This window comes from Rhodococcus sp. MSC1_016 (assembly GCF_023667485.2).
Classification (GTDB): domain Bacteria; phylum Actinomycetota; class Actinomycetes; order Mycobacteriales; family Mycobacteriaceae; genus Rhodococcus_F; species Rhodococcus_F oxybenzonivorans.
Genome location: NZ_JAMOZI020000001.1, coordinates 3,159,228 through 3,274,570, shown reverse-complemented (window position 1 = coordinate 3,274,570; position 115,343 = coordinate 3,159,228). Strand labels below are relative to the sequence as shown.

Sequence of the window (115,343 nt, the reverse complement as noted above, 5' to 3'; positions counted from 1 at the left end):
GTTCGATGTGCTCGCGCGGCGGACTGCCGGGCGCCGGGCCCGGCCCGCTCAGATCAAGGATCGATACCCCGCAGCCACTGACCGCAAGAGCCCACAGCACGACATACAGAACCCTCATTGCGTCCCCCCGGCGCTCGACGAGTGTCCGAACCGTCGACCCGCAGTATTGCGTGGGTCACCGACACGTCAGGCGAAGGGTAACTGCACGGCGGCGATCGAGGACAGGTGGGCACCGTCGTGCCCGATCACCCACGACCCACCACTCTCTCGGCACTCCGCCAGGACGTCGAGGGTGCGGAGGAGGAAGAAGATGGCTTCGCTGGGGACCGGCGTGATGGCAAGTTGATGCGCCTCACCGTGTTTCATCCCGTCGAGCCAGACGCCGGACTGCCCGTCGAGGCGGATCGTCACGATGTGCGTTGCGTCGACGAAAGCATACTTCCGCTGCTCCCACGGGGTGGTGAGTGCGTATCCCTGCTCGAGAACCTGAATGAGGATGCTCATGGGCCGACTCCGAGTCTCCGGCGTGGCGGGCGGACAAGTTCCAGCATCTCACCTGCGTCCTGCACGACGCCATGGCCGGGCGGCGGAAATGTCGACGCGGCGCTCGACCTCCGGCCGCTCTACCCGGCGCTGCTCGGATCGGCGGTGAACCGGTCGAGGACGGCGCGCGCACATCGCACGACCGTCGAGCGGTCGTAGGAGACGACGTAGTCGAATTCGCGTTCCGCATCTGCCTCTCCGCGGTGAAGATCCACGGCGGAGAGAACGCAACCGAAGTGGGGGCCCAGAACCACGACGTTCCACTCCTCCACCAGCTCGTCGTCCGCCGCGAGGGGAGCCTGATGAATGCCCTCGTCCACCGTGTGACCCATGCCGACGCCGTACACGCCCGCGTAGGCGATCCGGCTCGCCATGTTCTGCCAACGGGTGCGGGTCCGGTCGGTGAAATGCTCGGCGCGCTGGAAGGTGCCCAGCACCAGGGTTTCGGGCCCCGCGGCGGCGGCATGCGTCTCGAGGGTGGTGCTCATGGTCACCAGGAGTCGCTTGAGACTGCGGACAGCGGTGCGCCCGGAGGAGGCGATGGCGTGTGGTGAGCGCGAGTCGTGGTCGGGAGTGTTCCAGGTCGGCGCGGGCGGGAAAGGCTCGACAGTCGCGGAAGCCGGCCACGACGCCGGGGCCGACTCGATGTCCTCGAGATGCTCGCCGACCCCGTACGTCGCTCCCAGGCTGAGCGCACGCCGGCGCTGAACCTCGGTGCCCACTCCGGTGGCGACCACCACGGCGCCGGAACTCTCCACGCGTGCAGCCACCGCATGAGCGGTGCGGGCGATGTCCGAGTCCGGGCGACGCGTGATCATGACGGGCGCGAGGAGGATGATGTCCGGCTCGATCAGCGACAGCAGTGCGATGGCTGCAGGGTGGGTGCCTACCTCGTCCACGGCGATGAGCCTTCCGCGGCCGCGTGCATCTGCGACGGCCCGCAGTGCGCGGGACGGATCGGCAGTGAATATCGCAGCGGTGACCACGACGATCTCTCGGCGCAGGCACTCGGGATCAGCCGCGCGATTCTCCAGGCCGGGGAGGGAGTCGAGGTCGATCGGCACCAGTACGGGAACACCGTCCGCTGCGACCGTACCGGCGACGTCCCAGGTGAGATGGTCGAGCTCGCGCTTCTCGTTCATGGCCCGGGCCACGGTCCGCAGTGCTTCGGGGGTCGCGAGTGGGCCGTCCGCGGGCCCGCGCAGCTGCACCTCGAGAGCGGCCAGCGCCCCTTTGTCCAGGCGTCGCACGGCCGCCGTGTGCGGCGAGACCGCCAGTCCGCCCACCTCAGCATGGTCGACGGACCGGTCAGGATTGTCGACGGACTGGTCAGGGGCGAGAACGAACATGCCGCGATTCTCGCATCGGTGCTCGCGCGCCGCAGCAGGGCGCAGAGATCGCCGTTACCGTTGCGTGACTATTCGTTATTGTTTCGTGACTTTGTGGTCGCCGCCGCGACATGAGCGGCGGCAACGATCAGGACAGCGTCGTACGGTTCGATCTCAGTAGAAAAGGTGGCGAACATGAGTGGCTCACCGAAAATCGGGCGTTACCACGATGCTCTCCTCGCTCTCACCCTGGCGACAGATCGACCCGCACGCCTCGTCGAGACGGCGGCAGGTGTAGGTGTGCGCGTCGATCTCACGCTCGGCTGTCACCTCCTGGCGATCGCCACGGCCGACGGCGCCCTGCGGGATGCCGACGCCGATGGTGGCTGGACGGTGCACTTCGTCGGCCGCGGATCGGTCGACGCCGAGGAACCACTCGTCACCGTGCACGGCGACTGGCTCGTCGATGCGGTCGACCAGGTCTTGGCCCGAGTCGGCGCGCTCGACGGCCGTCAGCTGTGCCGCCCGACCCCCAGCCGGTCCGCACGCTGGCCCTCCGCCGCTCGCGAAGCTGTCTGACCGGACGAGCCGAGCGGCGGGCGATTAACCCACCTCGATCACGACCTTGCCCGCGGCGTGGCCGGACTCGACCAGCGCGAGTGCCTCACCCGCCTGCGCGAGAGGGAAGCGGTGGGTGACCCGCGGGTCGAGGACACCGGAGGCCACCAGGGCAGCCAGTTCGGCGAAGACTGCGGTGGTGCGTCGGCGTTCCACGCCCGAACCGCCGAGATCACGGGCAGCGAGCGGGTCGCCGACGCTGACGATCGCGGCCGGAGCTCGGGCGACCCGGGCCGCGTCGGCCAGCGCGTCACCCCCGACCAGGTCGAATACGGCATCGACCGGCTCCGATATCCGCGTCGCCAACCCGGCGCCGGACTCGACCCACTGCGCGCCGAGCGACTCGACCACGTCACGCTTACTCCGGCTCGCGACTCCGAGAACAGTGACGCCCCGGGCAGCCGCCAATTGCAGCGCAGCGACCCCGACGCCGCCGCCGGCACCGATCACGAGTAAACGGCTTCCTGCGGGCAGGTTCAGCGTGGACATCGCGTCGTAGGCGGTGCCTGCCGCCACGGGAAGGGTGGCGGCGTCGGCGAAGGAGACGGACCCGGGCTTGTGTGCCGTCGACGATGCATTCAGCATCGTGTGATCGGCGTACCCGCCGTAACCGGTGGCCGTCGCGCCGAACACGGCATCGCCCACCGCAAAGTCGGCGACCCGAGGACCGACCGCGGTGACCACTCCCGCCACCTCGCGGCCCAGCACCGCCGGAAGCGTGACGGGCACGGTGTCCTTGCGGGTACCTGCCCGCACCTTCCAGTCGGCGGGATTCACCCCGGCCACGTGCACGGCCACCTGCAGCTGTCCGGGGCCTGGGAACGGGACGGCAACGTCGAAGAACTGCTGGGTTTCGGGGCCGCCGTACTCGCGGAAGCCGTATGCGGTGCTCACGCCTCAACTCTTATCACGGACGGCGCGTTCGAGGATCGGGCACGACGAGGCCCGCCGGGCATCCCGGCGGGCTCATTGTCGACAGGTCAGGAGCTGCCGAACAGGCCGCCCAACGATCCTGTGCCGCCCCCGCCGCCACCCTCGCCGCCCATCAAGGGTCCGAGCGCCTCGAGCAGGGCGAGCAAGCCTTCGAGAATCTGTGCAAAGTCCATGTCTTCCTCCGATCACTGCAGTGGTTCCGGCAGCGATCCCTGGTGCGCTTCGGCGCGGACAGCCGCCACCTCGTTCATCGGTCCGGCACCGGCCACGGTTACACGGGAAATGCAGGGACTTCGAATGCTGTCGGCTCCACCTGATTGGATGGGTCCATGCTGCACGGTCTCTGGACACCGGGTTCGGGACTCATGCTGTGGGTCGAGGACCGGGATCTCGTGGCGGAGGAGTCCGCCGCCGATGCTGTCGGCCGCGTATTGCAGCGCAAGTTCCGGCACCATGTCAAGGTGCCGATGCCGGCGGCCTCGGGTCCGGAGCTGGTCGAGTGGCCGGCGGTGGCTTTGGCCCCGCCCGATGCCGCGGAGTTCCTGCTGGCGGTGTCGCCGTGGGATTCGCGGATCTCCGGCGATTTGCGGTACCTCGCCCATACGGTGCGCGGAATCGAGCGATGGGCGCGTGCCGGTCGGGTGGTCCCCGAGACGCATCGTGCGGAGGGCACATGGTGGCCGCGTTGGCGACTGCTCGGCGGTGAACGACAGCGTGCCTGGCTGACCGAACTCACTGTCGCGATGCCGCCGGTGCAGCGCCACGGGAGCGGCGCCCGCTCCGTGCTGGACGACCTCGTCACCGAACTGACCGACCCGATCACCCGTCATGTTCTCGGCAACCGCTTGCTCGACGGTCGGCGCAGCCATCCGCCGCATCCGTTCCTCGCCGCGCTCGTGCACGGCGATTCCTACGACGAGGGAACGCCGCAACTGTCGGGTTCGCTCGACCGCTGGCGCGACAGTCTCACAGTGGACGAGCCCGAACTGGTGTTGCGCCTGCTCGAACCGGACGACGCCGACGTCGAGGGGGACTGGGATCCGGACACCGCCCTGTGGCGGCTGGAGGTGTGCCTGCGTCCGGAAGGCGAAGCCCCGGTTCCGATTCCCCTGCATCACACGGACGCGAGCCGCCTCCAGATCGGTGTCCGCAAATTGACGGAGGCCGTGGCGGCGTATCCGCGACTGCAGGACGTGCCGAGCGACCCCGACAGCCTCGATCTGTTCCTCCCTACCGCGGTCGTGATCGACCTGGTCGGGCACGGGGCGGTCGCGTTGAAGGAGAAGGGCATCAGCCTGTTGCTGCCGCGGGCCTGGAGTGTGGCGTCGCCGTCCATGCGGTTGCGGGTCAGTTCGCCGGGGACCCCGGCGAGCGCGGAGAACCGGTCGGTCGGCAAGGACCAGTTGGTGCAGTACGACTGGGAGCTGGCGCTCGGGGACACCGTCCTGTCGGCCGCCGAAATGACTCGATTGGTCAATTCCAAGAGCGATCTGGTGCGGCTGCGCGGTGAATGGGTGCGGGCCGATTCCGAAGTGCTCGCTCGTGCGGCACGCTACGTGACGGAACGGCAGGGCAGTGGCGACCGTGCCATCGTCGACTTGATCAAAGACCTCATCGCCGATGATCTCTCGCGCCTTCCGGTGGACGAGGTGACGGCGAGCGGGTGGGCAGCCGCGTTGCTCGAAGGCGACGTGCAGCCGGAGCAGGTTCCGGTCCCCGACCGGCTGGACGCCACCTTGCGGCCGTATCAGCAGCGGGGGCTCGACTGGCTGGCGTTCATGAGCAGGCTCGGACTGGGGGCCGTTCTCGCCGATGACATGGGCCTGGGTAAGACCCTGCAACTGCTGGCGTTGCTGGCGCACGAGAACGCGCCTTCGCCGACACTTCTGGTGTGCCCGATGTCTGTGGTCGGCAACTGGCAACGAGAGGCGGCCCGCTTCGTTCCGACCTTGCGTGTGCATGTCCACCACGGCCCGCAACGGCTGACAGGTGAGGAGCTGACGGCTGCGGTCGGCGCGAGTGACCTGGTGATCACCACGTACGCGTTGCTGGCACGCGACCTCGCGCAGTTGAAGGAACAGCAGTGGCGCCGGGTGGTGCTCGACGAGGCGCAGCACATCAAGAACTCGAAAACGTCCCAGGCCAGGGCTGCCCGTAGTATCCCCGCTGCGCACCGGGTGGCGTTGACCGGCACACCCGTCGAGAACCGGCTCGACGAATTGCGTTCCATTCTCGATTTCGCGAATTCCGGCATCCTCGGCTCCGAGGCGATGTTCCGCAAACGCTTCGTCGTTCCGATCGAGCGGGAACAGGACGAGACCGCCGTGGCCCGGCTGCGGGCCGTCACGTCACCGTTCGTGCTCCGGCGGGTCAAAACCGATCCGGCGGTCATCGCCGACCTCCCCGACAAGTTCGAGATGACGGTGCGCGCCAATCTCACCGCGGAACAGGCGGCGCTGTATCGGGCGGTGGTCGACGACATGATGGCGCAGATCAAGGACAAGAAGGGGATGAAGCGCAAGGGTGCCGTGCTTGCCGCGCTGACCAAACTCAAGCAGGTATGCAACCATCCTGCGCACTTTCTGCGGGACGGGTCCGCGGTGACGCGCCGCGGTCAGCACCGGTCGGGAAAGCTCGGTCTTGTCGAGGACATCCTGGACTCCGTACTGGCCGACGGCGAGAAAGCGTTGCTGTTCACCCAGTTCCGCGAGTTCGGCGATCTCGTGGCACCGTACCTGTCGGAACGTTTCGGTACCGCCGTGCCGTTTCTGCACGGAGGCGTCACCAAACAGAAGCGCGACGACATGGTGGCGGCATTCCAGGGTGACGGCGGACCGCCGATCATGCTGCTCTCACTCAAGGCGGGGGGTACCGGGCTCAACCTCACGGCGGCCAATCATGTCGTGCACCTCGACCGATGGTGGAATCCGGCGGTCGAGAACCAGGCCACCGACCGGGCGTTCCGCATCGGGCAGCGCCGAGACGTCCAGGTGCGGAAACTGGTGTGCGTGGGCACGCTCGAGGAACGGATCGACGCAATGATCGCGACCAAACAGGAGTTGGCTGATCTCGCGGTCGGAACCGGTGAGAATTGGGTGACGGAGATGAGCACCGAACAGCTCGGCGAGCTGCTGCGACTCGGCGACGAGGCGGTCGGCGAATGACGGATCGGCGACCGGCACCGCATTTCGCTCGGTACGGCTCACGACGACCGGTGCAGGGCGGCCTGGCAGCACGCTCGCGGCGGGGAGCATTCGGTCACACCTGGTGGGGGCGGGAACTGGTCGACATCATCGAGTTCGTCGGCGACAAGGGGCGAATGAGCCGTGGCCGCAGCTACGCGCGCAGCGGACAGGTCGTCTCTCTCGAAATCAGCAGTGGGATGGTGACCGGCGAAGTCCAAGGCAGCCAGCTTCAGCCGTTCGTCGCAACCGTCTCGATCGACCGGCTCGACGAGGACGAGATCGCCGAATTGGTCACGCTGGTGCGGAAACAGCCCGGCAGCCTTGCGATGCTCGCGGGTGGGGCGGTGCCGGAAATTCTCGGTCCGCTCCTGCTACCGTCCGGCTCTTCGGCGCTCCACTACGACTGCACCTGTCCGGACGACGGCTGGCCGTGTAAGCACGCCGCTGCGGTCGCATATCTGACCACGGAGCGGATCGACGAGAACCCCCTGGAGATACTGACCCTGCGCGGGGTCGACCTCGACATGCTGATCGAGGGAGTCGGCGGTGGCAACGCCGAGGAAGATGTCGCCGATTGGTTCGGTGACAGCGCCCAACTGCCCGCCCTGCCCGACACCGACTTCCGGGCGGCGGTCGACGACCTCGACCCGTTGCTGCTGCGCAAGGCGATCCGATCCGTGTGCGCCGACGAGCGCGAGGTGGACGCCGCCATCGCGGACCTGAACACGCTCTATCAGCATCTCCGTTGATCCTGGCGTTGGATGATGTGGTGCTCCCCGCCGTGTGCGGGAGAATCGGTAGGTGACCCTGCACGAGCTGACGCACCGATCGACTCGACTTCATTCCCGTCATCGGATATGCCGATGACGCACTGGTGGTGGCTCTCGTTCTACGCTCGGTGACCCGTCGAGCGGGCGCACACGCGCTTGCCCGGCATTGGCCCGGCACTCCTGAAGGTCTTGCGGCCGTTCAACATATCGCGCAACCGCGAGCGCACCGTCGTGCCTGACGGTGCGTTCGGATGGGAGGCGCTCCGGAAAGCTTGCTCCGGCTCAGTGTTTGAACACGTCCTTGACTCGCTCGGCGGCCTTCTTCACACTGGCCTTCCTTTGGTCCGCTTTGCCGATGTTCTTCAGCTCGTTGTCTCCGGTGGCCCGGCCGATCGATTCCCGGGACCTTCCCGCAGCGTGCTGGAAGGCGTTCTTGGCCTTGTCGACGATGCTCATGGCGTGCTCCTCCGAGTGGATGACGTCCACTGCAATCCTAATCCGATTGCGGTTCGGCCACTCGACAACTTCTCGGGTGCACATCCTTTCGATACGTCACCGGCCGCACCCGGACTAGGCTGGCGTTCGTGCGGTCGGCATCGGACCCGACCGGGGATCGGGAGGAGCCTGCCGTCAGCCGCAAACGCTGTGACACGCGCGAGTTCACCTATACCGAGGTGGGCGCCAGTCGCGACCTTCCGTTTCCGAGTGGATACCACCATCTCGACGAGCAGAAGGTGATCGGTCGTGGTTCCGCAGTGTTCGACTCCGCCGTCGCACAGCTGTTCACCTGGGGGATGCACCGCGGCGCCGACGTGAAGGTCGGCCTCAATACTCCTTCGGCGACTCCCGACGCCGCCGTCGAGCTTCGGTGGGGGATCGGTCCGGTCGGACTCACCTTCTGTTGCCGGGTGATCTACGTCGTCGACGAGCCGCGTGTCAAGGGTTTCGCCTACGGATCGCTCGAGGGACACCCGGAAACGGGGGAAGAGCGATTCGTCATCGAACACCGACCGGACGACACCGTGGTTGCAAGCATCTCCGCTTTCTCGCGGCCCGGCCGGTGGTTCACCCGACTCGGTGGGCCCGCGAATCGGGTAGTGCAGAAGGTGATGACGCGGCGCTATCTCGACGCGTTGGTGTCACAGAAGCGATAACTTCACGTCCTGCTGTCGGAGAACTGCATGCACGGCCGCGCCGTATGCCAGATGCGGGACGATGTCGCTGAGCCAATCCTGGACCGACCAATTCCGCGGATCACTGATGCCGCGGACGGCGATCGGGATGTCCGTGGCAGCCATCGCACCCGCACCGATGGCTACGGCACCTGCTGTCGGCGACAAGCGAACTCCAATGCGGCGGACCAGGCCGGCGCCCACTGCAATGCCCAGGCCCACAGCAATTCCGCCGAGTGCGCCCAGCCCCGTCCGGCGGGACTGCATGGCACTTCCGCGCCCCGGTATTCGAACTCCGAGACTCGCGGCGACCGAATCGATCGTCTCTTCGGGGACCGTACTTGCGGGACGGCCGCGGACCACCATGTCGAGGTACGTCACCGTGTTGAGTGCGGTCACCCCGGCAGCTCCGGCGACGAGCCCGGACGTGACTGTGTTCATGACGACCCTCCCCGAAAATTCGGCCGGATGCAGCGCGGATACGCTCACAGAGCGAGCATCCCCACTCGGTGGAGTCGGCAAACCTCACGGGTAGCAGTCGGTGGCTGCCGCTGCGGTCAAGCCAAGGACAGCCGCTCGACGTGCCGCACAGCGGCCTCGAGGTGCCGGTCCGCGGTGGTCAAATCCAGACGGGCGTCACTGAGGTTGTCTATCACCTCGAGCACCATGGATTCGTCGCTGCTGGTGAGCATGCTCCGGTCGAGCAGGTCGAATGCTTCGGTCAGGTCCTTGATCCGCTGTTCGAACGCGTTCAGATCGGACCGCAGTCGAGCGGTGGACTGGGCAAGGTCGTCAACCGTCGCGGTCATGCCGGCACCCCTCGTTCGCACCTCGTCGGGTCGCGTCCGCGGAAAACCGGGCGGCCTGACTCCACCAAAGAGTTACCACCGTTCCTTGATTGGTAAACCAGGCGCGCCGGTTTCGTCGACGGGCATACGGGCGAACGATGCGGGTTATGGTCGTGCGGTGACCGATCCGTGGCAGCCCGGCGCGGCCGGCGTGCTGGAACTTCCGTCGGGTCGACGCGTGCGCGGACGGGGGCTGAGGCGCCCGCTTCCGCCCGCTCCCCATCCCACCTTTGCGCTGTATCTGCTGGGCCGCCGCCCGCCGTCCGTCGAGTGGGACCATCGCTGGCTTCGCTGGCCCGATTTCTGGTTGCCGTCCGATCGCAGCGAGGCGACGGCTGCGCTACGCGAAGTGTGGGCGCGCGCAGAGTCGGATCGCGTCGAGATCGCCTGTGGGGGAGGCGTCGGGCGCACCGGCACAGCGCTTGCCTGCCTCGCCGTACTCGACGGAGTGCCCAACTCGGCGGCGGTCGACTACGTCCGCCGGCACTATTCTCCCCGTGCCGTGGAGACACCGTGGCAACGCCGGTTCGTTGTTCGCTTCCCGTCTGCCGACGAGCCGTGAGTCGTCGGCGTGACTGACGGTTGGCTCACGACGTCCGGCGCCTCTAGACATGCAAGGACATCCAACTATAGGATGGGCTACATATTCGGAACTCCCTGATTCATCGAGCAAGAAACGGGTTCGCACAATGGTTCAAGAGCTATCCCACTTCGTCGGCGGCAAGCGTGTACCGGGTGCCTCCAACAGGTTTGGCGACGTCTACGATCCCAACACCGGTGCGGTGCAGTCGCGGGTGCCGCTGGCAGACAAGGCCGAGACCGAGGCGATCATCGCCAACGCGGTGGAAGCGCAGCGCGAATGGGCCGCTTTCAATCCGCAGAAGCGCGCACGCATCCTCATGAAGTTCCTGCAGTTGGTGCAGGGCGAGATGGACTCGCTGGCACGCCTGCTCTCGTCCGAGCACGGCAAGACCGTTCCCGACGCGAAGGGTGATATCCAACGCGGACTCGAGGTCATCGAGTTCGCTGTCGGCGCCCCACATCTGCTCAAGGGTGAGTACACCGAGTCCGCGGGCACCGGCATCGATGTGTACTCCATGCGCCAGCCACTCGGTGTCGTCGCCGGGATCACCCCGTTCAACTTCCCGGCCATGATTCCGCTGTGGAAGGCCGGACCGGCCCTCGCGTGCGGTAATGCCTTCATCCTCAAGCCCTCCGAGCGCGACCCCTCGGTGCCGCTGCGCCTCGCCGAACTGTTCCTCGAGGCCGGTCTGCCGGCCGGTGTCTTCAACGTGGTCAACGGTGACAAGGAAGTGGTCGACGTCCTCCTCACCGACGACCGCATCAAGGCAGTCGGTTTCGTCGGGTCCACCCCGATCGCGCAGTACATCTACGAGACCGCTGCTGCCCACGGCAAGCGCGCGCAATGCTTCGGCGGCGCCAAGAACCATGCCATCGTCATGCCCGACGCCGACCTCGACGAGGTGGCCGACGCGCTCATCGGCGCAGGTTACGGATCGGCCGGCGAGCGCTGCATGGCCATCTCGGTTGCCGTTCCGGTCGGCGAGGAGACGGCCGACGCTCTCGTCGCGAACCTGAAGGAGCGTGTCGCCGGCCTGAAGATCGGTCGCAGCGACGACGAGAACGCCGACTTCGGACCTCTGGTCAGCAAGGACGCCCTCGAACGCGTCGACAGCTACATCCAGATCGGCATCGACGAAGGTGCGGAGGCCGTGGTCGACGGCCGCGGGTTCACTCTCGAGGGCCACGAGAACGGCTTCTTCGCCGGGGCCACCCTGTTCGACAAGGTGACCACGGACATGCGGGTATACAAGGAAGAAATTTTCGGACCCGTCCTGCTGGTGGCCCGTGCCGCCGACTACGAAGAGGCGCTGCGTCTGCCCACCGAGCACGAGTACGGCAACGGCGTCGCGATCTTCACCCGCGACGGCGACACCGCCCGCGACTTCACGAACCGCGTGAACGTCGGCATGGTCGGCGTCAACGTCCCGATCCCCGTGCCGATCGCCTACCACACGTTCGGCGGCTGGAAGCGCTCCGGCTTCGGCGACCTCAACCAGCACGGTCCCGACTCGTTCCGCTTCTACACCAAGACCAAGACCGTGACGCAGCGTTGGCCCTCGGGCAAGAAGGAAGCAGGGTCCGCTCCTGACAACCACTTCGTCATCCCCACCATGAACTGAATCGGAACCCCATGTTTACCTTGACCGATGACGAGCGGGCGATCAGTGAGACGGCCCGTGACTTCGCGGCCGAGCATCTGGCGCCGTATGCCGTGGAGTGGGATCAGTCCAAGCATTTCCCGGTCGATGTGCTGCGTAAGGCGGCGTCGTTGGGGATGGGCGGGATCTACATCCGGGAGGATGTGGGTGGCTCGGAGCTGACCCGGGTGGACGCGGCCCGGATCTTCGAGCAGCTCGCGAGGGGGTGCCCGTCGATCGCCGCCTATATTTCGATCCACAACATGGTGACGTGGATGATCGACAGGTTCGGCACCGAGGAGCAGCGGCGTGCGTTCGTGCCGGGGTTGTGTGCGATGGATCAGTTGGGTAGTTACTGCCTGACCGAGCCGGGTGCCGGGTCGGATGCGGCGGCGTTGAGCACCCGGGCGGTCCGCGACGGTGATTCTTTTGTGCTCAATGGGGTCAAGCAGTTCATCTCCGGTGCCGGGACGTCGGATGTGTATGTGGTGATGGCCCGCACCGGGGAGGGTGGGCCGAAGGGGATTTCCGCGTTCATCGTGCCGAAGGAGTCGGCGGGGCTCTCGTTCGGGCCGAACGAGGTGAAGATGGGTTGGAACGCCCAACCGACCCGGCAGGTGATCTTCGAGGATGTGCGGGTGCCGGCGGCGAACCTCCTCGGCACGGAGGGCGGTGGGTTCCGGATCGCGATGGCCGGGTTGAACGGGGGCCGGCTCAACATCGCGGCGTGCTCGGTCGGTGGTGGGCAGGCCGCGCTGGAGAAGGCGGTCGCGTATCTCGCGGACCGGAAGGCGTTCGGTGCGCCGCTGCTCGACTCGCAGGCGTTGCAGTTCCAGCTCGCCGACATGCGCACCGAACTCGAAGCGGCCCGCACCCTGTTGTGGCGGGCCGCGGCCGCCCTCGACGAGGGGGCCCCGGAGGTGGTGGAGCTGTGCGCGATGGCGAAGCGGTTCGCCACCGACACCGGTTTCGAGGTCGCCAACAAGGCGCTGCAACTGCACGGCGGATACGGCTATCTGGCCGAGTACGGCATCGAGAAGATCGTCCGGGATCTGCGGGTGCACCAGATCCTCGAGGGCAGCAACGAGATCATGCGGGTCGTCATCGCCCGCAGCATCGTCGCGGGCGCCGGACATGGAAAACAAGGAGCGGCATGAGCGAGACAACCACCACGACCCCCGAGGTCATTGTCGACACGCGGGACGGTGTGGGCCGGCTGGTGCTGAATCGGCCCAAGGCGATCAACGCCCTCAACCACGGCATGGTTGGGCAGATCGCGGCAGCCCTGGCCGCCTGGTCCGACGATGATCGGGTGCGGGCGGTGGTACTTACCGGGGCCGGTGAGCGGGGTTTGTGCGCGGGCGGCGATATCGTGTCGATCTACCACGACGCCCGAGAGGGGGGTACCGGGTCGCGGGAGTTCTGGCGGGACGAGTACATCCTGAACGCGGCCATCGCGAACTTTCCCAAGCCGTATGTGGCGATCATGGACGGCATCGTGATGGGCGGCGGCGTCGGGGTCTCCGCGCACGGCAGCGTCCGGGTCGTCACCGAACGGTCGATGATCGGGATGCCCGAGACCGGGATCGGGTTCGTCCCCGACGTCGGCGGCACCTACCTGCTGGCCCGCACCCCCGGGGAGTTGGGCACCCACATCGCGTTGACCACCGCCCGCCTGAGCGCCGGGGACGCGATCGCGTGCGGATTCGCCGACCACTACCTCCCCTCGGCGCAGATCGACAGCTTTATCGAGGCACTCACACAGACCTCGGTCGACGACGCCCTCGCCCGGTTCACCGAACCCGCCCCGCCCTCGGAACTGGTGGCGCAGCAGGGGTGGATCGACGCCGCCTACTCCGCGGACAGTGTTCCCGACATCGTCGCCCGCCTGCGCGGCAGCGGGGTGCCGGAGGCGGAAAAGGCGGCCGAGCAGATCCTGTCGAAGTCGCCGACCGCGTGCGCGGTCACCCTGCAATCGTTGCGCCGGGCCCGGGCGGCGGGCAGCCTCGAGGAAGTCCTCAACGAGGAGTTCCGGGTGTCCGTGGCCTGCCTGTCCTCCCCTGATCTGGTCGAGGGCATCCGCGCGCAGGTGGTGGAGAAGGACCGCAACCCGCAGTGGTCCCCCGCCACCCTCGACGAGGTGACCGACGAGCAGGTCGAGGCGTTCTTCGCCCCGCTCGGGGACCTCGAACTCGGCCTCACCCCACCCACCCCCACAGCCACAGCAACAGCCACAGCCGTTCCGGCTGCTTCGGCCAGCGATACGCGTCCAGGAGGGACTGCATCATGAGCACTATCGGATTTCTCGGACTCGGCCACATGGGTGGTCCGATGGCGGCCAACCTCGTCAAGGCCGGGCACACGGTGGTCGGTTTCGACCTCGCGCCCGCCGCCCTCGAACAGGCAGTGAAAGACGGTGTCACCGTCGCCGAGTCGGCCGTCGACGCCGTCCGCGAGGCCGAGGTCGTGATCACGATGCTGCCGAACGGCAAGCTCGTCCTCGGCCTGTATGCGGAGATTTTGCCGGCCGCGAAGCCGGGCACCCTGTTCATCGATTCCTCCACCATCGACGTCGCGGACGCCCGCGCCGCGCACGACGAAGCCGTCACCGCCGGGCACCGCTCGGTCGACGCCCCCGTCTCCGGTGGGGTCGTGGGCGCGGCCGCGGGCACGCTCGCGTTCATGGTCGGCGGTGCCGATGAGGACTTCGAGGCCGCGAGGCCGCTGCTCGAGGTGATGGGCAAGAAGGTGGTGCACTGCGGCAACCCCGGGAACGGGCAGGCCGCGAAGATCTGCAACAACATGATTCTGGGGGTGTCGATGATCGCGGTCAGCGAGGCCTTCGTCCTCGGCGAAAAGCTGGGACTGAGTCACCAGGCGTTGTTCGACGTCGCCTCGAACGCGTCCGGGCAGTGTTGGGCGTTGACCACCAACTGCCCGGTGCCCGGACCGGTACCGACCAGCCCGGCCAACAACGACTACCAGCCCGGTTTCGCGGCCGCGTTGATGGACAAGGACCTCGGTCTCGCCGCGACCGCGTTGACCACCAACGGCGTGGAGGCCGACCTCGGGCTGCGGGCCGCCGAACTGTATCGCCGGTTCCACGCCGCCGGGCACGGCGGCGAGGACTTCTCGGCCATCGTCAACGACATCCGCGACCGCTCCACCGCACAGACCGCGCAGGCCGGGGGGAACCAGTGACCGATTTCGAGACCATTCTGCTCGACCGTCAGGGCCGGGTCGGGATCATCACCCTGCACCGCCCGAAGGCCCTCAACGCCCTGAACTCACAGCTGATGCGCGAGGTCGTCGCCGCGGTGGAGGAGTTGGACAAGGATTCCGAGATCGGGGCCATCCTGATCACCGGATCGGATCGGGCGTTCGCCGCCGGCGCCGACATCAAGGAGATGCAACCCAAGTCGTACATGGACGTCTACCTCGACGACTTCTTCTCCGCCTGGGACAAGGTGGCCGCGGCCCGCACCCCCACCATCGCCGCGGTCGCCGGGTACGCGCTCGGCGGTGGATGCGAGTTGGCGATGCTCTGCGACATCCTGATCGCCGCGGACACCGCGAAGTTCGGGCAACCCGAGATCAAACTCGGGGTCATCCCCGGGATCGGCGGCTCGCAGCGGCTGACCCGGGCGGTCGGTAAGGCCAAGGCGATGGAACTGTGCCTGACCGGCCGGAACATGGACGCCGAGGAAGCCGAACGCGCCGGACTGGTCTCGAGGATCGTGCCCGCCGCGGACCTGCTCGACGAGGCCCTGCAGACCGCGACCACCATCGCCGACATGTCGCTCCCGGTGGCGATGATGGCGAAAGAAGCCGTCAACCGGTCCTTCGAAACCACCCTCACCGAAGGAATCCGCTTCGAACGACGAGTCTTCCACTCCACCTTCGCCACCGAAGACCAAAAAGAAGGCATGACCGCGTTCGTCGAAAAACGCCCACCGGTATTCAAACACCGCTAGTAGCCGTCACGAGAACTGTTGCCCCGCACCGAAAAACGGTGCGGGGCAGCAGTCGTCTCACCACTTGGTGGGGGCGTCTCCGGTGTCGAAATCTCCTGCCGCGCGGCGCAGTTCGGCGAGGATCGTGACCAATTGTTCCAGCTTGTCGCCGGACACGCCGGGACTCGAGAACACCTGGGCGTTGAGTCGCTCGGTGGACTCGACGGCGAGTTTCCTTCCCGCGTCGGTGATTTCGATCAGGGTCGCACGGCGATCGCTGGGGTGGGGCACGCGTCGCACGAGATTCGCCGTCTCGAGCCGGTCGACGGCGTTCGTCACGCTGGTCGGGTGAACCTGAAGGCGCGCGCTGGCCTTCGCCATCGGGAGCGCGCCGGTGCGCGTGAACGTCAGCAGTGTCAGCAATTCGTACCGGGCGAACGTGAGCCCCGACGGCTTGAGCACCTCTTCCACCCGGGCCATCATGATCTGCTGTGCCCGCATCACCGAGGTCACCGCAGCCATCCCGTCGGCAACATCACCCCAGCCGTGCTTCGTCCACTGCCGGTGGGCCTCTTCGATGGGGTCGAGATGAAGTGGTGACGGTGGTGGCATGCGTCGATCATCCCATGTCGGGTGACGGGCTGCGAAAGCGCGCGGACTGTGTCGTCAGCGCGCGTCCGCCCGCGCGGTGGCAAGCAGTGCCACGAGTCCGAGGGCGACGCACATCGTCATCGTCGCACCGAGGGCGACTCCCGTATTGCCGAGGACTCCGACGAGCGGAGCGATGAGCGCGCCGATGCCGAACTGCAGGGCGCCGAGCATGGCAGCGGCGGTGCCGGCTGCCTCGCCATGCCTGCCGAGTGCCAGTGCCGGGGCGTTGGGCAGGACGAACCCGACACCGGCGAGCAGGAACCACAGTGGAATGACGAAGCCGACCAGACCGCCGAGTTCGAGGTAGGCGGTCACCAGCAAGGCGGCGCCCGCTACGGTCGCGAAGGCCAGTGAGGCGATCGTGATCTGCTGGGGCGACCACCGGGCGAGGGCGCGGACGTTGAGCTGGGAGGCGCCGATCAGAGCGATCGCGCCTGAGCTGAACAGCAGCGCGAACTGCTGCTCGTCGAGGCCGTACTGATTCTGGAATACGAAGGACGCGCCGGAGACGTAGGCGAACAACGAGGCCATCCCGACGCTGGAGACCAGTGTGAGCACCATGAACTTGCGGTCACCGAGAAGGCTTTTGTACGTCGACAGCACCGAGGAGAGGTTGCTGGTGCGTCGTCGCTCCGGTGGGAGCGTCTCCTTCAGGGCGAGTGCGCCGATCAGTGCCGTGAGCGTTCCGATGAGCGCGAGGACGACGAAAATCCCGCGCCAGTCCAAAGCGATGAGGAGCGCGCCGCCGATGCTGGGGGCGAGCACGGGTGCGACACCCAGGACGAGCATCAGCCGTGACATGACGACCGCGACCATGTTTCCGCTGTACAGGTCACGTACCACGGCAACGGCGACGACGGCGGCTGCGGCGGCGCCGATGCCCTGGAACACCCGGAGCGCACCGAGCACGGCGACGGTCGGCGCGAAGACAGCGAGCACTGAGGCGAGGACATGCAGGCCGATTCCGGCGATCAACGGTCGCCGGCGCCCGAGGCTGTCCGCGAGCGGACCGACGATCAACTGGCCGAGCGCGAGGCCCAGCAGCGTCCCGGTGATGGTCAACTGCACGGCCGACGACGACGCTCCGAGGTCGGTGCCGATGTCGGGGAGGGCGGGCAGGTACATGTCGATGGTGAACGGTCCGAGCGCGATGAGTGCGCCGAGCACCAGCACGATCCGCAGGCTCGGCCGATCGGCTGCGGCGGTGCCGGTGTCGGGGGTTGCTTGTGCCCGAAGTCGGGTAGGTGAGGCGGAGGTCTCATCGATAGCCGTCATAAGGGGGGACAGCAACGAGGACACCTGGTTTGTTCCCGCATCGGCGTGTCGGCCCGGAACCGGGATCAAAATCACAGTGAATCGAAACCTTTCGGCGTCGATGCCCTCCGGGCAGTATCAGCTCTACCCCGCGGGTGTGGCTGAGATGGTGAGGCACCGGCCTGCAAAGCCGTTCACACGGGTTCGAGTCCCGTCACTCGCTCGCGGAAGACCGGCAGGCGCACGATGCGCCTGCCGGTCTCGATACGTAGGCACGGGTAGTACCGCGTGCCGATCACCCGTCTTCGAGGCGAATGCCGTGGTCGACGCCTGCGGCCGGAAGCAGACAGTAGAGGCCGCGCTCGCAGAGGTCGATCATTTCTGAGCGCGACATCGTCGGGTGATCGACCCACGACAGGACGATCTCTTCCATAAATGCCTGCCATCCCTGGATCGCCGCCTCGAGTGCCGGGGTCGTCGATACTCCGACTTGCGCGAGCGCACGTCCGATCTCCTGGGTGAACGTGTGCCGCATTCCCCGGTAGATCTTTCGCATGCCGTCGTCCCCGCTGCCCGCCATGCGCATGACGGCCAAATAAATCGCGGGGTGCGCGATCACCGCCTCGGCGAACGTCTCGACACCCGCACGCAGTTGCGCCGAAAGGGGGAGCGACGTGTCGGGCGTCATCCTCCGCTGCAACTCGGTGGCCGAGGCTTCGAGCACTGCGTTGCGAAACCCGTGCTTGTTCTTGAAGTAGTGGAACAACAGTGGCGACGAGACGCCTGCCTCGGCCGCCACCTGATCCATCGACAGCTGCTCGAACGGCACCGAGTCGAGGAGTCGCATGGCGACATCGAGGATCTGCGCGCGCCGATCTGCGGGGGAGCGGGGAGCGGCGGGCATCTCTGCACTCTAAGGGACGGGACGGCACACCCCATTGACTTTCACTCAACGGTGTACGTAACGTCGTGTAACACCAACTGAGTGTGAGGAGCGCAACATGTCGGACTTCGACATAGTGGTCGACGGAGGGCTGTGGTTCGACGGAACCGGGTCTGCGCCTCGCCGCCGGAACCTGGGCATTCGCGACGGAGTCGTCGTCAGGGCCTCCGCGGAGCCCCTCCCCGTCGGGCCCGACACCGAAGTGATCGACGCGGCGGGCAAGTGGGTGGTGCCCGGCTTCGTCGACGTGCACACGCACTACGACGCCGAGGTCCTGGTCAGCCCCGGCCTGCCCGAATCCGTCCGGCACGGCGTCACCACCGTTGTCCTCGGGAACTGCTCGTTGTCGACGGTGTATTCGACACCCCGTGAATGCGCCGACCTGTTCAGCCGGGTCGAGGCCGTACCCCACGACTCGGTGCTGCGCATCCTCGACGACAACAAGAGTTGGCAGAATCCGGCCGAGTACGTCGACGCGCTCGAATCGCTTCCGCTCGGTCCCAATGTTGCCGGTTTCATCGGGCACTCCGACATTCGCACCCGCGTGCTGGGGCTCGCCGCGGCACCGACAGGCGGGTGAAGCCCAGCGCCGGAGAACTCGAGCGGATGGGTGCGATGGTCACCGAGGCCCTCGATGCGGGTTTCCTCGGTCTGTCATCGATGACGAATGCGCTCGACAAGATCGATGGCGACGAATATCGTTCGCGTTCTTTGCCTTCCACTTATGCGCGGTGGCGCGAATTCCGCTTCCTCAACCGGATCCTGCGCGAGCGCGGCAAGATCCTGCAGAGCGCACCCACGATCAACCTGCATCCCAACATTCTCGGATTCTTCGCCGAGAGTTCGGGTCTCGGCCGCCGCAGGCCCCTCAAGACGTCGCTACTCTCCGCGGCGGATTCCAAGGCGTACCCGCCGATCGTGTACTTCATGCTCGGTGCTGCGCCGCTGCTCAACAGATTCGCCAAGACCGACTTCAAGTGGCAGCACCTGCCCGTGCCGTTCACCGTGTACGCGGACGGCATCGATCTGGTGGTGTTCGAGGAGTTCGGCGCGGGCGCGGCCGCGCTGCACCTCAAAGACCAGGTGGAGCGCAACGCGCTGTTGCAGGACGAGTCGTACCGGCGTCAGTTCCGGAAGGAGTACGACGACAAGTTCAGCCCGCGCATCTGGCACCGCAACTTCTACGACGCCGTCATCGTCGGATGTCCCGACGAGACGTTGATCGGCAGCACCTTCGGCGCGGTCGGTGAGCTGCGCGGCGTCCATCCGGTCGACGCCTACCTCGACCTCGTCGTGAAGTACGGCACGGACCTCCGGTGGCGCACCACCATCGCCAATCACCGGCCGAAGTTCGCGAAGAAACTGGCCGCCAGTTCCGGTGTGCAGATGGGCTTCGGGGACGCCGGCGCGCACCTACGCAACATGGCTTTCTACAACTACCCCATCCGGTTGCTGAAGCGTGTCAAGGACGCGCAGACCGACCGCACGCCGTTCCTGACGGTCGAGCGGGCCGTCCACCGCCTCACCGGCGAGCTGGCCGACTGGTACGGCATCGATGCCGGTCACCTAAGGGAGGGCAACCGCGCCGATCTGGTCGTGATCGACCCCGCCGGACTCGACGACACGGTCGACGGACTGTTCGAGGCCGAGGTTCCCGAGTACGGCGGCCTGCGAAGAATGGTCAACCGCAGCGACGGCGCCGCTGTCGCTACCGTGATCAACGGCAAGCTCGTCTACCGGGACGGACAGTTCACCGGTGGCTTCGGCGTACACAAGACGGGGAAGTTCCTGCGCGCCGGGTTGTCCGGTGCGCACGCCCGTGACCGTGTGGAGAGTGATCGATGACAGGCAACGGACGCGTCACCACGTTCATCAGGAACGGGCTGACGTTCGACGTTCGCGACGAGGGTCCGATCGACGGAGCCCCCGTGGTGCTGCTCCACGGTTTCCCACAGGATTCGAGATCATGGGACAAGGTGGCGCCGCTGCTGCACAGGCGCGGTTTCCGCACCCTTGCGCCGGACCAGCGCGGCTATTCGGCCGGGGCCAGGCCTCGCGCCCGTTGGGCGTACCGCACCTCGGAATTGGTAGCGGACGTCGTCGCGCTCATCGACCAGGCAGGCCTCGGCCCGGTGCATGTCGTCGGGCACGACTGGGGCGCTGCGGTGGCGTGGGGTATCGCGGCGGAACTGCCCGACCGGATCCGCACGCTCACGGCGTTGTCGGTGCCGCACCCGGCGGCGTTCCTGCGGGCGATGCTCACCAGTCGTCAGATCCTGCTGTCCTGGTACATGTTCGCGTTCCAGCTGCCGTGGATCCCGGAGCGGATGATCGCCTCGGACGGTTACGGCTACCGTGCCCTGCTCTCCAGCGGGCAGGCCCCGGACCGGGCGAAGCGCGACCTCGAATCGATGCGCGACCGGAGTCGAGCTCGGGGGGCCCTGAACTGGTATCGCGCAATGTTCTTGGCCTCGCCGGGTTCGGTGACCGGCAAGGTCCGCGTACCCACTCTCTTCGTCTGGAGCGACGGCGACACGGCAATCGGCCCGGTAGGACCCGAACTGACCGCGAGGTTCGTCGACGGCCCGTACACGTACGAGGTGCTGCACGGCGTAAGCCACTGGATCCCCGACGAGGCCGCCGAGCGCCTCGACGAACTACTCGGCAACCACTTGCGCGATCACTAGCGACCCGTCGCGATACCTGGCACTCGCCTGATGTCGTCACACCGACCGGCTCTCCGCTGTCGGTGAACGCCGCCTCGTCCGGGAACATCGTCTGGAAAACTCCGGAGGTATGGAACCGCAGCGCAGACTCACGTTGGTGACGGGCGCTCCCGAGCACCCGCGGGAGGAGCCGCTGGTGCGCGAGCTCTACGGGCGGGTGCTTCGGGACGCGCGCCGGGACCAAGACCGCAGTCTCGAGGATGTCGCCGCAGAGGTCGGCATGTCCAAGCAGTACCTCTCCGAAATCGAACGCGGCAAGAAGGAACCGTCCTCGGAAATGCTGCGCGCAGTGTGTGGTGCGCTCGGTCTGCCGGTGGAACACCTGCTGTTCCGGTCGGGGCGCCGGATCGGTGCCACGAACAGGAACGCCGGACGAGGCACTCCCACGATGCTCGCGGCCTAGTTCTCCTGTCCCGTGGTGATCAGTGTGTCGGCCAACCCGTAGTCGATGGCCTCCCGGGCGCTGAAGATTCGATCCCGGTCGGTGTCCTGACGAAGACGGTCGATGCTCTGCCCGCTGTGCTTGCTGAGAATTTCTTCGGTCTGCGAACGGACCCGCAGTATTTCGGCGGCTTGCAGGGCGAGATCGGAGATTGTGCCACTGCCCTGCGTGGACGGTTGATGCAACAGAACTCGGGAATGTGCGAGAACGTGACGGTGTCCCTTCGTTCCCGCGGCCAGTAGCACGGCGGCGGCCGATGCGGCCTGGCCCATGCAGTACGTCGCGATCGTCGGCCGCAGGAACTGCATCGTGTCGTAGATCGCGAGCATCGCCGTGGTGGACCCGCCGGGTGAGTTGATGTAGAGCCCGATCTCCCGGTCGGAGCTGTCTGCCTGAAGGTGAAGTAGTTGAGCCATCACCACATTGGCGACACCGTCGTCGATCTCCGTGCCGAGAAAGACGATCCGTTCGTTCAACAGCCGGCTGAAGATGTCGAACGACCTCTCACCCGCCGGCGTCCGCTCGATGACATTTGGAATGGTGTACAGGGACATGGCGTCAGAGTCCTATCCTGGGAGCGGTGGTGTGGGGCGCGATTTCGGCGAAGGTCGATACCACCCGGTCGACGATCCCGTACTCACGGGCCTCGTCTGCGGTGAACCAGCGATCGCGGTCGCTGTCGGCTGCGATTTCCTCGACAGGCCTACCGGTTTCGTCGGCGAGTATCTGCTGCGATTGACGTTTCATCCGTTCGAGACTTTCGGCCTGAATGGCGATGTCGACGGCTGTTCCGCCGATGCCTGCCGAGGGCTGGTGCATCATGATCCGGCTGTGCGCGAGAGCGATTCGCTTGCCTCGGGTTCCGGAGCAGAGAAGCACTTGCCCCATGCTGGCCGCAAAACCCATGGCCACCGTGACCACGTCGTTGGGGATCAGTTTCATGGTGTCGTAGATGGCCAGTCCCGCGAAGACGGAACCGCCCGGCGAATTGATGTAGATGACGATGTCGCGATCGGGGTCGGCGGCCGCGAGCAGAACCAGCTCCGAGCAGGCACGCTCCGCCATTGCGTCGTCCACTTCGCCCGTGAGGCGGATGGTTCGCTGACGGAAAAGCCGGTCTGCCAGTAGATCGCGGTAGTTGAGGTCAGCAAGTGTGGCTGTAGTCATGACCTCAGTACTACCGCCGTATGAGTACTCGATCGGCGATTGTCTGCTGTGGGCAGACACGGCATCTAGACGTCGGAACATCGGTGGGCACGATGTGACGCAGATCGCGCGCGTCGCTTCGGGCCCCTCGGACCAAGGTCGAGCTGGGCATTTACCCAGAAAGGTGTCGGGGCGGCGACGAGTAGATGAACTACGCACGACCGGAACGTGAACGACGTAAACAGACCGCTCGGCCAGTGGACATCGGTCTGTCTCCGAGTGGATTTGATGGTTAGGGTGCCCTCATGCACGTTCTGTTCGTTTGTAGCGGCAACGTCTGCCGTTCGCCGATCGCAGAGCGGTTGACGCGCGCCTATGCCGTGGACCGCGGTATTTCGCATCTCACTGCGGAAAGCGCCGGTGTGCGGGCGCTGGTCGGATTCCCCATCGAACCGATCGCGGCGAGAGTAGTGGAAGGTCTGGGCGCCAGCGCCGACGGTTTCACCGCACGACGACTACGCCCCGAGATGATCAAGAGAGCCGACCTCGTGCTGGCCATGACCGAGCAGCTCCGGGATCGCTCGATGGAGCTGGTCCTCGGGACGAGTCACTGCACGTTCACGCTGCGCGAAGCGCACCGGATCGCGAGGGACACCGGTGCCCGGACCGTCGCCGAACTTGCCGTAGCGCGACGGGACTACGGGCCCATCGAGCACCCGAACATCAGCGACCCGGTCGGGCTGAGCGAGGCCGCGTTCACGCAGGTGGGTGATCAGATCGCCGCGTCGTTGATGTCACTGCTCGATGTACTCGACCTCGAGTCGGCCACGAATCCCGAGGTCGACGAGGCCATGTGTCCGGATCCCGCGCCGGAGCCGGAGCCGGAGCCCGAGCCCGTGCCGACGCCGGACCGGGCCCCCACGCCGACGGCGGCGCCGACGTTCATGCTGCCCTTGTCGCCGCGACCCCTCGTCGCGGCGCGGGCGGCGTCGTCGATCCTCGACTACCCCGTCACCTGGTAGCACTGAACCGGTAGTCGGCGAACCTTTCATCCACCTGTTCAGGCGAGAGTCCGAAGTCCTCGAGGGTGTACTTGTGGGACGGCCGTCGGTCGCCGGCGCGGCTCTCGGCATGCATGGCCTCCATGGCCGACTGCGCCGACGGGGTCAGCTCGAGGCCGAAATGGGTGTAGACACCCTCTACGGTCCCCAGTGGGTCCGCCACGAAGTCGTGATAGTCGACGTCGAGGAACTGGGCGCTGTCGTGCCGAGCGCGGACTTCGGTGAACTGCTCGAGCCCGCGCGCCCACAAGTCGAGCTGGCTCTCACCGATCACGTTGCCGCGGAACTTCTCGGACCATCCGTCGGTTGCCTGCTCCGCCAGGCTGCACACCGAGGGGACGATGGTGCGTGGGGGCCGGTGCGTCTGGATTACCACAGCATCCGGATACACCGCGAGTAACTCGTCGAGGGCGAACAAATGGCTGGGATTTTTGAGCACCCAGCGGCGGTCGCGGTCGGGGAGACCGATCAATTGCAGGTTCTTCTTGTGCCGCTGATAGGCGTTGGTCCACGTCTGACCGGCAAGCCACTGCGAGTACGTCGGCAGATTCGCAAGGCACTCGTAGGAAATCGATTTGAAGGTCTGCCGGAGCAGCTGCCAGCATTCCTCGACCTCGCTCGCGGACATGTAGTGCACACCCATGAACTCGGGCCGTTCGATGTGGTGACGACTGAAGCCCTCCTCGATCTTCTGGAACACCGGATTCGACGCCCACGTTTCCCGCGGCGGCCGTGGTTGTGGCATCTCCGTCAACCACATCTCGAGTCCCTGGTGCGACGGATCGGCAGTCAAGAGCCGGTGCAGAGCCGTGGTCCCGGTTCGTGGAAGCCCGGTGACGAAGATGGGGCGGTCGATCGAAACGTCGGCGTACTCGGGGTTCTGCTTCCACGCGGCCTCGCTGAGCAACCGGGCCACCAGCGCGCCGCGCAGGAAGACCCGCGCGACCTTGCTGCCCAGCGGTGTCAGTTGCTCGTCGGTGGCGTAGGAGTCCAGCAGTACGCCGAGTGCTTCGGTGTAGTCGTCGGAGCCGAAGTCGGTCAACCCGGTCATGCGGGTCGCCGACTCGTGTAGGTCCTCGACCGTGCCGACGGTGGTGCGCTCACTCATGATGGTCCGGTTCTCTCTCGCTAGTGATGGAATTCGCCGCAGTTGACGTCGAGGCACTGACCGGTGATGGCCCGTGCCATCGGCGATGCGAGAAAGATGACGGCGTCGGCCACTTCGTCGGTCTCGGGCAACCTCTTCAGATCGGTGCCCGCGGCGGTGTGCTCGTAGATCTGCTCCATCGTCGTCCCGTACTTCTCGGCCTGGTGTGCGAAGTACTGTTGCAACGTGGCTCCCCAGATATAGCCCGGTGCAACGGAGTTCACCCGGATTCCCTGCGGCCCGAGCTCCGTCGCGAGAGATTGCGACATGGCCAGAAGGGCGGATTTCGCCATCTTGTAACTGCCGTAACGCTCCTGCGAGTGGCGGAGAACCATCGAGTTGATGTTCACCACCGCGCCCGAAGATTCGGCCAGAGCCGGGGTGAAGAGTTGAGTCAGGCGGAGCGCGCCGAGGACGGTCAGTTCGAAACTACTGCGAATCGAATCGAAGTCGGTGCGGGCCAGAGGTTTCATCGACGGGACCGAGAACGCGTTGTTCACGAGTACGTCGACCTTGCCGTACGCATCGACTGCCGCGGCGACGAGATTCTCCGCCGAGGCGGGGTCGGTGATGTCCGTCGGAACCGTCACCGCGCGGCGGCCGAGCGTGATGATCTCCTTGGCCACCTCCTCGAGCCGGGAGGCGGTGCGAGCGGCGAGCACCATGTCGGCGCCTGCTTCCGCACACCGCACCGCGAGCGTGCGACCCAAAGCGGGTCCGACACCGGAAATGACGACTACTTTGTCGCGCAGCAGGTTGCTGTCGCTCACGGCGGCGCTCATCCCAGCATCCGATCCGCGACAGCCGCTTGCCGCGCAGCGATCCGCGCGGCATAGCCCTCGCGTGTGATGGTGTTGGACCGGTAATACGGGAGCTTTCCGGGGATCTCCTCGATCCCGACGATCTCGATACGGGGCCCGTCGGCCTCGGTCAGTTCCCGGGACACTCGCTGCCAACGGAATTGGAGGTAGCCGCGAAGATGACCTGTCGTCTCGATCCAGTTGGTGACTCCCGGATCGGCTTCGCTGACGACGAGACGAATCATCCCATCGGGGTCCACCTGCGACTGCGAGACGTTCAGCGACGTTTGGTGGTTGATGTAGTCGAGGGAGATGTACCACAGACTGCCGAGCTGAAATCCCTGGTACGGAGCGTCGGACCGCGGAACGGTGATGATGATGGCCTGGTCCTCGGAGATGTCGTAGTGACCGACGGAGGAGTACTGGGTGGCCAATCCGCCCGGTGTGAGCCGGGGTTCGGTCATCGTGTTGACCGGAAGGTTGAGATAGAACCACTCGGGGAACTGCAGCCACGTCTTGACCCGTGACACGAGTGCCTTGCCTGCTTGCGCATAGCGCTTCTCCACCGACTCCCGGGTGAGGGGATCCGGCGCGGTACCGCTCGTGTCGGCGCGCGCGATGCGGATCGTTCCACGTCGCTGGCTCCAATCGCTGTAGACCTCGCGGACCACCAGTTGGGAGGACCCGGGCGCGAGCGGAAAATAGTTGCGCCTGCTCGCATCCGGCCCTGCCCCCGGGCCGAACCGGAGCTCGAAGCTGCCGTCGGCGGCGATATCGATCTCACGATCGTCGAAAGCGGTCACACTGCCGGGCACATCTGCGGCGGTGTAGTTTCCGCTGAGAATCTGGAAACTCAGGTCTGCTGTGGTGCCTCGCGTGCCAGTGACGACGTATTCGACGTCGTCACTGATCCGTGCGCCGAAGTACAGGGTGTCGGGGTTGTCGAGGCCCATCTTCATGTATGGCCCCGTGCCGGAGATGAACGTCGGGTGGGATCGTTCGGTGGCCCAGGCGGCATGGGTTGTCGCGAGGATTCCGCCGGCGAGGTACCGGTAGCCCTCGAGCAGATCCTGCTCGGTCCGGATGTGGGGGGCGGTCTCGATCAGTTTCTCGGCCTCGGCCAGGGCGTCGGCGAATGGGTCGGTCAGCACACCGTGCTCCTCACGATGGGGTGGTACATATATGTACCTGCGTGGTAGAACGTGATGGACCGACAATAGAACGTGTTCTAAGGAGTGGTCAATGACTGCCATGGACGACGGCGTCGACAGAGCCCAGGGGCGACGGTCCCCGCCGACTGAACGGGTGGTGCAGGTGCTCGACTTCCTGGTGTCCCGCAAGGAGCACCGGTTCGGCCTCTCCGAGCTCTCGCGGACCCTCGACATCAGTAAGCCGACGTGTCTCGGCATTCTCACCGAGCTGGTCCGCGGCGGCTATCTGGTCCGCGACCCGGTTACGAAGTCCTACGGCCTCGGCCCCGCACTGATCGCGGCTGGGCGTGCGGCGCAGCAGGGATTCGCCGCCGGTCCGGTCGCGCGCAGGCATCTCGCGGCTCTCAGTGCCGAGTATCAGACGACGTGTACGGCGTCGGCGGTGGTGGGCGACCGGATCACCGTTCTGGAACTGACGAGCCCTCCCGGCGTGCGAGCGGCTGCCAAGGTGGGGGAGATGTACCCATTCGCACCACCCGTCGGCCTGATGTATGTGCTCTGGGACGGTGAAGATGCGCTGCAGTCGTGGCTGCGGCGAGAACCGACCCTGCCGGTTCGCCTCGATCGGGAGCGGCTGCGCAAGGTGGTCGAGGAATGCTCACGGACGGGGTATCTCGTCGAAACGCTCACTCCGGTGGGTCAGCGTTTGCACACCTTGATGGCCGGCGTGGCCGCCCACGATCTGCCTGCGGAACTACGCGACGTTCTCGGCGAGATGGTGTCCAGTCTGGGTGAGCGCGTGCACCTCGATGCCGAACATGCCGATCCCGGCGCGATGCATCCGGTCAGCCTGATTGCCGCGCCGACATACGACGCGGAGGGGCATCAAGCCATGGTGCTCACGTTGTATGTGGGCGCGGAACTCGCATCGGACGACATCGCTCGTCGAGGCAAGGCCCTCGCGGCGGCCGCGGACGCGATCACCCAGGAGGTGGGGGGACGCCGGCCTCGCAGAGGCGGGCATTGACCTACTTCTGAAACACGTTCTATTGTCGAGGGGACCTTTTCGACCGGACCGGTCCAAATATGAACCGCGCTCGGTTCGGCACTCGCGACGAGGAGTCGCCCCATGACCTCATCCATGGCACCGCCCGTCTACGAGCTGTCGCACCTCCGCGCGCTCGAGGCCGAGGCAGTGCACATCTTTCGTGAAGTGGCCGCGACGTTCGAGCGTCCGGTTCTGCTCTTCTCCGGTGGCAAGGATTCTGTGGTGATGCTCCACGTCGCCGCGAAGGCATTCTGGCCCGCACCTGTTCCTTTCGCCGTCATGCACGTGGACACCGGGCACAATTTCGACGATGTGATCGAGTTCCGTGATCGCACGGTCGAGCGCCTCGGACTGCGGTTGGTGGTTGCACGTGTGCAGGACGACATCGATGCCGGACGTGTCAGCGAAGAGACGGGAGCCCGGGCCAGCCGGAATCGGCTCCAAACTGCGGCGCTGCTGCGCGCGATCACGGACAACGGCTTCGACGCCGTCTTCGGTGGTGCCCGCAGGGACGAGGAAAAGGCGCGCGCGAAGGAGCGGATCTTCAGCTTCCGTGACGAGTTCGGACAGTGGGAGCCTCGGGCGCAGCGCCCGGAACTGTGGAGCCTCTACAACGGGCGGCACCGCAAGGGTGAGCACATCAGGGTCTTCCCGCTGTCCAACTGGACCGAACTCGACATCTGGCAGTACATCAGCGAGGAAGGCATCGACCTTCCCCCGCTCTACTACGCACACCGCCGCGAGGTGGTGCCCCGCGACGGAATGCTCCTTGCGCGTACTCGTTTCCTGACACTGCTGCCCGGCGACGAACCGTACGAGGCGCTCGTGCGGTTCCGGACCGTCGGCGACGCCACCTGTACGGGATGCGTCGAATCCTCGGCCACCACGGCCGAGGCCGTCGTGACGGAGGTGGCGGCCAGCCGAGTCACCGAGCGTGGGGCGACCCGGGCGGACGACCGGATCTCCGAGGCCGGCATGGAGGATCGCAAGAAGGAAGGATACTTCTGATGCCGCAGCTACTTCGGGTCGCGACCGCGGGAAGTGTCGACGACGGCAAGTCCACTCTCATCGGCCGTCTGCTCTATGACTCCAAGGCGATTTTCGAGGACCAACTCGAGTCGGTGGAGCGCACCAGCCGCGAACGAGGCGACGAGCACGCCGACCTCGCTCTGCTCACCGACGGCCTTCGCGCGGAACGGGAGCAGGGCATCACCATCGATGTCGCGCACCGCTACTTCGCTACCCCGCACCGTAAATTCATCATCGCGGACACGCCGGGACACGAGCAGTACACCCGGAACATGGTGACCGGTGCCTCGACCGCCGACCTGGCATTGATTCTCGTCGACGCCAGAAAAGGGGTGCTCGAGCAAACCCGTAGGCATGCCTTCATCGCGAGCCTTCTCGGGATCCCGCACCTGGTGTTATGCGTGAACAAGATGGATCTGGTGGGGTGGTCGGAGCAGCGGTTCGAGGAGATCAAGGAAGAGTTCCGTCAGTTCGCAATCAAACTCGAGGTGCACGACCTCACCTTCATCCCCGTCTCCGCGTTGCGTGGCGACAACATCGCGCAGCGGACGGCCAACATGTCCTGGTACGAGGGCGCATCACTGCTGCACCATCTCGAGCAGGTGCACGTCGCCTCCGACCGCAATCTCATCGACGCGCGCTTCCCGGTGCAGTATGTGGTGCGGCCGCAACGGCAGACCGATTCCACCTGGCACGACTTCCGAGGCTATGCAGGCACGATCGCCAGCGGAGTATTCAAGCCGGGGGACGAGGTGGTGGCGCTCCCGTCGGGATTCACCTCGAGGATCAGCGCCATCTGGGGGCCGGGCGGAACGACCCTCGACGAGGCTTTCGCACCGTCCGCGGTGTGCGTACAGCTGGTCGATCAGTTGGACGTCGGCCGCGGAGACATGTTGTGCCGCCCCAACAATCGTCCCCTCGTCGGCAGCGAACTCGACGCCATGGTGTGCTGGTTCAGTGACCAGGCTTCCCTGAATCCGGACGCGCGGTACACCCTGCTCCACACCACCCGCGCCGTCAGGGCCACGGTGGCCCGCCTCGACTATCGGCTCGACGTCAACACCCTGCACCGCGACGACACGGCCCGCTCGCTCTCACTCAACGAGATCGGCCGAGTGCAGCTGAAGATCTCCCAACCGCTGATGTTCGACCCGTACCGCCGCAACCACGTGACGGGCAGTTTCGTTCTCGTCGACGAGAGCACGAACAACACCGTCGGTGCCGGAATGATCACCGGGCCGACCCTCTCCCCGGCGAAGGTGGTGTGGCATGCGGCGGCAGTGTCGCGCGAGGAGCGGTCCACCCGTGGTCGCACCGTCTGGCTCACCGGGCTCTCCGCTTCGGGGAAGTCCACCGTCGCGGTCGAACTCGAGCGGCGGCTGGTCGCCTCCGGCGTGCCCGCGTACCGGCTCGACGGCGACAACCTGCGACACGGGCTGAACTCCGATCTGGGGTTCGGTGCCGCGGACCGCTCGGAGAATGTCCGACGGGTAGGTGCGGTGGCGCAGTTGCTTGCCGATGCGGGCGTCGTCGCGATCGCCTCCCTCATCAGCCCCTACCGAGCGGATCGCGAGCGCGTGCGCGAAGAGCACCGGGCCGCCGGGCTCGACTTCGTCGAAGTGTTCGTCGACACGCCGGTCGAACGATGCGAGGCCCGTGATCCCAAGGGCATGTATGCGAAAGCGCGGGCAGGGGAGATCACGGGATTCACCGGAGTCGACGACCCGTACGAGGCACCCGAGCGCGCGGAACTCGTACTCCGGCCGGAGGACGGCACGCCGACCGAACAAGCAGCGAAGATTATGGAATTGTTGAGGCGTGACCTCTGACGCGCGGCTCGCGGCCGATATCGCCTCCGGTGCCGGTGCCCTGTTGCTGGATATCCGTGCTGCCGGACTCGGATCCGCGGACGGGCGTGAGCTGGGCCGACGCGGTGACGTCGCCGCCGACGCCTTCATCGCCGGAAAGCTGGCCGCCGAGCGTCCTGGGGATTCCATCCTTTCCGAGGAGTCGGCCGACGACCGGTCTCGCCTCGACAGCGATCGGGTCTGGATCATCGATCCCCTCGACGGCTCGAAGGAATACGGCCTGCCCGGGCACTCCGACTGGGCGGTGCACGTGGCGCTGTGGGAGCGTGGCCAGGGTGTCACCGCCGCCGCGGTCGCACAACCGGCCCTGGGGGCGGTGTACGCGAGTGACGACCCGAGCCGCGCAGTCCATGCCGAGGAATTGCCGGCGCGGCCCCGCATCGTGGTGAGTGCCAGTAGACCGCCGGCCTTCATCGACGCCGTGGCGACACAGGTCGGCGCCGAGGTCCGGGCCATGGGATCGGCTGGGGCCAAGGCGATGGCCGTGCTGCGGGGTGACGTGGACGCGTACGTGCATGCGGGCGGACAGTGGGAATGGGACTCGGCGGCCCCGGTCGGTGTCGCCGCCGCCGCGGGCCTGCATTGCTCACGCATTGACGGGACTCCACTGCAGTACAACCAGTCTCATCCCTATCTCCCCGATCTGGTGATCTGCCGGCCTGAGCTGGCGCAGGTCCTCCTCGCTGCGATCGCGGACCACGCCACCGACTCCGCCGACAGCGGACGCGTCGCGATGGCCCGTGCCTACATCGACGCGCTCGTGAGCCACGACGCGACCAAGGTCCGCCTCTCCGAGTCGGCCTGGCGTGTGGAGAACGGTCAGCACACCGGCGACTCGGGGGCGTTCATCCGAGACGAACTCGAGAACGGTCCGCAATACCAGGCCATCCAGGCAGTGCGCGATCTCTCGTTCCACGAGTGGGGGGAGAATGTGGTGGCGCGATTCCTGCTCGACCTCGGCGCCGCGCCGACCGAGGTCACGACGGTCCGCATCACCGAGCATTTCCACATTCCGGCGGGAGCGATCCAGTCGGTCATGGCCATCATCGAACCGCACGTAACCGAAGGGAATGCCGATGAGCCCCGATGAACTGGTCACGCAATTCTGCGCCGAATGGTCTGATCCGGACCCCGCAGCGATCGCGGAGTACTTCTCGGAAGACGCGGTTTACCACAATATCCCGATGGAGCCGGTCTGTGGGCGTGAGGAGATCCGCGAATTCGTGGCAGGCTTTGTCGCCGCTTTCGGCGGCATCGAGTTCCGGGTGCAGCGCCAGGTCGGCAGTGTCGGCAGCGCTGACGACGCCGGCGGGAACGGCGGAAGCGGCGTGATCATGAACGAGCGGGTCGACGTGTTCGACATCAACGACACCCGGGTGGAGTTGCCGGTCGTCGGCGTCTTCGAGATCGCCGACGGCAAGATCACCGCGTGGCGGGACTACTTCGACATGGCCCCGATCCAGGCGGCAACGGCCGGAGGCTGACTCCCGCGCAGGCCGCAAGTTGACGTCAGATTCACCTGCGCTCTACTGTGACCGGACCGAACTATGACGGCCGTCACATGCGAGCGGTGGGAGGCCGTGCCGGGTGATGATTCGCCCGGTAATTCAGCCGAACACCGCCCGACCCGGAGGAGAGCGCCGATGACCCAGATCAACACCGTCCGTGGGCCTGTCGACAGCGCGGACCTCGGTCGTACGTACATGCACGAGCACGTGTTCGTGCTGACTGCCGATGTGCAGCAGAACTATCCGGATGAGTGGGGAAGTGAGGACGAGCGCGTTGCGGACGCGGTGGCGAAGCTTCGTGCGCTGACCGAGCAGGGAGTCCGGACCATCGTCGACCCCACTGTCGTCGGCCTCGGTCGGTACATACCGCGTATCCGTCGGGTGGCCGAACAGCTCCCGGACCTGAACATCGTTGCCGCAACCGGGTTGTACACGTACGACGACGTACCGTTCTTCTTCCATTATCGAGGTCCCGCACTCGACGCCATGGTGGGTGCCGAGGTTCCCGATCCGATGGTCGATATGTTCGTCAAGGACATCGAGGTGGGAATCGCCGACACCGGGGTCCGGGCAGGGTTGCTCAAGTGCGCTATCGATGAACCCGGATTGACGCCCGGCGTCGAGCGCGTGATGCGGGCGGTCGCGAAAGCCCATCGGCGTACGGGGGTGCCGATCACCGTACACACCCATCCGGGCAGCGCCGCCGGTGTGCACGTCAAGCGGGTCATGTGCGACGAGGAGGGGGTGCGGCCCGACCGGATCGTCCTCGGGCACAGTGGTGACACAACGGACGTCGAGCATTTGACGAGCCTGGCGGAGCAGGGGTTCATCCTGGGAATGGACCGGTTCGGCATCAATCTGGACACGACTTTCGAGGCGCGCGCGGACACGCTCGTGGAGATGTGCCGCCGCGGGTTCGCCGGGCAGATGGTGTTGTCCCAGGACGCATCCTGTTACATCGACTGGATCGATCCGAATCTGATGGCGGCGCTCCCGCAGTGGCACTACCTGCACATCGAGAACGACGTGCTGCCGTACGTCCGCGAGCGTGGTGTCACCGAGGACATGATTTCCGAGATGCTGGTGGAGGTCCCGCGGCGATATTTCGAGAACGCATCTGCGTATTGAGCGGATTCACTTGAAACTGAGGCCGGATTCAAGTAATACTCTAGTATGGAGAAGTCGGATGGTGGGGGAGTTCTTCCCGAACGAGGAGACGACGGTCCGCCCTCGATGGCGAACGCCACCCTCCTCCGGGAGCCGCCCGTAACCGCACGAGGAGTCCGTACTCGGAATCGGCTGGTTGCCGCCGCGCGCGTTGTGTTCGAGCGAGAGGGCTATCTCGATGCCCGACTCGTCGACATCACCAAGGAGGCTGGGCTCTCGACCGGCTCCTTCTACACCTATTTCACCAACAAGGAACAGGTTTTTGCCGCCGTCGTCGAGGTGACCCAAAATGACCTGCTCCACCCCGGCATGGGACGAGTGGCCGACGAAGGCGATGTACACGCGATCGTCGAGGCGAGCATCCGCGCGTATCTGCACGCGTGCCGCAGAAACGCGCGACTGCTGGCGGTGCTGGAGCAGGTGGCGCATGTCGACCCCGAATTCCGGGAACTCGAACGCCGTCGCGACGACATCTTCTTCCGACGCAACGCCCGAGCGATCGCGGACCTGCAGGAACGCGGCCTCGCAGATGCGGCACTGGATCCGATGCTCACGTCCAAAGCGCTCTCTGCCATGGTCGGCAGGACGGCGTACAGCTATTTCGTCGGACCGGTGAGCGAAAGGAAATCTCTCTCGTTCGATCAGTTGGCGACAGGCCTGGCGCGAATGTGGACGAATGCTCTGCGCGTGCCGGATTCTGTCCGAGGTCAGTAGCCGGGCGCGCGCAGAATTCGCAGGACGAGGTCGGCGTTGATGTCGCCCAGCTCTTCGGGGGTGAATTCGCCGTCGGGGTCGTACCAACGGCAGATGTCGATGGCGAGCGACATGATGGCGAGCACCGCGACTCGGGGATCCGGGATCAGGAAGACGCCCTCGTCGATTCCCCTGCGCACCTCGCGCATTGCTGCGACACGGATCCGTAGGCGTGTCTGAGCCACGGCCTCACGGTGTTCCGCGCGGAGGTGCCGGCTCTCGTACTGCGCGATACGGGCTTTCCGAAAGTTCGTGGCGTGCAACATGCTGAAGTCCCGAACCAAGGCGCGAACCCGGTCGATCGGGTCGGTGAACGGTGCAACCGCATCGAGTACCTGAGCCAGTGCCCGTTCATGGGCGCGGCACACGAGCCGGAACAGCAGTTCTTCCTTGGAGGGAAAGTGTACGTACATCGCGGCGGGACTCAGTCCTGCCGTTGCGGAGATGTCCCGGGTGGTGGTGGCCTCGAAGCCCCTGTCCGAGAACAGCATCGTAGCTGCGGTGAGTAGGCGTTCCTCGGAGGACGACAGATCGCGAATGGGTTGACCGGGAGCTGGGGTTTCGTCCCGTAGATCTGTCATGCGTCGTCCTCACCGGTGCGGCGGGCCGGGAGCGCCCACCGCACATATATGTCGAAAGTATCGCCTCGAGTGATTGACATCACACGACAAGTGAAACACACTAAGCAAGCGCTCACTGACTTGAAGTTGGCGTCATGTTCTAAAACTTCATCTCTAGCCACACCCCCACAGACCTATCTCGAGGAGTGATTGGATGACTACATCCGCGGTGCAGCCGAGTAAGGACGCAACCGGCGACACGGCCGTCCAGCGGAAGCGGGCACACCGGAAGCTGCTGGCGGCAGGTCTCGTCGGCAGTTCCATCGAGTGGTACGACTTCTTCCTCTACGGAACCGCTGCGGCTCTTGTCTTTCCGCAAGTCTTTTTTCCCGACTCATCGGCGCTGATGGGCACTCTGCTGTCGTTCAGCACTTTCTGGGCGGGATTCGTCGCCCGGCCTCTCGGCGGACTGGTCGCGGGCCACTACGGCGACAAATACGGGCGCAAACCCGCGGTGGTGACCTGCCTGCTCTTCATGGGCCTCGCCACCTTCCTTATCGGATGCCTCCCGGGTGCGTCGACGATCGGAGTGGCTGCACCGATTCTGCTGGTGGTGCTGCGCTTCATCCAGGGCATCGCGTGCGGCGGTCAGTGGGGTGGGATCGTCCTTCTGCTGACCGAATCGGCGAGTCCCAAACGCAGAGGGTTCTCCGGCACCTTCGGCCAGATGGGTGTCTCGTTCGGTGTGCTGCTCGGCAACCTCGTGTTCCTGGGCGCCACCGCCGCCATCTCGAACGAGGCGTTCCTCAGCTGGGGTTGGCGTATCCCCTTCTTCGCCAGTGCATTGCTGTTCCCCGTCGTGCTCTACATCCAGACCAAAGTCGAGGACACACCGGAGTTCCGCGAGCTGCAGGAAGAGGCACAGAAGGGTAAGGAAACGGTGGTCCGGGCACCGCTCACCCAGGCGATCAAAGACCACTGGCGCAAGATTCTGCTCGGGTGCGGTCTTCTCGCGGCCACCAACTCGTTGTTCTACATCTCGATCGCCGGCGTGCTCAGTTACGGCACTGCCGAATTGGGCATGAAGCGCAACGATCTGCTGGCGATCTCGCTGCTCAGTGCAGGCCTTACCGTCGGTGTGGTGTTGTGGTCGGGGCACGTGTCCGACAAGATCGGTCGTCGGCCGATGATCCTGTTCGGCGCCGGAATGATCGTGCTCTGGGCCTTCCCGTACTTCTGGCTGATCAACACGAAAAACCTGATGCTGTTCTTCATCGCAGTCACCGTCGGAAGTGTGTTCCAGTCCATGACCTACGGTCCGATCGCGGCCTACATGGGCGAGCTGTTCGCACCCAACGTGCGCTATTCGGCAGCCTCCCTGGCCTACCAACTGGCTGCGATCACGGTCAGCGGTGGCACTCCCTTCATCATGACCGCGCTGATTGCCAAAACCGGCACCACCACGCTCGTCGCCGTATTCGTCGCCTTGATGGGGCTGGTCACATTCCTCTGTGCGTGGCGGCTCCACGAGACCAACCCGGCGGAAGTCCGTAACGACCCGAACGCTGTTCCCGGAGCTCAGTTCTACTAGTAGGGCATCAAGGCCGAAAGAATGCCCACCGCCGAACGGCGGTGGGCATTCCTTTCGTGGCAGGGGTATTCAGTTGTCGCTGATCTTCAGTACCAGCTTGCCCGTGTTCGCGCCGTCGAACAGCATGGTCAGCGTGCGGCCGAAAGCTTCGACACCGCCGGTTTCCACCTGCTCCCGGGTCACGATGTCACCGTTGCGAATCCACTCCGACATCGCCTCCATGCCCTCCTGGAACCGATCGAGATAATCGAAGACGATGAATCCGGTCATCGACGCCCGGTTCACCAGTAGCGACAGGTACCGAGACGGGCCGGGCTGCGGATCGGTGGCGTTGTATCCGGAGATCGCACCGCACAACGCGACACGCGCATTCTTGCGCAGACGCCCCAGTGCGGCGTCGAGAATGTCACCGCCGACATTGTCGAAGTAGATGTCGATGCCGTCGGGTGCGGCCGCCCGCAGCGCGCGGCCCACCGGCCCCGCCTTGTAGTCGATCGCGGCATCGAAACCGAGCTCATCGGTGAGCCACGCGCACTTCTCGCGGCCACCGGCAATGCCGATCACCGTTGCGCCGTTCAGTTTGGCGATCTGGCCGGCGATGCTTCCTACCGCTCCCGCCGCTCCCGAGATGAGCACGACGTCGCCCTTCTCGAGCTTGCCAACATCGGTGAGGCCGAAATAGGCGGTCATGCCAGGGAATCCGAGTGCACCCAGCCAGGTGGGCGCGGGTGCGAGTGTCTCGTCCACGACAAGAGCACCCCGGCCGTCGGACACCGCGAACTCCTGAATTCCGAACTGTCCGGAAACGACTGCCCCTTCCGGGAACGCCGGATTCTTCGACGCCACGACGCGGCCCACGGCATGCGCGCGCATCACCTCACCGATCTGAACGGGCGGCACGTACGACTTCACGTCGTCGAGCCAGCCACGCATGGCGGGATCGAGCGAGGCATAGTCGACCTGCACGGTGAACCCACCGTCCGATGGTGTGGGAATCGGTTCGGAGACGATCTCCCAGGTGGAGTCGTCGGGCCGGCCGATCGGGCGTTTCGCCAGTCGAACCTGTCTGTTGACGGATGTCACGGTGTCACCTTTCGAGGTACCTCAACGGTCAATGGGTCAGTTCTCAGCGCGGCCTTGTCGATCGACCGCTTGAGGATTTTTCCGGTCGAGCCCTTGGGAAGGGCGTCGACGATCGAGATGATGCGGGGAATTTTGTACGCGGACAGCCGCTCCCGAGTCCACCGCGTGAGCTCGGCGCCGTCCAGTTCTGATCCAGGCAGGAGGGCGACTACCGCGGCCACCTCTTCTCCGTAGTGGTCGTCGGGAACACCCACGACCGCGGCCTCGACGACGTCGGGGTGCGTGTACAGCACCTCCTCGATCTCACTGGGATACACGTTGTAGCCGCCGCGAATGATGAGGTCCTTGACCCGGTCGACGATGCGGAGGTCTCCGTCCGAGTCGACACAGCCGAGGTCGCCCGTGCGGAACCAGCCGTCCGGTGACAACACGCCTGCGGTGTCGACGGGCCTGCGCCAGTACCCCTTCATCACCGTGGGACCTTTCACGAAGACTTCACCGACGGTGCCGGGTGTGCACTGGTTCCCGTCGTGGTCCCGGACCTCGACCTCCATACGGGGAACGGCGCATCCCGTGTAGCCGGTCTTGCCACCGCGATCGATGTCGTTGAACGTGCCGAATGCGGTCGTCTCGGTGAGCCCGTACCCCTCGAGGATGGTGCACCCGAAGCGTGTTTCGAATGCGCGGGCTACCTCTCCGGGCAGCGAGGCGCCGCCGGAGATAGCGATCCGAAGCTGAGCGAAATCCTCCGGGTCGGCGTCGCCGGCCGCGTGGAGCATCGCATTCCACATCGTCGGGACACCGGCCATGATGGTCAGGCGGTCGCGGCGCAGCATCGCCAGCATCGCGGACGGGTCGAACCGCGCCAGCAACGACAAGGAGCCGCCACCGGTGAATGTCGCCATCATGACCGAGGCCTGTCCGAAGACGTGGAAGAGCGGGAGCCCCGTCCCTGTGCGGTCCTCGCTCGAGCCGCGACTGCATTCGGCGCCGATCTGCCCGCCCGACAGCAGGTTTCCGACGGTCAGTTCCGCACCCTTGGGCCGTCCGGTCGTTCCGGACGTATAGAGAATGGCGGCGGTGTCCTCGCCGTCCCGGTCGACGATGGGCTTCTGGAGCCCGTCCGAGACAATTATTTCCGGGGACAACGTCCAGACCGGCACGTCGAGCGCTGCTGCCGCCTGGCTCATCGCGGGCCCCAGTTCGCACCAGAGGATCGCCAGCGACACACCGGCGTCGCTCAAAACGTACTCGGTTTCCGGCCGAGTGGACATCGTGTTCACCGGGACCACCACGGCCCCGGCCGCCTGAATCGCCAGGTAAGCCACGACGAACTCGGGCACGGACGGGGCGGCGAGGAGCACGCGGTCGCCGGGCGAGATACCCCATTCGCGAAGCGCGCCCGCGTAGGTCGTGCTCGCGATCTGCAGCTGTCGATAGGTCAGGGTGCTGTCTGCACCCCGCAGAGCAATGTTGTCGGGGGTAGTGTCCGCGTGGAAGCACACGGGGTCGATCACGTTTGCCATGTACGTCAGCCTCCGAGTCGAGCTTCGATCAAGGGATCACGCGCGAGTACGTGCCGCCGTAGGATTGGCGGCACGTACAGACCGAGGCCTAACCGGCTTCGACGACCCGGGCTACCGACTCCGACACGACCACCGGCTTGTCGGAGCCTTCCCGTTCGACCACCTGAGTCATCGTCACCTGGATGCCGCCGCCGACCTGTTCGGCGGCCGTCACGGTCGCCCGCATCCGGATCCGCGAACCGACGGGAACGGGGGCGGGAAACCGGACTTTGTTGTATCCGTAGTTGAGGCTGTGCGCGAAACCGTCGAATCGCAGCAGGGTCGCGGAGAGGGCAGGTCCGAGGGACAGGCTGTAGAGACCGTGCGCGATAGTTCCGCCGAGCGGACTCGATGCGGCGCGTTCGGGGTCGACGTGAATCCATTGATGGTCACCGGTGGCGTCGGCGAACGCGTTGACCCGTTCCTGTGTGACCTCATGCCACTCGGTGGGGCCCAATTCTTTCCCGATCAAAGCGGTGAGCTCGTCGTAGCTCGCCGGGCGGATGGGCAGTTGAGTCGTGTCGGTCATCGGTCTCCCTCGATCGCGGATGGTGGGTGTCGGTCATGTCTGAGGCGAACTGCACTGCGGTTTCGCTGCACCGCCACTTGAACTTGACGACGGATTCAACTATACAAAAGAGAGACGCGAGTCACAATGTACGGCGAAGGAGACGAAGCCTCGTGAAGGTTGCACAGAAGGTCGCCAGCTATGACTACTGACGAACAGACGATCGCGCGAGAACTGACCGAACGGGTCACGGCGCTGCTCGAGCAGAACGACACCTCGAATCCGACGCAGTTCCTCGGCGCGCGGTTCGACGCCGGCCTCGCGTGGGTTCACTTCGCGCCCGGACGTGGCGGGCTCGGTCTGCCGCAGAGCTTCCAGGCCCAGGTCGACGCGCAGCTGGAAGCGGCGGGCGCGCCGGCACCGGCAAAGGGCCGCAACGGCATCGGCCTGGGGATGGCCGCGCCCACCATCGCGGCCTTCGGGACCGACGAACAGCAGCGAAAATATCTGCGTCCGATTTTTACCAGCGAGCACATCTGGTGCCAGTTGTTCAGTGAGCCGGGGGCGGGTTCCGACCTCGCTGCCGTGGCGACGCGTGCGGTCCGTGACGGCGACAACTGGATCGTCAACGGCCAGAAGGTGTGGACGTCGGGCGCGCAGAATGCGCAGCGGGCTATCCTCGTGGCCCGCACCGATCCTGCCGTGCCTAAACATGCGGGTCTTACCTACTTTCTCTGTGACATGAGCGATCCCGGCGTCGACGTTCGCCCCCTGCGCCAGATCACCGGCGAGGCCGAGTTCAACGAGGTGTTCCTCACCGACGTGCGAATTTCTGACGCCGATCGGCTCGGGGACGAGGGGCAGGGCTGGCGGGTGGCAACCGCGACCCTCAACAACGAACGCGTTGCGATCGGCGGGTCGGCCGCAGCGCGCGAAAGCGGCATGATCGGCCCCGTGGCCGCGGCATGGCGTGAACGTCCCGAACTGCGGGACCCGGCAATGCACGACGAACTTCTCCGGTTGTGGGTCGAAGCCGAAGTCGCCCGGTTGACCGGTGAACGGCTACGGCAGCAACTCGCGGCCGGGCAACCCGGCCCCGAGGGGTCCGGACTGAAGCTCGCCTTCGCCCAGCTCGCACAGACCATCGCCGGTTTCGACATCGAGCTGCACGGCGAAGCGGGTTTGCGCTACGACGACTGGACCATGCGCAGGCCCGACAAGGTGGACTTCACCGGACGTGAACCCGGATACCGCTACCTGCGCGCGAAAGGTAATTCGATCGAGGGCGGCACGTCGGAAATCCTGCGGAACGTCATCGCGGAACGTGTTCTCGGGCTGCCCCCCGAGCATCGCGTCGACAAGGACATCGCTTGGAAGGACCTGCCCCGATGAGCACCGCAGATCTGCTGTACACCGACACCGAAGACGCCCTCCGCGACAGTGTCCGGCGGCTGCTCGCCGACCGTTGCCCGCACGAGCTCGTCATGAGTGCCTACGACTCGTCGCCCGGTGACTTCTCCGCCGTCTGGAAGTCGCTCGCCGTCGAACTCGGACTGTCCGGTCTCCTCGTCCCCGAATCGATCGGCGGGGCAGGGGCGGGCGCAAGGGAAGCCGCCGTGGTCATGGAAGAGATCGGACGTGCCGTGGCGCCCGTCCCGTATCTCTCGAGCGCTGTACTCGCGACGGTCGCGCTGGTGAAGGCGGGAGACACGACCATCGTCCGGGATCTCGCCGAAGGCTCCACCACCGGTGCCCTCACGATCGGCCTGGCCACGCCGCCCGACCGCTTCAGCGCGACCGTCCGACTGGGCGCCGACGGGTTGACCGGCCGCGTCACCAGTGTTGCGGGCGCCGCGGAAGCCGAACTTCTGGTCGTTCCGGTGCAGGGGCCCGACGGGCTCGAGCTTCACACTGTGCGCACGGACAGCGCCGGCGTCACCGTGACCCCGATTCTCGCGCTGGACATGACGCGTCCCCTGGCCGATGTCGACTTCACCGCTGCGTCGTCGACTCGGGTCGACGACGGTGCGGCAGTAGAGGCCATCCGTGGCGCTCTCCTCTGCGGTGCTGCGCTCCTCGCCTCCGAACAACTCGGAGTGGCACAGTGGTGCTTCGACACCACGCTCGCCTACGTCAAGGAGCGCAAGCAGTTCGGGCGTGCCGTCGGCTCGTACCAGGCGCTGAAGCATCGTCTTGCCGACCTGTGGCTGGAGATCACCTCCGCCGCTGCGGCTGCTCGTTACGCGGCTGACACCGCTGCTCGCGGCGACGCGGACGCCGAGATCGCGGCGGCGCTCGCGCAGGCGTATTGCAGTGGTGTCGCCGTTCATGCCGCCGAAGAGTGCGTCCAACTACACGGTGGACTCGGCATGACCTGGGAATACCCCGCGCACCTCTATCTGAAGAGGGCGAAAAGCGATCAGCTCGCCTTCGGCACGGCCTACCGTCACCGAGCGCGTCTCGCCGAATTGATCGATCTGCCCGCGTAAACCGTTTCACCGCACCGACAGTCAGGAAGAAGACGATGAAGGCATGGCGTGTCCACGAACTCGGCGAGCCGCGTACCGCGCTGCAACTCGAGGAGGTCCCGGACCCGGTGGCAGGTCCCGGCCAGGTGCTGGTCAGGGTGCTCGCCGCACCGGCGAACTTCCCCGATGTGCTCCTGTGCCGAGGGGAGTACCAGATCACGCCGCCGCTGCCCTTCACCCCGGGTGTCGAACTGTGCGGCGAGGTGGTTGCCGTCGGAGACGGTGTCACGCGGTTCACGCAGGGCGACCGGGTGATCGGTAATCCGAACCTGCCCGGCGGCGGGTTCGCTCAGCTCGCGGTTCTCGACGAGGCGAACACCTTCACCGCACCGGCCGCCCTCGACGACGCCGAAGCGGCGGCGCTGAGTATCGGATACCAGACGAGCTGGTTCGCCCTCCATCGTCGGACGCATCTCGAGGCGGGGGAGACTCTGCTCGTGCACGCCGCGGCCGGCGGAGTGGGTAGTGCCGCAGTGCAATTGGGGAAGGCGGCCGGGGCGAAGGTCATCGGTGTGGTCGGAGGGGCCGACAAGGCGGAGTATTGTCGCCGGCTCGGGGCCGACCTGGTGATCGATCGCCGCACCGAGGATTTCGTCCCACTCGTCAAGGAGTTCACCGGTGGACGCGGAGCCGACGTCGTCTACGACCCAGTCGGTGGAGATGCCTACGCCAAGTCCACCAAGTGCATCGCTTTCGAGGGACGCATCCTGATCATCGGCTTCGCGGGCGGCACCATCCCGACTCCGGGACTCAACCATGCGCTGATCAAGAATTACTCGATCATCGGACTGCACTGGGGCCTGTACAAGCAGTACAACCAGCAGGCCATCGCCGATTGCCACGAGGAGCTGACCCGGCTCGCCGCGTCCGGCGCGATCCGGCCCCTCATCAGTGAGCGGCTCTCGCTCGCCGACGTCGCCGACGGACTCGGCCGGCTCGGTGAGGGCAGCACCGTCGGTCGGCTCGTCTTCCAACCGTGAAAGGAATGCTCGTGGATGCTCATTCGCTGTTCGATGTCGCCGGAAAGACTGTAGTCGTCACCGGAGGTTCGCGCGGTATCGGTCGGATGATCGCCGAAGGATTCGTCCGGGCGGGAGCGCAGGTCCTCGTGTCGTCCCGTAAAGCCGACGACTGCGCCGAGACGGCGTCCGCGCTGTCCGCGCTCGGGCCGGGGTCCTGCCACGCCCATCCCGCCGATCTGTCCACTCCGGACGGCATCGACAGCCTCGCCGCCCACGTCGAGGAGGTAGCCCCGCGACTCGACGTTCTGGTCAACAATGCCGGCGCGACGTGGGGCGCACCGGTCGACGAGTTTCCCGAGGCCGCGTTCGACAAGATCTTCGACATCAACGTCAAGAGTGTGTTCTCGCTGACGCAGAAACTACTGCCCAGACTGCGGGCCGCGGCCACCGGGGATCAACCCGCCCGGATCGTCAACATCGGTTCGATCGACGGCCTGGTCGTGTCGAGCAGCGACAACTTTTCGTACGGAGCGAGTAAAGCTGCCGTGCACATGCTCACGCGGAAGCTCGCGGCCACCCTGGCCGTCGAGAACATCACCGTCAATGCGATTGCGCCCGGACCATTTCCGACGAAGATGATTGCCCACCTCCTCGGCGATACGGCGCGCCGGGAACTCGTCGAGAGCGCCGTTCCACTCGGCCGGGTCGGCTGTGCCGAGGACATCGCGGGCACCGCGATATTCCTGTCCTCGCGGGCGGGCGCATACCTGACGGGCACCGTCATCCCCGTCGACGGGGGACTGTCGGGCACACGTTGACGCCGGCGGGCATACACAATCACGAATTCGGACGAGATCGAGAGGCGGTACGGCGGCGATGAGCTGGTACGACGACAGGCCCTGGATGGACCGGTACGAGGAGAGGGTTCGACGCGTGGGAGATATCCCGGCCCGTACCGCGCTCGACATGTTCGAGTCGGCGGTCGTCACCGCCGGAGACGCCCCGGCGGTGCGTTACCTCGGCGGCACGCTCGGCTACCGGGAAGTCGACCAACTCACCGACGGTATCGCCGCGTACCTGCTCGAGAACGGGTTTCAGCGGGGCGACCGGCTCGCGATCTACCTGCAGAACATTCCGCAGTTCGTTCTCGCGTTGATCGGAACGTGGAAGGCCGGCGGTGTCGTCGTTCCTCTCAACCCGATGTACCGGGACGAGCTCGCACACATTCTCACCGACGCGGGGGTCACTGCGATCGTGTGCAGCGAGAGCGCGTGGGCAGACCGGGTGGGTTCACGCGCGTCGGAAGCGGGGGTGCGGATCGCGCTCACCTCGAGCGAACTCGACATCCAGACTTCCGACGACGAGCGCTTGTTCCGGACGGTAACCCGTGCCCGCAGCGAGAACGTGCCCGACCTCCTCGAGGTGGCACGGGTGCGGGCCGGAGCGACGGTGCCTGATCCCGGACTGACACCCGAAGACATTGCGCTGGTGTCCTACACGTCCGGAACCAGCGGCGTACCCAAGGGTGCCACCAACACCCACCGCAACCTGACGGTGAACAGCGCAATTCTGCGACTGTACGAGGACAAACCGGCCGGCGCGCCGATCTTCGCCCTGGCACCGCTCTTCCACATCACGGGAATGGTGTGCCAGCTCCTCACCGCGATCGACCTGGCGTCGCCGCTGATCCTGGTGTACCGCTTCGAACCCGGGGTCGTCCTCGACGCCCTCGAACGTGAGCGGCCGATCTTCATGGTGGGTCCATCCACCGCCTACATGGCGTTGATGGCGCACCCCGACTTCTCCGGGGAACGCTTCGCCTCCCTCGAGGCCGTCATGTCCGGCGGCGCCCCACTGCCTCCCGCCATCGTCGAGCGCTTCCGCGAGCTGACCGGCAAATACATTCGCAACGGTTACGGGCTCACCGAAACGAGCGCACCCTGCGTCGTCGTCCCGCCCAACCTGGAAGCACCAGTCGATCCGGCATCGGGAACGCTGGCGATCGGCCTGCCCCTGCCCTCCGCAGTGGTCCGGATCATCGGCGAGGACGGAAAAGACCTGGAGCCACTCGAGGTCGGCGAAATTGCCGTCGACGGACCGATGGTGGTACCCGCCTATTGGAACAAGCCGGACGCCACGGCGCAGTCACTGCCGGGTGGCCGTCTCCTCACCGGTGATGTCGGCTTCATGGACGCCGAGGGCTGGGTGTACGTGGTGGACCGCAAGAAGGACATGATCAACGCGTCCGGGTTCAAGGTGTGGCCGCGGGAGGTCGAGGACGTTCTCTACCAGCATCCGGCGGTGCGCGAAGCCGCAGTCGTGGGTGAACCGGACAGCTATCGCGGTGAAACCGTCGCCGCCTTCGTCAGCCTGCGGCCGGGTACGACGGTGGAGACGGCCGACCTCGTCGAGTACTGCCGGGAGCGGCTGGCCACCTACAAGGCCCCGCGGCGGGTGGAAATCGTCGACGAACTGCCGAAGACGGCGAGCGGGAAGATCCTCCGTCGCGAGATGCGTCGCCGCGCGCCTGCCTGACCTGTGCCGACCCGCCCTGCGCTGTTGCGCGCGAACGGGACGCTCGTTGTGTCAGATCGAACGAGCGTCCCGTTCGTCCGCGGCGCTCAGGTAAGGACCGCGTGCGGGTAGTCGGCCGCACGGTCCTGGAACGACAGGACCTTGGGGTTCTGCACCACTCCGTCGCGGATTTCGATCGCCCGCCGGATCGTCTCGCTGGTGTCCCAGGCCGCGGGTCCGCCGAGAACGGTGCGCAGATGGGGGAGCAGCGCCTCACTGATCTCCCAGGTGGCGGAGTTCCACAGATGTGACGGGCTGTGGTCGACACCGTAGTAGCGGACGTTCTCGCCGATCATGAACGTCGGGTCCGCGAAGGAGGTCGGACGCGCCCAGGCAAAGCCCATGCCTTCGTCGCAGGACACGTCGACGACGAGGCAACCGGGCAGGAGGGTGTCGATGTCCTCGTCGACGAGGAAGGTCAGCGGCGCCTCGGTGTCCTGCAGAACACAGTTGACGATGATGTCGTGACGGGCCAGGAATCCCGCCAGCGGCAGCCGGCCGTCGTCCGTCGTGACGTGGCTTCGACGTGGGTCGGCGTCGTCGTGGTCGAACTGGACGATCTCCGCCGAGTGGATGGGCGAGCTGACGGCGGTCACGCCACGCTGCGTGACGACATGAACGTCGTGGATTCCCAGAGCATTCAGCGCGGTGACGGCCCCGCGGGCGGTGGCCCCGAAACCGAGCACGACCGCGCGGAGTCGACGGCCGTAATCACCCGTCGACCCGGCGATCGACAGGGCGTGCAATACGGAGGAGTAGCCGGCGAGCTCGTTGTTCTTGTGGAAGACATGCAGCTGGAACGACCCTTCGGCACTCCAGTGATTCATGGCTTCGAAGGCGACGAGGGTGAGGCGACGATCGATGGCCACCTGGGTGAGCTCGGTGTCCTGCACGCAGTGCGGCCACCCCCAGAGGACCTGGCCGTCGCGCAGATCCTCGAGATCCTTCGCGAGCGGCTTCGGGAGCAGTACGACGTCGGATTGCGCGATCAGCTCGCTCCGTGTGCGCATTCCCGCGACCGAGCGGGCCAGTTGCTCGTCGGACACACCGAACGGCTCGCCGTAACCATGCTCGAGGTGGATACGGCCCAGCAGGTCGGCGTCGATGCGGTCGAAGTGCAGGGGGTGAATCGGAAGTCGGCGTTCGTCGGCCTTGCTCGAGCGCGCGATCACGCCGAGGGTGAGCGGATGTGGGTGGGGCTGGTGCACGGAGTGTCCCTCGGTTGACGCAAATGGAGAAAGGATGGCGGAAAGGTGAAGCCGCAAAACCCACAGCGAAGGTGCGAGGGAGCTCAGCGTTCGAATCGATGTACGCGGCCGGGGCCGACGCTGCAGCTCTCGCAGAATGCCCGGGGAGATCACCCGGGGGAGGACTGGTAGCACCAGGAAGAAATGTGCACCGCGAGATGCGGCGCAGTGTTCTCGTGGTGCCCCCGGCAGGATTCGAACCTGCGACCTTTCGCTCCGGAGGCGAACGCTCTATCCCCTGAGCTACGGGGGCGCACCGGAAAAACCGGTGTGCCGATTGGGCGCGCCAATCGTAGCGCATCGATGGGGGGAAGAACCAAATCGGTCCCCGAGTTCGGCCCACAACCCCCGCACGGTCGACCGAATCCGCCTAGTGTCGGAAAGGACGCCTGCGCACATCCAGGGGAGGGTCGAGGATGACCGATCGGCAGCATGTCCATTCGGAAAACTCGAACGCGGAGTATCCGGAGCGCGAACTCGAGTTGGATCTCCGCTGGTGGTCTGCGGCCAACTATCTCACCGTCGCGCAGATTTATTTGCAGGACAATGTGCTTCTGCGTGAGCCGCTGCTTCCGGAGCACATCAAGCCCCGGCTCCTCGGGCATTGGGGGACCAGTCCCGGTTTGTCGATGATCTACGCCCTTCTCAACAGGTTGATCCGGCGTACAGACGCGGACTGCCTGTACGTGACGGGGCCTGGTCACGGCGGGCCCGCCCTCGTCGCTGCCACGTATCTGGAGGGGACGTACTCGGAGGTGTATCCCGCGGTCTCCGGTGACGCTGCCGGACTCCGGCACTTGTGCAGGCAGTTCTCGACACCGGGAGGTATCCCGAGTCATGTCAGCGTGCAGACGCCGGGCAGTATCCACGAAGGCGGTGAGCTCGGATATGCACTGGCGCACGCGGCGGGTGCGGCATTCGACCACCCGAACCTGTTGGTGGCGTGTGTAATCGGAGATGGTGAGGCGGAGACGGGGCCGCTGTCCGCTTCGTGGAAGCTCCCCGCCTTCCTCAACCCGGAACGGGACGGTGCCGTGTTACCGATCCTGCACGTCAACGGGGCCAAGATTGCCGGACCGACCGTCTACGGGCGCAGTACCGACACGGACATCGAAGGCTTCCTGGGTGGCCAGGGATGGGCGCCGACCGTGGTCGAGGGCGACGACCCGGCCGTGGTTTTCCGCACACTCGACCGGGCGCTGGTCGACGCGCACGACCGGATAACCGAGATCCGCCAGGAGGCGCGGGCGGGTCGCCGGCATCCTGTGAAATGGCCGGCGATCGTGCTCCGCACTCCGAAGGGGTGGACCGGCCCCCACCGTGTCGATGGCGTCCTCGTCGAGGGAACACACCGTTCCCATCAAGTTCCGCTGTCGGGCGTCCGCACCAACGACGAGCATCGGCGTCAGCTCGAGGAATGGATGCGGTCCTACTCCCCGGAGACCCTGTTCGATCCCCAGGGTGCCTTGGTGCCCGAACTCGCTCAGCTGGCGCCGCGGGGCGACAAACGAATGGGTTCTTCTCCCTATGCCAACGGCGGGCGTCTACGCGTCGATCTTCCGATACCACCACTGCACAAGTACGCATTGACCATCGAAAGGCCGGGGGCCACGCTGCACGAGACCACCCGCGTCCTCGGCGAACTGTTACGGGACGTCTACGCGGCGACCACCGCACCGGACGGCGGCGGATACTTTCGGCTGTTCTGCCCGGACGAGACGGCCAGCAATCGGTTGGGCGCCGTGTTCGAGAGCACTGATCGATGCTGGCAGCTACCCGTCACCGACTACGACGACCACCTGTCCGCGGGCGGACGGGTGATGGAGGTGCTCAGCGAGCACCTGTGCGAGGGGTGGCTCGAGGGGTACCTGCTGTCCGGGCGGCACGGGCTCTTTGCCAGCTACGAAGCCTTCGCCATGGTCAGTGTGTCGATGCTGGTCCAGCACGCGAAGTGGCTGCAACACGCGGTGGACCTGCCGTGGCGATCGCCGGTGGCCTCGCTCAACGTGCTGTTGACCAGCACCTGCTGGCGCAACGACCACAACGGTTTCAGCCACCAGGGGCCCGGGATGATCGACGCCGTCATTCCGCTCGCCCCGGATGTCGTTCGGGTGTGGCTTCCCCCCGACTCGAACACGCTGCTCTCGATTGCCGACCACTGTCTCCGCAGCACCGACCACGTCAACGTCATCGTGGTGGACAAGCAACCGCACCTCCAATACTTGACGCTCGAGGAAGCGAACGCGCACTGCGCGGCCGGGGCGTCGGTCTGGGCGTGGGCGGGTACCGAGGCGGCCGCCGATACCGTGGACATCGTGCTTGCCGCGGCGGGTGACGTTCCTACGCAAGAAATTCTCGCGGCAGCCCAGCTGTTGCGTGAGCACACACCCGACCTCGTCACCCGTGTGGTCAACGTGGTCGATCTGATGGCGTTGCTGACGCCCACGGAGCACCCGCACGGTTTCGACGACCGCACATTTACCGACCTCTTCACCGCCGATACCGACGTGGTGTTCGCGTTCCACGGCTATTCACGCGCGGTCCACGAGTTACTTCATGGTCGGCCGCAACCCGAACGCTTTCATGTTCGCGGCTTCAGCGAGCAGGGCACCACGACCACCCCGTTCGACATGGTGGTGCTGAACAGGATGAGCCGCTACCACCTCGCGCTCGAGGCGCTGCGCCGTGTAGAAACCGAACCGGCCGGGGCCACTGAGCTCGCCGATTTCTGCCTCACCCAGCTCGAGCGGCACGGCGAGTACGTGGTCGAGCACTTCGAGGACCTGCCGGAGGTACGCGACTGGACCTGGTCCTGAGGGGCGAGGCCGTCAGTTCATCGGGAGCGGAGCGGCGCCGCGTTCGGTGAGCATGTCGGTGAGCAACCTCGACTCGCCCTGCTGGGTCTCGACCATGGTCTGTGCGAGCCCGCGGACGGCGGGCTGGGAGGCTCGTTGGGCGGCGTATTCCATCATGGGCAGTCCACCCTGGTGATGTCGCAACATCAACTGGAGGTATTCGACATCGACCGCGGTCCCGGTGGCCTGGCGCAGCCTGGCCATGTCCTCGGACGACGCCATTCCCGGCATCGCCGACATAGACCCCGCATGTGTGTTCTCGCCGGAGGAATGATCGTGTCCGCCGTCGTGCTCGGACGCCATCCAGCCCATGTAGCCGCCGGACGGGAGGGACGGCTGATCCCAGATCGAGAGCCACCCCTGCATCTGGCCGAGCTGGTTCTGCTGGGTGGTCAGGATGTCGTAGGCGAGAGTCCGGACGGTGGGATCACTCGTGTTCCGGAGGGCGATCGCCGACATCTCGACCGCTTGACTGTGGTGCACGCTCATGTCCTGGGCGAATCCCACATCGACGGATCCCGCCTCGGGGACGGCAGAGTTGTTGTCCTGCAGTGGAAGTCGCGCCAGAAATCCGAGCGCGAAACCGAGTGTGACGGCGCCGATCACTCCGATCACCAAGAGCGCGGCGCGCTGACTCGGCCTGGAATGGGCCGGCTCGGCCCTGGATCCGACTCCGGATCCAGGTGCGTCGGCCGATTCAGCCATTACCGCCCTCGGCGGGCGCCTGCTGCAGGTCGGAGGGCAGCTGCAAATCACTCGGCAACTGGGCTCCCGCTCCGCCGGTCTCGGACTGGTCCGGCGCGATGCCGCCACCGTCCATCGGCACTGCATCGGCGCCGGGTGCGCTCGGATCGAAGGGGGGCGGGTTGTCCGGGTCGAAACCGGAGCCGGGGATGGTCGAGCAGCTGGCACCGACCTCCGGGTAGGTGTTCTTGTTGATGCGCAGGGCCGTGATGAACTGATCGATCCGCTCGTCGTCGGCGCTGTCGAGCTTCAGCTGGTGGCCCCACGACTGCAGCGAGATCGGACTGTCGAGCCCCGGGTACGGCGACATCAGGGTGTAGCTCTGGCCGTCCACCTTGTCCTGCAGTGTGTCGACCTGCTCCGCAGACAGCCTGTCGGGGTTGTAGGCCACCCACACGGCGCCGTGTTCGAGAGAGTGCACTGCGTTCTCGGTGCGGATCGCATTGGCGTACACGGTGCCGGTGCACGTCGCCCAGATGGCGTCGTGCGGGCCGCCGAACGGAGGCGACTGGTCGTAGGCCACGCGCTGCGTCGGCTGGATGTGGATGCCGGCCGGGTAGTCGACCTTCAGCACGCCGTCGATGTTGACCGAAGGGTCGGGATTTTCGGCACTGGGCGCGTACCGCTGGGCCTCCTCCTTCGCCTGATACTTGGGCACCAGGTTGACCGCGAGGATCGCGACCAGCGCGAGGACCGCCGCCGACGCACCGATCGTCAGCCACGGAATGTGCCGGGGCGCGGAGACGCCGCCCTTGGCTTTCGCGCCGCCACTCTTCTTCTTGGCGGCCTTGATGGCCTTGGCCGACTTGGCACCGGAGTTCTTACCGGGACCGCGACTATCCGAACCGCTTGGCATCGATTGTGATCTTTCGGTGTGTGGGTTACGGGCGCTCTACCCCGGTTCGCCCGAGGCTGAGACCGGGACTCAGGGCGACCCCACTCTACTTACCCACCCTGAGCGCAAGCTGGGAGAGTGGCATCCGCCACGCCGGTCGGGGCCTATCCGGCCGTCTGTGGGACTCTGGGCCAGGCGGGTCACCGCCCGGGACGTCTTGGCCATAGGATAGATACCTGTGACTCCAGCTGACCTTGCCGAACTGCTCCGCGGAACCGCCGCGAAGGTGCTCGCCGAACGTGGACTCGACGTGTCCGTGCTTCCCGAAACTCTCACGGTCGAGCGCCCGCGCAACCCCGAGCACGGTGATTACGCCACCAACGTCGCGATGCAGGTGGCCAAGAAGGTCGGTACCAACCCCCGCGAACTCGCGACCTGGCTCGCCGAGGCGCTGACCGCTGCCGAGGGTATCGACAGTGCCGATATCGCCGGCCCCGGTTTCCTCAACATCCGCCTGGCCGCCGACGCCCAGGGCGCCATCGTCGCCAAGATCCTCGAAGCGGGCACCGCGTACGGATCCGGGCACACCCTCGACGGCAAGAAGATCAACCTGGAGTTCGTGTCCGCAAACCCGACCGGGCCCATCCACCTCGGCGGTACGCGCTGGGCTGCCGTCGGTGACGCGCTCGGCCGCATCCTGTCCACCCAGGGTGCCGCCGTCACACGCGAGTACTACTTCAACGACCACGGCGCCCAGATCGACCGCTTCTCCCGCTCGCTCATCGCCGCCGCCAAGGGGGAACCTGCTCCCGACGACGGTTACGCGGGTGCATACATCGCCGACATCGCGGCTCAGGTGCTCACACAGCGTCCGGACGCACTGGAGCTTCCGGCGGGTGAGCAGCAGGAAGTGTTCCGGTCGCTCGGAGTCGACCTGATGTTCGCGCACATCAAACGCACCCTGCACGAGTTCGGAGTGGACTTCGACGTCTACTTCCACGAAAACTCGCTGTTCGAGTCAGGTGCGGTCGAGAAGGCCGTCGAGACCTTGAAATCCTCCGGCAGTCTCTTCCAGGAGGACGGTGCCTGGTGGCTCAAGAGCACCGACTTCGGTGACGACAAGGATCGTGTCGTCATCAAGAGTGACGGCAACGCAGCCTACATTGCAGGGGACATCGCCTACTTCCAGAACAAGCGTGCGCGCGGCTTCGATCTGTGTATCTACATGCTCGGCGCGGATCATCACGGCTACATCGGCCGGCTCAAGGCCGCTGCCGCCGCGTTCGGCGACGACCCGGACACCGTCGAGGTGTTGATCGGGCAGATGGTCAATCTGGTCCGCGACGGGGTCGCGGTGAAGATGAGCAAGCGGGCCGGGACGGTGATCACGCTCGACGACCTGGTCGAGGCCATCGGTGTCGACGCCTCGCGATACGCGTTGATCCGCTCGTCGGTGGATTCGAGCATCGACATCGACCTCGAGCTGTGGACCAGCACTGGCAACGAGAACCCGGTCTACTACGTGCAGTACGCGCACGCTCGGTTGTCGGCGATTGCGCGCAACGCCGCCGAGCTGGGTGTCACGGTTGCCGATCCGGACTTCGCGTTGCTGGTCTCCGAGCAGGAGGGCGATCTCATCCGCACGCTCGGCGAGTATCCGCGCGTCGTCACCAGTGCGGCGAATCTCCGTGAGCCACACCGCATTGCGCGGTACCTCGAAGAGCTGGCCGGTGCTTATCACCGCTTCTACGGCGCGTGCCGGGTTCTGCCTCAGGGTGACGAGGAGGTCGGGCCACTGCATGTCGCGCGGCTCGCTCTGTGCGACGCCTCGCGTCAGGTGCTGGCAAACGGTCTCGCACTCCTCGGCGTGAGCGCCCCGGAGCAGATGTGAACGCGCATCCCGCCGGTCCCAAGCACGCCGAACAGCTACACGCACCCGGACTACCCGAGCGTCCCACGGACGCAACCGCATTCGCGGCGCTCGCTCCCGAGGTGTGGCCCCGCAACGCGGAACGCGGTCCGGACGGCGTTGTCCGATTGGCCGGGATTCCGGTCACCGAACTTGCCGAGACGTACGGGACGCCACTGTTCGTCGTCGACGAGGACGATTTCCGGTCCCGGTGCCGTGACATGGCGCGCGCATTCGGGCCCTCCGCCAAAGTCCACTACGCGTCCAAGGCGTTTCTCTGCGGCGAGATCGCCCGTTGGGTGGCAGACGAGGGGCTGTCGCTCGACGTCGCCTCGGGCGGTGAATTGGCGATTGCGTTGCATGCAGGGTTCCCGGCGGAGCGAATCGCCATGCACGGCAACAACAAGTCGGTCGCCGAACTTCAGGCGGCAGTGAAGGCCGGAGTGGGCCACATCGTTCTGGACTCGTCCATGGAGATCGACCGCCTCGACGCAGTCGCCGCCGAAGCCGGTGTCGTACAGGATGTCCTGATCCGTGTGACGGTCGGAGTGGAAGCGCACACCCACGAATTCATCTCGACCGCCCACGAGGACCAGAAGTTCGGTTTCTCACTGGCAGGCGGCAAGGCGATCGACGCGGTCCGGCGAGTATTCGCCGCAGGCAATCTGCGTCTCGTCGGGCTGCACAGCCATATCGGTTCGCAGATCTTCGACGTGGACGGATTCGAGGTGGCAGCACACCGGGTGATCGGGCTGCTCCGTGACGTCGTCGCCGAGTTCGGTGTGGACAAGACCGCCCAGATCTCGATCATCGACCTCGGTGGCGGTATGGGCATCTCGTACGTGCCCAGCGACGATCCTCCACCCGTGGACGAGTTGGCGGCCAAACTCGGCGACATCGTGCGCAACGAGTCCGCTCTCGCCGGCCTGCCCGAGCCGACCCTTGCGGTCGAGCCGGGACGAGCGATCGCCGGGCCGGGGACGGTCACGCTCTACGAGGTCGGCACCATCAAAGACGTCACCGTCGGGAGCGCGCTTACTCGCCGCTACGTCAGTGTCGACGGCGGAATGAGCGACAACATCCGCACGGCGCTGTATCAAGCGGAATATGAAGCGAAGCTCGTCTCCCGAGTCAGCGGAGCCGAACCCGTGGTGTCGCGAGTCGTGGGTAAACACTGCGAATCCGGCGATGTCGTCATCCGTGACACCTGGATGCCCGAGGACATCGATGCCGGCGATTTGCTTGCCGTCGCTGCCACCGGTGCATACTGCTACTCGATGTCGAGTAGGTACAACCTGCTCACCCGTCCTGCCGTGGTGGCGGTGTGCGACGGACAGTCGCGCGTGATCCTCCGGAGGGAAACCGTGGAAGACCTGCTCAGCTTGGAGGTACAAGAGTGACCGTCGAATCGGCGCAACCTGCTGTCGGTGTGACCGAATCGGCGCAACGTGCTGTCGGTGTGACCGAATCGGCGCATCGCGCTATCGGTGTGGCCGTCCTCGGCCTCGGCAACGTCGGGAGCGAGGTGGTTCGCATCCTGCAAGAGCACAGCGAAGACCTCGAGGCTCGCGTCGGTGCGCCCCTGGAACTGCGGGGAGTGGCAGTCCGCCGCCCCGGCAAGGACCGGGGCATACCGGAGGAGTTGCAGACCACGGACGCGGACTCGCTCGTGGCGCGCGACGACGTCGACATCGTCGTCGAGGTGATCGGCGGCATGGACCTTCCGCGCAAGCTGATCCTGTCGGCACTGAACTCCGGCAAGTCCGTCGTCACCGCCAACAAGGCCCTCCTCGCCGAGCACACCGGTGAACTCGCCGAGGCCGCGGAGCTGCACCGCGTCGACCTGTACTTCGAGGCGGCCGTCGCCGGTGCGATCCCCGTGATCCGCCCGCTCACCCAGTCCCTTGCCGGTGACCGGGTGAACAAGGTCGCCGGAATCGTGAACGGCACCACCAACTTCATCCTGTCGGCCATGGACGAGACCGGGGCCGACTATGCGGAAACGCTCGCGGAGGCGGGAAGACTCGGCTACGCCGAAGCCGATCCCACCGCCGACGTAGAGGGTTACGACGCCGCGGCGAAGGCCGCCATCCTCGCGTCCATCGCCTTCCATACGCGGGTCACCGCGGGTGATGTGTACCGCGAGGGTATCTCCAACATCACCGCTGCCGACCTGACGTCGGCGCGGGCCCTCGACTGCACCATCAAACTGCTCTCCATCTGCGAGCGCATCCCCACACCCGACGGCAAGGAGCGCATCTCCGCACGGGTCTACCCGGCGCTGGTGCCGCTGAGTCACCCCCTCGCGTCGGTCAACGGAGCATTCAACGCCGTGGTCGTCGAGGGCGAGAACGCCGGAAGGCTGATGTTCTACGGTCAGGGCGCCGGCGGTGCCCCCACCGCGTCTGCTGTGATGGGTGATCTGGTGATGGCCGCGCGCAACAAGGTGCACGGTGGCCGCGGTCCGCGCGAGTCGAAATACGCCAAACTCAAGATCGCGCCCATCGGCGACATCCCGACGCGCTACTACGTCAACATGCAGGTGACGGACAAGGCCGGTGTGCTGTCGGCCGTTGCCGCCGAATTCGCCGAGCACGGCGTGAGCATTTCGACGGTGCGGCAGGAAGGCGCGGGCGACGGTGCCCGGCTGGTGGTCGTTACCCATGTCGCGACGGACTCCGCGTTGTCGGAAACCGTTGAGGCATTGAGCAAACTCGAATTCGTCACCGCTGTGACCAGCGTGCTGCGACTGGAAGGCACCGAACAATGACCGGCACCCGCAACCCCGTGCACACTCCGTGGCCGGGGCTGATCGAGGCCTACCGTGACCGCCTCGCGATCGGACCGAACTGGAAGACGGTGACCCTCCGTGAAGGCGGCACACCGTTGCTTCCCGCCGGGCATCTGTCCGAGATCACGGGCTGCGACGTCTACCTCAAGGTCGAAGGCCTCAACCCCACCGGCTCCTTCAAGGACCGCGGGATGACGATGGCCGTGACCGACGCCCTGGCGCGCGGTCAGCAGGCTGTGCTGTGCGCGTCGACGGGCAATACGTCCGCCTCGGCGGCCGCCTACGCCGCCAAGGCGAAGATGAGCTGCGCGGTGCTGGTGCCGCAGGGGAAGATCGCCATGGGCAAGCTGGCGCAAGCGGTCATGCACGGCGCCCGGATCATCCAGGTCGAGGGTAACTTCGACGACTGCCTCGAGCTGGCGCGCAAGACCACGGCGGAGTTCCCGACCATCGGCCTGGTCAACTCGGTGAACCCGGTCCGGATCGAAGGCCAGAAGACCGCGGCTTTCGAAATTTGTGATGCATTGGGCAAGGCTCCGGACGTCCACGCGCTTCCCGTCGGCAACGCCGGCAACATCACCGCCTACTGGCGGGGTTATTCCGAGTACTACGCAGACGGGCTCACGAGCGTGAAGCCTCGCATGCTGGGCGTTCAGGCGGCAGGTGCCGCCCCGCTCGTCCACGGTGCACCCGTCAAGGACCCGGAGACCATCGCGACGGCCATCCGCATCGGTTCGCCCGCGTCCTGGAACGGCGCGGTCGCCGCGAAGGAGGAGTCGCACGGGGCCTTCCGCGCCGCGACGGACGAGGAAATCCTCGAGGCGTACCGGCTGATCGCCTCCACCGAAGGTGTGTTCGTCGAACCCGCGTCGGCGGCGAGTGTCGCAGGACTGCTGGCCGCCCGGAAGGAAGGCTGGCTCGACTCCGGACTCACCGTGGTCTGCACGGTCACCGGCAACGGATTGAAGGACCCGGATACCGCACTCGCCGGTATGCCTGTCGTGCAACCCATTCCGGTCGATCCTGTCGCTGTCGCGTCGGCCCTCGAGCTGGCGTAGTGGTGGCGCCCACGCCCATCACGCCGCAGGATCAGACCGCAGACATGACACAGACCCTGCCCACCGGGCTCACCGTGACTGCCCGTGTGCCGGCGTCGAGCGCCAATCTCGGGCCCGGATTCGACACCCTCGGCATCGCGCTCGGGCTTTACGACGAGATCACGGTCACCACCACGGGTTCGGGTTTGAAGATTCGTGTCGAGGGTGAGGGCGCCGAGGACGTGCCGTGGGGCCCCTCCCATCTGGTGGTGCGCGCGATCGAACGTGGTCTGGAGTCGGCCGGCGTGTGGGCGGAGGGCCTCGACGTCGTGTGCCGCAATGCAATACCGCACTCGCGGGGCCTGGGGTCGTCCGCGTCTGCTGTGGTCGGCGGTTTGGCCGCGGCCAACGGTCTCGCGATGAAGCTCGATCCCGCACTCGGCCTCTCGCCCGACCAACTGGTCCAGTTGTCGTCCGAGTTCGAAGGTCACCCCGACAACGCTTCGGCGAGCGTGCTGGGCGGCGCCGTGGTGTCGTGGAGTTGTGAAGACCAGGAATCCGCGGGCACCTCCACGTCCGGGAACCGCTACTACGCGGTGCCACTGAAGGTGCATCCCGCGATCCGGGTGATCGCCCTGATCCCGGGTGAGCGTTCGTCGACCGCTCACACGCGGGGATTGTTGCCCGAGGTCGTGGCGCACCGTGACGCCGCGTTCAACGTCAGTCGCGGCGCTCTCGCTGTGGTGGCGCTCACAGAACGGCCGGACCTTCTGATGCCGGCCACCGAGGATCGGCTCCACCAGGTTCAGCGGGCTCCCGCGCTCCCGCTGACCACCCGGTGGATCTCCTTGCTGCGGAAAGCCGGCATTGCCGCGGCGGTCTCCGGTGCGGGACCGACAGTCCTCGCGTTGAGTACAGAGCCGCTACCGGACGATCTCCGGGTACAGGCGGAGGCCGAGGGACTGCAGGTGCTCGAACTCGACGTCGCCGAAGGCGTCCGGATCAGCTGACACGCCGGAAACGGGTCTTCTTGCCCCTACGGTCGTTCACAGCTATCCTGGGCAATGTCCGTACATCGTGCGCATCAGACGCCGGTGCTTCACCAGGGCGATTACTCCAGGTCAATCGGGGTTGACAGCTCCTGGCACGATCCTCCGCACTTTCTGTTGTGTAGGGATTGCGAGTGCGCCTGTTCAAGGTGATGTGATGGCGGGCAAGCCGGCAGTTCAGCTAAGCAACGACGTACGGCACATCCGAATCCGGTACTGAACCGGATTACGGGACGAACCCTCGACTCTGCGCAGCGCGAGTGAGGGAAGGAAAGGACCTCCGTGACCGATACGGACCTCATCGCCGCTCCTGCGGACGCCTCCTCGGTGGATACCGTTGGCGCGCAGGCAGGCGACTCTTCACAGGCGTCATCGACCGCACCGGAAAACGGTGCAGTGACGGCCTCCACAAAGCGCGCCGAGGCGCGCCGAGGTGCCGGGCTGTCCGGGATGGTGCTGACCGAGCTCCGTGCCCTTGCGGGCGAGCTCGGTATCAAAGGCATTTCAGGGATGCGTAAGGGCGACCTGATCGCCGCGATCAAGGATCGGCAGGGCGCCTCGTCGGCGCCGGCCGCTGCGACGACCGAGGCCGCGCCCCGCACCCGGACGTCCCGCACCAAGCGTGAGCAGCCCGCGCAGACTGCCCTCGACGTGTCTCCGCAGCAGGAGATCGCCGAGAAGGCGGCCGAAAGCAAGGCGCCCGAACCTGCAGTCGCCGACGGCAGCGCGGCCGACACCGATGTCCCCGAGGGGGGCCGACGCGGGCGTCAGCGCCGTGGCTCCTCCCGCCGGGCAGGTGCCCCTGAGCAGGGCGACCAGGCCGACAGCGGCCAGGACGCTCCCCCGCAGAATGCTGCCGCCCAGAATGGCGTCGACGCCCAGCAGGCCGAGCGCAAGCAGGTCGACGACCGTCAGGACAGTGCGGAAAAGTCCGGAAGGCAGGACGGCTCCGGCGAGCAGTCCGGCGACCGCACGCGGCGTGAGCGTGGGGACAACCGCGGCAGCGACCGTGGTGACCGCACCGACCGGAACGACCGCGGCGACACCCGCGAGCGGGACCGCGGTGACACGCGCGAACGTGACCGCGACCGGGGTGATCGCAACCAGGGCAGCAACAACGGCCCGCGCACGAGCGACAACCGTGACAACCGGGGCGGCGACGACGAAGAAGGCGGCCGCGGACGACGTGGACGGCGCTTCCGCGAGCGTCGTCGTGGGCGCGACCGCGGCGAAGGCGGCGGCGGTGACGTACGTGAGACGGAAATCCGGGAAGACGATGTCCTGCAGCCGGTAGCCGGCATCCTCGACGTCCTCGACAACTACGCCTTCGTGCGGACGTCCGGGTACCTCGCGGGCCCCAACGACGTCTACGTGTCGATGAACCTCATCCGCAAGAACGGACTTCGCCGCGGCGACGCGATCACCGGTGCGGTCCGGGTTGCACGCGAGGGTGACCAGGGCAATCAGCGCCAGAAGTTCAACCCGTTGGTGCGTATCGACACGGTCAACGGCGGCGACATCGAGGCGGCGAAGAAGCGCCCCGAGTTCGGGAAGCTCACCCCGCTGTACCCGAATCAGCGGTTGCGCCTCGAGACCACGCCGAACATCCTCACCACCCGCGTCATCGATCTCGTGATGCCGATCGGTAAGGGTCAGCGCGCGCTCATCGTGAGCCCGCCGAAGGCCGGTAAGACCAGCGTTCTGCAGGCCATCGCCAACGCGATCGCGACCAACAACCCCGAGTGCTACCTGATGGTCGTGCTGGTCGACGAACGTCCCGAAGAGGTCACCGACATGCAGCGATCGGTGAAGGGTGAGGTCATTTCCTCGACCTTCGACCGCCCACCGGGAGACCACACCTCGGTCGCCGAGCTCGCCATCGAGCGTGCGAAGCGACTGGTGGAGGCCGGTAAGGACGTCGTCGTCCTTCTCGACTCGATCACTCGGCTCGGCCGCGCGTACAACAACTCGTCGCCGGCGTCGGGCCGCATCCTGTCCGGTGGTGTCGACTCGACCGCGCTGTACCCGCCGAAGCGTTTCCTCGGTGCAGCCCGCAACATCGAGAACGGCGGTTCCCTCACGATCATCGCGACGGCCATGGTCGAGACCGGTTCCACCGGCGACACCGTGATCTTCGAGGAGTTCAAGGGCACCGGTAACGCCGAGCTCAAGCTCGACCGCAAGATCGCGGAACGGCGAGTGTTCCCGGCTGTCGACGTCAATCCTTCGGGAACGCGTAAGGACGAGCTGCTGCTCAGTCCGGATGAGGCCGCGGTGCTGCACAAGCTCCGCCGGGTGCTGTCTGGTCTCGATTCGCACCAGGCCATCGATCTGCTGATCGATCGCCTCAAGAAGAGCAAGAGCAATCTCGAGTTCCTCATGCAGGTGTCGAAGACCGCTCCGGGAGCGATCGACGACTGAGTGCTCGACACGGCAAAGCCCGGCGACCTGTCGCCGGGCTTTGCCGTTTCTCCAGTACCGAGCAGGTGGAATTAAATGCGGGGGAGCGGCGTTGATCTCTCCGCAAGCACACATGCCGATTGGAATCGCACTCGCGCGATCTGGCATACTGAACGGCTGAGTCCGGTTCCGGTTCACGTCTTCGAATGGCGAAGGCGACCCGGCGACCATTGAAAGGGACACCATGAAGTCAGGCATTCACCCCAATTACGTGGCCACCACCGTGGTCTGTGGTTGCGGAAACACTTTCGAGACCCGAAGCACCAAGGAGACCGGACGGATCAACGTCGAGGTCTGCTCGCAGTGCCACCCGTTCTACACCGGTAAGCAGAAGATTCTCGACACCGGTGGACGCGTCGCCCGCTTCGAGGCTCGCTACGGCAAGCGCGCCGGCAAGGGCGCAGCAAAGGAATCTGCCGAGTCCTAGCTGGTCCGCCGACGCCCGTCCTGCGATAATTGCAGGCCGGGCGTCGGCTTTTTTGTGCCGTTTCCCTCGGCACCCCGTAGTGCGCTGCGCGCGCTGAGACGAGAGTGGAGCCCATCATGGCAGGGACGACCCAGCCGTCGGCGATCGACGACATCCTGGCCGAACATGCCGGCCTCGAGCAGCAGTTGTCCGACCCAGCGCTGCACAACGACGCCTCCGCGGCCCGCAAAGCCGGGAAGCGTTTCGCCGAGCTTGCGCCCATCATGTCGACGTACAGCAAGCTCAAGGCTGCGCAGGACGATCTCGCAGCCGCGCGTGAGCTCGCCGTCGACGATTCCAGCTTCGCGGCCGAGGTGCCCGCACTCGAGGCCGAAGTGCTCGAGCTCGACAAGGCACTGACGGATCTCCTCGCGCCGCGCGACCCGCACGATGGTGACGACGTGGTACTCGAAGTGAAGTCGGGCGAGGGCGGTGAGGAGTCGGCGTTGTTCGCGTCCGATCTCGCGCGTATGTACGTCCGGTACGCCGAGCGGCACGGGTGGCGCGTCGAGGTTCTCGATGCGACAGTGTCCGACCTCGGTGGATACAAGGACGCGACACTGTCGATCAAGTCGAAGGGCGAGGTTCGGGACGGGGTGTGGGCCCGTCTGAAGTTCGAGGGCGGCGTCCATCGCGTGCAGCGCGTGCCTGTCACCGAGTCGCAGGGCCGGGTACACACCTCGGCCGCCGGCGTCCTGGTCTATCCGGAACCGGAAGAGGTCGAGGAGGTGCAGATCGACGAGACCGATCTGCGCATCGATGTCTACCGCTCCTCCGGTAAGGGCGGTCAGGGTGTGAACACCACCGACTCGGCGGTGCGGATCACGCATCTGCCCACCGGAATCGTTGTGACGTGCCAGAACGAGCGCTCCCAGCTACAGAACAAGGCGCGGGCCATGCAGGTGCTGGCCGCTCGCCTCCAGGCAGCGGCCGAGGAAGCAGCAGACGCCGAGGCATCGGCCGGGCGGCAGAGCCAGGTGCGCACGGTCGACCGCTCCGAGCGCATCCGCACCTACAACTTCCCGGAGAACCGCATCACCGATCACCGAATCGGCTTCAAGTCGCACAATCTCGATGCCGTCCTGGACGGTGAATTGGACGCTCTTCTCGACGCGCTGGGCAAGGCGGATCGTGAGGCACGGCTCGCCGCGGAGTAACCCGGTACCGAGGACCGGAGTATCACCGTTCCCCGGGCGTGGCAGTCTGTACCCGTGAGCCGACTTCCCCTTCGCCTGGCCCTGATCGATGCAGCCGCGCAACTCGACGAGGCAGGGGTGCACAGCGCCCGCGCGGACGCCGAGATGCTGGCTGCCCATCTGCTGGGGGTGGAGAGGACCCGACTGGGTCTCGTGCCGCTGGTCGACGAGTCGGTGATCGACGCCTACAAGAAGATGGTCGAACAGCGCGCCAAGCGAATCCCGCTGCAGTACATCCTGGGAACCGCCGCCATGGGGGACATCGACATCGAGGTCGGTCCCGGCGTCTTCGTTCCGCGCCCGGAGACCGAACTTCTCCTCGGGTGGGCGCTCGCGTTCCTGGGAAGCTGCGATCAGCACCCCCCCGTCGTCATGGATCTGTGTACCGGGTCGGGTGCGCTCGCGCTCGCCATTGCCCACGCCCGCCCCGACGCCGTCGTGCACGCCGTCGAACTCGAACCGCACGCGCTCGCCTGGGCGCGGCGCAATGCCGATGCCCGCGCCCAGGCGGGCGACACCCCGATCAAGCTGTACCAGGGCGACGTCACCGACCGGACGATCCTGACCGGCCTCGAAGGTGCAGTCGACCTCATCGTTGCCAACCCGCCGTACATTCCCGAGGGCGCGGAACTCGAGCCGGAAGTAGCGGATCACGACCCGCACAGCGCACTATTCGCCGGACCGGACGGGCTATCTGTGATCAAGCCGATGATCTCGAATGTCGCGCGGTGGTTGAGAATCGGGGGAGCAGTGGGAATCGAGCACGACGACACCAACGGTGCGGACGTCGCGGCGCTGTTCGCGGCGCGTCGGGTGTTCGGTGACGTCGCGGAACACCCCGACCTCGCGGGCAAGCCCCGCTTCGTGGTGGCTCGGCGCATCGCGACCGATGTCGAGGCGCAGCGTGCGGAGGCCGCCGGCGAGGATGAAAGAATGAGCCGGTGAGTACCGTTTACGACTGTGGCCGCCCCGATTCCCGCGCCGCCGGAATGAGTGCGGCCAAGAACGCCCTGAAGGCTGGACGACTCGTCGTCCTGCCCACGGACACCCTCTACGGGATCGGCGCCGACGCATTCGACGGCGATGCAGTCGCCGCGTTGCTGCGGGCGAAGGGCCGTGGCCGCGATATGCCTGTGCCGGTTCTGGTCGGATCGTGGAACACCATCGACGGCCTCGTGTACAGCGTGCGACCGCACACCCGCGACCTCATTCGGGCCTTCTGGCCGGGTGGCCTGAGTCTTGTTGTGGAGCAGGCCCCTTCGCTGGCATGGGACCTCGGTGATACGCGCGGGACGGTGATGCTTCGCATGCCCCTGCATCCGGTCGCCCTCGAACTGTTACGTGAAGTCGGACCACTCGCGGTGTCGAGCGCCAACGTCTCCGGACAACCACCGGCCACCACCGTCCAGGAAGCTCGGGACCAGCTCGGCGGATCGGCCGGCGTGTACCTGGACGGCGGACGCGCCGAACAGGGCCGGGCCTCCACCATCGTCGACCTCACCGGCGCGAGCCCCCGCATTCTCCGGGAAGGCGCCGTACCCACCGGTGACGTCGCCGACGTCCTCGGGGTGACGGCGGAGAGTCTGCTCGAGGGGACCGCGACGGCATGACCGGGCTGCGCGGGGCAACGGTAGCGTCTGCCCAGTGATTGCTGCCGAATCCGCCGGCGTGGTGCTGGCTCAAGCAGGTGGGGGTGCGGGTGTCCCTCTGCGTGAACTTCTGCTCGTCCTCTTCACTGCCGCGGTGGTCACCTACCTCGCCACCGGCGCCGTCCGGTTGTTCGCTCTGCGGTTCGGGGCGGTGGCGGTGCCTCGGGACCGGGACGTGCACGTCACGCCCACGCCCCGGCTCGGGGGCGTCGGAATGTACCTGGGCATGCTGGTCGCGCTGTTGTTCGCGCAGCAACTACCCGCGCTCACCCGCGGATTCGAGTTCACCTCCGACATCCCCGCTGCCCTGGTGTCGGGGTTCGTCATCGTTCTCGTGGGGGTGGTCGACGACCGGTGGGGTCTCGACGCGCTGACCAAGTTCGTGGGCCAGGTGACGGCCGCCGGAATTCTCGTCGTGATGGGCGTCAGCTGGTTCATCATCTACGTTCCGTTCGGCGATGGCACCACGGTGATTCTCGACCAGCTGCAGGCGGGACTGGTCACGGTGGCGGTCGCCGTGGTGATGGTCAATGCCATGAACTTCGTCGACGGCCTCGACGGTCTCGCCGCAGGTCTCGGGCTGATTTCCTCGCTCGCGATCTGCGTGTTCTCGGTTGGATTGCTCCACGATCAGGGCGGTGATGTGAGCGCCTATCCGCCGGCGTTGATCGCCGCGGCACTGGCAGGCGCCTGTCTCGGTTTCCTGCCGCACAACTTCCAGCCTGCGCGCATCTTCATGGGCGACTCCGGATCGATGCTGATCGGCCTGATGCTCGCGGCCATCTCGACCAGCGCCTCCGGCCGCATTCCGCTGACCGCGTACGGCACCCGCGACCTTCTGGGTCTTCTGTCGCCACTGCTGCTCGTCGGCGCCGTCATGTTCATCCCGATCCTCGACCTGTTGCTTGCCGTGGTCCGGCGTACGCGCGCAGGCGTCAGTCCGTTCAGCCCCGACAAGATGCACCTTCACCACCGCCTCCTGCAGATCGGGCATTCACATCGGCGAGTGGTCCTGCTCATCTACTTATGGGTCGGCGTGCTGGCGTTCGGTGCGGTCGGATCTGCCTTGTTCGACCGCCGCGTAGTGGTGCTCCTGGTGGCCGGCGGACTCGTCTTCGCGCTGGTGGTCACGGCGGTACCCTCCATCCGGGGGCAACAGCACGACCGCCAGACGTGAGGTCACGGTTGCGGTGCGCCGAGGACGATCCACTACCCTTGGCGACCGTGACGTTCATCCCCGCGCCTGCTCCCGATCACACCGCCTCGTTGCGGGCCGCCGTTCGCTACGGCGTTCTCGGCCTGATCGTGCTGGCAGTGGTCGGTTCCATCGTTGCGACCCTGCTCGCAGGTATGCCCGGTCTCTACGGCGCGCTGTTGGGCGCGGCGGTCGGCGGAGGGTTCATCCTCTGCACGGCCCTCGGGGTGTTGTTCACGGCCAAGCTTCCCGCCATGACTGCGGGGGCGGTGCTGCTCGGTACCTGGCTGTTGAAGATGATCCTCGCGATCACGGTCCTGGCAATCCTGAAACCGCTCGACTTCTACGACAAAACGGCGTTGGTATTGGTCATCGTGTTGTCCTTGGTGATCGTGCTCGGTGCGGAAACCTATGGGGTACTTGGCGTGAAGGCCCCGTACGTGGAGCCACGCGCGGCGGGCGATGCCGAACCGGGGGAGAAGGACGCCCAGTAGTACTACGGGATGTAGTAAAATTGAATCGAGCCGGACCCCGTCTACACAACGTCGTAGATGACTTGATAAGGTCTGGGTCAAGCGAGAGCAATGAGACGGCGAGTAAGTTACTGGCTGGTATTGCATGCTTGCAGGCGGTCGCACTTTCAAGGCCGCCGAGTCGACGAGAGTCGCCGACACCGACAGACGCTGGACTCCCTGGAGTCCACAGCAGCTGACGAATACGCGAGTCGAGCTTGTCGACTTGTTTGATCGTCAATGTCCGATCGAACCGCAGTCAACGAAGGCTGCGGACCGACTACGGGAGAGAACGCTGAGCGTCATCAACGTGGCTGCTGGAGAATTCCATCCGCCTTCCCTGAACGACTTCTTCCCGCCCGCGGTCCTGTTCGAAGGGACTCCGTTCGAACTCGACCGCCTGATGCTGGTTCGCATCCTGCTGTCCGCCCTCATGATGATCTTCTTCGTCATCGCGATGCGCAGCCCGAAGATCATTCCCCGCGGTGTCCAGAACATCGGCGAGATCGCTCTCGACTTCGTCCGGATCAACATCGCGGAAGAGATTCTCGGCAAGGAACAAGGCAAGCGCTTCCTGCCCGTCATCACGACGATCTTCTTCCTGGTGCTCGCCAGCAACCTCGGCAGCATCATCCCGTTCATCAACATCTCGCCCAACGCGCGTATCGGCATGCCGTTGGTGCTCGCTGCCCTGGCGTACATCGTCTTCAACTACGTGGGCATCAAGAAGTACGGGTTCTTCAAGTACGTCAAGAGCAGCATCGTGGTTCCCGGCGTCCCGCTTCCCCTGCACTTCCTGCTCGTGCCGATCGAGTTCATCTCCACCTTCGTCCTGCGGCCGTTCACGCTCATGGTGCGTCTCATGGCCAACATGCTGGCCGGCCACATCCTGCTGGTGCTGTTCTTCAGTGCCACCCAGTTCTTCTTCTTCACCTCAGGTGGCTTCCAGGCCGTGTTCGGTGTTGCATCGCTCGCCGCCGGCATCGCATTCACCTTCTTCGAACTGCTGGTGATCTTCCTGCAGGCCTACGTCTTCGCGCTGCTCACGTCGGTGTACATCGACCTGGCTCTGCACGCGGATTCGCACTAGCACCAACATCTCCACGACCAGCTACACCAAGAACTGAGCCTCCCGCCGAATCCGGCGGAGGTCAACAGAAAGGGAACGGAACACCATGAGCCTCGCCTACCTCGCTCAGGAAGCTGTCCAGGAAACCAACTCGACGGGATTCGGAGCCATCGGCTACGGTCTCGCCGCGATCGGCCCCGGCATCGGCGTGGGCATCGTTGTCGGTAAGGCGATCGAGGGCATGGTTCGCCAGCCCGAGATGGCCGGACAGGTTCGTACCACCATGTTCCTCGGTATCGCCTTCACCGAAGCCCTCGCGCTGATCGGCCTCGTCGCCGGCTTCATTTTCTAAGACCGTCATGGCAACCAACATCGCATTGCTCGCGGCAGAGGAAGAGACACACAACCCTCTCCTGCCCGCGACGTATGACATCGTTTGGTCGCTCGTCTGCTTGCTCGTCGTCGGCTTCGTCTTCTGGAAGTACGTCCTTCCGATGTTCCAGAAGGTCCTTGCCGAGCGAACCGAACAGATCGACGGCGGCATCAAGAGGGCCGAAGAAGCCCAGGCCGAGGCGAAGGCGGCGCTCGAGCAGTACCGAGCCCAGCTCGCCGAAGCTCGCACCGAAGCTGCGCAGATCCGTGAGGACGCGCGCACCCAGGGGCAGCAGATCCTCGCCGAGATGAAGGCACAGGCTCAGGAAGAGAGCGACCGCATCGTGGCCTCCGGTCACAGCCAGTTGGTTGCTCAGCGGCAGCAGATCGTCACCGAACTGCGTGGCGAACTCGGACGCACCGCGGTCGACCTCGCTGAGAAGGTCATCGGGGAGTCGCTCTCCGACGACGTCAAGCGGGCCGGCACGGTCGACCGATTCCTGAACGAGCTCGACGCCATCGGCGCAAATTCCGCAGCAGGGAAGTGAGCACCATGTACGCAGCGAGCCGTGAGGCCTTGACGCAGACACGTGCTGCGTTGTCTTCGGCCTTGGGATCCGTCTCTGCCGGAGCAGCCACCGCGGCCGCGGCCCAGACCGGGGCAGAGCTGTTCACGGTCGTCGAGACCCTGGACGTTCAGCGCACTCTTCGCAGTGCGCTGGCGGACAACTCGGCGGCCGGGAGCGCTCGCGAAGGCCTGGCCGAGCAGGTGTTCGGTGGCAAGGTCTCCGCGGAGACCCTCGCCACCGTGAAGGCGGCGGTGGGCCAGAACTGGTCCACCACCTCCGACCTGCTCAACTCGCTGGTGCTTCTCGGTCGGGAGTCGCTGCTGAAGGCAGCGGCCGACCAGGGACAGCTCGACGGGGTCGAGGACGAATTGTTCCGTCTCGGTCGAATCGTCGCAGGTGACCCGACACTCGAACAGGCGCTTTCCGATCGATCCGTCTCGGCGAAAGCCAAGCGTGACCTGCTCTCCAAGCTGCTGTACGGCAAGGTGACTGCAGTCACGGAGGCGCTGGCCGTTCAGGCAGTGGGCAGGTTGAAGTCGACCGCCCCCGCGGATGCGTTCGACGCATTGGCGAATCTGGCGGCAGCTCGGCGAGAAGCCGTCGTAGCGAAGGTTCGGAGCGCTTCTACACTGAGCAGTGAGCAAACCGATCGGCTGGCCGCCGCCCTCACCCGTACCTACGGGAAGCCGGTGACGGTTCACGTGGAGGTCGATCCCGAGCTCCTCAGCGGCTTGGTCGTCCGGGTGGGCGACGAGGTTATCGACGGCAGCGCAGCGGGGCGTCTCGCAGCGTTGCGGAAGTCCCTCAAGTAGTCCGCTTCCGAATCAATACCCAGATACTTCCGAAAACCAGACACCGAGAGCAGGAACAATCATGGCGGAGCTGACGATCTCCTCCGACGAGATCCGTAGCGCGATCGAGAACTACACCGCGAGCTACTCCCCGGAGGCCTCCCGCGAGGAGGTCGGCGTTGTGACCGACACCAGCGACGGCATCGCGCACGTCAGTGGCCTGCCTTCGGCGATGGCCAACGAACTGCTGGAGTTTCCCGGCGGAATCCTGGGCGTTGCCCTCAACCTCGACGCCACCGAAATCGGTGCCGTCATCCTGGGTGACTACGCGGACCTCCAGGAGGGCCAGGAAGTCAAGCGGACCGGCGACGTTCTGTCGGTTCCCGTCGGCGACGGCTTCCTCGGACGCGTCGTGGACCCCCTCGGCCAGCCGATCGACGGCCTGGGCGATATCGAGAGCAACGAGACCCGCGCCCTCGAACTGCAGGCAGCATCCGTGCTCCAGCGCCAGCCCGTCGAGGAGCCGCTGCAGACCGGCATCAAGGCCATCGACGCCATGACGCCGATCGGCCGCGGACAGCGTCAGCTCATCATCGGCGACCGCAAGACGGGCAAGACCGCCGTCTGCATCGACGCGATCCTGAACCAGAAGGCCAACTGGGAGTCCGGCGACGAGAAGCAGCAGGTTCGCTGCATCTACGTCGCGATCGGCCAGAAGGGCTCGACCATCGCGGGCGTCAAGGCTGCCCTCGAGGAACAGGGCGCGATGGAGTACACCACCATCGTCGCCGCCCCCGCATCCGATTCCGCCGGCTTCAAGTGGCTCGCTCCGTACACCGGTTCCGCCATCGGCCAGCACTGGATGTACCAGGGCAAGCACGTTCTGGTCGTATTCGATGACCTGACCAAGCAGGCCGAGGCCTACCGCGCCATCTCGCTGCTGCTGCGTCGCCCGCCGGGACGTGAGGCTTACCCCGGTGACGTCTTCTACCTCCACTCCCGTCTGCTGGAGCGTTCGGCGAAGCTGTCCGACGCGCTCGGCGGCGGATCGCTGACGGCGCTGCCGATCATCGAAACCAAGGCGAACGACGTCTCGGCGTACATCCCGACCAACGTCATCTCCATCACCGACGGTCAGGTGTTCCTCGAGTCGGACCTCTTCAACAAGGGTGTTCGTCCCGCCATCAACGTCGGTATCTCGGTGTCCCGTGTCGGTGGTGCCGCGCAGACCAAGGGTATGAAGAAGGTGTCCGGCTCGCTTCGCCTGGAGCTGGCACAGTTCCGTGAGCTCGAAGCATTCTCCGCGTTCGCGTCGGACCTCGATGCCGCGTCGAAGGCGCAGCTCGAGCGTGGTGCTCGCCTGGTCGAGCTGCTCAAGCAGGATCAGTACAGCCCCATTCCCGTCGAGGACCAGATCGTCTCGATCTACCTCGCCGGTGAAGGCGTCTTCGACAGCGTTCCCGTCGGTGACGTGCGCCGGTTCGAGACCGAGTTGCTGGAAGACCTGCACCGCAGTGCCTCCGACGTGTACTCGAGCATCAAGGGTGGCAAGGCGCTCGACGCCGACAACGCCGCCGCACTGATCAAGGCCACCGACAAGTTCAAGGAAGGCTTCCTCGCATCCGACGGAAGCCGGGTCGTGAACGAGGCCGAGGCCGAGGCGCTCGACGCCAACGAGGTCGGGCACGAGCAGATCAACGTCAAGCGCACCACCGTCAGCAAGTGAGCGCCCAGTCCATGACACTGCGTCGCACCACCCCGGGGACGCCGCGAAACATGAAGGGAGAGTGATCGATCGATGGCAAGCATTCTCGAACTGCGGTCTCGTATCAAGTCGGTCAACTCGACCAAGAAGATCACCAAGGCCCAGGAGCTGATCGCGACCTCGCGCATCACCAAGGCTCAGGCCCGGGTCGCTGCGTCGAAGCCGTATGCCGAGGAGATCACCAAGGTCCTGACGGAGCTGGCAAGTGCGTCGGCGTCGTTGGATCACCCGTTGCTCAACGAGCGCGCCAACGCCAAGCGTGCTGCCGTCCTGGTTGTCACCAGCGACCGCGGCATGTGCGGTGGGTACAACTCCAACGTCCTCAAAGAGGCCGAGGAACTGTTCCAACTGCTGCGCAGCGAGGGCAAGGACCCGGTCATCTTCGTGCTCGGTGCCAAGGGCCTCGGCTACTACACGTTCCGTGGTCGCGACCTGGGGGCTGCGTGGACCGGGTTCTCTCAGGACCCCGGTTACTCCGATGCTGCCAAGGCGAGCCGCCACCTGGTGGAGCTCTTCATGGCCGGATCCGGCTCCGAGATTCCCGCCTACAACGGCGAGGGAACCATCGAAGGTGTCGACGAACTGCACATCGTCTACACCCGCTTCGTGTCGATGCTCACTCAGTCTCCCGAGGTGCGGCGGATGGCTCCGCTGGACGTCACGGTCTCCGAGGAGAACATCGAACTCGGTGAAGACATGCTGTCGAACGGTCACCGGAACGACGAACCGGTCGCCGGATACAACTTCGAGCCGGAACCCGACAGGTTGCTCGGTGCCCTGCTGCCGAAGTACATCAGCACCCGCATCTACTCCTCGCTGCTGGATGCTGCGGCGTCGGAGTCGGCTGCCCGTCGTACCGCCATGAAGGCGGCGACGGACAACGCAAACGAACTGGTGAACACTCTCAGCCGTCAGGCCAACCAGGCTCGCCAGGCCCAGATCACCCAGGAAATCAGCGAGATCGTCGGCGGCGCGAATGCGCTCGCCTCGAGCGCAGGAAGTGACTAAGCAATGACCGCAGCAGTAACCGAAACAAACGGGGCAGGTTCGGATTCGTCCGTGGCCGGCCGCGTCGTGCGGGTCATCGGTCCCGTCGTGGACGTTGAATTCCCGCGTGGCTCCATTCCTGAACTGTTCAACGCCTTGCATGCCGAGATCACGCTTCCCTCGGTCGCCAAGACGCTGACCCTCGAGGTCGCGCAGCACCTCGGTGACAACCTGGTGCGCACCGTCTCCATGCAGCCGACCGACGGCCTCGTCCGCGGCACCTCGGTGGCCGACACGGGCAAGCCGATCTCGGTTCCCGTCGGCGACGTCGTCAAGGGCCACGTGTTCAACGCACTGGGCGACTGCCTCGACGCTCCCGGCACGGGACGCGACGGCGAGCAGTGGGGCATCCACCGCAAGCCGCCAGCCTTCGACCAGCTCGAGGGCAAGACAGAGATTCTCGAGACCGGTATCAAGGTCATCGACCTCCTCACCCCGTACGTCAAGGGTGGAAAGATCGGTCTGTTCGGTGGTGCCGGTGTCGGCAAGACCGTTCTGATCCAGGAAATGATCACCCGTATCGCCCGCGAGTTCTCCGGAACCTCGGTGTTCGCAGGCGTCGGTGAGCGCACCCGTGAGGGCACCGACCTTCACCTCGAGATGGAAGAGATGGGGGTCCTTCAGGACACCGCCCTCGTCTTCGGCCAGATGGACGAGCCGCCGGGAACGCGTATGCGCGTCGCCCTGTCCGCACTGACCATGGCGGAGTACTTCCGCGATGTCCAGGGCCAGGACGTTCTGCTGTTCATCGACAACATCTTCCGTTTCACCCAGGCCGGTTCCGAGGTGTCGACCCTGCTCGGTCGTATGCCTTCGGCCGTGGGTTACCAGCCGACCCTGGCTGACGAGATGGGTGAGCTGCAGGAACGAATCACCTCGACGCGTGGTCGCTCCATCACCTCGCTTCAGGCGATCTACGTGCCCGCCGACGACTACACCGACCCGGCGCCGGCCACGACGTTCGCGCACCTCGATGCGACCACCGAGCTGTCGCGACCGATCTCGCAGATGGGTATCTACCCCGCTGTGGACCCGCTGAGCTCCACCTCCCGGATCCTCGAGCCCGGCATTGTCGGTGCCGAGCACTTCCGGGTGGCCAACGAGGTCAAGCGAATCCTGCAGAAGTACAAGGAACTGCAGGACATCATCGCCATCCTCGGTATGGACGAACTGCAGGAAGAGGACAAGGTCCTCGTCGGCCGTGCCCGCCGTCTGCAGAAGTTCCTCGGCCAGAACTTCATCGTCGCCGAGAAGTTCACCGGTGAGCCCGGCTCCGTGGTGCCGCTCCGCGACACCATCGAGGCGTTCGACCGCGTCTGCAAGGGCGAGTTCGATCACCTGCCCGAGCAGGCGTTCAACAGCTGCGGTGGACTCGACGACGTCGAGGCTGCAGCCAAGAAGATCGCCGGGAAGTAGTCGACGATGGCTGAGATGACCGTGGAACTCGTCGCTGTCGAGCGACGGTTGTGGTCTGGTTCGGCGACTCTCGTCAGCGCACAGACGACCGAGGGTGAGATCGGTGTCATGCCTGGTCACGAGCCTGTCCTCGGACAGCTCGTGGAGGGTGGCGTCGTCGCGATCACGACAGCCGACGGCGAGCGAATCGTGGCAGCTGTGCACGGCGGCTTCCTTTCCGTGACGGCGAAGTCCGTCACGATCCTCGCCGAGTCCGCCGAACTCGCGGAGGACATCGACGTGGAGGCCGCCCGGGCGGTGCTCCAGGAGAGCGGAGACGATCTCGAGGCGATTGCTGTTGCCAAGGGTCGAGTTCGCGCCGTAGAGCGCGCATAGGTTACACGAGACAGACCGCGACGGAGCCGACGAACAGTGACAATCGGAATGACTGTGTTGATCATTCTGGTTGTGCTGCTCGCCGCCTTCGTCGCGGTCTTTCTCTATCGTCTGGCTGTTCTTCGTCGCGGTGGAACCGCGGCTATTCTCCGCGTGGCGCCTTCCGCGGGGGACACCGGATGGCGTCACGGCGTCATTCGTTACGGCGAGGGCTCCCTCGTCTTCTTCAAGTTGTCGAGTTTGCGTCCCGGCCCTGATTCGCGCATCGAGCGGCAGGGGATCGAAGTCGAAGGCCGTCGTAAACCAGAGGGCTCCGAGTTCGACATCATGTCCGACGAAATCGTCATCCTGTCCGTGAAGGACCGAGGCGCCGCGTACGAGATCGCCTTGGACGGTGGAGCTTTGACCGCGTTCCTGTCGTGGGTCGAATCTCGTCCGTCGGGCCGATCGGTACGCGGACGCCGATTCTGATCAGGCTTTCCCCGCTCCCGGTTTCCAGAGCACGTCTCCTTCGGGATTCGCGACCCGTCCCACGATGAAGAGCAGATCCGAGAGTCGGTTGAGGTACTTCGCCGGCAGCGCGTGAGTGTTCTCGGGATGTGCGTCGACAGCGGCCCACGCCGATCGCTCCGCACGCCGTGTCACGGTTCGCGCAACGTGGAGCAGCGCTCCCAGTGGGGTTCCGCCGGGCAGTATGAACGAATTCAGGGGTTCGAGGCGCTCGTTCAGCTCGTCGCACCAGCGTTCGAGCCGGTCGATGTAGTCGGCGGTGATACGCAGCGGTGGATACTTGGGTTCCTCGACCACCGGGGTGGACAGATCGGCACCGGCATCGAACAGGTCATTCTGTACCTGCCGCAGAATCGACAGGATCTCCTCGGGGGGATTCCCCAGCGCCACAGCGACGCCGATTGCGGCGTTCGCTTCATCACAGTCCGCATACGCGACGAGGCGGGAATCGTTCTTCGGTACGCGGGAGAAATCGCTGAGTCCGGTGGTCCCGTCGTCGCCGGTCCGGGTGTAGATCTTGGTGAGGTGTACGGCCATAGCGTTACGGTACCGGCCTCCGAGGTCGGTGCCGCTGGCTCTAGGCTGTGCTTCGTGAGCGAACGCTTCCTTGTTACCGGCGGTAACCGTCTCGTAGGTGAAGTGTCTGTCGGGGGCGCCAAGAACAGTGTTCTGAAGCTGATGGCGGCGGCGCTGTTGGCTGAGGGCACCACCGTCGTGACCAATTGCCCCGACATCCTGGACGTTCCTCTGATGGCCGACGTCCTGCGCGGCCTCGGGTGCGACGTGGTTCTCGAAGATTCGTTGGTTCGGATCACGACGCCGGCGGAGCCGAAATATCACGCGGACTTTGCCGCAGTTCGCCAGTTCCGAGCATCGGTGTGTGTGCTGGGCCCCTTGGTTGCGAGGTGCAAACGCGCGGTGGTCGCTCTGCCCGGCGGCGACGCCATCGGATCCAGGCCACTGGATATGCATCAATCCGGACTTCGGTTGCTGGGCGCGCAGAGCACGATCGAACACGGATGTGTCGTTGCCCAGGCAGACGATCTGCACGGAGCCAACATTCGGCTTGCGTTCCCGTCTGTGGGGGCGACGGAGAACATCCTCATGGCCGCTGTTCTCGCCAAAGGTGAGACGGTGATCGACAATGCCGCGCGTGAGCCGGAGATTGTCGACTTGTGCAACATGCTGATCCGTATGGGTGCCAAGATCCTGGGAGCGGGCACATCGACGCTCACCATTCAGGGCGTCAACCAGCTCGAGCCGACCACACACCGCGTCATCGGTGACCGCATCGTGGCCGCGACGTGGGGGATCGCCGCGTCGATGACGAGGGGGGACGTCCGGGTCCGTGGCGTCAACCCGAAACATCTCGGCTTGGTTCTGGACAAGTTGCGGGTCGCGGGGGCAGAGGTCACCACGGAGGCCGACGGATTTCGGGTGGAGCAGAAAGCTCGTCCCACCGCTGTCAACTTCGCGACGCTCCCGTATCCGGGCTTCCCCACGGACCTGCAGCCCATGGCGATCGGTCTCGCAGCGGTGGCTGAAGGTACCTCGATGATCACGGAGAACGTGTTCGAGGCCAGGTTCCGCTTCGTCGAGGAAATGATCCGGCTGGGGGCAGACGCGCGGACGGACGGACACCATGCGGTGATCCGCGGGATACCGCTGCTGTCGAGCGCTCCCGTGTGGTCGTCCGACATCAGGGCCGGCGCCGGATTGGTGCTTGCCGGTCTTGTGGCAGACGGCGTGACAGAGGTGCACGACGTGTTCCACATCGACCGCGGCTACCCATATTTCGTCGAGAACCTGCAAGGCCTCGGAGGCCAGATCGAGCGTGTCGACGCCGAATCCTGACGGGTTCGCAGCCGATTCACTCCAGTGGTCGCAGGGTGAGTCGGGCGTCACAGTCCTCGAGGCGGCGACCGAAGGACCGAAGTTGCTGGAAGCCAACCGATTGACCAGCGCAAACGGGGCTGAGCGCCTCGGCGACCTGGGGATTTGGCAAGCTGTTTCCCGTCGCGTAACTTATTCGAAGTCAGAGCGACACGGACACCGACCCCGGCCGGAAGGCGGGGGACACGAGGTTGGACGAAGACGCCTGGTAATCCGAAGTCACAGCGTGTTGTATGGTTGTGCTTCAACCCCTGATCTTCTTGCTCAGCACCCTGGTTTGCTCCGGTGTGGCTGGTAAGATAGCCTGGGAAAGTTGCCCCGGATCGGTCGGAGATGTTGTCTTCGGGTGTGATGGTGTGTGCGTGTTCTTTGAGAACTCAACAGTGTGTCGATGAATGTCAGTGCCAAATGTTTTTGGTACTCCGCATCACGGGTGATCGGCTGGGCCTTTTGGGGTTTGGTTGTGAGTGGTGTGGGTATTTTGCTGGCTCTTTCTCCTTCTTCCGTCGGAGAGGGGGTCGGTGTTTGATTGAGCTAGTTTGAGTTTTTGATCGCTAGTGATTTGACTCGATGTCTATGACTGATTGGGGTTCGCCTCTTTCTAGAGTCTTCAACGGAGAGTTTGATCCTGGCTCAGGACGAACGCTGGCGGCGTGCTTAACACATGCAAGTCGAGCGGTAAGGCCCTTCGGGGTACACGAGCGGCGAACGGGTGAGTAACACGTGGGTGATCTGCCCTGCACTTCGGGATAAGCCCGGGAAACTGGGTCTAATACCGGATACGACCTTCGGCTGCATGGCTGGGGGTGGAAAGGTTTACTGGTGCAGGATGGGCCCGCGGCCTATCAGCTTGTTGGTGGGGTAATGGCCTACCAAGGCGACGACGGGTAGCCGACCTGAGAGGGTGACCGGCCACACTGGGACTGAGACACGGCCCAGACTCCTACGGGAGGCAGCAGTGGGGAATATTGCACAATGGGCGAAAGCCTGATGCAGCGACGCCGCGTGAGGGATGAAGGCCTTCGGGTTGTAAACCTCTTTCAGCAGGGACGAAGCGCAAGTGACGGTACCTGCAGAAGAAGCACCGGCTAACTACGTGCCAGCAGCCGCGGTAATACGTAGGGTGCAAGCGTTGTCCGGAATTACTGGGCGTAAAGAGTTCGTAGGCGGTTTGTCGCGTCGTTTGTGAAAACTCACAGCTCAACTGTGAGCTTGCAGGCGATACGGGCAGACTTGAGTACTGCAGGGGAGACTGGAATTCCTGGTGTAGCGGTGAAATGCGCAGATATCAGGAGGAACACCGGTGGCGAAGGCGGGTCTCTGGGCAGTAACTGACGCTGAGGAACGAAAGCGTGGGTAGCGAACAGGATTAGATACCCTGGTAGTCCACGCCGTAAACGGTGGGCGCTAGGTGTGGGTTCCTTCCACGGAATCTGTGCCGTAGCTAACGCATTAAGCGCCCCGCCTGGGGAGTACGGCCGCAAGGCTAAAACTCAAAGGAATTGACGGGGGCCCGCACAAGCGGCGGAGCATGTGGATTAATTCGATGCAACGCGAAGAACCTTACCTGGGTTTGACATATACCGGAAAGCCGTAGAGATACGGCCCCCCTTGTGGTCGGTATACAGGTGGTGCATGGCTGTCGTCAGCTCGTGTCGTGAGATGTTGGGTTAAGTCCCGCAACGAGCGCAACCCTTGTCTTATGTTGCCAGCACGTAATGGTGGGGACTCGTAAGAGACTGCCGGGGTCAACTCGGAGGAAGGTGGGGACGACGTCAAGTCATCATGCCCCTTATGTCCAGGGCTTCACACATGCTACAATGGCCAGTACAGAGGGCTGCGAGACCGTGAGGTGGAGCGAATCCCTTAAAGCTGGTCTCAGTTCGGATCGGGGTCTGCAACTCGACCCCGTGAAGTCGGAGTCGCTAGTAATCGCAGATCAGCAACGCTGCGGTGAATACGTTCCCGGGCCTTGTACACACCGCCCGTCACGTCATGAAAGTCGGTAACACCCGAAGCCGGTGGCCTAACCCCTTGTGGGAGGGAGCCGTCGAAGGTGGGATCGGCGATTGGGACGAAGTCGTAACAAGGTAGCCGTACCGGAAGGTGCGGCTGGATCACCTCCTTTCTAAGGAGCATCTCCAGTCATGTACCGCTGAACAGTCAGTGGATGATGGTCTGGCAGAGGCCATTTCGGATGCGTATGTTATCCGGTGGTTGCTCATGGGTGGATCGCTGACAAGTATTGGTTCTCAACTGCCGGCCTGTGTGCTGGTGGGAGGGCGAATTATATCGACATACTGTTGGGTCCTGAGGGAACACGTGAGTGTTTTTTCTTTCAGGAAAGTGACGATCCGGTTCGGATGTCAGGCAGACCGCATCACTTTTGGTGGTGGGCATGGTGCTGGCGGAGTTCGAGGCGGGTGTGTTGTTTGAGAACTGCACAGTGGACGCGAGCATCTTTGTTGTAAGTAATGAAGAGCGTACGGTGGATGCCTTGGCACCAGGAGCCGATGAAGGACGTAGGAGGCTGCGATAAGCCTCGGGGAGCTGTCAACCGAGCTGAGATCCGAGGATGTCCGAATGGGGAAACCCAGCACGAGTGATGTCGTGTTACCCGCATCTGAATATATAGGGTGTGTGGAGGGAACGTGGGGAAGTGAAACATCTCAGTACCCACAGGAAGAGAAAACAATAGTGATTCCGTGAGTAGTGGCGAGCGAAAGCGGAAGAGGCTAAACCATGGATGTGTGATAGCCGGCAGGCGTTGCATTCGTGGGGTTGTGGGGTTCATCTTGTCAATGCTGCCGTGTTGGCCGACAGTAAGAAATCATGGTGTTAGTGGAAGTGGTCTGGAACGGCCTGTCGTAGAGGGTGAGAATCCCGTACACGAAAACATTGTGACTGTCGTGATGGAAACCCAAGTAGCACCGGGCCCGTGAAATCTGGTGTGAATCTGTCGGGACCACCCGATAAGCCTGAATACTCCCTGGTGACCGATAGCGGACTAGTACCGTGAGGGAAAGGTGAAAAGTACCCCGGGAGGGGAGTGAAATAGTACCTGAAACCGTGCGCTTACAATCCGTCAAAGCCTTCGAACACTTCGGTGTTGGGGGTGATGGCGTGCCTTTTGAAGAATGAGCCTGCGAGTTAGTGGCATGTCGCGAGGTTAACCCGTGTGGGGTAGCCGTAGCGAAAGCGAGTCCGAATAGGGCGTTCATAGTGGCATGTTCTAGACCCGAAGCGGAGTGATCTACCCATGGCCAGGTTGAAGCGACGGTAAGACGTCGTGGAGGACCGAACCCACTTAGGTTGAAAACTGAGGGGATGAGTTGTGGGTAGGGGTGAAAGGCCAATCAAACTCCGTGATAGCTGGTTCTCCCCGAAATGCATTTAGGTGCAGCGTCGCGTGTTTCTCATCGGAGGTAGAGCTACTGGATGGTCTAGGGGGCCCACAAGCTTACCGAAATCAGCCAAACTCCGAATGCCGGTGAGTGAGAGCGCGGCAGTGAGACTGCGGGCGATAAGGTTCGTAGTCGAGAGGGAAACAGCCCAGATCGCCAGCTAAGGTCCCTAAGCGTGTACTAAGTGGAAAAGGATGTGGGGTCGCGAAGACAACCAGGAGGTTGGCTTAGAAGCAGCCACCCTTGAAAGAGTGCGTAATAGCTCACTGGTCAAGTGATCCTGCGCCGACAATGTAGCGGGGCTCAAGTACACCACCGAAGCTGCGGCATTCACACAATGCACCCCCATTTTCCTGCGGGAGGGTGGGCAGTGGTGTGGATGGGTAGGGGAGCGTCGTGTGGCCATGGAAGCGGCGGGGTGACCCAGCCGTGGAGGCCACACGAGTGAGAATGCAGGCATGAGTAGCGAAAGACGAGTGAGAAACTCGTCCGCCGAATGACCAAGGGTTCCTGGGCCAGGTTAATCCGCCCAGGGTGAGTCGGGACCTAAGACGAGGCCGACAGGCGTAGCCGATGGACAACGGGTTGATATTCCCGTACCCGTGTGAACGCGCCCCTGGTGAATCAGTGATACTAACCACCCTGAAACCGCGTGTGAACCTTCGGGTTCGTGCGTGGCGGATGCGTGGGACCTGATCTGGTAGTAGCCAAGCGATGGGGTGACGCAGGAAGGTAGCTGAGCCAGTCAGTGGTAATACTGGTGTAAGCCTGTAGGGAGTGACCTAGGCAAATCCGGGTCACACATATCCTGAGAGGTGACGCATAGCCGAATGAGGCGAATTCAGTGATCCTATGCTGCCGAGAAAAGCCTCTAGCGAGCTTTCACACGGCCCGTACCCCAAACCGACACAGGTGGTCAGGTAGAGAATACTAAGGCGATCGAGATAACTATGGTTAAGGAACTCGGCAAAATGCCCCCGTAACTTCGGGAGAAGGGGGGCCTCGTCTGGTGATCACTCTTGCAGTGTGAGCTGGGTGGGGCCGCAGAGACCAGTGAGAAGCGACTGTTTACTAAAAACACAGGTCCGTGCGAAGTCGTAAGACGATGTATACGGACTGACGCCTGCCCGGTGCTGGAAGGTTAAGAGGACCGGTTAGCCATTTCGGTGGCGAAGCTGAGAATTTAAGCCCCAGTAAACGGCGGTGGTAACTATAACCATCCTAAGGTAGCGAAATTCCTTGTCGGGTAAGTTCCGACCTGCACGAATGGCGTAACGACTTCTCAGCTGTCTCAACCATAGACTCGGCGAAATTGCATTACGAGTAAAGATGCTCGTTACGCGCGGCAGGACGAAAAGACCCCGGGACCTTCACTACAGCTTGGTATTGGTGTTCGGTTCGGTTTGTGTAGGATAGGTGGGAGACTGTGAAGCGCTCACGCCAGTGAGTGTGGAGTCGTTGTTGAAATACCACTCTGATCGTATTGGACCTCTAACCTCGGACCATGATCTGGTTCAGGGACAGTGCCTGGTGGGTAGTTTAACTGGGGCGGTTGCCTCCCAAAATGTAACGGAGGCGCCCAAAGGTTCCCTCAGCCTGGTTGGCAATCAGGTGTCGAGTGCAAGTGCACAAGGGAGCTTGACTGTGAGACTGACAAGTCGAGCAGGGACGAAAGTCGGGACTAGTGATCCGGCACCGGCAAGTGGAAGCGGTGTCGCTCAACGGATAAAAGGTACCCCGGGGATAACAGGCTGATCTTCCCCAAGAGTCCATATCGACGGGATGGTTTGGCACCTCGATGTCGGCTCGTCGCATCCTGGGGCTGGAGTAGGTCCCAAGGGTTGGGCTGTTCGCCCATTAAAGCGGCACGCGAGCTGGGTTTAGAACGTCGTGAGACAGTTCGGTCTCTATCCGCCGCGCGCGTTAGAAACTTGAGGAAGGCTGTCCCTAGTACGAGAGGACCGGGACGGACGAACCTCTGGTGTGCCAGTTGTTCCACCAGGAGCACCGCTGGTTAGCTACGTTCGGAAGGGATAACCGCTGAAAGCATCTAAGCGGGAAGCCTGTTCCAAGATGAGGTTTCTCACCCCCTCGAGGGGGTAAGGCCCCCGGCAGACCACCGGGTTGATAGGCCAGAACTGGAAGCCCAGTAATGGGTGTAGGTGACTGGTACTAATAGGCCGAGGACTTACCACAAAGAAGCTACGCGTCCACTGTGCAGTATCTGAAACAACACACAGATACCCTTTTCCCTTTACGGAACCCCCGACAAGTTCCGCACCCACCCGGGTGCGTGGCCACGGAGGGGAAACCGGAAAAGGGACGATGGGTGTGACAGTTTCATAGAGTTACGGCGGCCATAGCGGAGGGGAAACGCCCGGCCCCATTCCGAACCCGGAAGCTAAGCCCTCCAGCGCCGATGGTACTGCACTCGACAGGGTGTGGGAGAGTAGGACACCGCCGAACATCCGTTACCGGAAGCCCCCCAACACCTGTTGGGGGGCTTCCGGCATTCCACCACAAAAATGGTTGGTCTCGGGACCCTCATGATCGGGTAGCGCCGGCGAGTACCTGCAACGCCCGCGTGGCGAGATGAAGGTTCAACCGGGTATCGACGCTCCGGAGATCACGATCGGTGAGTTCGTGTATACGGGACATGCGGTATCTCAAGGTACTGCGGTGAATTCGGAGAGCGCGAGCGGTTTCGTCGTACTTGCCACCGCAGTCCAGATACTGGGCCAAGGTGGCTGTCATGGTGCTGTGGTGGTCCCGGTCGTAGTCGAGGAGCGGCCCGAGCCATTCCTGAACGAAATTTTCGACGTCGCGTGTCGTCGCGTGCGCGTCGAGGATGCGGTACACGCCCAATTCGTCGAAATGTGCCACGCCCCAGGGCGACAGTGATTGCTTTCGTATTTCCAGAGCTCGTACCGCGTTGCTGTACGACTGAGGTATCTCACTGGGTGACGAACATTCTGATCCGACACCCATCACTCCGCTCGCCGGCCCGAGGGTCTTCTCCACAGTTCGGAACGCTTCAACCGCATCGGTTTTCGACTGTGTAATCGCGGCGACGACCCCCGAACCGTGGTCGCTGCGGTGCATGAGAAGGGCCGCGGAATCGGTCGAGGCGAAGTATCGGTGTAGGGCGTCGGACACGGTATCGGCATTCGTCTCCGAATCCCACTCGACCACCAGAACTCGCTGCGGTTCGTGAAGGTCGTAGCCAAGTGCTTCGGCACGCGAGTAGGCACTGTCGTCGTCGGTTCCAGAGAGAAGATCGTCCCCGAGATCGCGGCTCAACCGTGCCTCGGTCTCCGCCAACGACCGTTCGTGCGCCATCTCGATGGCGAGGACCGTCGCGGCGTGTTCCAGCGCGAACGTGTCCAAGTCCGTCGCCTCGTGTTCTGGGTCGCAGAGGTACACGATCCCCAGCAGAGCTTGACGGGGTCGAACGATCTGCAGGATCCGGTTGTCATCCCGCAGCGGTTTGCCCTCCATAGTGGCTCGGCGCACGACGTCGACTCGATTCCGGCCCCCAATCCGACGATATCGCGGCATCTTTCCGGGACCGGCCCAGACTCGGAGGTTGCCGAATTGGTCCTCGACCCCCACGGGTAGTCCGGTCAGCTGATGGAGGGTATCCGCGATGACCGCTTCGGACGCGCCCGCGAGAGAAAGCCGATCGAGCGTTTCACGGATCCTCGCTTCGGACTGGAGTCGCTCGAGCTGCTCCGTCACTGCGGCCAGCTGCTCCGTCACTGCGGCCACTTCGTCGGAAGCTTCTCGCACACTGCGTGCCTGCGCTTCTGCGCGCAAGGCGCGGGAGGCGGAACGCAGGGCAGACATGGTGTGCTGAATCAGCAGTTCGAGAAGAGTGACTTCCCTCTGGGTTGGTGGACGAGCGGCCCTGATCATCAGCGCGATGGTGTCGACCGAAGGCTCGTCGAACAGAATGCGCTGACGCCAGAATCCGTCCGCATCTCCTGCCACCGGTTCCACTGTGAACGGTCCCAAGTGACCAAGGGCCTCCCGCATCACGCCGAGGATAATGTCCCGATCACCGGAGTCATGCATGTCCGCTGTGAGTGCCAGAACGGAACAGAGGTCGGATGCCCGAGGAGTGTCGACCACCCTGGGGTCTGGGGATGCTTCCAGATCCATGCCTTGATCTACCCCGGATATCCAGGGTCGAAACCCCCAAGGGTGTGCATCCGTGCCGATTCCCGTCAGACTCTTTCGTTCCGCCGTGACCATGTGGTGCGCGCCCGCAGGCGTCAATCTTGGGGATGAGGGGTGGCGACATGATCCAATCCGATACCTGGCACGATCCTGATCTGAACATGATTCGCGACGTCGTCGCGCATACGTCGGACGGGTGCGAGGGCTGTCTCGCACTCGGTACCCGGTGGGCACACCTGATGCTGTGCCTGACGTGTGGGTACGTCGGCTGTAGTGACTCGTCACCAATGCGTCATGCCAGACACCACGCACAGACCAGCGGGCATCCGATCGCACAGTCTCTGCATCCCGGGGACAACTGGCGCTGGTGCTTCGTGCATGACGTCAAGATCTGTACGCCGTACCCGGCGACCGGGACGAGGGTCGTCGGCCCGAGCGTCGTGCCGGGACTGACGAAGGATGTCAGACAGGGTCTCCGTATCGCGAAATCGCAGTGAGAATCGCCGTCCAGATTGCGTCTGCGGGAACTTCGGGCGGCGCATCGTCCAGCCACCCGGGGCGCGGTGGGACGGCCCCCTCGGTGGTGGGCATCGTCGGCAAGTCACCGGGGACGTCAGCGTAGGCGTCGGCGGCCGGCGTAGGCCTCGACGTGGCGGCGAACGAGGAGTCCGAAAGGTTTTCCTGGTGCGATTCGTGCCGCAAGTCGAGCAGTTGCCGACCCTCGCGACCGCGGAGCAGAAACACCAGCAGCGGGTCGTCGTCGAGTATCCACGCGGCCTGGTACAGGACCGCCGCGGCATGTCGGCAAGGCGCGTCCCAGTCCTCACACGTGCATGTCGCGTCCGCATCGAACATCGAAGGCAGGAGCGATATGCCGATTGCCGCGAGATCTTCGTGCAGTTCGCGCGGAAGCGTTCCGCTGGACAACTGGGCGACGTGGCCACTCCTCGATCTGAGCGCGGCAGATACCCGCTCCCACTCTGCATCGTCGAGCACATCGACACGAATGCGCACGTGCAGCAGCTCGTCGCTGGAATGCACGTCGGCGGAAAGAAGTCCGGCGGCGAAGGTCAGCGGGCCGACCATTCCGCCGCGGGCATGAGCGCGTCCCTGCTTCAGCGTGTGAGAGTCGAGTGCAGATTGCTCGAGATCGTCCACCCACTGCTGGGCCCACCAGGTCCTACCGCGAGTACGTTTGCCCTTTTGGACCCCGAAGGGGGGAAGTGTCAACGCGGTCGTCGTCACAGAATGCCTCCGAGTTGATAGTCGGGGCTCAACGCCACGAGTTCGGTGAGTTCTCCGTCGGTCAGTTCGGTGAAGGCGGCGGCACCGCGAAGTAGGACCGAGTCGGCGAGCGCTCGTTTGCTGTCGAGCATGGCGGCAATACGTTCCTCGATGGTGCCCGCGGTGATGAAGCGATGGACCACCACCGGCCGGTGCTGGCCGATCCGGTAGGCACGATCGGTTGCTTGGTCTTCGACGGCCGGATTCCACCAGCGATCGAAGTGTACGACGTGATCCGCTCGCGTCAGATTGAGTCCGGTCCCCGCGGCTTTGAGGGACAGAATCAAGACCGGTACGTCGCCACTCTGAAACCGTTTCACCAGTTCCTCCCTGGCAGCTACCGAGGTGCCGCCATGGAGGAATTCGCACTCGATACCGCGGGAGCTCAGGTGCTGCCGCAGAAGTCGCCCCATCGCAGTGAAGTGGGTGAAGACCAGCGATCGGCCGTCCTCCGACAGAGTGGTGTCGACCAGGTCGTCGAGGAGGTCGATCTTCTGGGAGCGGCCCCCCAGGGACGTGGGCTGTTGCCCGAGGTACTGCGCTGGGTGGTTGCAGATCTGTTTGAGGCCGGTCAGCAGGGACACGATACCGCCGCGACGCTGCATGCCGTCGCTGCTACGAATCTGTTCGAGAGCCTCCCGGACGAGCGCTTCGTACAACGCAGCCTGCTCTGGAGTGAGCCCGACATCCACGTCGATTTCGGTTTTCGGTGGAAGCTCCGGGGCTATCCCGGGATCCGACTTCTTTCGGCGTAGGACGAACGGTGCGATGAGGCCGGCCAGCTCGCTAGCACGATCCACGCCGTCGCCGCCGCTCGGGTTGTCGTAGCGCCGCCGAAATTGTGCGTATGTGCCGAGGAGACCGGGTGTGACACCGTCGAGTATCGACCACAGATCGCTGAGTCTGTTCTCCACCGGCGTTCCGGTGAGGGCGACGCGAGCCCGGCCCGGCACAGTGCGCAGAGCTCTCGTGACCGAGGCATTGCGATTCTTCAGATGCTGGGCCTCGTCCGCGACGACGAGTCCCCACCCGGTCGCGGCGAGGGCGCCGGCGTCGAGCCGCATCGTCGCATACGTGGTCAGCACGATCGCGTCGGCGCTGTCCGTGAGGTACTCACTCGGCGCTGATCGTCTCGGGCCGTGATGGATGAAGACACTCGTATCCGGGGCGAAGCGTTCGATCTCGCGGCGCCAGTTGCCCAACAAGGATGCGGGGCAGACGACGAGGGAGGGTCCCGAGGTCTCGACTTCCTGCTGACGGTGGACGTGAAGTGCTATGAGGGTCAACGTCTTACCGAGCCCCATGTCGTCGGCCAGGCAAGCCCCCAGCCCGCGGGAGGTGAGCGCCGCAAGCCATCGGAAGCCGGCAAGTTGGTAGTCCCGCAGTTGTGCGCGCAGCGCGGCCGGCACGGGCACGTCGAGGGCGATCTTGTCGGTGAGTTCTCGGGCCGTGCGGGCGAGTGCTCCGTAGGTATCGACACGACACTCTCCCTCGCCGCGGCCAGTTCGGCCTGTCAACGAGGCGCGTAGTGCCTCGACCATCGGCATCGTGCCGGTTCGCCGCTGCAGGGTCTTCCGCACGAGCGCCGAGTCGGCGACGACGTAGCGATTACGCAGTCGCACCACGGCGCGTTCGGAAGCGACCAGCTTCTCCATGTCCTCCCGGGTGAGCACCTCGTCGCCGATCGCCACCCGCCAGTCGAACCGGAAGGCGTGGTCACCACCGAACGCGGTGGGTCCCTCACTCACCGCGGCCTCGCCTAGAACCATGCGGGTCGATGTCTGCGTCATCAGCTCCCGCGGCCAGTGGATCTCGATGCCTTCATCGCGCAGACGAGCGCCGGCGTCACCGGCAAGTGCTGCGACGTCGTCGTCGTCGAGCCTGATTCGATCCGGCGCCTCGGAGCGCAGCAGATCCTCGAGCGGTGCCCACCGAAGCGCGGCACGACGGAGAGCTTCGAGCACCGCAATCCGCGGGTCGACCATGAACGCGGACTCCGCCATGCTCGGATGGCGCCAGAGATCAACGGCGTCGCAGACGATCCCGGGCCTGTCCACCCCGTGCACCTGGAGAGTGGCGTCGAAATCGCTGTCCACCAGATCGACGGTTCCCATGGTCGGAACAGGATCGATGCGCAGGGACAGAGCCACGGTCGTGGGCGCGTGGGAGGCGGTCCAGGCCCTGAGTCGGGGAACGCCGACCGTGTTCCATCCCAGATACGGTAAGGCGTCGGACTCGGCGGGGGCGCACAACCTCGGAAGCGCATCGAGGACGGACGTCACAAAGCCGCGCACCACCTCCGACGCAGCCCGAAGCAGGACCGCCCTCGCGTCCTCGGACAGTTCACCCGAGGGGATCGCGCGGGCCTCGGGTGGAAGGGCAGCGGCAAGGCTGCTGAGGTGGCGTTGCTCGTCCGTGTCGAGGACGCCGAGTCGCCACACGTCCTGTCCGCTCGCGGTCACGGACGGAAGAATCGAACCCTTCGCGAGATACCCGACGGCGGTCCGACCGCAGGCGGCGAAGAAGGCGACCGACCGGTGGACCTCGGCCTCGGCCGGCAGGGCCAAGAGAATGGGGAGCGCGTCGCGCAGGGACACTCGCCGCGTCGGAAGGCTGGCTACCGCATGCTCGCCGACGGCGAGGCGCGTGTACGAGTCCGAATTCGGGGGAGGGGCACCCTGTGGTTTGTCGTTCCAGAAGACAAGGTGTGCGTTCCGCGGAACTTCGGCGGGTACGAACGTGGCCGCGTAGCTCGTGAGAGCCGGCTCTACTGTCACAACTTCACCCTTCCCAGCGGCGTGCAGGCGACTTCACCCCACATACCAGCGCCTCATACGGTACGTCGTACGTCAACGACGCGGTGATCCCTCGAGTTCCCGAGACGTCATGGGAAGATTCCGACATGGCTGGAATCGCGACACCACAGGGCGGCGACCCGGCTCGAACCATGGAGTTGCTGTGGGGCGGTGGCAGTGCGCCCGTGTCGCGGCCCCGTCGGGGACAGGCGGGGCTGAACCTAGACCGCATCGTCGACGTCGCGATCGGCCTCGCCGACGCGGAGGGACTCGATGCTGTCTCGATGCGCCGCCTCGCAGCTGAGCTCGGAGCCGGGGCGATGTCGCTGTACACGCACGTTCCCGGCAAGGTGGAACTGGTCGATGTGATGACCGACCGGATGCTGTCCACTCTCCACGCCGCCCCTGACGGCAGCGCCGACCCGGTCGCAGCGTGGCGGGATCGGCTCGCCGCGGCAGCACGCGGCTATTTCGAGCTCCTCCGCGCCCATCCGTGGATGCTGAACGTCGTCACACTCAGCCGGCCGGTGCTGGGACCCGGGGCTATGGCGAAGTACGAGCGCGAGCTGGCTGCGGTCGAAGGGCTCGGACTCTCAGACCTCGAGATGGACTCCGTGGTGACCCTGGTCGACAGTTTCGCGGTAGGCGCCGCGCGGGCCGCCGCCGAAGCGGCAGCACTGGCTGCTCGGGGAGACGCCGACAGCGAATGGTGGCGCAGCGTTGCGCCGCATTTCGAGAAGGTGTTCGACGCCGACCGCTTTCCGCTTGCCGCCCGAGTCGGGGCCTCGGCCGGCGAACACCACAACGCCGCCTTCGCCCCCGACCATGCCTTCGAATTCGGTCTCGCCCGCCTACTCGACGGAATCGGCGCCCTGATCCGAAACGGTGGACGCTCCCTCGAGTAGCGCCGTGGGAACAGCCAGCCGGGTGGGTTCCACGCGACCACGAAGAGTCACGCTGTCGGTGAGGGTCCACTGCCGCCGTTCGTCCTCGCCCGCTTCGTCGGTGGCACGCTGGGACGCCACAAGCCGTCCGGGGACGTTCTTGGCCAACTCGGACAGACGCGCCGCTTCATTGACGGGATCGCCGATCACCGTGTACTCGAATCGTTCGTGCGCGCCGATGTTGCCCGCGACCGCGCGCCCGGTCGCAACTCCGATACCCGCCTCGCACTCGCGGACCTCGGCGGCGAGCCGTTCGCGCAGAGCACGAGCGGCGGACAGTGCTGCACCCGCATGATCGTCGAGCGCGACTGGTGCACCGAAGATGGCAAGCGCGGCATCACCTTCGAATTTGTTGACGAACCCGCATCGGCGGTCCACCTCGTCGACCACGACATTGAAGAATCGATTGAGTAACTCGACAACCTCCGCGGGGGAGCGGGTGGCGGTCAAGGTGGTCGATCCGATGATGTCGACGAAGAGCACGGATACATCCCGCTCCTCACCGCCCAGCTCCGGCCGGTGGCGAAGCGCATTGCTCGCAACCTCCTGCCCGACGTGTCGCCCGAAGAGATCGCGGATCTTCTCGCGCTCGCGCAGGCCCTCGGCCATGCGGTTGAAGCCGGTCTGCAGCTCGCCCAGTTCGGTGCCGTCGTACACGATCACCTCGGCGTCCAGCTTCCCGTCGGCGACCTCGGCCATCCCCAACTGCACCGAACGGATCGGAGCCTCGGTGGCCCGCACACTGATCACGACGAGCAGCAGGCCGAAACAGAGGATTACACCACCGAGCGCGAGAATCGACACCGCAAGGCTGGTGGGACTGGCGTAGCGAATGAAACTGAACACAGCGATGAGCATCAGTCCGAGCAGTGGCACTCCGGTTCCGAGGACCCAGGCGAGCACGGTTCGACCGGTGATACCCAGGGTCCGGCGGGTCCGCGGTTCCCCTGAACTCAGCGCCCGGGCCGCGACGGGGCGCAGCGCGAATTCGGTGAGTAGATAGCAGAACGCGCAGATGGTTATTCCGGCAAAGGCAACGGTAAATGCCACTTTGGGGATTGTTTGCGGGTTGATGATGCCGTACAGCGCGGTGAAGAACACCCATCCCAGACCCCACAGGGCCGCCTGGACTCGCGTCAGCCGCCACGGCGCCCGGAACGCAGCTGCACGGTCGCTCTCGGTGGGGTCACGGTCGACTGTGGACCATCGAAGGTCGGAGACGATCCGCCGAGTGCCCCACGTCACCCCGATCAACACTGCTGTCAGCACGAATACAGGCACCGCGACGAAATTGGCGAGCATGAATTCACCGGACCACACGCTCGGCCCTGGGACGACCACGCTGATGAGCAGACACGCAATCAGTGCCCCGATGAGGTTGGTGACCACCAACGGAGCGGTGAGCAGTAATTGGACGCGGACGCGGCGGCGGCGCGGGCTTTCATCCGGCGATCCGAGCAACCACGATCCCAGCGGGGCGACAGATCTGCGAGGGCGGCGCATAGTCATTCGAGACTAGTCGGCGCGATCCCTTAGGGTGATCGAGTGCGCCTAGTGATTGCCAGATGCCGAGTCGACTACGTAGGCCGCTTGACGGCACATCTTCCCACTGCGCGTCGTCTGTTGCTGATCAAGGCCGACGGATCGGTGAGCATTCACGCCGACGACCGCGCCTACAAGCCGCTCAACTGGATGAGCCCGCCGTGCTGGCTCGTCGAAGGAGCCGCAGACGACGGCGGAGCACTGTGGGTTGTCACCAACAAGGCCGGTGAGGAACTACGCATCACGATCGAGGACATCGAGCACGATTCCAGCCACGAACTCGGGGTCGATCCCGGACTCGTCAAGGACGGCGTCGAAGCGCACCTGCAGGAACTGCTTGCCGAACACGTCGAAACCCTCGGCACCGGATACACCCTCGTGCGTCGGGAATACATGACGGCCATCGGCCCGGTCGACCTCCTGTGCCGGAACGCCGATGGCGCGTCCGTCGCCGTCGAGATCAAGCGCAGAGGTGACATCGACGGAGTCGAACAGTTGACGCGGTACCTCGAACTTCTCAACCGGGACCCCTTGCTCGCGCCCGTGAGCGGAGTCTTCGCTGCCCAACAGATCAAGCCTCAAGCGAAAACTCTTGCCACGGACCGCGGGATCCGATGCTTGGTGCTCGACTACGAAGCGCTCCGGGGCACCGAGAGCACCGAGTTCCGGCTTTTCTGAGGCCTAGGCTGGTTCCGTGCCCCGTCGCAAACCCCAACCCAGGAACACGCGCCGAGGTGCGTCCAATGCGAACCGCGACGAAGCCGGGTTCGGCGATGCACTGACACGCCGGGAATCGGGCCCCGGCGGGTACAGCGACGAGGACTACGTCGTGCGCACAATCCCGGGGTCACGCGCCACCAAGACCTACCGGTGCCCGGGCTGCGATCACGACATCCGGCAGGGGGTACCCCATCTCGTGACGTGGCCCGCGGAATACGGCGGGGCCGATGACCGGCGGCACTGGCACACCGGGTGCTGGTCGGGACGCAGCACCCGGGGCCTTACGCGCCGGTGGTCCTAGCTGCCCGTCTTGACCGTCCGCTGATCCGCCGAGTCGGCGTTCGATTCCTCGTCGACCGCCGACAGGACTGCGGTGTCGGCGTCGGCATCCGAGTGATCGTCTGCCTTGTCGTCGGACTCGACCCGAGCTGAGGTGGACTCGTTTCGCGCGGGAGCGTTCTTCTGCGCAGACCGGGAGTCGTTGCTCTCGTTGGAGCGTGCGTTCGACTGCGGGGCGGTCTCGGGGTGGGCGTCCAGTAGTTCGCTCTCCCGGTTGACGGACGCCAGCATGGCGGGAACCGAATCGAGCTGACCGCGAATGCCCAACAGCTGAGCGAGGATTCGGCCGCGGAGTACGCGAAGCTCCTCGGCAAGTTCCTTGGCGTGGGCGATCTTGCGCTCCGACTGGTCGGTGGCCGCCTGCAGCCTGCGCTCCGCCTCGTGCGTGGCGTCGGCGAGCCGTCGCTGAGCTTCGGCCTTGCTGGTCGCCTCGAGTTCGTTGACCGCGGCAATCGTCTTCTGCCTGCGCTCGGACATGGAGAGGTCGAAATCTTCCTGCACCTGCGCCCGGCGCAGATCGGCCTCGGCCGCGAGGCGGTCACGCTCGGCCTGCGCCGCCTCGACGATGCGCGCCGCCTCGGTGCGGGCTTTGGCCATGGTCTGCGTGTGCTCGGTCTCGAGGGCGCTACGACGGTCCTCGAGTTCGGCGACCAGCGACTCGTACTGGCCACGAAGCTGAGCGGCCTCCTGCTCGGCGATCGAGATCATCTCCGCAGCATCGGCCTCCGCCTTGGCGCGCACCTCCGAGGCTTCGTCGGACGCCAGGCGGAGCATCCGCGAGATGCGGTCGCTCATACCCTCCGCGGTAGTGGGGGGAACGGACAGGCGATCGACGTCCTTGCGGAGCTCGTCGATCTCGTCCCGCGCATCGTCGAGCTGCTTCGCGAGATCGCGTGCCTGCGCCGCCGCCGCGTCCCGGTCGGCCGCCGTCACGCGCAACTCCGCATCGAAACGCTCGAAGTAGTTGCGCACCTCGTCCCGGTCGAAGCCCTTACGTGCCACGGAGAACGGAAGGGGGATCGAACCGCGGTCCTGCTCGTTTACCATGGCCGCCAATCTACCTGGGCAAAGCCGTGCTTGTCTTTCGGCCTACCTGGTCTTCACTGCTCCCGCGCAGGCCACGGGGCCAAGCATCAGGGGCCTGACGACGGCTCCGCCTCAGTGGCCTGCCGAAGGCTCCACGAGCTCGATGAGGACTCCGCCGGCATCCTTGGGATGGACGAAGTTGATCCGCGAGTCCGCGGTACCGCGGCGGGGAGCGTCGTAGAGGAGGCGTACGCCGCGATCGCGGAGCTGCGCGGAGAGGGCGTCGATGTCGGTGACGCGGTACGCCAGCTGCTGGAGACCGGGACCGCTCCGATCGATGAACTTGGCGATGGTCGAGCTCTCGTTCAGCGGGGCGAGCAGCTGCAGCGCGGTGCTGCCCTCGGGCGCGCCGACGACGCTGAGCATCGCCTCGCGCACGCCCTGCTCCTCGTTCACTTCCTCATGGGTCGACACCATGCCGAGATGCTCCGCGTACCACGCGATGGCCGAATCGAGGTCGGGAACGGCGATGCCGACGTGGTCGATGGCGGTCACCAGGTCCGAAGACAGCGGCGACGGGGGCTGAGAGGGGGAGGTCTGTGTCATGCCCTCGACGTTAGCGCTACCGTTTCTGTAGTTCTCGTCGGGATGTGACTTCCGTCGTGCTGTGCACGCAGACGTGTTCGCCCGGACGTGATCGGCCGACAGAAATCGAAGGATCCGCGGAGGAAAACGTGACCAGTTCTGTGATTGTTGCCGGGGCCCGTACGCCGATGGGTCGGTTGATGGGTTCGTTGAAGGATTTCTCGGGTTCGGATCTGGGTGGGATCGCGATCAAGGGTGCGCTGGAGAAGGCGGGGGTGGCGCCGGATCAGGTGGAGTACGTGATCATGGGTCAGGTCCTGACGGCGGGGGCGGGGCAGATGCCCGCGCGGCAGGCGGCGGTCGCGGCCGGGATTCCGATGGATGTGCCGGCGTTGACGGTGAACAAGGTGTGTTTGTCGGGAATCGATGCGATTGCGTTGGCGGATCAGTTGATTCGGGCGGGGGAGTTCGAGGTGGTCGTTGCCGGTGGGCAGGAGTCGATGTCGCGGGCGCCGCATCTGCTGGAGAAGTCGCGGGAGGGGTTCAAGTACGGCGATGTGACGATGCGTGATCACATGGCGTTCGACGGGTTGCACGACATTTTCACCGATCAGGCCATGGGAAATCTGACGGAGGCGCGGAACAAGTCCGACAGTGTCCCGGTCAGCCGCGAAGATCAGGACGCGTTCGCGGCGGCGTCGCACCAGAACGCGGCCCGGGCGTGGAAGGACGGGTTGTTCGACGACGAGGTGGTGCCGGTGTCGATCCCGCAGCGCAAGGGCGATCCGGTGGTCTTCGCCGCCGACGAAGGGGTGCGCGCCGACACCACGATCGACACGTTGGCAAAGTTGCGTCCGGCCTTCGCGAAGGACGGGACGGTCACGGCCGGGTCCGCGTCGCAAATTTCCGACGGTGCGGCGGCTGTGGTCGTGATGAGCAAGGCCAAGGCCGAGGAGCTCGGTCTCGAGTGGCTGGCCGAGATCGGCCCGCACGGCGTGGTTGCGGGTATGGACTCGACGTTGCAGTCGCAGCCGGCGCGGGCGATCGCGAAGGCGTGCGCGAAGGAGGGCATCGACCCGAAGGATCTCGACCTCGTCGAGATCAACGAGGCCTTCGCGGCTGTCGGGATCGTCTCGACCCGTGAGCTGGGGCTGGATCCGGCGAAGGTCAACGTCAATGGTGGGGCGATCGCTGTGGGGCATCCGCTGGGCATGTCCGGGGCGCGGGTCACCCTGCATCTGGCCCTCGAGATGCAGCGCCGCGGCGGCGGTGTGGGTGTGGCCGCACTGTGCGGCGGCGGCGGTCAAGGTGACGCACTGATCGTCCGCGTCCCCAAGAAGTAGATGGGCGACGAGCCGTGGTGGTGTATCTCACACCACTACGGACCGTCGTAGATAGTCGGGCACAATGGTCGCCATGGCGAACGTCTTCGATCTCAGCACCACGGCCAAGCGCTTCCGATTTGTCGCAATTCTGGAAGCAATCACCTGGCTCGGCCTCCTCATCGGTATGGCATTCAAGTATCTGCCCGCCGACGGTAACGAGATCGGTGTGAAGATCTTCGGCCCCCTCCACGGGGGTGTATTCGTCCTGTACGTCTTGATCGCGCTGTGGACGGCACGCAAGCTGAGCTGGTCTCTGCTCACCACGTTCTGGGCGCTCGTTGCCAGCATTCCCCCCTTCGGCACGGTCGTGTTCGAGGTCTGGGCCGTTCGCGCCGGTCGCATGGCTGAACTGTCCGACGAGAGCGCAGCGAAGAACACGCCTTCGCTGGTCTGAGGCCGTAGGAGGTCGAGCCTTCCTCGGGTCGTGTGCCCGCTTTCCGGTACGCCCACGAATCGTGACAAACTGGGTGCGTGACTCGACCAGGTTCTCGTCCTCCCGCGCGTTCCTCTGCAGTGGCCGCCGCCATGACCGGCGCAGTCGATCTGTCAGCACTCAAGGAGCGCGCCACCACCCCGCCCCCTGCACCCTCCGGAAACGGAGCCGCGCCCTCGGCCGCCGGTTCCGGGCTCGCCCCGGTCGTCGAGGTCACCGAGGCCAACTTCGAAGCCGAGGTGCTCGTCCGGTCCCAGCAGGTCCCGGTCGTCGTCGACCTCTGGGCCACCTGGTGTGAGCCGTGCAAGCAACTCTCGCCGCTGCTCGAGAAGTTGGCTCACGAGGCGGGTGGCACCTGGGTGCTTGCCAAGGTCGACGTCGACGCCAACCCGCGCATCGCCCAGGCATTCGGGGTCCAGTCGGTCCCGACGGTCGTCGCCATCGCGGCGGGGCAGCCCCTGGCGGACTTCCAGGGTGTGCAGCCCGAACCGCAACTGCGTCAGTGGCTGGCCGCCATCGCGCAGGCAGTCGCCGGAAAGCTCAGCGGCCCTCCGTCGGATGGCGCAGACGCCGACCAGCCGGAACCGGAGGACCCCCGCTTCGTTGCTGCCGAGGCGGCCCTCGACGAAGGCGATCTGGCCGGCGCAGAAGCCGCATTCCAGCGCATCCTCGACGAGGAACCCGCCAACGCCGAAGCGCAGGGTGCGCTGCGGCAGGTTCGTTTCCTCGCCCGCGTGCAATCGGTGGATCCCTCTGCCGTCGCGGCGGCGGATGCGGCGCCCGACGATATCGATGCTCAGCTGCAGGCCGCCGACGTGGAGCTCTACTCGCAGGCCCCGGAAGCTGCTTTCGCCCGGTTGATCGGTGTGATTGCCCGGAGCGCCGGCGACGACAAGACGAGGGTCCGTACCCGCCTGGTCGAGCTGTTCGAATTGTTCGACCCTGCCGAACCGGTGGTCATAGCGGCACGCAGGAAACTCGCGGCCGCGCTGTACTGACCGGTGCTCTGGGCCGGTCAGCGGTAGCGTCCCTCGCAAGCCTGCTCGCCGCCCAGCACCCCGGTGCGGAAGGCGTCGACCCGGGAGAACCCACTCGGGACGGTCTCGCCGTTGACATCACTGGCGGCGAGCCCGTCGGTGAGTAGCCCCGACACTGCCTCGTCGAGGTCGCCGGGGGAAAGCCACACACTGCCCTCCTCCAGGGTGGCCGGATTTTCCGGGCTCAGCGCCGTGGTGATGACGCCGGACAAACAGGCGGCGCGCAGAGCTGTCTGCGGTGAATGCAGGTCGTCTCCACGGTCCTTCTGCAGGGCCAGGGTGTACCGCGACGCCAGCAGAACGTATGCGTTGTAGTCGCCGGTCAGATCGGTCTGGAACAGCTCACGCCGGCCCAGCCGGCCCGGTGTGCCACGCTCGGCAAGGGCATCGACACTGACGCCGATGGTGTTGCTCGCCGGACAGAACGACACCGGCTCGGTGACCTCGGCGTCTCTGCAACCGAGGTCCGCGCCGTCGAAGTTCAGCTCCGGCGGATCGCTGAGATCGAAGATCTGCTGGAACGACGCGAAGAACGCCTCCAGCGACTCCTCGGTGACGGGTAGTTCACCGTCGTCGGATTCATCGGCGAAGAACTGAGGGAGGTCGGCACGGCGAGAATCGATCTCCTTCTCGTCGATGCGCGTACAGGGTGCGGGGCCGTCGGTGAATCCGATCTGCGTGGCGGTGACCCGCTCGAACGCCGAACCGTGAACATTGCCGGGGTCGCTGGGATCGGTATCGCCGATCGCGACCGCCGACGCCAGCACCTTGTTCAACCCGTCGGAGGTGTTCAACGTGAAGTGGGGTGACTTGTCTTCCGCGATGTGCCGCATGAATGCCCCGCCGAAGCAGTCGGCCTGCTGCTCGCGAACGATGCCCCCGCCTACCTCGACCTCGGCGATTCCCGCCTTGGTCTGAACGGCATGCCCGTACTCGTGGGCGAGGACGAATACCGCGGCCACCACACCGAACTTCTCCACGACCTCGGGTAGGAGGAGCGCGCGGTCCCAGCCGATGGTGTGGTCGGTGCTGCAATACCCGGCATTGAGCAATTCTTCGGTGCTGTCCCCGCAGAACCGCGGACCGTTCGAATCCCGGGGGTCCCACGAAATCAGTTCTTCGACTGGTTCGAAATCGCGATGGAACAGAGCGGGGAACTGGGTGCGCCAGTAGGACTCGATGTCGCTGACAGCATTGGCGACCATCGTGTCGATCTCGCCGCCGTCGGTTCCGGTGACGGGAAGGTCGGCGTCCGGCACCCCCTTCCGGGCGCCACTCGGCCCGGACGTGGCGTCCAGACCGGCGACCTTGAAGGGATCGTCGTAGATGGAGGCGGCGTCACCGTCGATCGATCGCGCGCAGCCGCACAGTACGACCAGGGCGAGCACACCCATACCCACGACCCACTGCCGACGTCTGGTCAACAACGCCGTGCTCTCATCAACGCTCCAGACTCATCCAGATCGCGCCGTTGGCCGGCAATGCCACCTCGGCAGAGGCGGGCCGCCCGTGCCATGGCTGCGAAGTTGCCGTCACTGCCCCGAGATTTCCCCAACCCGACCCCCCATAGATTTCGGCGTCGGTATTGAGAATCTCACGCCATGTGCCCAATTCGGGCAAGCCCACTCTATAACTGCCGTGTGGCGTACCCGAGAAATTGAACAGACACGCCACGATCGAACCGTCGGTGCCGTAGCGGAGGAAGCTCAGAACGTTGTTCGCGGTGTCATTGGCATCAATCCACGAATAGCCGCCCGGGGACGTATCGAGCGTCCACAGCGCCGGATGCGCCCTGTAAGTGGCATTGAGATCGCCGATCAGTTTCAGGAGACCGCCGTGCAAGCGTCCGGTGTGGGGATCGTCGATCTCGTGCCAGTCGAGGCTGCGCTCTTCCGACCACTCCCGCGTCTGGCCGAACTCCTGCCCCATGAACAGCAGCTGCTTGCCGGGGTGCGCCCACATGTACGCCAGCAGAGACCGGACACCCGCAGCCTTCGCGTAGTCGTCACCTGGCATCCGAGTCCACAACGTGCCCTTGCCGTGCACAACCTCGTCGTGGCTGATGGGCAGCAGATAATTCTCACTCCACGCATAGACGAGCGAGAAGGTGATCTCGTGGTGGTGATAGCTCCGATGGACGGGATCGTGACCGAGATACCCGAGGGTGTCGTGCATCCAGCCCATGTTCCATTTCATGTTGAATCCGAGACCGCCGATGTTCGTCGGGCGGGTGACACCGGGCCACGCCGTCGACTCCTCGGCAATCGTGACGACCCCAGAATGGTGCTTGTGGACCGTCGCGTTCATTTCCTGAAGGAAGTCGACTGCTTCGAGATTCTCCCGGCCACCGTGGATGTTGGGCGTCCAGCCGCCTTCCGGTCGCGAGTAGTCGAGGTAGAGCATCGACGCCACGGCATCGACGCGGAGTCCGTCCACATGGAATTCGTCGAGCCAGAACAGGGCGTTGGCAACGAGGAAATTACGGACCTCGCGTCTGCCGAAGTCGAAGACGTAGGTTCCCCAGTCGAGCTGCTCGCCGCGCCGGGGATCGCCGTGCTCGTACAGCGGGGTGCCGTCGAAACGGGCGAGCGCCCACTCGTCCTTCGGGAAATGGGCAGGTACCCAGTCGACGATTACGCCGATCCCCGACTTGTGGAGGCGGTCGACGAACCACCGGAAGTCGTCGGGGGAGCCGAAGCGCGACGTGGGCGCGTAGTACGACGTCACCTGGTAACCCCAGGATCCACCGAACGGGTGCTCGGCGACCGGCAGCAACTCCACGTGGGTGAAACCGCACTCGGTGACATAGGTGGCCAATTCCTCGGCCATGTCGCGGTAGCTCAACCCGGGACGCCACGAGCCGAGATGCACTTCGTACACACTCATCGGCAATTGTGTCGGGTCGGTGCTCGCCCGCTGCTCGAGCCACTCGGCGTCATCCCATTCGTGCGTACTGATCGCCACGCGGGACGCTGTCGCCGGCGGCACCTCGGTGGCGAACGCCATGGGGTCCGCCTTGTCCCGCACGCTTCCGTCGCGGCCGTGGACGCGGAACTTGTACAGCTCGCCGACCTCGATACCGGGAATGAACAGCTCCCAGACACCGGTGGAGCCGAGCACCCGCATGGGAAAGGTCTCGCCGCCCCAGCCGTCGAAGCTGCCGATCACGCTGACCCCACGGGCAGCGGGTGCCCAGACGGCAAACGACGTGCCGGTCACCGTTCCGTCCGGGGTGTCGTACGAGCGTCGGTGCGCCCCCAGAATTTCCCACAGGCGCTCGTGCCTGCCCTCCCCGAAGAGGTGCAGATCGAGCTCACCGAGGGTCGGCAGGAAGCGGTAGCCGTCCGCCGCGAGGTCGGTGTGGCCGCCCGGCCACGTCGTCGACACCCGGTAATCGATCAGGTCACGGTAGGGAACCAGCGCTCCCCACATACCGTGCGCGAGGTGCTCGAGTGGGAAGCTCTTTCCGCCGATCACCGCTTCGACGGACTCCGCCCGCGGGCGCAGAACACGGATGACCGTGCCGTCGGGGTGGGGGTGTGCCCCGAGGACAGAATGCGGGTTGTGGTGAATGCACCGCGCCAGCAGATCCAGGTCGGCGTCGTCGGGTGCGATTGCAGTGGGCGGTTGGACGGCCACTATGTACCTCCGCGGTATGCCAGCTTCGTCCTGGCCGGATAGGGAATGGACGGCAGAGCCAGAATATGGGCCACCGAACGCCAGGGCTCGAGACGTACGAAGTTCGCCTGCCCCCAGTGGTATTGCTCCCCGGTGACCTCGTCGAGCACGGGTAGGTGGTCGTGCCAGTCACGTCCGAGTGCCGGCATGTCGAGCCACACCGTTCCCTGCTCGGCGCCGAACGGATTGAGGTTGATCACCGTCAGCACGGCGTCACCCGTTGTCGCGTCGAACTTCGAATATGCGATGAGTGCATCGTTGTCGACGTGATGGAAGTGCAGGTTTCGTAGCTGCTGCAACGCCGGGTGCTGACGGCGGATGCGGTTGAGCGCGGTGAGCCATGGTTCGAGGGACTCACCGCGGGCGGCGGCACCTTCGAAATCCCGGGGGCGCAGCTGGTACTTCTCCGAGTCGAGATACTCCTCACTCCCCGGACGCACCGGAAGGTGCTCGTACAGTTCGTAACCCGAGTAGACGCCCCACGTCGGTGACAGAGTCGCGGCCAGTGCGGCGCGCAACGCGAACATGCCGGGACCGCCGGTTTGCAGGCTCTCGTGCAGGATGTCCGGGGTGTTGACGAAGAGGTTGGGCCGCGCCTCGTCGGCCTTCGCTGCGATCTCCTTGCCGAATTCGGTCAACTCCCATTTGGCCGTTCGCCACGTGAAATACGTGTACGACTGGGTGAACCCGCGCCGGGCCAGTCCGTACAGTCGCGCCGGCCGGGTGAATGCCTCGGACAGGAACAACACGTCCGGATCGGTCTTCTTGACCTCCGCGATCAGCCACTCCCAGAAGTCCGGTGGCTTGGTATGCGGGTTGTCGACCCGGAAGATCTTCACCCCCGCGGCGATCCAGTGCCGCACCACACGCAGGACCTCCGCGTAGATGCCGTCCTTGTCGTTGTCGAAGTTGACCGGATAGATGTCCTGGTATTTCTTCGGCGGGTTCTCCGCGTAGGCGATGGTGCCGTCCGGAAGGACCGTGAACCATTCCGGATGGTCCCGCGCCCACGGATGGTCGGGCGCGCACTGCAGCGCGAGGTCGATGGCGACTTCGAGGTCGAGTGCGCGCGCCGCAGCGACGAACGCCTCGAAATCCTGCATCGTTCCGAGCTCCGGATGTATCGCGTCGTGACCGCCTTCGGCCGATCCGATCGCCCACGGTGAGCCCGGGTCGTCCGGCCCGGGAGTCAGCGTGTTGTTGGGTCCCTTGCGGTTGATCACGCCGATCGGGTGGATGGGCGGCAGGTACACGACGTCGAAGCCCATGGCCGCGATCCGGGGCAGCGCGGCGGCCGAGGTGGCGAAGGTGCCGTGCCGGGGCTTCCCGTTCTCGTCCCAGCCTCCCGTCGACCGGGGGAAGAATTCGTACCACGACCCGAAGAGCGCCCGTGTGCGGTCGACGAGGACACTGTGCGCTTCACTTCTGGTCACCAGATCACGTAAGGGATGCGCCCGCAAAAGTTCGGCGACGTCCGAACCGAATGCCGGGGCCACCCGCTCGCCGAGCGGATGCTCGGACCGCAACGATGCGGCGACACCGATCAGCCGCGAACGGTCGTTCCGCGGGACACCCTTGGCGGCACGCTCGAATAGCCGGGCGCCGTTCTCCAGATCGTTGGCCAGCTCGGACGGCCCCTGCCCGACCGAGAGCTTGGCCTCCACGGCATGCTTCCAGGTGGTGATCGGGTCGCTCCACGCCTCGATCCGGAAGGTCCACATTCCTTCACTGGTGGGCGTGAAGGAACCGTCGACGGTGTCAGGCGCAGGTCCAGGGTTCATGGGAATGCGAAAGGTCGCCGATCCGCCGGATGATGCAGTACGGGGTCCTCGCACCGCGAGAGTGGCGGCCACGGCATCGTGCCCCTCCCGCCACACCTTCGCCCGCACGGGAAATACCTCACCGACAACAGCCTTGGCAGGGTAACGCCCGCCCGAGATGTCGGGCATCACGTCGTCGATGCCGAGTCGACCTGTCACACTGGGCTCCGTTCCATAGTCGGAAGTTGCCGACGACGCTTCGTTCCGCCGCCGGTTTCAACCGTAATGGAGCAGACCGGTCCCTGTCCCAGTTGGCGACAGCGCCCCGCGGGAGGGGCTTGGAGACTGGGCCGCGCGCCGCGGCAGGTCGGCCGAACTCGCTCGCATCCCGCGACACGACACCACCCGGCCGGAAGTGCATTATTGTTCGCGAAGTGAAAGCCTTGCGTCGGTTCACTGTCCGAGCCCACCTTCCCGAGCGTCTCGCCGCGCTCGGCCCGCTGTCGACGAATCTCCGCTGGTCGTGGCATACGGCCACGCAGGAGCTCTTCTCGTTGCTGGACGAGGACCTGTGGCGGCGCGTGCAGTACGACCCCATCCGGATGCTCGGTGAAGTCGAGCCGGCTCGCTTGGACGAGCTGGCCGAGGACGTCCCCTTCCTCGCCCGCCTCGACGCCGCCGCCGCCGATCTCGACCAGTACCTGTCCCGGCCGCGCTGGTACCAGAATCAGCAGGCGAAAGGCGTTTCGCTCGGTGGTGGGATCGCCTACTTCTCAATGGAGTTCGGTGTCAGCGAAGTGCTGCCCAATTACTCCGGCGGGCTGGGCATTCTTGCCGGTGATCACCTGAAGGCGGCGTCCGATCTGGGTCTTCCGCTGATCGGCGTGGGCCTGCTGTACCGATCGGGGTACTTCCGGCAGTCGCTGACCGCGGACGGCTGGCAGTCCGAGCACTACCCGGCCTACGACCCGCAGGGATTGCCGCTGCGTTTGCTGACGGAGTCGGGTCCGGACGCCGGAACTGCCTCTCCCATCCTCGTTCACGTTGCGGTGCCCGGTGGCCGAGTGTTGCGCGCCCGGGTATGGATCGCTCAGGTGGGCCGGGTACCGCTGCTGCTGCTCGACTCCGACATCGCCGAGAACGACGCCGAGATGCGTGGGGTCACGGACAGGCTGTACGGCGGCGACCAGGATCACCGGATCAAGCAGGAAATCCTGGCCGGTATCGGAGGGGTCCGCGCGGTGCGGGCATACACTCAGGCGCACGGTCTGCCCGATCCCGTGGTCTTCCACATGAACGAAGGACACGCCGGGTTCCTCGGACTCGAGCGAATCCGCGAGCTGGTGACCGGTGCGGGACTTGCTTTCGACGAAGCACTGGCCACCGTGCGCGCGGGCACCGTCTTCACGACGCATACGCCTGTTCCGGCCGGAATCGACAGATTCCCCGCGGACCTGGTCCGGCACTACTTCGGCGGGGACAACGCCGAGAACGAATCTGCGCTGCTCCCCGGGCTGACGATGGATCGCATCATCGGCCTCGGCAGCGAGCCGGATCCGTCGGTATTCAACATGGCGCACATGGGTCTGCGCCTCGGCCAGCGTGCCAACGGAGTGTCGAAACTGCACGGAATCGTCAGTCGCGCCATGTTCCGGCCACTGTGGCCGAACTTCGACGCCGACGAGGTCCCGATCGGTTCGGTGACCAACGGTGTCCACGCCCCCACCTGGGCGGCACCGGAATGGGTCGACCTCGCCACCCGCATCCTCGGACCCGAGCTGGTGGAGGAGGCCAAGGGGTGGGAGCGATTGCAAGAACTGTCCGCCGACGAGCTGTGGTCCACGCGCAACAGCCTCCGCACCAAACTGGTCGAGGAGGTACGACGACGCGTGCGGGCATCCTGGATCGAGCGCGGCGCAACCTCCGCAGAATTGGGATGGACCGACCAAGTCTTCGATCCGGGTGTCCTCACCGTCGGCTTCGCCCGCCGGGTCCCCACGTACAAGCGGCTCACCCTGATGCTGCGCGATCCCGACCGGCTGCGCGCACTGCTCCTCGACGAGAAGCGGCCGGTCCAGCTGGTGGTCGCGGGGAAGAGTCACCCGGCTGACGACGGCGGCAAGGCTCTCATCCAGCAGATCGTGCGGTTCGCCGACGCAGCGGACGTGCGGCATCGGATCGTGTTCCTGCCCGACTACGACATGTCGATGGCCCGGTATCTGTATTGGGGTTGCGACGTGTGGCTCAACAATCCGCTGCGCCCACTGGAGGCCTGCGGGACGTCGGGGATGAAATCTGCGTTGAACGGTGGACTGAACCTGTCGATCCGGGACGGGTGGTGGGACGAGATGTTCGACGGCGAGAACGGCTGGGCCATCCCGACCGCGGACGGGGTCGTCGACGAGACGCGCCGGGACGACCTGGAAGCCAGCGCACTGTACGAACTGCTCGAGCGGGCAGTGCTGCCGAGGTTCTACGACCGCGGTCCGGACGGTTTGCCCGTGCACTGGGTAGAGATGGTCCGGCACACCCTGCAGAACCTGGGCCCCAAGGTCCTGGCCTCGCGAATGGTGCGTGACTACGCCGTCCAGTACTACGCGCCCGCAGCGGATTCGGCGCGTACGGTGGCGGCCGACGGCTACGCGGGCGCCCGCGAGCTGGCCGAGTTCCGGCATCGCGTCGAGGCCGCCTGGCCGTCCGTTGCGGTATTGCAGGTGGACGGCGAGGGACTTCCCGACACCCCGGAGATCGGCGCCAACCTGGTGCTGCGCGCCCATATCCGGCTCGGTGCGTTGTCCGTCGAGGACGTCACCGTGCAGGCCGTCATCGGAAAGACGGATCTGGACGAGGAGCTCAGCGACATTGTCACCGTTCCGATGACGCACGACGGGTCCGACGGTGCTACGGAGTTGTTCGTCGCAGACACTGCCCTTCCGCTGTCGGGGTCCGTCGGCTACACGGTGCGAGTGCTCCCGAAGCACCGGCTGCTCGTCGACCCCTCCGAGCTAGGCCTGGTGGCGGTACCGAGTATGTAGCTGGCGGCGGCCGACGTCCCGGTGGCGGAAACCGGCGGCGCCGGCGAGAACCAGGACAGTCGCGGACACGAGAAGCACGAACGGCGGGAGCAAGGATGCGGCCGGCAGGTTCGGAGTGTGGTGGAACGGAGACAGCACCCCGAACCTCTCCGGAAGCACATGGCTGAACAGTTCGGCGACCAGAACGTAACCGAGGTACGACCACAACAGAGGCAACGCCCGCGGGACGAGCCCGTACACGGCTGCGCCCAGGCCGACCATCAGGAACAGTGCGGGTAGGACGTTCAGAGCAGCCCCGATTGGAGCGGCCGAGGTGAGGCTCGATCCGATGCCCGCGGCCAGAGTGATCGTGGCGGCCGCACCGGCGATGATCAGCACATGGCTCGCAAACCACCTCGTGCGCGACCCCGCTGCGACCACGGCCTCGTCGGTCCTGCCGGATGATTCCTGCACGGAGATCGATGTGAACGCAGCCACGGCATACGCCGCGGCCAGTCCCACCAGAAGTACCAGGTGATGAGCCGATACCTCGTCGACGGTCGCGCCTGCGTGCAGCACCTTCCCGTGCTGACCGAGGATTCCCAGGGGGAGCGACAGTGCGAATACTCCCAGACCCCACACGAGGGCCTGAGCTTGCAGACCTCGTGCTGCCAAAGCCGTAATTGCCGCGCGGGACGGGGCTGCTCGAGCGTGACCGCGCCGGGGTGGGAACAGTCCGGAACCGACGTCACGCCGGTCGACGGCGGCGTACGCGCATGCCGCGAAGATTACGGAGGCGGCGAGACCGATCAGCAGTGGCCACCATCGTTCGTCGACGTAGGCGCGGGTTGCTTGCGACCATCCGAGCGGCGACACCCAGGTGAAAAGGCTGCCACTGTGCTCGTGCCGAACATCGCCCACGGCGCGGAGCGCAACGGCGACGCCGATCGCGGCGATGCCGGCACCGCTCGCCGTGCGGGCATGCTCGGTGAACTGGGACGCGAGCGCGGAGAACGCCGTGAACACGAGACCCACCACCAGGACCCCGGCCGACATGGTGAGTGACCCGACCGGCGGAAGTCCCACCGCCAGCAGTCCGATCACGAGAAGCAGGCCGACGAAGACGTTGGCGAGCGCAGCGGAAATCAGACCGGCCGTGATACTCGCATAGCGTCCGACGACACCGGTATGCACCAACTCGAGGCGTCCGCACTCCTCTTCGGCGCGCAGATGTCGGGTCACGATCAGCACGGACATGACGGCTGCCGCCACCATCGTCATCCCGGCGACCTCGTTGGCCACCATCGCGCCGAGCGTGTAGTGGTCCAGTCCGTATCCGGGACCGGCAAGGGCTGTCGCGGCAGGGGAGGAGAGGAGCCCGCCCCGGGCCTCCCGGGCGACGGCGGTCGGGTAGGTCGTCGAGCAACTCCACGCAACGAGCACAGTGAACCCGACGATGGCGACCGTCCACACGGGAATTCGAACCCGGTCGGTTCGGACCGCCAGTTCGGTGAGAACCCCGGTGCCGCTCAGCCGGCTCACCGGGACTGTCCGCCGGCCAGTACCGAGGCCTCCTCGCGGTTCTCGCGACGGAACACGTCCTCGAGTGTCGGCGGGTTCGCGACGATCGAGACGATCCCCAACCCGGTCAGGGTGGTGAGAACCGGATCGAGTTGTTCGGGGTCGACGTCGAAGGTGACCGTGTGGGGGTCGTCGCCGCCGCGCAGATTGTGGACTCCCGGCACATGGCCGATAGGGTGCGGTCGAATTCGGGTGGTGGCGGTGACGGTGGTTCGGTGACACCGGCGCAGATCCGACAGCTTCCCCGCCTGCACGGTGCGGCCGGCGCGAATAAAGGTGACGGCGCTACACAGAGCGTCGATCTCGGCGAGGCTGTGGCTCGACAACAACACCGTGCCTCCGCAGGCCGCGAACTCGGCGATGCACTCTCGAAAGACCGCTGCGAGCATCGGATCCAGCGCGGACGTCGGTTCGTCGAGGACGAGCAGTTCGCTGTCGGCGGCGAGCGCCGCCACGAATGCGATCTTCTGGCGATCGCCCTTCGAATAGGTGCGGCTCTTGCGCGTCGGGTCGAGCTCGAACCGTTCGATCAGCGATCGACATCGGGTCGGGTCGAGGCCGCCGCGGAGCCGGCCGAGGACGTCGATCGCTTGCCCGCCCGTGAGGCCGGGCCAGAGCGCCACCTCGCCGGGCACGTATGCGACGCGCCTGTGTAAGGAGACCGAGTTCCGCCACGGATCCCGACCGAGCACCGTAGCCGTGCCACCGCCGGGGCGGAGCAATCCGAGCAGTACCCGGATCGTGGTGGTCTTGCCGGAACCGCCGGGTCCCAGCAGACCGTGCACCTCGCCGGGCTGCACTGTCAGATCGAGGCCGTCGAGGGCGAGGACGTCACCGAATTTTTTGGTCAGTGCTCGGACGGAGATCGCTGAGGCCATCGGACGAGCATAGGTGTGGACGGTCCCGGCGTCTGCGCGAGTCCGGTCTGCCGATCAACTACGCGAGTCCCGAATTCTGCCCAGGGCCTTGCGCACGACCTCGGGGTCGGACGTCTCCCAGAACGGCGGCAGCGACGCGCGGAGATATCCGGAGTATCGTGCGGTCGCCAGACGTGGATCCAGCACGGCGACAACACCTTTGTCGTCGACGCTGCGCAGCAAGCGGCCCACTCCCTGGGCGAGGAGCAGTGCGGCGTGGTTGGCCGCCACCGAGAGAAATCCGTTGCCTCCACGAGACTCCACAGCCTTCTGCCGAGCCACCAGTAGGGGGTCGTCGGGGCGCGGGAAGGGAATGCGGTCGAGGATGACGAGACTGAGGGACGGGCCCGGCACGTCGACGCCCTGCCACAGTGACAGCGTGCCGAACAGGGATGTCGGTTCGTCGCCGGCGAAGGCTCGGACCAGGGCTCCGGTGGAGTCGTCACCTTGGCAGAGGACGGGAGTGTCGAGACGCTCACGCATGGCCTCGGCGGCCGCCTTGGCCGCGCGCATCGAGGAGAACAGGCCGAGTGTGCGTCCGCCGGCAGCGGCGACCAGTTCGGCGATCTCGTCGAGGTAGGAGGGAACCAGACCGTCGCGACCCGGCGGCGGAAGGTGCTTGGCGATGTAGAGAATTCCGGCGCGTGCGTGATCGAACGGCGAGCCGACGTCCAGCGCATTCCATTTCAGAGTGCCCGCGTCCGACGGTGCCTCGGTGCCGGTGGCCAATGCCGGATCGATGACGACGGACGATTCGGCCGGAAGTCCCCAATTGACCGCCAGACCGTCGAAGGAGCCGCCGACCGTGAGAGTGGCGGACGTAAGGACCACCGTCGACTCGGCGAACAGCCGCGACCGTAGGAGGCCGCCCACAGACAACGGAGCCATCCGCACGACCCGCCGGACCGAACCCCGATTGTCGTCCGCGGCCAGCCAGACGACGTCCCGTCGCTGGGCGGGATCCGGCTCGTCGAACGCGCTGAGCACCCGGACGGCGCTGTCGTGCACTTCCTCCACCGCTGCCAGGGCGGTGTTACGTGCGGCGGCGGCCTCGGGATCGCTCAGCGCCATGCCCGGACGTGACGGACCGATGGCTGTGCGCAGTGACCAGGCGGCGTCACGGACAGCAGCGAGCGCAGGTGCCGCACCCGGTGGCAGCGCCTCCCACCGCTCCGGTCGTAGTTCCTCGAGAAGCGCCGCCCATCCTTCGCCTGCTGCTTCGAGGCGATCCGCGTCCTGCTCCTCGACCAGTTTGGTGCACCGGCGGGCTGCGGCGCTGATCGTCGATGCGGCGAGTTCGGCGGTGGCGACATTCGTGACGCGATCCACCAACTCGTGGGCCTCGTCGATGACCACGACGTCGTGCTCGGGGAGGATCGCAATTCCCGTGATGGCGTCGATGGCCAGCAGCGCGTGATTGGTGACGACGACGTCTACCTGGGACGCCTCCGAGCGGGCACGCTCGGCGAAGCAGTCCTCACCGACCTGGCACCGGGACTTGCCGAGGCATTCGCGCGCGGTGACGCTGACCTGCCGCCACGCTTTGTCGCTGACGCCGGGGGCCAGATCGTCGCGGTCACCGGTGTCGGTTTCCGAGGACCACTCGGTGAGCCGCTGCACCTCCCGGCCGAGGCGTGAGACCGCGAAGGGGTCGAACAGCTCGTCCGTCGGCGGTTCGTCGGCGGCTCCCGTGTGGATCTTGTTCATGCACAGATAGTTGTTGCGCCCCTTGAGGATCGCGAAGTGCGGCCGCCTGCCGAGAGAGTCCTCGAGGGCGTCGGCGAGACGCGGCATGTCGCGATCGATCAGCTGGCGTTGCAGTGCGATGGTGGCCGTCGAGACAACCACCGTCTTCCCACTCTGCACCGCATGCCGCACGCTCGGCACCAGGTAGGCCAGCGACTTGCCGGTGCCGGTTCCGGCTTGCACGGCCAGATGCTCCCCGGTGTCGATCGAATGCGCGACGGCCGACGCCATCGTGAGCTGGTTCGATCGTTCTGCACCACCCAGCGATCGCACCGCCGTGCGCAACAGCTCGGGGACGTTGGGAAGGTTTTCGGGCACCCGAGCAGGTTACTCGGGACCTACGTCAGAAATCGCTCCGCCATCGCAAGAGGCGTCTCGGTCACGGCCCTGCAGGTGCACGCCTGCGGCGCGCATCTCGGTCAGCGCCGACTCGACGGTCGTCGGAGAGACACCCGCAGTGAGGGGCAGCAGTACCCGGGTGGTGAACCCGGCCTTCGCTGCGTCCAGTGCCGTGGCTCGCACGCAGTGATCGGTGGCGATACCGACGATGTCGACGTCGGTGATCCCGGCGTCGTGCAACCACTTCTCGAGTCCCCAGCCCTCGGGATTCCTGCCCTCGAAGCCGGAATAGGCCGCGGAGAACTCTCCCTTGGAGAAAACCGTGGCGATACGGCTCGTGTCCAGGTCGGGATGAAATTCCACTCCCGGCGTACCCACTTTGCAGTGCACGGGCCAGGTGTCCACGAAGTCCGGTTCGTCGGCGAAGTGGTGACCCGGATCGATGTGATGATCGATGGTCGCGGCGACAGCGTCGTAGTCGGCAGTGTCGAGGAAGCGACTGATGCCGGCTGCGACCGCGGAACCGCCCTGGACGGCAAGGGCCCCGCCCTCGCAGAAGTCGTTCTGCACGTCGACGACGAGCAGCGCACGGCGCGCTCGGATGCTCTCGGTGTCGCTCACAACGTCCTTCCCTGGATGGCGCGGCTGTCGGTGTCGGCGAACCGGGTGGGGACAGCCGGATCGCCGTGGGACAACTTCAACCCCTCCCACGGCAGACTTACCAAGCCTGCCGCAAGTAGCGATCGACTCTCTTCCAGGGTATCGGCGTCCGCGACGGCCTCGCCACCGCGCACCAGCGGAACGAGCAGGTCGCGGGCCTCGAGCCCGTTCTGTTCGGGTCGGGGCCCGCGCGCCGGGTAGATCACTTCCTCCACGACGGTCCCGGTATCGCGGGAGAAGCGGACCGCCCGCTTCGCGCCACCCCGCGACGTTTTCAGACTGCTCCGCTTCTCGACGGGAATGCCGTTCACCTCGACGAGCTTGTAGACCATTCCGGCGGTGGGGGCACCAGAGCCCACGACGACAGCGGTGCCCACCCCGTACACGTCGACCGGTTCGGCGCGCAACGCCGCGATGGCGTACTCGTCGAGGTCTCCGGAAACGACGATCTTGGTCTTCGTGGCGCCTAGGTCGTCGAGTTGTCGGCGAACCTGACGGGCCAGGACACCGAGGTCGCCGGAGTCGATCCGGACGCCGCCCAATTCGGTTCCCGCGACATCGACGGCGGTCTTCACGCCACTCGTGATGTCGTAGGTATCGACGAGCAGGGTGGTTCCCACACCCAGCGCCGCCACCTGACCGCGGAAGGCGGCGGCCTCGTCGGGTCCGTCCGCGGTGGTGTGCAGCAGGGTGAACGCGTGTGCGCTGGTACCCGCGCCGGGTACACCGTGCCTGCGTACAGCCTCGAGGTTGGACGTGGCGGTGAAGCCCGCGAGGTATGCGGCGCGTGCCGCCGCGACGGCAGACTCCTCGTGTGTGCGCCGCGAGCCCATCTCGATCATGGGGCGACCGTCCGCAGCGCTGACCATCCGCGCGGCAGCCGAAGCTATCGCGCTGTCGTGGTTGAGGATCGACAGGATCAGTGTTTCGAGCACCACGCACTCGGCGAACGTTCCGCTCACCGAGAGGATCGGCGAGCCGGGGAAATAGAGCTCACCCTCGCGGTAACCGTCGATGTCCCCGGTGAAGCGGTACGTGCGCAGCCACGCCACGGTCGCGTCGTCGAGGAAACGTGACACCACATCGATCTCGGCGTCCCCGAAACGAAAGGTCGCCAAGGCGGAGAGCAGTCGCGAGGTACCGGCGACCACCCCGTACCGACGACCGTCGGGCAGGCGCCGGGCGAAGACCTCGAAACTGCACCGGCGATGCGCAGAACCATCGGCGAGGGCCGCCGACAGCATCGTCAACTCGTACTGATCGGTGAACAATGCGCTGCTGTCTCGGGACACCCGGCCACTCTAAGCCGCGGTGTCGCGGGATGTGAGCTCGTCGTACCCTGGTGTCATGGCTTCTCGCTCGACGACAGCACCATTCGTGGATGCCGTGCCGGCATCGCCGCAGGTCACTCCTGCAGAATCGGAAGCCGTCGAGGTCGAGGACGTCAGCGATCGCCCCTGGGTGACCGTGGTGTGGGACGACCCCGTGAATCTCATGCACTACGTCACCTACATATTCCAGAAGCTGTTCGGATACAGCAAGGCCAAGGCGACGGAACTGATGATGCAGGTGCACTCCGAAGGCAAGGCCGTCGTGTCGAGCGGTTCCCGGGACAAGGTCGAGAACGACGTACGCAAGCTGCATGCGGCGGGCCTCTGGGCCACCATGCAGCGGGACAGCAGCTAAGTATCCAGTCGACAGTCAACTATTCGTTCGACAGTGATCTATTCGTTCGACAGTGAGGAAATCGGTACCCGACGTGCGGATGTGGACCAGGAAGAACTCGCTCGGCGGCGTGAAGTTGCGGTCGGAGATGGATGCCCACGAGGCGACGGTGTTGCGGTCGCTGGTCGCCTCCGTCCTCGGTCTCCTCGACGAACGCGCCCGTTCTGCTCCCGAGGACGAACTCGCCGCCCTCACCGGGATGCGCACCGGCCACACGACACCGCCCGACGAGGAGGTGCTCGCGCGGCTGTTGCCGGACTTCCATCGGCCCGGTGCCGACGCGCCGGACGACGCGGATGGGCGGGCGGAGGCGAAGGCGGACATCAACGGAGCGCTACGTGGACTTCATGAGCCGGAGATCATCGACGCGAAGATGGCCGCCGGCTCCGTCATCCTCCACACCGTTCCGGAGAACGGCGGCAAGGTGCTGCTGACGCCGGAACAGGCCGACGCCTGGCTGAGCGGGCTCAACGACGTCCGGCTGGCATTGGGTACCAACCTCGGCATCGACGCGGACACGCCCGACGAACTGGATCCCGACGATCCGCGCGCGCCCCATCTGGACATCTATCACTGGCTGACGTGGATGCAGGATTCGCTGGTTCAGGTACTCGCTCCGTGACCTCGACGACGCCGGGACGGACCGACTCGCTCGTCGATGTCGCCGGACTGCGCGTGGGCCACCACCACGAAGTAGACTCCGACGCCACGCTCGGCAGCGGTGCGGCGACGGGATGCACGGTGGTGCTGGCACCAAACGGCGTCACCGCGGCCGTCGACGTCCGCGGCGGAGGCCCGGGCACCCGGGAAACGGACCTCCTCGATCCCAGTCACAGCGTGCAGAAGATTCACGCGATCCTTCTGACCGGCGGCAGCGCCTTCGGTCTCGCCGCTGCGGACGGCGTCATGCGCTGGCTCGAGGAACACGGCCACGGAATCGCCATGGGTCAGCCGGGTCAGGTGGTTCCGATAGTGCCGGGTGCGGTCATCTTCGACCTCCCGGTGGGAGACTGGACTCGACGTCCCACCGCCGAATTCGGTTACCTCGCATCGGACTCCGCTTCGTCGTCGGTGCTCTGCGGATCCGTGGGCGCCGGGGTGGGAGCGCGGGCGGGGGCCGTGAAAGGTGGTGTCGGCACCGCCGGGGTGGTCATCACCGACGGCCCGGCCCAGGGCGTCGCGGTGTCTGCCTTGATCGTCGCGAACCCCGTCGGATCCGTTTTCGACCCCAGGACCGGACTTCCGTGGGGAGTCGCCACCGCCGGCGCCGCCGCATTCGGGCTGCGCGTACCGGCCACCGCCGAACTGTCTGCGGCCAACGATCTCGTGGCCAAGGGGACGGTCCTCAACACCACCATCGGAGTCGTTGCCACCGACGCAGCCCTCGATAAGGCTGCGTGTCGTCGCATCGCCGTCGCGGGCCACGACGGACTCGCCCGCGCGATTCGTCCCGCGCATTCCCCCCTCGACGGAGACACGATTTTCGCCGTGTCCACGGGATACCACCGGACCGGACCCCTCGCGGGCGTGCCGGACGCCTTCCCGCCGGACCTGCCCATTCTCGACGCGGTATGTTCGGCCGCCGCAGACGTGGTGGAGCGAGCCGTCGTCGATGCCGTTCTCAGTGCCACCGCGGTCGCGGGAATTCCCACCTACCGCGAACTGTTTCCCTCAGCACTGCGTTCCTGAGGGCCGGTGGCCGACCGGCCCGTCCGCACTTAGGATGGCGCTCACGGAGGTGGCTGACGTGTTGGTGATTCGAGCAGATCTCGTCGACGGAATGGTGGCGCATGCCCGGGCGGATCATCCGGACGAGGCGTGCGGTGTCATCGCGGGGCCCGAGGGCTCCGATCGCCCCGAACGGCACATTCCGATGATCAATGCGGAGCGGTCTCCGACGTTCTACCGCTTCGATTCGGGGGAGCAACTTCGGGTGTGGCGGGCGATGGAGGAGGCCGACGAGGTTCCCGTGGTGATCTACCACTCGCATACCGCCACCGAGGCATATCCGAGTAGAACCGATATCTCCTTCGCGTCCGAACCGGATGCGCACTACGTGCTGATCTCCACGCGGAACCCCGACAGCCACGACCTCCGCAGTTACCGCATTCTCGACGGCGAGGTCACCGAGGAACCCGTCGATGTGGTGCAAAGTTACAAGTTCGCCCACACGTCCGTGGCAGACGTTCCCGACAAGTGACCCCGCCGTCCTCCGCGGACGGGTCCGTGCCGGAAAATCTCACACCTCGAGGAGCCGACCATGGCTGTCACCGTTTCGATCCCTACCATCCTCCGCGCGCACACCGGCGGTGAAAAGCGAGTAGAGGCAACAGGTCCCACTCTCTCTGCCGTCATCGACGATCTCGACGTCAACTACGGCGGCATCAAGGAGCGCCTGATCAACGACGGACGTCTGCACCGATTCGTGAACGTGTACGTCAACGACGAGGACGTCCGATTCTCGGGCGGACTCGAGACCGAGGTGGCCGACGGAGACTCGGTCACCATCCTCCCTGCCGTCGCGGGAGGTTGATCGCAGCCGATGGCCCGGTTCGAGTCGCTGATCGAGACGCTCGGGAACACACCCCTCGTCGGACTGCCCCGGTTGTCGCCGCGCTGGACCGGGGATGCCCCGGTCCGGTTGTGGGCGAAACTCGAGGACCGTAACCCGACGGGCTCGGTGAAAGACCGGCCTGCACTGCGCATGATCGAAGAGGCCGAACGGGACGGGGTGCTGGCGCCGGGCGCCACCATCCTCGAACCCACCAGCGGCAACACCGGAATCTCCCTCGCAATGGCTGCGAAATTGAAGGGGTACCGACTGATCTGCGTGATGCCCGAGAACACGTCCGTGGAGCGCCGTCAGCTTCTGACCATGTTCGGGGCACAGATCATCGACTCACCCGCGCGCGGCGGCTCCAACCAGGCCGTCGCGGTGGCCAAAGAACTGGCCGCCGAGCATCCCGAGTGGGTGATGCTCTACCAATACGGCAACCCCGCCAATGCACAGGCGCATTACGACACCACCGGGCCCGAGATTCTGCGCGACCTGCCCGAGATCACTCACTTCGTGGCCGGGCTCGGCACGACTGGAACGCTCATGGGTACCGGGCGCTTCCTACGCGAACACGTCGACGGCATCGAAATCGTCGCGGCGGAACCGCGGTACGGAGAACTGGTGTACGGGCTCCGCAACATCGACGAGGGTTTCGTTCCCGAACTCTACGACGAGGCGGTGCTCACCTCGCGATTCTCGGTGGGCCCCGCCGACGCGGTACGCCGGACCCGTGAGCTGATCGAGATGGAGGGGATTTTCGCCGGTATCTCGACCGGGGCCATCCTGCACGCAGCACTCGGAGTCGCGCGTAAGGCCGTGAAGGCCGAACGAACCGCGGACATCGCCTTCATCGTGGCCGACGGCGGCTGGAAATATCTGTCCACCGGCGCGTACGGCGGTACGGTCGAAGAAGCCGAGGAAGCACTGGAAGGGCAGCTGTGGGCGTGATGAGAACGGTGCGTGGAGCATGACTTCGTCGATCGATCCGGTGCAGCCGCAGCAGAAGCGGCCGCTGTGGCTGCAGTCGGCCGTCGTGATCGGCGTCTTCACCGTCCTGCTGTACGCGATCGAGGTCGTCGACGTGGTCTCGGGCGAGGTCCTCGAGAGGAACGGGGTACTGCCGCGATCGGTAGACGGTCTGTGGGGCATTCTCTTCGCGCCCGTTTTACACGACGACTGGAATCATCTGATCGGCAATACCATTCCCCTCATCGTGCTCGGTTTCCTCGTGCTGCTGTCCGGGGTGGCCAGAGGACTCGCGGCGACCGGGATCATCTGGGTGATCGGGGGTGTCGGCACCTGGCTGACAGGTGGCGCATTCGACAACCACATCGGATCCTCCATTCTGATCTTCGGATGGTTGGCGTATCTCCTGGTGCGCGGGCTGTTCACCCGGCATTTCGGCCAGATTCTGCTCGGTGTCGTGGTGTTCGTCTTCTACGGCGGCATGTTGTGGGGCGTACTGCCCAGCCAGCCGCACGTCTCCTGGCAAGGTCACCTCTTCGGCGCGATCGGGGGAGTGCTCGCCGCCTGGGCGCTCTCGGCGGACGCCCGCAGAGAGCGCGCCCAGAAGTCGGTCGGGCCGCGTTCCCTCACCTGACTGTTGCCCGCCGGGGTCACCACGCCCCGGCAGCGGGCGGTTGTCCACGGCGGGCCCGGCGGTAGTCGAAAGTCGGTCGGAGGCGGCTACCGAGGGCGGCTTGCCTGGGCGAACATAGCCCGATCTTGCGGCTAGGTCACAGTCGGTCATCAGTTGTGAAGTCGACGCGCCAATTCCGGCGGAAGCTTTTTCGGCGACGGGTCGCCATGGCAGCATGGCGGGTATGCGCATTACCGTCCTGGGGTGTTCAGGCAGCGTCTCCGGACCAGACTCACCCGCATCGGGCTATTTGTTGACGGCGCCGGACACTCCGCCGCTGGTAATGGACTTCGGGCCCGGTGTCCTCGGTGCTCTCCAGAAATTCGCCGATCCCGGTGAGGTGTCCGTGTTCCTCACCCACCTGCATGCCGATCACTGCCTGGACCTTCCCGGGCTGCTCGTCTGGCGCCGCTACCATCCGCACCCGCCGGAAGGTCGGGCCCTCGTCTACGGACCGTCCGACACCGCTCGCCGGATCGGAGTGGCGTCAGCGGAATGTGGTGGCGACATCGACGACATTTCCGACACGATCGAACTGCGCCACTGGGCGGACGGCGTTCCCGTCACCTTCGGTGACCTCACCATCACCGCCCGCCGCGTGAACCATCCGCCGGAGGCGTACGGACTCCGCGTGACCGACGGCACCGGCCGCACTCTCGTGTACA

The 115,343-nt window shown here is 65.4% G+C and carries 103 protein-coding genes, 2 tRNA genes, 3 rRNA genes and 2 pseudogenes (2 of these 110 cut by a window edge); 71 read left to right on the top strand and 39 right to left on the bottom strand.

Features of this window, described 5'->3' with window-relative positions; all coding sequences use genetic code 11:
* The 3 genes from L1080_RS15120 to L1080_RS15110 all read right to left on the bottom strand — a co-directional run.
* Positions 1 to 118: the 5' portion of an HNH endonuclease family protein gene (locus L1080_RS15120; protein ID WP_159921104.1), read on the bottom strand. 578 nt of this gene lie to the left of the window's left edge; only the first 118 of its 696 coding nucleotides appear in the window; the start codon lies at positions 116 to 118; its stop codon lies beyond the left edge, outside the window.
* A 68-nt stretch (positions 119 to 186) separates the two neighbouring features.
* Complete coding sequence (locus L1080_RS15115; protein ID WP_159921106.1) at positions 187 to 504, bottom strand: hypothetical protein; 318 nt, start codon at positions 502 to 504, stop codon at positions 187 to 189.
* Positions 505 to 623: 119 nt separating this feature from the next.
* Positions 624 to 1,892 carry a DICT sensory domain-containing protein gene (locus tag L1080_RS15110; protein ID WP_250770207.1) on the bottom strand — a complete coding sequence of 423 codons (1,269 nt, stop codon included), beginning with the start codon at positions 1,890 to 1,892 and terminating at the stop codon, positions 624 to 626.
* A 174-nt stretch (positions 1,893 to 2,066) separates the two neighbouring features.
* Between L1080_RS15110 and L1080_RS15105 the strand changes: the two genes are divergently transcribed.
* Positions 2,067 to 2,450: a hypothetical protein gene (locus L1080_RS15105; protein WP_159921110.1), complete on the top strand. Its 384-nt coding sequence runs from the start codon at positions 2,067 to 2,069 to the stop codon at positions 2,448 to 2,450.
* A 24-nt stretch (positions 2,451 to 2,474) separates the two neighbouring features.
* Here the strand turns inward: L1080_RS15105 and L1080_RS15100 are convergent, their stop codons facing one another.
* Both L1080_RS15100 and L1080_RS15095 read right to left on the bottom strand, forming a co-directional pair.
* Positions 2,475 to 3,383: an NADP-dependent oxidoreductase gene (locus L1080_RS15100; RefSeq protein ID WP_250770204.1), complete on the bottom strand. Its 909-nt coding sequence runs from the start codon at positions 3,381 to 3,383 to the stop codon at positions 2,475 to 2,477.
* 86 nt (positions 3,384 to 3,469) lie between these two features.
* Positions 3,470 to 3,595, bottom strand: a complete 126-nt coding sequence (locus L1080_RS15095) for a hypothetical protein (protein WP_268962579.1) — start codon at positions 3,593 to 3,595, stop codon at positions 3,470 to 3,472.
* A gap of 156 nt (positions 3,596 to 3,751) precedes the next feature.
* Between L1080_RS15095 and L1080_RS15090 the strand changes: the two genes are divergently transcribed.
* The 3 genes and pseudogenes from L1080_RS15090 to L1080_RS15080 all read left to right on the top strand — a co-directional run.
* Entirely contained in the window at positions 3,752 to 6,586 is a 2,835-nt protein-coding gene (locus L1080_RS15090) for a DEAD/DEAH box helicase (protein WP_250770201.1), read from the top strand.
* The gene (locus L1080_RS15085) at positions 6,583 to 7,356 is read left to right on the top strand and encodes an SWIM zinc finger family protein (RefSeq protein ID WP_159921116.1); all 774 of its coding nucleotides are present in this window, start codon (positions 6,583 to 6,585) and stop codon (positions 7,354 to 7,356) included. Before L1080_RS15090 ends, L1080_RS15085 begins: the two co-directional genes overlap by 4 nt.
* A gap of 86 nt (positions 7,357 to 7,442) precedes the next feature.
* Positions 7,443 to 7,616, top strand: a pseudogene (locus L1080_RS15080) (YkvA family protein); the annotation flags it as partial.
* A 43-nt stretch (positions 7,617 to 7,659) separates the two neighbouring features.
* Here L1080_RS15080 and L1080_RS15075 read toward each other — a convergent pair.
* Positions 7,660 to 7,833: a CsbD family protein gene (locus L1080_RS15075; RefSeq protein ID WP_250770200.1), complete on the bottom strand. Its 174-nt coding sequence runs from the start codon at positions 7,831 to 7,833 to the stop codon at positions 7,660 to 7,662.
* 128 nt (positions 7,834 to 7,961) lie between these two features.
* Between L1080_RS15075 and L1080_RS15070 the strand changes: the two genes are divergently transcribed.
* A complete protein-coding gene (locus L1080_RS15070; protein ID WP_308202133.1) occupies positions 7,962 to 8,531 on the top strand; it encodes a DUF1990 family protein in 570 nt (189 codons plus the stop codon).
* Here L1080_RS15070 and L1080_RS15065 read toward each other — a convergent pair.
* Entirely contained in the window at positions 8,517 to 8,990 is a 474-nt protein-coding gene (locus tag L1080_RS15065; RefSeq protein ID WP_159921118.1) for a hypothetical protein, read from the bottom strand. The genes L1080_RS15070 and L1080_RS15065 overlap by 15 nt on opposite strands.
* 116 nt (positions 8,991 to 9,106) lie before the next feature.
* Positions 9,107 to 9,358: a hypothetical protein gene (locus tag L1080_RS15060; protein ID WP_159921120.1), complete on the bottom strand. Its 252-nt coding sequence runs from the start codon at positions 9,356 to 9,358 to the stop codon at positions 9,107 to 9,109.
* Positions 9,359 to 9,515: 157 nt separating this feature from the next.
* Here L1080_RS15060 and L1080_RS15055 point away from each other — a divergent pair, with 157 nt between their 5' ends.
* The 6 genes from L1080_RS15055 (at position 9,516) to L1080_RS15030 (ending at position 15,593) form a co-directional block, all read left to right on the top strand.
* The gene (locus L1080_RS15055) at positions 9,516 to 9,959 is read left to right on the top strand and encodes a protein-tyrosine phosphatase family protein (RefSeq protein ID WP_250770197.1); all 444 of its coding nucleotides are present in this window, start codon (positions 9,516 to 9,518) and stop codon (positions 9,957 to 9,959) included.
* 127 nt (positions 9,960 to 10,086) lie between these two features.
* Complete coding sequence (locus tag L1080_RS15050) at positions 10,087 to 11,601, top strand: CoA-acylating methylmalonate-semialdehyde dehydrogenase (RefSeq protein ID WP_250770194.1); 1,515 nt, start codon at positions 10,087 to 10,089, stop codon at positions 11,599 to 11,601.
* Positions 11,602 to 11,612: 11 nt separating this feature from the next.
* Positions 11,613 to 12,776, top strand: coding sequence for an isobutyryl-CoA dehydrogenase (locus tag L1080_RS15045; RefSeq protein WP_250770191.1), 1,164 nt, complete (start codon positions 11,613 to 11,615; stop codon positions 12,774 to 12,776).
* Positions 12,773 to 13,909: an enoyl-CoA hydratase/isomerase family protein gene (locus tag L1080_RS15040; protein WP_459031075.1), complete on the top strand. Its 1,137-nt coding sequence runs from the start codon at positions 12,773 to 12,775 to the stop codon at positions 13,907 to 13,909. Before L1080_RS15045 ends, L1080_RS15040 begins: the two co-directional genes overlap by 4 nt.
* Entirely contained in the window at positions 13,906 to 14,820 is a 915-nt protein-coding gene (gene mmsB / locus L1080_RS15035) for a 3-hydroxyisobutyrate dehydrogenase (protein WP_250778093.1), read from the top strand. The genes L1080_RS15040 and mmsB overlap by 4 nt, the downstream gene beginning before the upstream one ends.
* Positions 14,817 to 15,593 (top strand): enoyl-CoA hydratase, encoded by a 777-nt coding sequence (locus L1080_RS15030; protein ID WP_459031072.1) that lies wholly within the window; start codon positions 14,817 to 14,819, stop codon positions 15,591 to 15,593. The genes mmsB and L1080_RS15030 overlap by 4 nt, the downstream gene beginning before the upstream one ends.
* A gap of 57 nt (positions 15,594 to 15,650) precedes the next feature.
* On the opposite strand, the gene L1080_RS15025 is transcribed toward L1080_RS15030, so the two are convergent.
* Together L1080_RS15025 and L1080_RS15020 are read right to left on the bottom strand one after the other, a co-directional pair.
* Positions 15,651 to 16,184, bottom strand: a complete 534-nt coding sequence (locus L1080_RS15025; RefSeq protein WP_250777246.1) for a MarR family winged helix-turn-helix transcriptional regulator — start codon at positions 16,182 to 16,184, stop codon at positions 15,651 to 15,653.
* A 54-nt stretch (positions 16,185 to 16,238) separates the two neighbouring features.
* Positions 16,239 to 17,522 carry a multidrug effflux MFS transporter gene (locus tag L1080_RS15020; RefSeq protein ID WP_374436101.1) on the bottom strand — a complete coding sequence of 428 codons (1,284 nt, stop codon included), beginning with the start codon at positions 17,520 to 17,522 and terminating at the stop codon, positions 16,239 to 16,241.
* 106 nt (positions 17,523 to 17,628) lie between these two features.
* Here L1080_RS15020 and L1080_RS15015 point away from each other — a divergent pair.
* A tRNA-Cys gene (locus L1080_RS15015) sits at positions 17,629 to 17,700 on the top strand.
* A gap of 72 nt (positions 17,701 to 17,772) precedes the next feature.
* Here the strand turns inward: L1080_RS15015 and L1080_RS15010 are convergent.
* Positions 17,773 to 18,381, bottom strand: coding sequence for a TetR/AcrR family transcriptional regulator (locus L1080_RS15010; RefSeq protein WP_250777244.1), 609 nt, complete (start codon positions 18,379 to 18,381; stop codon positions 17,773 to 17,775).
* 97 nt (positions 18,382 to 18,478) lie between these two features.
* Here L1080_RS15010 and L1080_RS15005 point away from each other — a divergent pair.
* The 3 genes and pseudogenes from L1080_RS15005 (at position 18,479) to L1080_RS14995 (ending at position 21,549) form a co-directional block, all read left to right on the top strand.
* Positions 18,479 to 20,265: pseudogene (locus L1080_RS15005) on the top strand (N-acyl-D-amino-acid deacylase family protein).
* Positions 20,262 to 21,107 (top strand): alpha/beta fold hydrolase, encoded by an 846-nt coding sequence (locus L1080_RS15000; protein ID WP_250777243.1) that lies wholly within the window; start codon positions 20,262 to 20,264, stop codon positions 21,105 to 21,107. Before L1080_RS15005 ends, L1080_RS15000 begins: the two are co-directional and overlap by 4 nt.
* Before the next feature lie 109 nt (positions 21,108 to 21,216).
* A complete protein-coding gene (locus L1080_RS14995; protein ID WP_159921142.1) occupies positions 21,217 to 21,549 on the top strand; it encodes a helix-turn-helix domain-containing protein in 333 nt (110 codons plus the stop codon).
* On the opposite strand, the gene L1080_RS14990 is transcribed toward L1080_RS14995, so the two are convergent.
* On the bottom strand, positions 21,546 to 22,142 hold the full coding sequence (locus tag L1080_RS14990; protein WP_250777242.1) for an ATP-dependent Clp protease proteolytic subunit: 597 nt from the start codon (positions 22,140 to 22,142) through the stop codon (positions 21,546 to 21,548). The genes L1080_RS14995 and L1080_RS14990 overlap by 4 nt on opposite strands.
* A 4-nt stretch (positions 22,143 to 22,146) precedes the next feature.
* The gene (locus L1080_RS14985; RefSeq protein ID WP_250777241.1) at positions 22,147 to 22,755 is read right to left on the bottom strand and encodes a ClpP family protease; all 609 of its coding nucleotides are present in this window, start codon (positions 22,753 to 22,755) and stop codon (positions 22,147 to 22,149) included.
* Between the two features lie 284 nt (positions 22,756 to 23,039).
* Between L1080_RS14985 and L1080_RS14980 the strand changes: the two genes are divergently transcribed.
* Positions 23,040 to 23,756 carry an arsenate reductase/protein-tyrosine-phosphatase family protein gene (locus L1080_RS14980; RefSeq protein ID WP_250777240.1) on the top strand — a complete coding sequence of 239 codons (717 nt, stop codon included), beginning with the start codon at positions 23,040 to 23,042 and terminating at the stop codon, positions 23,754 to 23,756.
* On the opposite strand, the gene L1080_RS14975 is transcribed toward L1080_RS14980, so the two are convergent.
* The 3 genes from L1080_RS14975 to L1080_RS14965 are packed head-to-tail and all read right to left on the bottom strand — an operon-like array spanning position 23,746 to position 26,893.
* A complete protein-coding gene (locus L1080_RS14975) occupies positions 23,746 to 24,903 on the bottom strand; it encodes a sulfotransferase family protein (RefSeq protein WP_159921148.1) in 1,158 nt (385 codons plus the stop codon). The two genes, L1080_RS14980 and L1080_RS14975, sit on opposite strands and share 11 nt — an antisense overlap.
* Positions 24,904 to 24,923: 20 nt before the next feature.
* Complete coding sequence (locus tag L1080_RS14970; protein WP_159921150.1) at positions 24,924 to 25,724, bottom strand: SDR family oxidoreductase; 801 nt, start codon at positions 25,722 to 25,724, stop codon at positions 24,924 to 24,926.
* Positions 25,721 to 26,893, bottom strand: a complete 1,173-nt coding sequence (locus tag L1080_RS14965; RefSeq protein WP_159921152.1) for a DUF1214 domain-containing protein — start codon at positions 26,891 to 26,893, stop codon at positions 25,721 to 25,723. Before L1080_RS14965 ends, L1080_RS14970 begins: the two co-directional genes overlap by 4 nt.
* 100 nt (positions 26,894 to 26,993) lie before the next feature.
* Between L1080_RS14965 and L1080_RS14960 the strand changes: the two genes are divergently transcribed.
* The 7 genes from L1080_RS14960 to L1080_RS14930 all read left to right on the top strand — a co-directional run bounded on the left by L1080_RS14960 (position 26,994) and on the right by L1080_RS14930 (position 34,227).
* A complete protein-coding gene (locus L1080_RS14960) occupies positions 26,994 to 27,920 on the top strand; it encodes a helix-turn-helix domain-containing protein (RefSeq protein WP_250777247.1) in 927 nt (308 codons plus the stop codon).
* A gap of 102 nt (positions 27,921 to 28,022) precedes the next feature.
* Positions 28,023 to 28,949 carry a sulfate adenylyltransferase subunit CysD gene (gene cysD, locus L1080_RS14955; RefSeq protein WP_250777239.1) on the top strand — a complete coding sequence of 309 codons (927 nt, stop codon included), beginning with the start codon at positions 28,023 to 28,025 and terminating at the stop codon, positions 28,947 to 28,949.
* A complete protein-coding gene (gene cysC, locus L1080_RS14950; protein ID WP_250777238.1) occupies positions 28,949 to 30,799 on the top strand; it encodes an adenylyl-sulfate kinase in 1,851 nt (616 codons plus the stop codon). Before cysD ends, cysC begins: the two co-directional genes overlap by 1 nt.
* A complete protein-coding gene (locus L1080_RS14945) occupies positions 30,789 to 31,928 on the top strand; it encodes a 3'(2'),5'-bisphosphate nucleotidase CysQ (protein WP_159921160.1) in 1,140 nt (379 codons plus the stop codon). The genes cysC and L1080_RS14945 overlap by 11 nt, the downstream gene beginning before the upstream one ends.
* Complete coding sequence (locus L1080_RS14940) at positions 31,915 to 32,322, top strand: nuclear transport factor 2 family protein (RefSeq protein ID WP_250777237.1); 408 nt, start codon at positions 31,915 to 31,917, stop codon at positions 32,320 to 32,322. The genes L1080_RS14945 and L1080_RS14940 overlap by 14 nt, the downstream gene beginning before the upstream one ends.
* Positions 32,323 to 32,481: 159 nt before the next feature.
* A complete protein-coding gene (locus L1080_RS14935; RefSeq protein ID WP_250777236.1) occupies positions 32,482 to 33,474 on the top strand; it encodes a phosphotriesterase family protein in 993 nt (330 codons plus the stop codon).
* Positions 33,475 to 33,579: 105 nt separating this feature from the next.
* Positions 33,580 to 34,227, top strand: a complete 648-nt coding sequence (locus tag L1080_RS14930; protein ID WP_159927068.1) for a TetR/AcrR family transcriptional regulator — start codon at positions 33,580 to 33,582, stop codon at positions 34,225 to 34,227.
* Here the strand turns inward: L1080_RS14930 and L1080_RS14925 are convergent.
* Positions 34,221 to 34,847, bottom strand: coding sequence for a TetR/AcrR family transcriptional regulator (locus L1080_RS14925; RefSeq protein WP_250777235.1), 627 nt, complete (start codon positions 34,845 to 34,847; stop codon positions 34,221 to 34,223). The two genes, L1080_RS14930 and L1080_RS14925, sit on opposite strands and share 7 nt — an antisense overlap.
* Before the next feature lie 193 nt (positions 34,848 to 35,040).
* Between L1080_RS14925 and L1080_RS14920 the strand changes: the two genes are divergently transcribed.
* Positions 35,041 to 36,417, top strand: coding sequence for an MFS transporter (locus L1080_RS14920; protein WP_159921168.1), 1,377 nt, complete (start codon positions 35,041 to 35,043; stop codon positions 36,415 to 36,417).
* Positions 36,418 to 36,486: 69 nt separating this feature from the next.
* Here the strand turns inward: L1080_RS14920 and L1080_RS14915 are convergent, their stop codons facing one another.
* From L1080_RS14915 to L1080_RS14905, 3 genes are all read right to left on the bottom strand, one after another.
* Positions 36,487 to 37,500: an NADP-dependent oxidoreductase gene (locus L1080_RS14915; protein WP_250777234.1), complete on the bottom strand. Its 1,014-nt coding sequence runs from the start codon at positions 37,498 to 37,500 to the stop codon at positions 36,487 to 36,489.
* Positions 37,497 to 39,026, bottom strand: coding sequence for an AMP-binding protein (locus L1080_RS14910; RefSeq protein WP_250777233.1), 1,530 nt, complete (start codon positions 39,024 to 39,026; stop codon positions 37,497 to 37,499). The genes L1080_RS14915 and L1080_RS14910 overlap by 4 nt, the downstream gene beginning before the upstream one ends.
* Before the next feature lie 88 nt (positions 39,027 to 39,114).
* A complete protein-coding gene (locus L1080_RS14905) occupies positions 39,115 to 39,594 on the bottom strand; it encodes a MaoC family dehydratase (protein ID WP_159921174.1) in 480 nt (159 codons plus the stop codon).
* Between the two features lie 180 nt (positions 39,595 to 39,774).
* On the opposite strand from L1080_RS14905, the gene L1080_RS14900 reads away from it, so the two are divergent.
* The 5 genes from L1080_RS14900 to L1080_RS14880 are packed head-to-tail and all read left to right on the top strand — an operon-like array spanning position 39,775 to position 45,598.
* A complete protein-coding gene (locus tag L1080_RS14900; protein WP_250777232.1) occupies positions 39,775 to 40,965 on the top strand; it encodes an acyl-CoA dehydrogenase family protein in 1,191 nt (396 codons plus the stop codon).
* Positions 40,962 to 42,062: an acyl-CoA dehydrogenase family protein gene (locus L1080_RS14895; protein WP_250777231.1), complete on the top strand. Its 1,101-nt coding sequence runs from the start codon at positions 40,962 to 40,964 to the stop codon at positions 42,060 to 42,062. Before L1080_RS14900 ends, L1080_RS14895 begins: the two co-directional genes overlap by 4 nt.
* Positions 42,063 to 42,097: 35 nt before the next feature.
* Positions 42,098 to 43,081: an NADPH:quinone oxidoreductase family protein gene (locus tag L1080_RS14890; RefSeq protein ID WP_159921180.1), complete on the top strand. Its 984-nt coding sequence runs from the start codon at positions 42,098 to 42,100 to the stop codon at positions 43,079 to 43,081.
* 11 nt (positions 43,082 to 43,092) lie between these two features.
* A complete protein-coding gene (locus tag L1080_RS14885; protein WP_250777230.1) occupies positions 43,093 to 43,881 on the top strand; it encodes an SDR family oxidoreductase in 789 nt (262 codons plus the stop codon).
* 58 nt (positions 43,882 to 43,939) lie between these two features.
* Entirely contained in the window at positions 43,940 to 45,598 is a 1,659-nt protein-coding gene (locus L1080_RS14880; RefSeq protein WP_250777229.1) for an AMP-binding protein, read from the top strand.
* An 86-nt stretch (positions 45,599 to 45,684) separates the two neighbouring features.
* Here L1080_RS14880 and L1080_RS14875 read toward each other — a convergent pair whose 3' ends face one another.
* Both L1080_RS14875 and L1080_RS14870 read right to left on the bottom strand, forming a co-directional pair.
* Positions 45,685 to 46,845: a N(5)-(carboxyethyl)ornithine synthase gene (locus L1080_RS14875; RefSeq protein ID WP_159921186.1), complete on the bottom strand. Its 1,161-nt coding sequence runs from the start codon at positions 46,843 to 46,845 to the stop codon at positions 45,685 to 45,687.
* Positions 46,846 to 47,061: 216 nt separating this feature from the next.
* Positions 47,062 to 47,137, bottom strand: a tRNA-Arg gene (locus L1080_RS14870).
* A 163-nt stretch (positions 47,138 to 47,300) separates the two neighbouring features.
* Here L1080_RS14870 and L1080_RS14865 point away from each other — a divergent pair.
* Positions 47,301 to 49,700, top strand: coding sequence for a phosphoketolase family protein (locus tag L1080_RS14865; RefSeq protein WP_159921188.1), 2,400 nt, complete (start codon positions 47,301 to 47,303; stop codon positions 49,698 to 49,700).
* A gap of 12 nt (positions 49,701 to 49,712) precedes the next feature.
* On the opposite strand, the gene L1080_RS14860 is transcribed toward L1080_RS14865, so the two are convergent.
* Both L1080_RS14860 and L1080_RS14855 read right to left on the bottom strand, forming a co-directional pair.
* Positions 49,713 to 50,444, bottom strand: a complete 732-nt coding sequence (locus L1080_RS14860; protein WP_250777228.1) for a DUF305 domain-containing protein — start codon at positions 50,442 to 50,444, stop codon at positions 49,713 to 49,715.
* Positions 50,437 to 51,339, bottom strand: coding sequence for a DUF3105 domain-containing protein (locus L1080_RS14855; protein ID WP_250777227.1), 903 nt, complete (start codon positions 51,337 to 51,339; stop codon positions 50,437 to 50,439). Before L1080_RS14855 ends, L1080_RS14860 begins: the two co-directional genes overlap by 8 nt.
* A 217-nt stretch (positions 51,340 to 51,556) precedes the next feature.
* Here L1080_RS14855 and argS point away from each other — a divergent pair, with 217 nt between their 5' ends.
* The 21 genes from argS (at position 51,557) to L1080_RS14750 (ending at position 73,457) form a co-directional block, all read left to right on the top strand.
* On the top strand, positions 51,557 to 53,209 hold the full coding sequence (gene argS, locus L1080_RS14850; protein ID WP_159921194.1) for an arginine--tRNA ligase: 1,653 nt from the start codon (positions 51,557 to 51,559) through the stop codon (positions 53,207 to 53,209).
* A complete protein-coding gene (lysA, locus tag L1080_RS14845; protein WP_250777226.1) occupies positions 53,206 to 54,627 on the top strand; it encodes a diaminopimelate decarboxylase in 1,422 nt (473 codons plus the stop codon). Before argS ends, lysA begins: the two co-directional genes overlap by 4 nt.
* Positions 54,628 to 54,710: 83 nt before the next feature.
* The gene (locus L1080_RS14840) at positions 54,711 to 55,997 is read left to right on the top strand and encodes a homoserine dehydrogenase (protein WP_109334992.1); all 1,287 of its coding nucleotides are present in this window, start codon (positions 54,711 to 54,713) and stop codon (positions 55,995 to 55,997) included.
* Complete coding sequence (gene thrC, locus L1080_RS14835; protein ID WP_109328683.1) at positions 55,994 to 57,076, top strand: threonine synthase; 1,083 nt, start codon at positions 55,994 to 55,996, stop codon at positions 57,074 to 57,076. Before L1080_RS14840 ends, thrC begins: the two co-directional genes overlap by 4 nt.
* A 44-nt stretch (positions 57,077 to 57,120) precedes the next feature.
* Positions 57,121 to 58,065, top strand: coding sequence for a homoserine kinase (gene thrB, locus L1080_RS14830; RefSeq protein WP_250777225.1), 945 nt, complete (start codon positions 57,121 to 57,123; stop codon positions 58,063 to 58,065).
* Positions 58,066 to 58,386: 321 nt separating this feature from the next.
* Positions 58,387 to 60,525 (top strand): transcription termination factor Rho, encoded by a 2,139-nt coding sequence (gene rho, locus L1080_RS14825; RefSeq protein ID WP_250777224.1) that lies wholly within the window; start codon positions 58,387 to 58,389, stop codon positions 60,523 to 60,525.
* A 223-nt stretch (positions 60,526 to 60,748) separates the two neighbouring features.
* Positions 60,749 to 60,991, top strand: a complete 243-nt coding sequence (gene rpmE / locus L1080_RS14820; RefSeq protein ID WP_109328687.1) for a 50S ribosomal protein L31 — start codon at positions 60,749 to 60,751, stop codon at positions 60,989 to 60,991.
* Between the two features lie 116 nt (positions 60,992 to 61,107).
* Entirely contained in the window at positions 61,108 to 62,187 is a 1,080-nt protein-coding gene (gene prfA / locus L1080_RS14815; protein ID WP_109328689.1) for a peptide chain release factor 1, read from the top strand.
* Positions 62,188 to 62,241: 54 nt separating this feature from the next.
* Entirely contained in the window at positions 62,242 to 63,171 is a 930-nt protein-coding gene (gene prmC, locus L1080_RS14810; protein WP_159921202.1) for a peptide chain release factor N(5)-glutamine methyltransferase, read from the top strand.
* A complete protein-coding gene (locus tag L1080_RS14805) occupies positions 63,168 to 63,836 on the top strand; it encodes an L-threonylcarbamoyladenylate synthase (RefSeq protein WP_159921204.1) in 669 nt (222 codons plus the stop codon). The genes prmC and L1080_RS14805 overlap by 4 nt, the downstream gene beginning before the upstream one ends.
* 34 nt (positions 63,837 to 63,870) lie before the next feature.
* On the top strand, positions 63,871 to 65,052 hold the full coding sequence (locus tag L1080_RS14800) for a glycosyltransferase family 4 protein (protein WP_109328695.1): 1,182 nt from the start codon (positions 63,871 to 63,873) through the stop codon (positions 65,050 to 65,052).
* A gap of 38 nt (positions 65,053 to 65,090) precedes the next feature.
* Positions 65,091 to 65,564 carry a hypothetical protein gene (locus L1080_RS14795; RefSeq protein ID WP_159921206.1) on the top strand — a complete coding sequence of 158 codons (474 nt, stop codon included), beginning with the start codon at positions 65,091 to 65,093 and terminating at the stop codon, positions 65,562 to 65,564.
* 328 nt (positions 65,565 to 65,892) lie between these two features.
* Positions 65,893 to 66,672, top strand: a complete 780-nt coding sequence (gene atpB, locus L1080_RS14790) for a F0F1 ATP synthase subunit A (protein WP_109334994.1) — start codon at positions 65,893 to 65,895, stop codon at positions 66,670 to 66,672.
* Between the two features lie 85 nt (positions 66,673 to 66,757).
* Positions 66,758 to 67,003, top strand: coding sequence for an ATP synthase F0 subunit C (locus tag L1080_RS14785; RefSeq protein ID WP_005252955.1), 246 nt, complete (start codon positions 66,758 to 66,760; stop codon positions 67,001 to 67,003).
* A 7-nt stretch (positions 67,004 to 67,010) separates the two neighbouring features.
* Positions 67,011 to 67,571 carry a F0F1 ATP synthase subunit B gene (locus L1080_RS14780; protein WP_109328699.1) on the top strand — a complete coding sequence of 187 codons (561 nt, stop codon included), beginning with the start codon at positions 67,011 to 67,013 and terminating at the stop codon, positions 67,569 to 67,571.
* A gap of 5 nt (positions 67,572 to 67,576) precedes the next feature.
* Complete coding sequence (locus L1080_RS14775; RefSeq protein ID WP_204164906.1) at positions 67,577 to 68,404, top strand: F0F1 ATP synthase subunit delta; 828 nt, start codon at positions 67,577 to 67,579, stop codon at positions 68,402 to 68,404.
* A 61-nt stretch (positions 68,405 to 68,465) separates the two neighbouring features.
* Complete coding sequence (atpA, locus tag L1080_RS14770; protein WP_250777223.1) at positions 68,466 to 70,109, top strand: F0F1 ATP synthase subunit alpha; 1,644 nt, start codon at positions 68,466 to 68,468, stop codon at positions 70,107 to 70,109.
* Positions 70,110 to 70,181: 72 nt separating this feature from the next.
* Entirely contained in the window at positions 70,182 to 71,156 is a 975-nt protein-coding gene (locus tag L1080_RS14765) for a F0F1 ATP synthase subunit gamma (protein ID WP_109328705.1), read from the top strand.
* A gap of 3 nt (positions 71,157 to 71,159) precedes the next feature.
* A complete protein-coding gene (gene atpD, locus L1080_RS14760; RefSeq protein ID WP_109328707.1) occupies positions 71,160 to 72,611 on the top strand; it encodes a F0F1 ATP synthase subunit beta in 1,452 nt (483 codons plus the stop codon).
* A gap of 6 nt (positions 72,612 to 72,617) precedes the next feature.
* Positions 72,618 to 72,986, top strand: coding sequence for a F0F1 ATP synthase subunit epsilon (locus L1080_RS14755; RefSeq protein WP_109328709.1), 369 nt, complete (start codon positions 72,618 to 72,620; stop codon positions 72,984 to 72,986).
* A gap of 48 nt (positions 72,987 to 73,034) precedes the next feature.
* Complete coding sequence (locus L1080_RS14750) at positions 73,035 to 73,457, top strand: DUF2550 domain-containing protein (RefSeq protein ID WP_109328711.1); 423 nt, start codon at positions 73,035 to 73,037, stop codon at positions 73,455 to 73,457.
* Here the strand turns inward: L1080_RS14750 and L1080_RS14745 are convergent, their stop codons facing one another.
* Positions 73,458 to 74,033, bottom strand: coding sequence for a cob(I)yrinic acid a,c-diamide adenosyltransferase (locus L1080_RS14745; protein WP_250777222.1), 576 nt, complete (start codon positions 74,031 to 74,033; stop codon positions 73,458 to 73,460).
* Positions 74,034 to 74,087: 54 nt separating this feature from the next.
* On the opposite strand from L1080_RS14745, the gene murA reads away from it, so the two are divergent.
* From murA to rrf, 4 genes are all read left to right on the top strand, one after another.
* On the top strand, positions 74,088 to 75,350 hold the full coding sequence (gene murA / locus L1080_RS14740) for a UDP-N-acetylglucosamine 1-carboxyvinyltransferase (RefSeq protein WP_250777221.1): 1,263 nt from the start codon (positions 74,088 to 74,090) through the stop codon (positions 75,348 to 75,350).
* A 649-nt stretch (positions 75,351 to 75,999) separates the two neighbouring features.
* Positions 76,000 to 77,517, top strand: a 16S ribosomal RNA gene (locus L1080_RS14735).
* A 337-nt stretch (positions 77,518 to 77,854) separates the two neighbouring features.
* Positions 77,855 to 80,989, top strand: a 23S ribosomal RNA gene (locus L1080_RS14730).
* A 153-nt stretch (positions 80,990 to 81,142) separates the two neighbouring features.
* A 5S ribosomal RNA gene (rrf, locus tag L1080_RS14725) occupies positions 81,143 to 81,259 on the top strand.
* Together the 16S, 23S and 5S rRNA genes form the textbook arrangement of a ribosomal RNA operon.
* A gap of 78 nt (positions 81,260 to 81,337) precedes the next feature.
* Here the strand turns inward: rrf and L1080_RS14720 are convergent.
* On the bottom strand, positions 81,338 to 82,954 hold the full coding sequence (locus L1080_RS14720; RefSeq protein ID WP_250771186.1) for a PucR family transcriptional regulator: 1,617 nt from the start codon (positions 82,952 to 82,954) through the stop codon (positions 81,338 to 81,340).
* 125 nt (positions 82,955 to 83,079) lie between these two features.
* Between L1080_RS14720 and L1080_RS14715 the strand changes: the two genes are divergently transcribed.
* Positions 83,080 to 83,469, top strand: coding sequence for a UBP-type zinc finger domain-containing protein (locus L1080_RS14715; protein WP_459031050.1), 390 nt, complete (start codon positions 83,080 to 83,082; stop codon positions 83,467 to 83,469).
* Here L1080_RS14715 and L1080_RS14710 read toward each other — a convergent pair.
* Together L1080_RS14710 and L1080_RS14705 are read right to left on the bottom strand one after the other, a co-directional pair.
* A complete protein-coding gene (locus L1080_RS14710) occupies positions 83,435 to 84,217 on the bottom strand; it encodes an SWIM zinc finger family protein (protein ID WP_159921220.1) in 783 nt (260 codons plus the stop codon). The genes L1080_RS14715 and L1080_RS14710 overlap by 35 nt on opposite strands.
* On the bottom strand, positions 84,214 to 87,033 hold the full coding sequence (locus L1080_RS14705; protein WP_250771194.1) for a DEAD/DEAH box helicase: 2,820 nt from the start codon (positions 87,031 to 87,033) through the stop codon (positions 84,214 to 84,216). Before L1080_RS14705 ends, L1080_RS14710 begins: the two co-directional genes overlap by 4 nt.
* A gap of 125 nt (positions 87,034 to 87,158) precedes the next feature.
* On the opposite strand from L1080_RS14705, the gene L1080_RS14700 reads away from it, so the two are divergent.
* Positions 87,159 to 87,956 carry a TetR/AcrR family transcriptional regulator C-terminal domain-containing protein gene (locus L1080_RS14700; protein ID WP_250771197.1) on the top strand — a complete coding sequence of 266 codons (798 nt, stop codon included), beginning with the start codon at positions 87,159 to 87,161 and terminating at the stop codon, positions 87,954 to 87,956.
* Here L1080_RS14700 and L1080_RS14695 read toward each other — a convergent pair.
* Positions 87,903 to 89,498, bottom strand: a complete 1,596-nt coding sequence (locus L1080_RS14695; protein WP_250771549.1) for an adenylate/guanylate cyclase domain-containing protein — start codon at positions 89,496 to 89,498, stop codon at positions 87,903 to 87,905. The two genes, L1080_RS14700 and L1080_RS14695, sit on opposite strands and share 54 nt — an antisense overlap.
* Before the next feature lie 42 nt (positions 89,499 to 89,540).
* Between L1080_RS14695 and nucS the strand changes: the two genes are divergently transcribed.
* Both nucS and L1080_RS14685 read left to right on the top strand, forming a co-directional pair.
* Positions 89,541 to 90,215, top strand: coding sequence for an endonuclease NucS (gene nucS, locus L1080_RS14690; RefSeq protein WP_109328727.1), 675 nt, complete (start codon positions 89,541 to 89,543; stop codon positions 90,213 to 90,215).
* Between the two features lie 16 nt (positions 90,216 to 90,231).
* Complete coding sequence (locus tag L1080_RS14685; protein ID WP_250771200.1) at positions 90,232 to 90,558, top strand: ATP/GTP-binding protein; 327 nt, start codon at positions 90,232 to 90,234, stop codon at positions 90,556 to 90,558.
* On the opposite strand, the gene L1080_RS14680 is transcribed toward L1080_RS14685, so the two are convergent.
* Positions 90,555 to 91,643 (bottom strand): coiled-coil domain-containing protein, encoded by a 1,089-nt coding sequence (locus L1080_RS14680; protein ID WP_250771203.1) that lies wholly within the window; start codon positions 91,641 to 91,643, stop codon positions 90,555 to 90,557. The genes L1080_RS14685 and L1080_RS14680 overlap by 4 nt on opposite strands.
* 111 nt (positions 91,644 to 91,754) lie before the next feature.
* Positions 91,755 to 92,228, bottom strand: a complete 474-nt coding sequence (gene mce / locus L1080_RS14675) for a methylmalonyl-CoA epimerase (RefSeq protein WP_159921232.1) — start codon at positions 92,226 to 92,228, stop codon at positions 91,755 to 91,757.
* A gap of 128 nt (positions 92,229 to 92,356) precedes the next feature.
* On the opposite strand from mce, the gene L1080_RS14670 reads away from it, so the two are divergent.
* The 3 genes from L1080_RS14670 to L1080_RS14660 all read left to right on the top strand — a co-directional run bounded on the left by L1080_RS14670 (position 92,357) and on the right by L1080_RS14660 (position 95,023).
* Complete coding sequence (locus L1080_RS14670) at positions 92,357 to 93,550, top strand: acetyl-CoA C-acetyltransferase (protein WP_250771206.1); 1,194 nt, start codon at positions 92,357 to 92,359, stop codon at positions 93,548 to 93,550.
* A 64-nt stretch (positions 93,551 to 93,614) separates the two neighbouring features.
* The gene (locus L1080_RS14665; RefSeq protein WP_159921236.1) at positions 93,615 to 93,986 is read left to right on the top strand and encodes a DUF3817 domain-containing protein; all 372 of its coding nucleotides are present in this window, start codon (positions 93,615 to 93,617) and stop codon (positions 93,984 to 93,986) included.
* Between the two features lie 131 nt (positions 93,987 to 94,117).
* Positions 94,118 to 95,023, top strand: coding sequence for a tetratricopeptide repeat protein (locus L1080_RS14660; RefSeq protein ID WP_250771209.1), 906 nt, complete (start codon positions 94,118 to 94,120; stop codon positions 95,021 to 95,023).
* Positions 95,024 to 95,040: 17 nt separating this feature from the next.
* Here the strand turns inward: L1080_RS14660 and L1080_RS14655 are convergent, their stop codons facing one another.
* From L1080_RS14655 to L1080_RS14645, 3 genes are read right to left on the bottom strand one after another with little or no spacing between them, the layout of a single operon-like run.
* The gene (locus tag L1080_RS14655) at positions 95,041 to 96,456 is read right to left on the bottom strand and encodes a neutral zinc metallopeptidase (RefSeq protein ID WP_250771552.1); all 1,416 of its coding nucleotides are present in this window, start codon (positions 96,454 to 96,456) and stop codon (positions 95,041 to 95,043) included.
* Positions 96,457 to 96,502: 46 nt separating this feature from the next.
* On the bottom strand, positions 96,503 to 98,701 hold the full coding sequence (glgB, locus tag L1080_RS14650) for a 1,4-alpha-glucan branching protein GlgB (protein WP_250771213.1): 2,199 nt from the start codon (positions 98,699 to 98,701) through the stop codon (positions 96,503 to 96,505).
* The gene (locus tag L1080_RS14645; protein WP_159921240.1) at positions 98,701 to 100,719 is read right to left on the bottom strand and encodes an alpha-1,4-glucan--maltose-1-phosphate maltosyltransferase; all 2,019 of its coding nucleotides are present in this window, start codon (positions 100,717 to 100,719) and stop codon (positions 98,701 to 98,703) included. Before L1080_RS14645 ends, glgB begins: the two co-directional genes overlap by 1 nt.
* 215 nt (positions 100,720 to 100,934) lie before the next feature.
* On the opposite strand from L1080_RS14645, the gene glgP reads away from it, so the two are divergent.
* Entirely contained in the window at positions 100,935 to 103,535 is a 2,601-nt protein-coding gene (glgP, locus tag L1080_RS14640; RefSeq protein WP_250771216.1) for an alpha-glucan family phosphorylase, read from the top strand.
* Here the strand turns inward: glgP and L1080_RS14635 are convergent.
* From L1080_RS14635 to L1080_RS14615, 5 genes are read right to left on the bottom strand one after another with little or no spacing between them, the layout of a single operon-like run.
* Positions 103,506 to 105,056 (bottom strand): ABC transporter permease, encoded by a 1,551-nt coding sequence (locus tag L1080_RS14635; RefSeq protein ID WP_250771219.1) that lies wholly within the window; start codon positions 105,054 to 105,056, stop codon positions 103,506 to 103,508. The genes glgP and L1080_RS14635 overlap by 30 nt on opposite strands.
* Complete coding sequence (locus tag L1080_RS14630; protein ID WP_250771222.1) at positions 105,053 to 105,973, bottom strand: ABC transporter ATP-binding protein; 921 nt, start codon at positions 105,971 to 105,973, stop codon at positions 105,053 to 105,055. Before L1080_RS14630 ends, L1080_RS14635 begins: the two co-directional genes overlap by 4 nt.
* A gap of 54 nt (positions 105,974 to 106,027) precedes the next feature.
* Positions 106,028 to 108,076, bottom strand: a complete 2,049-nt coding sequence (locus tag L1080_RS14625) for an ATP-dependent DNA helicase (protein ID WP_250771225.1) — start codon at positions 108,074 to 108,076, stop codon at positions 106,028 to 106,030.
* A 9-nt stretch (positions 108,077 to 108,085) separates the two neighbouring features.
* Positions 108,086 to 108,718 carry a nicotinamidase gene (locus tag L1080_RS14620; protein ID WP_250771227.1) on the bottom strand — a complete coding sequence of 211 codons (633 nt, stop codon included), beginning with the start codon at positions 108,716 to 108,718 and terminating at the stop codon, positions 108,086 to 108,088.
* Entirely contained in the window at positions 108,715 to 110,049 is a 1,335-nt protein-coding gene (locus L1080_RS14615; protein ID WP_268962581.1) for a nicotinate phosphoribosyltransferase, read from the bottom strand. The genes L1080_RS14620 and L1080_RS14615 overlap by 4 nt, the downstream gene beginning before the upstream one ends.
* Positions 110,050 to 110,104: 55 nt before the next feature.
* On the opposite strand from L1080_RS14615, the gene clpS reads away from it, so the two are divergent.
* The 8 genes from clpS to L1080_RS14575 all read left to right on the top strand — a co-directional run.
* Entirely contained in the window at positions 110,105 to 110,443 is a 339-nt protein-coding gene (clpS, locus tag L1080_RS14610) for an ATP-dependent Clp protease adapter ClpS (RefSeq protein WP_159921250.1), read from the top strand.
* Between the two features lie 73 nt (positions 110,444 to 110,516).
* On the top strand, positions 110,517 to 111,104 hold the full coding sequence (gene aosR, locus L1080_RS14605) for an oxidative stress transcriptional regulator AosR (RefSeq protein WP_109328756.1): 588 nt from the start codon (positions 110,517 to 110,519) through the stop codon (positions 111,102 to 111,104).
* Positions 111,101 to 112,171: a P1 family peptidase gene (locus L1080_RS14600; protein WP_250771230.1), complete on the top strand. Its 1,071-nt coding sequence runs from the start codon at positions 111,101 to 111,103 to the stop codon at positions 112,169 to 112,171. Before aosR ends, L1080_RS14600 begins: the two co-directional genes overlap by 4 nt.
* A 58-nt stretch (positions 112,172 to 112,229) precedes the next feature.
* Entirely contained in the window at positions 112,230 to 112,682 is a 453-nt protein-coding gene (locus L1080_RS14595) for a M67 family metallopeptidase (protein WP_459031040.1), read from the top strand.
* A gap of 60 nt (positions 112,683 to 112,742) precedes the next feature.
* Positions 112,743 to 113,015, top strand: coding sequence for a MoaD family protein (locus tag L1080_RS14590; protein ID WP_109328760.1), 273 nt, complete (start codon positions 112,743 to 112,745; stop codon positions 113,013 to 113,015).
* Positions 113,016 to 113,024: 9 nt separating this feature from the next.
* A complete protein-coding gene (locus L1080_RS14585) occupies positions 113,025 to 113,987 on the top strand; it encodes a PLP-dependent cysteine synthase family protein (protein ID WP_159921254.1) in 963 nt (320 codons plus the stop codon).
* Between the two features lie 19 nt (positions 113,988 to 114,006).
* A complete protein-coding gene (locus tag L1080_RS14580) occupies positions 114,007 to 114,639 on the top strand; it encodes a rhomboid family intramembrane serine protease (protein ID WP_250771236.1) in 633 nt (210 codons plus the stop codon).
* Positions 114,640 to 114,862: 223 nt separating this feature from the next.
* Positions 114,863 to 115,343: the 5' portion of a cyclic nucleotide-degrading phosphodiesterase gene (locus L1080_RS14575; RefSeq protein ID WP_204164907.1), read on the top strand. 278 nt of this gene lie beyond the right edge of the window; 481 of the gene's 759 nt are visible here — the first part of the coding sequence; its start codon is at positions 114,863 to 114,865; its stop codon lies off the right edge, out of view.

What these genes read in the sequence shown, in the direction of transcription:
- prfA (WP_109328689.1), top strand. Translation starts at nt 61,108, where the DNA reads ATGGCAGGGACGACCCAGCCGTCGGCGATCGACGACATCCTGGCCGAA.
- L1080_RS14980 (WP_250777240.1), top strand. Translation starts at nt 23,040, where the DNA reads ATGCACGTTCTGTTCGTTTGTAGCGGCAACGTCTGCCGTTCGCCGATC.
- L1080_RS14780 (WP_109328699.1), top strand. Translation starts at nt 67,011, where the DNA reads ATGGCAACCAACATCGCATTGCTCGCGGCAGAGGAAGAGACACACAAC.
- L1080_RS14895 (WP_250777231.1), top strand. Translation starts at nt 40,962, where the DNA reads ATGAGCACCGCAGATCTGCTGTACACCGACACCGAAGACGCCCTCCGC.
- L1080_RS14890 (WP_159921180.1), top strand. Translation starts at nt 42,098, where the DNA reads ATGAAGGCATGGCGTGTCCACGAACTCGGCGAGCCGCGTACCGCGCTG.
- L1080_RS15090 (WP_250770201.1), top strand. Translation starts at nt 3,752, where the DNA reads ATGCTGCACGGTCTCTGGACACCGGGTTCGGGACTCATGCTGTGGGTC.
- L1080_RS14920 (WP_159921168.1), top strand. Translation starts at nt 35,041, where the DNA reads ATGACTACATCCGCGGTGCAGCCGAGTAAGGACGCAACCGGCGACACG.
- L1080_RS14720 (WP_250771186.1), bottom strand. Translation starts at nt 82,954, where the DNA reads ATGGATCTGGAAGCATCCCCAGACCCCAGGGTGGTCGACACTCCTCGG.
- L1080_RS14590 (WP_109328760.1), top strand. Translation starts at nt 112,743, where the DNA reads ATGGCTGTCACCGTTTCGATCCCTACCATCCTCCGCGCGCACACCGGC.
- L1080_RS14910 (WP_250777233.1), bottom strand. Translation starts at nt 39,026, where the DNA reads ATGGCAAACGTGATCGACCCCGTGTGCTTCCACGCGGACACTACCCCC.
- L1080_RS14775 (WP_204164906.1), top strand. Translation starts at nt 67,577, where the DNA reads ATGTACGCAGCGAGCCGTGAGGCCTTGACGCAGACACGTGCTGCGTTG.
- L1080_RS14630 (WP_250771222.1), bottom strand. Translation starts at nt 105,973, where the DNA reads ATGGCCTCAGCGATCTCCGTCCGAGCACTGACCAAAAAATTCGGTGAC.
- L1080_RS14975 (WP_159921148.1), bottom strand. Translation starts at nt 24,903, where the DNA reads ATGAGTGAGCGCACCACCGTCGGCACGGTCGAGGACCTACACGAGTCG.
- atpA (WP_250777223.1), top strand. Translation starts at nt 68,466, where the DNA reads ATGGCGGAGCTGACGATCTCCTCCGACGAGATCCGTAGCGCGATCGAG.
- L1080_RS15075 (WP_250770200.1), bottom strand. Translation starts at nt 7,833, where the DNA reads ATGAGCATCGTCGACAAGGCCAAGAACGCCTTCCAGCACGCTGCGGGA.
- L1080_RS14585 (WP_159921254.1), top strand. Translation starts at nt 113,025, where the DNA reads ATGGCCCGGTTCGAGTCGCTGATCGAGACGCTCGGGAACACACCCCTC.
- L1080_RS15105 (WP_159921110.1), top strand. Translation starts at nt 2,067, where the DNA reads ATGAGTGGCTCACCGAAAATCGGGCGTTACCACGATGCTCTCCTCGCT.
- L1080_RS15045 (WP_250770191.1), top strand. Translation starts at nt 11,613, where the DNA reads ATGTTTACCTTGACCGATGACGAGCGGGCGATCAGTGAGACGGCCCGT.
- L1080_RS14695 (WP_250771549.1), bottom strand. Translation starts at nt 89,498, where the DNA reads ATGCGCCGCCCTCGCAGATCTGTCGCCCCGCTGGGATCGTGGTTGCTC.
- atpD (WP_109328707.1), top strand. Translation starts at nt 71,160, where the DNA reads ATGACCGCAGCAGTAACCGAAACAAACGGGGCAGGTTCGGATTCGTCC.
- L1080_RS14665 (WP_159921236.1), top strand. Translation starts at nt 93,615, where the DNA reads ATGGTCGCCATGGCGAACGTCTTCGATCTCAGCACCACGGCCAAGCGC.
- L1080_RS14700 (WP_250771197.1), top strand. Translation starts at nt 87,159, where the DNA reads ATGGCTGGAATCGCGACACCACAGGGCGGCGACCCGGCTCGAACCATG.
- L1080_RS14925 (WP_250777235.1), bottom strand. Translation starts at nt 34,847, where the DNA reads ATGACAGATCTACGGGACGAAACCCCAGCTCCCGGTCAACCCATTCGC.
- L1080_RS14985 (WP_250777241.1), bottom strand. Translation starts at nt 22,755, where the DNA reads ATGACTACAGCCACACTTGCTGACCTCAACTACCGCGATCTACTGGCA.
- L1080_RS14785 (WP_005252955.1), top strand. Translation starts at nt 66,758, where the DNA reads ATGAGCCTCGCCTACCTCGCTCAGGAAGCTGTCCAGGAAACCAACTCG.
- L1080_RS15115 (WP_159921106.1), bottom strand. Translation starts at nt 504, where the DNA reads ATGAGCATCCTCATTCAGGTTCTCGAGCAGGGATACGCACTCACCACC.
- L1080_RS14865 (WP_159921188.1), top strand. Translation starts at nt 47,301, where the DNA reads ATGACCGATCGGCAGCATGTCCATTCGGAAAACTCGAACGCGGAGTAT.
- L1080_RS14970 (WP_159921150.1), bottom strand. Translation starts at nt 25,724, where the DNA reads ATGAGCGCCGCCGTGAGCGACAGCAACCTGCTGCGCGACAAAGTAGTC.
- L1080_RS14880 (WP_250777229.1), top strand. Translation starts at nt 43,940, where the DNA reads ATGAGCTGGTACGACGACAGGCCCTGGATGGACCGGTACGAGGAGAGG.
- L1080_RS14905 (WP_159921174.1), bottom strand. Translation starts at nt 39,594, where the DNA reads ATGACCGACACGACTCAACTGCCCATCCGCCCGGCGAGCTACGACGAG.
- L1080_RS14935 (WP_250777236.1), top strand. Translation starts at nt 32,482, where the DNA reads ATGACCCAGATCAACACCGTCCGTGGGCCTGTCGACAGCGCGGACCTC.
- mce (WP_159921232.1), bottom strand. Translation starts at nt 92,228, where the DNA reads ATGACACAGACCTCCCCCTCTCAGCCCCCGTCGCCGCTGTCTTCGGAC.
- L1080_RS14715 (WP_459031050.1), top strand. Translation starts at nt 83,080, where the DNA reads ATGAGGGGTGGCGACATGATCCAATCCGATACCTGGCACGATCCTGAT.
- L1080_RS14755 (WP_109328709.1), top strand. Translation starts at nt 72,618, where the DNA reads ATGGCTGAGATGACCGTGGAACTCGTCGCTGTCGAGCGACGGTTGTGG.
- L1080_RS14860 (WP_250777228.1), bottom strand. Translation starts at nt 50,444, where the DNA reads ATGGCTGAATCGGCCGACGCACCTGGATCCGGAGTCGGATCCAGGGCC.
- L1080_RS15110 (WP_250770207.1), bottom strand. Translation starts at nt 1,892, where the DNA reads ATGTTCGTTCTCGCCCCTGACCAGTCCGTCGACAATCCTGACCGGTCC.
- L1080_RS15010 (WP_250777244.1), bottom strand. Translation starts at nt 18,381, where the DNA reads ATGCCCGCCGCTCCCCGCTCCCCCGCAGATCGGCGCGCGCAGATCCTC.
- L1080_RS14680 (WP_250771203.1), bottom strand. Translation starts at nt 91,643, where the DNA reads ATGGTAAACGAGCAGGACCGCGGTTCGATCCCCCTTCCGTTCTCCGTG.
- L1080_RS14930 (WP_159927068.1), top strand. Translation starts at nt 33,580, where the DNA reads ATGGCGAACGCCACCCTCCTCCGGGAGCCGCCCGTAACCGCACGAGGA.
- L1080_RS14960 (WP_250777247.1), top strand. Translation starts at nt 26,994, where the DNA reads ATGGACGACGGCGTCGACAGAGCCCAGGGGCGACGGTCCCCGCCGACT.
- L1080_RS14940 (WP_250777237.1), top strand. Translation starts at nt 31,915, where the DNA reads ATGAGCCCCGATGAACTGGTCACGCAATTCTGCGCCGAATGGTCTGAT.
- clpS (WP_159921250.1), top strand. Translation starts at nt 110,105, where the DNA reads ATGGCTTCTCGCTCGACGACAGCACCATTCGTGGATGCCGTGCCGGCA.
- L1080_RS15025 (WP_250777246.1), bottom strand. Translation starts at nt 16,184, where the DNA reads ATGCCACCACCGTCACCACTTCATCTCGACCCCATCGAAGAGGCCCAC.
- L1080_RS15060 (WP_159921120.1), bottom strand. Translation starts at nt 9,358, where the DNA reads ATGACCGCGACGGTTGACGACCTTGCCCAGTCCACCGCTCGACTGCGG.
- L1080_RS15065 (WP_159921118.1), bottom strand. Translation starts at nt 8,990, where the DNA reads ATGAACACAGTCACGTCCGGGCTCGTCGCCGGAGCTGCCGGGGTGACC.
- cysD (WP_250777239.1), top strand. Translation starts at nt 28,023, where the DNA reads ATGACCTCATCCATGGCACCGCCCGTCTACGAGCTGTCGCACCTCCGC.
- L1080_RS15095 (WP_268962579.1), bottom strand. Translation starts at nt 3,595, where the DNA reads ATGGACTTTGCACAGATTCTCGAAGGCTTGCTCGCCCTGCTCGAGGCG.
- L1080_RS14990 (WP_250777242.1), bottom strand. Translation starts at nt 22,142, where the DNA reads ATGTCCCTGTACACCATTCCAAATGTCATCGAGCGGACGCCGGCGGGT.
- L1080_RS15085 (WP_159921116.1), top strand. Translation starts at nt 6,583, where the DNA reads ATGACGGATCGGCGACCGGCACCGCATTTCGCTCGGTACGGCTCACGA.
- L1080_RS14655 (WP_250771552.1), bottom strand. Translation starts at nt 96,456, where the DNA reads ATGGGTGTGCTCGCCCTGGTCGTACTGTGCGGCTGCGCGCGATCGATC.
- mmsB (WP_250778093.1), top strand. Translation starts at nt 13,906, where the DNA reads ATGAGCACTATCGGATTTCTCGGACTCGGCCACATGGGTGGTCCGATG.
- rpmE (WP_109328687.1), top strand. Translation starts at nt 60,749, where the DNA reads ATGAAGTCAGGCATTCACCCCAATTACGTGGCCACCACCGTGGTCTGT.
- thrC (WP_109328683.1), top strand. Translation starts at nt 55,994, where the DNA reads ATGACCGGCACCCGCAACCCCGTGCACACTCCGTGGCCGGGGCTGATC.
- L1080_RS14580 (WP_250771236.1), top strand. Translation starts at nt 114,007, where the DNA reads ATGACTTCGTCGATCGATCCGGTGCAGCCGCAGCAGAAGCGGCCGCTG.
- L1080_RS14855 (WP_250777227.1), bottom strand. Translation starts at nt 51,339, where the DNA reads ATGCCAAGCGGTTCGGATAGTCGCGGTCCCGGTAAGAACTCCGGTGCC.
- L1080_RS15050 (WP_250770194.1), top strand. Translation starts at nt 10,087, where the DNA reads ATGGTTCAAGAGCTATCCCACTTCGTCGGCGGCAAGCGTGTACCGGGT.
- L1080_RS14750 (WP_109328711.1), top strand. Translation starts at nt 73,035, where the DNA reads ATGACTGTGTTGATCATTCTGGTTGTGCTGCTCGCCGCCTTCGTCGCG.
- L1080_RS14660 (WP_250771209.1), top strand. Translation starts at nt 94,118, where the DNA reads ATGACCGGCGCAGTCGATCTGTCAGCACTCAAGGAGCGCGCCACCACC.
- L1080_RS14900 (WP_250777232.1), top strand. Translation starts at nt 39,775, where the DNA reads ATGACTACTGACGAACAGACGATCGCGCGAGAACTGACCGAACGGGTC.
- L1080_RS14745 (WP_250777222.1), bottom strand. Translation starts at nt 74,033, where the DNA reads ATGGCCGTACACCTCACCAAGATCTACACCCGGACCGGCGACGACGGG.
- L1080_RS14995 (WP_159921142.1), top strand. Translation starts at nt 21,217, where the DNA reads ATGGAACCGCAGCGCAGACTCACGTTGGTGACGGGCGCTCCCGAGCAC.
- L1080_RS14765 (WP_109328705.1), top strand. Translation starts at nt 70,182, where the DNA reads ATGGCAAGCATTCTCGAACTGCGGTCTCGTATCAAGTCGGTCAACTCG.
- L1080_RS15040 (WP_459031075.1), top strand. Translation starts at nt 12,773, where the DNA reads ATGAGCGAGACAACCACCACGACCCCCGAGGTCATTGTCGACACGCGG.
- cysC (WP_250777238.1), top strand. Translation starts at nt 28,949, where the DNA reads ATGCCGCAGCTACTTCGGGTCGCGACCGCGGGAAGTGTCGACGACGGC.
- L1080_RS15000 (WP_250777243.1), top strand. Translation starts at nt 20,262, where the DNA reads ATGACAGGCAACGGACGCGTCACCACGTTCATCAGGAACGGGCTGACG.
- thrB (WP_250777225.1), top strand. Translation starts at nt 57,121, where the DNA reads ATGACACAGACCCTGCCCACCGGGCTCACCGTGACTGCCCGTGTGCCG.